101 protein-coding genes, 4 pseudogenes and 1 riboswitch are annotated in these 114,890 nt (G+C 36.8%); of the genes and pseudogenes, 57 read left to right on the top strand and 48 right to left on the bottom strand.

The features are described 5' to 3' along the window. Positions 1 to 32: 32 nt before the first annotated feature. Entirely contained in the window at positions 33 to 1,244 is a 1,212-nt protein-coding gene (locus tag AsFPU1_RS22140; RefSeq protein WP_124970148.1) for an RNA-guided endonuclease InsQ/TnpB family protein, read from the bottom strand. Between the two features lie 66 nt (positions 1,245 to 1,310). Between AsFPU1_RS22140 and tnpA the strand changes: the two are divergent. Next, positions 1,311 to 1,715 (top strand): annotated as a pseudogene (gene tnpA, locus AsFPU1_RS22135) (IS200/IS605 family transposase); the annotation flags it as partial. A 286-nt stretch (positions 1,716 to 2,001) separates the two neighbouring features. Here tnpA and AsFPU1_RS22840 read toward each other — a convergent pair. Then, a complete protein-coding gene (locus AsFPU1_RS22840) occupies positions 2,002 to 2,166 on the bottom strand; it encodes a hypothetical protein (RefSeq protein WP_172957584.1) in 165 nt (54 codons plus the stop codon). Positions 2,167 to 2,646: 480 nt separating this feature from the next. On the opposite strand from AsFPU1_RS22840, the gene AsFPU1_RS22130 reads away from it, so the two are divergent. From AsFPU1_RS22130 to AsFPU1_RS22105, 5 genes are all read left to right on the top strand, one after another. Continuing rightward, a complete protein-coding gene (locus AsFPU1_RS22130; protein WP_124978076.1) occupies positions 2,647 to 2,955 on the top strand; it encodes a DUF6825 family protein in 309 nt (102 codons plus the stop codon). 144 nt (positions 2,956 to 3,099) lie between these two features. Continuing rightward, on the top strand, positions 3,100 to 4,785 hold the full coding sequence (locus AsFPU1_RS22125; RefSeq protein ID WP_227873653.1) for an ABC1 kinase family protein: 1,686 nt from the start codon (positions 3,100 to 3,102) through the stop codon (positions 4,783 to 4,785). A gap of 42 nt (positions 4,786 to 4,827) precedes the next feature. Continuing rightward, a complete protein-coding gene (locus AsFPU1_RS22120) occupies positions 4,828 to 5,553 on the top strand; it encodes a Stp1/IreP family PP2C-type Ser/Thr phosphatase (protein WP_124978080.1) in 726 nt (241 codons plus the stop codon). Positions 5,554 to 5,935: 382 nt separating this feature from the next. Further along, entirely contained in the window at positions 5,936 to 6,628 is a 693-nt protein-coding gene (locus tag AsFPU1_RS22115; RefSeq protein WP_124978082.1) for an iron-containing redox enzyme family protein, read from the top strand. A 452-nt stretch (positions 6,629 to 7,080) separates the two neighbouring features. Next, complete coding sequence (locus AsFPU1_RS22105) at positions 7,081 to 7,836, top strand: SDR family NAD(P)-dependent oxidoreductase (protein ID WP_124978087.1); 756 nt, start codon at positions 7,081 to 7,083, stop codon at positions 7,834 to 7,836. Between the two features lie 363 nt (positions 7,837 to 8,199). On the opposite strand, the gene AsFPU1_RS22100 is transcribed toward AsFPU1_RS22105, so the two are convergent. The 4 genes from AsFPU1_RS22100 to AsFPU1_RS22085 all read right to left on the bottom strand — a co-directional run bounded on the left by AsFPU1_RS22100 (position 8,200) and on the right by AsFPU1_RS22085 (position 10,551). Beyond that, entirely contained in the window at positions 8,200 to 9,387 is a 1,188-nt protein-coding gene (locus AsFPU1_RS22100; protein WP_124978089.1) for an HhoA/HhoB/HtrA family serine endopeptidase, read from the bottom strand. An 81-nt stretch (positions 9,388 to 9,468) separates the two neighbouring features. Continuing rightward, the gene (locus tag AsFPU1_RS22095; RefSeq protein WP_124978091.1) at positions 9,469 to 9,798 is read right to left on the bottom strand and encodes an addiction module antidote protein; all 330 of its coding nucleotides are present in this window, start codon (positions 9,796 to 9,798) and stop codon (positions 9,469 to 9,471) included. After that, on the bottom strand, positions 9,791 to 10,129 hold the full coding sequence (locus AsFPU1_RS22090; protein ID WP_124978093.1) for a type II toxin-antitoxin system RelE/ParE family toxin: 339 nt from the start codon (positions 10,127 to 10,129) through the stop codon (positions 9,791 to 9,793). Before AsFPU1_RS22090 ends, AsFPU1_RS22095 begins: the two co-directional genes overlap by 8 nt. Positions 10,130 to 10,290: 161 nt before the next feature. Further along, positions 10,291 to 10,551 carry a type II toxin-antitoxin system Phd/YefM family antitoxin gene (locus tag AsFPU1_RS22085; protein WP_124978095.1) on the bottom strand — a complete coding sequence of 87 codons (261 nt, stop codon included), beginning with the start codon at positions 10,549 to 10,551 and terminating at the stop codon, positions 10,291 to 10,293. A 99-nt stretch (positions 10,552 to 10,650) separates the two neighbouring features. On the opposite strand from AsFPU1_RS22085, the gene menD reads away from it, so the two are divergent. Together menD and AsFPU1_RS22075 are read left to right on the top strand one after the other, a co-directional pair. Beyond that, positions 10,651 to 12,411, top strand: coding sequence for a 2-succinyl-5-enolpyruvyl-6-hydroxy-3-cyclohexene-1-carboxylic-acid synthase (gene menD / locus AsFPU1_RS22080; RefSeq protein WP_124978097.1), 1,761 nt, complete (start codon positions 10,651 to 10,653; stop codon positions 12,409 to 12,411). A 381-nt stretch (positions 12,412 to 12,792) separates the two neighbouring features. Beyond that, positions 12,793 to 13,395 (top strand): heme-binding protein, encoded by a 603-nt coding sequence (locus AsFPU1_RS22075; RefSeq protein WP_124978099.1) that lies wholly within the window; start codon positions 12,793 to 12,795, stop codon positions 13,393 to 13,395. 201 nt (positions 13,396 to 13,596) lie between these two features. Here AsFPU1_RS22075 and AsFPU1_RS22070 read toward each other — a convergent pair whose 3' ends face one another. The 4 genes from AsFPU1_RS22070 to AsFPU1_RS22055 form a co-directional block, all read right to left on the bottom strand. Beyond that, complete coding sequence (locus tag AsFPU1_RS22070; protein WP_124978102.1) at positions 13,597 to 14,358, bottom strand: SDR family NAD(P)-dependent oxidoreductase; 762 nt, start codon at positions 14,356 to 14,358, stop codon at positions 13,597 to 13,599. A 327-nt stretch (positions 14,359 to 14,685) separates the two neighbouring features. Next, positions 14,686 to 15,192: a tetratricopeptide repeat protein gene (locus AsFPU1_RS22065; protein ID WP_124978104.1), complete on the bottom strand. Its 507-nt coding sequence runs from the start codon at positions 15,190 to 15,192 to the stop codon at positions 14,686 to 14,688. An 88-nt stretch (positions 15,193 to 15,280) separates the two neighbouring features. Then, positions 15,281 to 15,889 (bottom strand): esterase/lipase family protein, encoded by a 609-nt coding sequence (locus AsFPU1_RS22060; protein ID WP_124978106.1) that lies wholly within the window; start codon positions 15,887 to 15,889, stop codon positions 15,281 to 15,283. 5 nt (positions 15,890 to 15,894) lie between these two features. Further along, positions 15,895 to 16,887 (bottom strand): 2-keto-4-pentenoate hydratase, encoded by a 993-nt coding sequence (locus AsFPU1_RS22055; protein WP_125061191.1) that lies wholly within the window; start codon positions 16,885 to 16,887, stop codon positions 15,895 to 15,897. 283 nt (positions 16,888 to 17,170) lie between these two features. Here AsFPU1_RS22055 and AsFPU1_RS22050 point away from each other — a divergent pair, with 283 nt between their 5' ends. Further along, positions 17,171 to 19,660 carry a phospholipid carrier-dependent glycosyltransferase gene (locus AsFPU1_RS22050; RefSeq protein WP_227873616.1) on the top strand — a complete coding sequence of 830 codons (2,490 nt, stop codon included), beginning with the start codon at positions 17,171 to 17,173 and terminating at the stop codon, positions 19,658 to 19,660. A 271-nt stretch (positions 19,661 to 19,931) separates the two neighbouring features. On the opposite strand, the gene lgt is transcribed toward AsFPU1_RS22050, so the two are convergent. After that, a complete protein-coding gene (gene lgt, locus AsFPU1_RS22045) occupies positions 19,932 to 20,786 on the bottom strand; it encodes a prolipoprotein diacylglyceryl transferase (protein WP_124976210.1) in 855 nt (284 codons plus the stop codon). A gap of 478 nt (positions 20,787 to 21,264) precedes the next feature. On the opposite strand from lgt, the gene AsFPU1_RS22040 reads away from it, so the two are divergent. The 4 genes from AsFPU1_RS22040 to AsFPU1_RS22025 all read left to right on the top strand — a co-directional run bounded on the left by AsFPU1_RS22040 (position 21,265) and on the right by AsFPU1_RS22025 (position 26,332). Further along, on the top strand, positions 21,265 to 22,995 hold the full coding sequence (locus AsFPU1_RS22040; RefSeq protein WP_124976212.1) for a diflavin flavoprotein: 1,731 nt from the start codon (positions 21,265 to 21,267) through the stop codon (positions 22,993 to 22,995). A gap of 69 nt (positions 22,996 to 23,064) precedes the next feature. Then, the gene (locus tag AsFPU1_RS22035) at positions 23,065 to 23,607 is read left to right on the top strand and encodes a phosphate-starvation-inducible PsiE family protein (RefSeq protein ID WP_124976214.1); all 543 of its coding nucleotides are present in this window, start codon (positions 23,065 to 23,067) and stop codon (positions 23,605 to 23,607) included. Between the two features lie 148 nt (positions 23,608 to 23,755). Further along, complete coding sequence (locus AsFPU1_RS22030; RefSeq protein ID WP_124976216.1) at positions 23,756 to 25,486, top strand: diflavin flavoprotein; 1,731 nt, start codon at positions 23,756 to 23,758, stop codon at positions 25,484 to 25,486. Positions 25,487 to 25,714: 228 nt separating this feature from the next. Further along, positions 25,715 to 26,332 carry a Uma2 family endonuclease gene (locus AsFPU1_RS22025; protein ID WP_124976218.1) on the top strand — a complete coding sequence of 206 codons (618 nt, stop codon included), beginning with the start codon at positions 25,715 to 25,717 and terminating at the stop codon, positions 26,330 to 26,332. Between the two features lie 380 nt (positions 26,333 to 26,712). On the opposite strand, the gene AsFPU1_RS22020 is transcribed toward AsFPU1_RS22025, so the two are convergent. Then, the gene (locus tag AsFPU1_RS22020; protein WP_124976220.1) at positions 26,713 to 27,357 is read right to left on the bottom strand and encodes a TetR/AcrR family transcriptional regulator; all 645 of its coding nucleotides are present in this window, start codon (positions 27,355 to 27,357) and stop codon (positions 26,713 to 26,715) included. Positions 27,358 to 27,530: 173 nt separating this feature from the next. Between AsFPU1_RS22020 and AsFPU1_RS22015 the strand changes: the two genes are divergently transcribed. After that, positions 27,531 to 28,004 carry a YbjN domain-containing protein gene (locus AsFPU1_RS22015; RefSeq protein ID WP_124976222.1) on the top strand — a complete coding sequence of 158 codons (474 nt, stop codon included), beginning with the start codon at positions 27,531 to 27,533 and terminating at the stop codon, positions 28,002 to 28,004. 236 nt (positions 28,005 to 28,240) lie between these two features. Here the strand turns inward: AsFPU1_RS22015 and AsFPU1_RS22010 are convergent, their stop codons facing one another. The 6 genes from AsFPU1_RS22010 to AsFPU1_RS21985 all read right to left on the bottom strand — a co-directional run bounded on the left by AsFPU1_RS22010 (position 28,241) and on the right by AsFPU1_RS21985 (position 34,598). Beyond that, a complete protein-coding gene (locus AsFPU1_RS22010) occupies positions 28,241 to 29,857 on the bottom strand; it encodes a CocE/NonD family hydrolase (protein WP_124976224.1) in 1,617 nt (538 codons plus the stop codon). Between the two features lie 35 nt (positions 29,858 to 29,892). Further along, positions 29,893 to 30,249 (bottom strand): hypothetical protein, encoded by a 357-nt coding sequence (locus tag AsFPU1_RS22005; RefSeq protein WP_124976226.1) that lies wholly within the window; start codon positions 30,247 to 30,249, stop codon positions 29,893 to 29,895. Between the two features lie 268 nt (positions 30,250 to 30,517). Next, on the bottom strand, positions 30,518 to 31,483 hold the full coding sequence (locus AsFPU1_RS22000) for a sirohydrochlorin chelatase (RefSeq protein ID WP_124976228.1): 966 nt from the start codon (positions 31,481 to 31,483) through the stop codon (positions 30,518 to 30,520). A 20-nt stretch (positions 31,484 to 31,503) separates the two neighbouring features. Further along, a riboswitch (cobalamin riboswitch) is annotated at positions 31,504 to 31,671 on the bottom strand. Between the two features lie 23 nt (positions 31,672 to 31,694). Continuing rightward, positions 31,695 to 32,033 (bottom strand): DUF4198 domain-containing protein, encoded by a 339-nt coding sequence (locus tag AsFPU1_RS21995; protein WP_227873572.1) that lies wholly within the window; start codon positions 32,031 to 32,033, stop codon positions 31,695 to 31,697. 119 nt (positions 32,034 to 32,152) lie between these two features. After that, the gene (locus AsFPU1_RS21990) at positions 32,153 to 33,334 is read right to left on the bottom strand and encodes an amino acid ABC transporter permease (protein ID WP_124976230.1); all 1,182 of its coding nucleotides are present in this window, start codon (positions 33,332 to 33,334) and stop codon (positions 32,153 to 32,155) included. A 250-nt stretch (positions 33,335 to 33,584) separates the two neighbouring features. Continuing rightward, complete coding sequence (locus AsFPU1_RS21985; protein ID WP_124976231.1) at positions 33,585 to 34,598, bottom strand: type I glyceraldehyde-3-phosphate dehydrogenase; 1,014 nt, start codon at positions 34,596 to 34,598, stop codon at positions 33,585 to 33,587. Between the two features lie 285 nt (positions 34,599 to 34,883). On the opposite strand from AsFPU1_RS21985, the gene murC reads away from it, so the two are divergent. The 4 genes from murC (at position 34,884) to AsFPU1_RS21965 (ending at position 38,147) form a co-directional block, all read left to right on the top strand. Continuing rightward, positions 34,884 to 36,293, top strand: coding sequence for a UDP-N-acetylmuramate--L-alanine ligase (gene murC / locus AsFPU1_RS21980; protein WP_124976232.1), 1,410 nt, complete (start codon positions 34,884 to 34,886; stop codon positions 36,291 to 36,293). A gap of 119 nt (positions 36,294 to 36,412) precedes the next feature. After that, positions 36,413 to 37,351 (top strand): UDP-N-acetylmuramate dehydrogenase, encoded by a 939-nt coding sequence (gene murB, locus AsFPU1_RS21975; protein ID WP_124976233.1) that lies wholly within the window; start codon positions 36,413 to 36,415, stop codon positions 37,349 to 37,351. A 95-nt stretch (positions 37,352 to 37,446) separates the two neighbouring features. Beyond that, positions 37,447 to 37,776 (top strand): YbaB/EbfC family nucleoid-associated protein, encoded by a 330-nt coding sequence (locus tag AsFPU1_RS21970; RefSeq protein WP_124976234.1) that lies wholly within the window; start codon positions 37,447 to 37,449, stop codon positions 37,774 to 37,776. A 179-nt stretch (positions 37,777 to 37,955) separates the two neighbouring features. Then, positions 37,956 to 38,147: a hypothetical protein gene (locus AsFPU1_RS21965; protein ID WP_124976235.1), complete on the top strand. Its 192-nt coding sequence runs from the start codon at positions 37,956 to 37,958 to the stop codon at positions 38,145 to 38,147. Positions 38,148 to 38,477: 330 nt separating this feature from the next. Here the strand turns inward: AsFPU1_RS21965 and AsFPU1_RS21960 are convergent, their stop codons facing one another. Together AsFPU1_RS21960 and AsFPU1_RS21955 are read right to left on the bottom strand one after the other, a co-directional pair. Beyond that, positions 38,478 to 39,572, bottom strand: a complete 1,095-nt coding sequence (locus tag AsFPU1_RS21960; protein WP_124976236.1) for a metallophosphoesterase family protein — start codon at positions 39,570 to 39,572, stop codon at positions 38,478 to 38,480. Positions 39,573 to 39,715: 143 nt separating this feature from the next. After that, the gene (locus tag AsFPU1_RS21955) at positions 39,716 to 40,432 is read right to left on the bottom strand and encodes a phytochelatin synthase family protein (RefSeq protein ID WP_172957539.1); all 717 of its coding nucleotides are present in this window, start codon (positions 40,430 to 40,432) and stop codon (positions 39,716 to 39,718) included. A 303-nt stretch (positions 40,433 to 40,735) separates the two neighbouring features. Between AsFPU1_RS21955 and AsFPU1_RS21950 the strand changes: the two genes are divergently transcribed. From AsFPU1_RS21950 to AsFPU1_RS21940, 3 genes are all read left to right on the top strand, one after another. Beyond that, positions 40,736 to 42,892: a polyribonucleotide nucleotidyltransferase gene (locus AsFPU1_RS21950; protein WP_124976238.1), complete on the top strand. Its 2,157-nt coding sequence runs from the start codon at positions 40,736 to 40,738 to the stop codon at positions 42,890 to 42,892. 304 nt (positions 42,893 to 43,196) lie between these two features. Further along, complete coding sequence (locus AsFPU1_RS21945; RefSeq protein ID WP_124976240.1) at positions 43,197 to 43,736, top strand: DUF2808 domain-containing protein; 540 nt, start codon at positions 43,197 to 43,199, stop codon at positions 43,734 to 43,736. Positions 43,737 to 43,870: 134 nt separating this feature from the next. Then, a complete protein-coding gene (locus AsFPU1_RS21940) occupies positions 43,871 to 44,704 on the top strand; it encodes an NAD-binding protein (protein ID WP_124976242.1) in 834 nt (277 codons plus the stop codon). A gap of 310 nt (positions 44,705 to 45,014) precedes the next feature. Here the strand turns inward: AsFPU1_RS21940 and nrdR are convergent, their stop codons facing one another. The 3 genes from nrdR to AsFPU1_RS21925 form a co-directional block, all read right to left on the bottom strand. Next, a complete protein-coding gene (gene nrdR / locus AsFPU1_RS21935; protein ID WP_124976244.1) occupies positions 45,015 to 45,539 on the bottom strand; it encodes a transcriptional regulator NrdR in 525 nt (174 codons plus the stop codon). 196 nt (positions 45,540 to 45,735) lie between these two features. Continuing rightward, positions 45,736 to 45,831 (bottom strand): photosystem II reaction center protein T, encoded by a 96-nt coding sequence (locus tag AsFPU1_RS21930; RefSeq protein WP_124976246.1) that lies wholly within the window; start codon positions 45,829 to 45,831, stop codon positions 45,736 to 45,738. A gap of 77 nt (positions 45,832 to 45,908) precedes the next feature. After that, positions 45,909 to 47,312, bottom strand: coding sequence for a hypothetical protein (locus tag AsFPU1_RS21925; protein WP_124976248.1), 1,404 nt, complete (start codon positions 47,310 to 47,312; stop codon positions 45,909 to 45,911). Between the two features lie 285 nt (positions 47,313 to 47,597). On the opposite strand from AsFPU1_RS21925, the gene argC reads away from it, so the two are divergent. Together argC and AsFPU1_RS21915 are read left to right on the top strand one after the other, a co-directional pair. Next, positions 47,598 to 48,656, top strand: coding sequence for an N-acetyl-gamma-glutamyl-phosphate reductase (gene argC / locus AsFPU1_RS21920; RefSeq protein WP_124976250.1), 1,059 nt, complete (start codon positions 47,598 to 47,600; stop codon positions 48,654 to 48,656). A 159-nt stretch (positions 48,657 to 48,815) separates the two neighbouring features. Then, positions 48,816 to 49,193: pseudogene (locus AsFPU1_RS21915) on the top strand (alpha-amylase family glycosyl hydrolase); the annotation flags it as partial. A 148-nt stretch (positions 49,194 to 49,341) separates the two neighbouring features. Here the strand turns inward: AsFPU1_RS21915 and AsFPU1_RS21910 are convergent. From AsFPU1_RS21910 to AsFPU1_RS21880, 7 genes are all read right to left on the bottom strand, one after another. Further along, positions 49,342 to 50,457, bottom strand: coding sequence for a sensor domain-containing diguanylate cyclase (locus AsFPU1_RS21910; protein WP_124976252.1), 1,116 nt, complete (start codon positions 50,455 to 50,457; stop codon positions 49,342 to 49,344). A gap of 388 nt (positions 50,458 to 50,845) precedes the next feature. Further along, positions 50,846 to 51,094 carry a hypothetical protein gene (locus AsFPU1_RS21905; RefSeq protein ID WP_124976254.1) on the bottom strand — a complete coding sequence of 83 codons (249 nt, stop codon included), beginning with the start codon at positions 51,092 to 51,094 and terminating at the stop codon, positions 50,846 to 50,848. 226 nt (positions 51,095 to 51,320) lie between these two features. Then, positions 51,321 to 52,565 carry an NAD(P)/FAD-dependent oxidoreductase gene (locus tag AsFPU1_RS21900; protein WP_124976256.1) on the bottom strand — a complete coding sequence of 415 codons (1,245 nt, stop codon included), beginning with the start codon at positions 52,563 to 52,565 and terminating at the stop codon, positions 51,321 to 51,323. After that, the gene (locus AsFPU1_RS21895; protein WP_124976258.1) at positions 52,565 to 54,022 is read right to left on the bottom strand and encodes an MBOAT family O-acyltransferase; all 1,458 of its coding nucleotides are present in this window, start codon (positions 54,020 to 54,022) and stop codon (positions 52,565 to 52,567) included. Before AsFPU1_RS21895 ends, AsFPU1_RS21900 begins: the two co-directional genes overlap by 1 nt. 112 nt (positions 54,023 to 54,134) lie before the next feature. Continuing rightward, entirely contained in the window at positions 54,135 to 54,476 is a 342-nt protein-coding gene (locus AsFPU1_RS21890; RefSeq protein ID WP_227873574.1) for an acyl carrier protein, read from the bottom strand. A 40-nt stretch (positions 54,477 to 54,516) separates the two neighbouring features. Next, positions 54,517 to 56,325 carry an acyl-CoA dehydrogenase family protein gene (locus tag AsFPU1_RS21885; protein WP_124976262.1) on the bottom strand — a complete coding sequence of 603 codons (1,809 nt, stop codon included), beginning with the start codon at positions 56,323 to 56,325 and terminating at the stop codon, positions 54,517 to 54,519. A gap of 287 nt (positions 56,326 to 56,612) precedes the next feature. Next, complete coding sequence (locus tag AsFPU1_RS21880; RefSeq protein ID WP_227873573.1) at positions 56,613 to 59,240, bottom strand: CHAT domain-containing protein; 2,628 nt, start codon at positions 59,238 to 59,240, stop codon at positions 56,613 to 56,615. Positions 59,241 to 59,810: 570 nt separating this feature from the next. Here AsFPU1_RS21880 and ilvN point away from each other — a divergent pair. Further along, the gene (gene ilvN, locus AsFPU1_RS21875; RefSeq protein WP_124976264.1) at positions 59,811 to 60,329 is read left to right on the top strand and encodes an acetolactate synthase small subunit; all 519 of its coding nucleotides are present in this window, start codon (positions 59,811 to 59,813) and stop codon (positions 60,327 to 60,329) included. 23 nt (positions 60,330 to 60,352) lie between these two features. Here ilvN and AsFPU1_RS21870 read toward each other — a convergent pair whose 3' ends face one another. From AsFPU1_RS21870 to AsFPU1_RS21860, 3 genes are all read right to left on the bottom strand, one after another. After that, entirely contained in the window at positions 60,353 to 60,568 is a 216-nt protein-coding gene (locus tag AsFPU1_RS21870; protein WP_124976266.1) for a hypothetical protein, read from the bottom strand. 140 nt (positions 60,569 to 60,708) lie between these two features. After that, positions 60,709 to 61,704 (bottom strand): L-lactate dehydrogenase, encoded by a 996-nt coding sequence (locus AsFPU1_RS21865; protein WP_125061190.1) that lies wholly within the window; start codon positions 61,702 to 61,704, stop codon positions 60,709 to 60,711. A gap of 438 nt (positions 61,705 to 62,142) precedes the next feature. Beyond that, positions 62,143 to 63,072, bottom strand: coding sequence for a class I SAM-dependent methyltransferase (locus AsFPU1_RS21860; protein WP_227873596.1), 930 nt, complete (start codon positions 63,070 to 63,072; stop codon positions 62,143 to 62,145). Between the two features lie 337 nt (positions 63,073 to 63,409). On the opposite strand from AsFPU1_RS21860, the gene AsFPU1_RS21855 reads away from it, so the two are divergent. The 12 genes from AsFPU1_RS21855 to AsFPU1_RS21805 all read left to right on the top strand — a co-directional run bounded on the left by AsFPU1_RS21855 (position 63,410) and on the right by AsFPU1_RS21805 (position 79,005). After that, positions 63,410 to 65,287 carry a DNA-directed RNA polymerase subunit gamma gene (locus AsFPU1_RS21855; protein ID WP_124976801.1) on the top strand — a complete coding sequence of 626 codons (1,878 nt, stop codon included), beginning with the start codon at positions 63,410 to 63,412 and terminating at the stop codon, positions 65,285 to 65,287. Between the two features lie 447 nt (positions 65,288 to 65,734). Beyond that, positions 65,735 to 68,389: a DNA mismatch repair protein MutS gene (mutS, locus tag AsFPU1_RS21850; RefSeq protein ID WP_124976803.1), complete on the top strand. Its 2,655-nt coding sequence runs from the start codon at positions 65,735 to 65,737 to the stop codon at positions 68,387 to 68,389. Between the two features lie 3 nt (positions 68,390 to 68,392). Then, positions 68,393 to 68,530, top strand: a complete 138-nt coding sequence (locus tag AsFPU1_RS23240) for a hypothetical protein (protein WP_172957555.1) — start codon at positions 68,393 to 68,395, stop codon at positions 68,528 to 68,530. A 347-nt stretch (positions 68,531 to 68,877) separates the two neighbouring features. Next, entirely contained in the window at positions 68,878 to 69,465 is a 588-nt protein-coding gene (locus tag AsFPU1_RS21845) for a helix-turn-helix transcriptional regulator (protein WP_227873597.1), read from the top strand. A gap of 133 nt (positions 69,466 to 69,598) precedes the next feature. Further along, positions 69,599 to 70,234: a type I-MYXAN CRISPR-associated protein Cas6/Cmx6 gene (cas6, locus tag AsFPU1_RS21840; protein WP_124976805.1), complete on the top strand. Its 636-nt coding sequence runs from the start codon at positions 69,599 to 69,601 to the stop codon at positions 70,232 to 70,234. Between the two features lie 69 nt (positions 70,235 to 70,303). Continuing rightward, complete coding sequence (locus tag AsFPU1_RS21835; RefSeq protein ID WP_124976807.1) at positions 70,304 to 70,492, top strand: hypothetical protein; 189 nt, start codon at positions 70,304 to 70,306, stop codon at positions 70,490 to 70,492. After that, the gene (cmx8, locus tag AsFPU1_RS21830; protein WP_124976809.1) at positions 70,489 to 72,174 is read left to right on the top strand and encodes a type I-MYXAN CRISPR-associated protein Cmx8; all 1,686 of its coding nucleotides are present in this window, start codon (positions 70,489 to 70,491) and stop codon (positions 72,172 to 72,174) included. The genes AsFPU1_RS21835 and cmx8 overlap by 4 nt, the downstream gene beginning before the upstream one ends. Positions 72,175 to 72,256: 82 nt before the next feature. Next, on the top strand, positions 72,257 to 73,210 hold the full coding sequence (locus AsFPU1_RS21825; RefSeq protein WP_124976811.1) for a type I-B CRISPR-associated protein Cas7/Cst2/DevR: 954 nt from the start codon (positions 72,257 to 72,259) through the stop codon (positions 73,208 to 73,210). Then, on the top strand, positions 73,194 to 73,883 hold the full coding sequence (gene cas5, locus AsFPU1_RS21820; RefSeq protein ID WP_124976813.1) for a CRISPR-associated protein Cas5: 690 nt from the start codon (positions 73,194 to 73,196) through the stop codon (positions 73,881 to 73,883). The genes AsFPU1_RS21825 and cas5 overlap by 17 nt, the downstream gene beginning before the upstream one ends. A gap of 601 nt (positions 73,884 to 74,484) precedes the next feature. Further along, a complete protein-coding gene (locus tag AsFPU1_RS21815) occupies positions 74,485 to 76,968 on the top strand; it encodes a pentapeptide repeat-containing protein (RefSeq protein ID WP_124976815.1) in 2,484 nt (827 codons plus the stop codon). A 61-nt stretch (positions 76,969 to 77,029) separates the two neighbouring features. Next, a complete protein-coding gene (locus AsFPU1_RS21810) occupies positions 77,030 to 78,448 on the top strand; it encodes a protein adenylyltransferase SelO (protein WP_124976817.1) in 1,419 nt (472 codons plus the stop codon). An 11-nt stretch (positions 78,449 to 78,459) separates the two neighbouring features. Then, complete coding sequence (locus tag AsFPU1_RS21805; protein WP_124976819.1) at positions 78,460 to 79,005, top strand: adenylate kinase family protein; 546 nt, start codon at positions 78,460 to 78,462, stop codon at positions 79,003 to 79,005. A gap of 28 nt (positions 79,006 to 79,033) precedes the next feature. Here AsFPU1_RS21805 and AsFPU1_RS21800 read toward each other — a convergent pair. Further along, a pseudogene (locus AsFPU1_RS21800) lies at positions 79,034 to 79,420 on the bottom strand (zinc ribbon domain-containing protein); the annotation flags it as partial. Positions 79,421 to 79,712: 292 nt separating this feature from the next. Here AsFPU1_RS21800 and AsFPU1_RS21795 point away from each other — a divergent pair. From AsFPU1_RS21795 to AsFPU1_RS21765, 7 genes are all read left to right on the top strand, one after another. Continuing rightward, a complete protein-coding gene (locus tag AsFPU1_RS21795; RefSeq protein ID WP_124976823.1) occupies positions 79,713 to 80,294 on the top strand; it encodes a L,D-transpeptidase in 582 nt (193 codons plus the stop codon). 85 nt (positions 80,295 to 80,379) lie between these two features. Beyond that, positions 80,380 to 81,069 (top strand): Mo-dependent nitrogenase C-terminal domain-containing protein, encoded by a 690-nt coding sequence (locus AsFPU1_RS21790; RefSeq protein WP_124976825.1) that lies wholly within the window; start codon positions 80,380 to 80,382, stop codon positions 81,067 to 81,069. A gap of 11 nt (positions 81,070 to 81,080) precedes the next feature. After that, entirely contained in the window at positions 81,081 to 82,085 is a 1,005-nt protein-coding gene (gene obgE, locus AsFPU1_RS21785; RefSeq protein WP_124976827.1) for a GTPase ObgE, read from the top strand. 51 nt (positions 82,086 to 82,136) lie between these two features. Next, a complete protein-coding gene (locus AsFPU1_RS21780) occupies positions 82,137 to 85,820 on the top strand; it encodes a HEAT repeat domain-containing protein (RefSeq protein WP_124976829.1) in 3,684 nt (1,227 codons plus the stop codon). Positions 85,821 to 86,130: 310 nt separating this feature from the next. Beyond that, positions 86,131 to 87,435, top strand: a complete 1,305-nt coding sequence (locus AsFPU1_RS21775; RefSeq protein WP_125061189.1) for a glycoside hydrolase family 15 protein — start codon at positions 86,131 to 86,133, stop codon at positions 87,433 to 87,435. Between the two features lie 267 nt (positions 87,436 to 87,702). After that, positions 87,703 to 88,008 carry a hypothetical protein gene (locus AsFPU1_RS21770; protein ID WP_124977278.1) on the top strand — a complete coding sequence of 102 codons (306 nt, stop codon included), beginning with the start codon at positions 87,703 to 87,705 and terminating at the stop codon, positions 88,006 to 88,008. Between the two features lie 5 nt (positions 88,009 to 88,013). Continuing rightward, the gene (locus AsFPU1_RS21765; RefSeq protein ID WP_124977276.1) at positions 88,014 to 88,355 is read left to right on the top strand and encodes a hypothetical protein; all 342 of its coding nucleotides are present in this window, start codon (positions 88,014 to 88,016) and stop codon (positions 88,353 to 88,355) included. A gap of 57 nt (positions 88,356 to 88,412) precedes the next feature. On the opposite strand, the gene map is transcribed toward AsFPU1_RS21765, so the two are convergent. From map to AsFPU1_RS21730, 7 genes are all read right to left on the bottom strand, one after another. Then, the gene (gene map, locus AsFPU1_RS21760; RefSeq protein WP_124977274.1) at positions 88,413 to 89,282 is read right to left on the bottom strand and encodes a type I methionyl aminopeptidase; all 870 of its coding nucleotides are present in this window, start codon (positions 89,280 to 89,282) and stop codon (positions 88,413 to 88,415) included. A 64-nt stretch (positions 89,283 to 89,346) separates the two neighbouring features. Further along, a complete protein-coding gene (locus tag AsFPU1_RS21755; RefSeq protein ID WP_124977272.1) occupies positions 89,347 to 89,880 on the bottom strand; it encodes a phycobiliprotein lyase in 534 nt (177 codons plus the stop codon). A gap of 87 nt (positions 89,881 to 89,967) precedes the next feature. Further along, entirely contained in the window at positions 89,968 to 90,639 is a 672-nt protein-coding gene (locus AsFPU1_RS21750; protein WP_124977270.1) for a HEAT repeat domain-containing protein, read from the bottom strand. Positions 90,640 to 90,847: 208 nt separating this feature from the next. Continuing rightward, on the bottom strand, positions 90,848 to 92,251 hold the full coding sequence (locus AsFPU1_RS21745) for a DNA methyltransferase (protein WP_174715392.1): 1,404 nt from the start codon (positions 92,249 to 92,251) through the stop codon (positions 90,848 to 90,850). Between the two features lie 128 nt (positions 92,252 to 92,379). Beyond that, complete coding sequence (locus AsFPU1_RS21740; protein WP_125061187.1) at positions 92,380 to 93,393, bottom strand: XcyI family restriction endonuclease; 1,014 nt, start codon at positions 93,391 to 93,393, stop codon at positions 92,380 to 92,382. Between the two features lie 81 nt (positions 93,394 to 93,474). Continuing rightward, a complete protein-coding gene (locus AsFPU1_RS21735) occupies positions 93,475 to 95,559 on the bottom strand; it encodes a M3 family metallopeptidase (protein ID WP_124977265.1) in 2,085 nt (694 codons plus the stop codon). Between the two features lie 213 nt (positions 95,560 to 95,772). After that, a complete protein-coding gene (locus AsFPU1_RS21730; RefSeq protein WP_124977263.1) occupies positions 95,773 to 96,963 on the bottom strand; it encodes a chromate transporter in 1,191 nt (396 codons plus the stop codon). Positions 96,964 to 97,072: 109 nt separating this feature from the next. On the opposite strand from AsFPU1_RS21730, the gene AsFPU1_RS21725 reads away from it, so the two are divergent. The 3 genes from AsFPU1_RS21725 to AsFPU1_RS21715 all read left to right on the top strand — a co-directional run bounded on the left by AsFPU1_RS21725 (position 97,073) and on the right by AsFPU1_RS21715 (position 101,189). Then, positions 97,073 to 98,245, top strand: a complete 1,173-nt coding sequence (locus AsFPU1_RS21725) for a M20 family metallopeptidase (protein ID WP_124977261.1) — start codon at positions 97,073 to 97,075, stop codon at positions 98,243 to 98,245. 108 nt (positions 98,246 to 98,353) lie between these two features. Next, positions 98,354 to 100,831, top strand: a complete 2,478-nt coding sequence (locus AsFPU1_RS21720; protein WP_125061186.1) for an endonuclease MutS2 — start codon at positions 98,354 to 98,356, stop codon at positions 100,829 to 100,831. An 88-nt stretch (positions 100,832 to 100,919) separates the two neighbouring features. Then, on the top strand, positions 100,920 to 101,189 hold the full coding sequence (locus AsFPU1_RS21715) for a hypothetical protein (RefSeq protein WP_124976146.1): 270 nt from the start codon (positions 100,920 to 100,922) through the stop codon (positions 101,187 to 101,189). Positions 101,190 to 101,208: 19 nt separating this feature from the next. Here the strand turns inward: AsFPU1_RS21715 and AsFPU1_RS22830 are convergent, their stop codons facing one another. Together AsFPU1_RS22830 and AsFPU1_RS22825 are read right to left on the bottom strand one after the other, a co-directional pair. After that, positions 101,209 to 101,358: a hypothetical protein gene (locus tag AsFPU1_RS22830; protein WP_172957536.1), complete on the bottom strand. Its 150-nt coding sequence runs from the start codon at positions 101,356 to 101,358 to the stop codon at positions 101,209 to 101,211. 35 nt (positions 101,359 to 101,393) lie between these two features. Further along, positions 101,394 to 101,555, bottom strand: coding sequence for a hypothetical protein (locus tag AsFPU1_RS22825; RefSeq protein ID WP_172957537.1), 162 nt, complete (start codon positions 101,553 to 101,555; stop codon positions 101,394 to 101,396). A 145-nt stretch (positions 101,556 to 101,700) separates the two neighbouring features. Here AsFPU1_RS22825 and AsFPU1_RS21710 point away from each other — a divergent pair, with 145 nt between their 5' ends. Next, positions 101,701 to 102,831, top strand: coding sequence for a CO2 hydration protein (locus tag AsFPU1_RS21710; RefSeq protein ID WP_124976148.1), 1,131 nt, complete (start codon positions 101,701 to 101,703; stop codon positions 102,829 to 102,831). A 115-nt stretch (positions 102,832 to 102,946) separates the two neighbouring features. Here AsFPU1_RS21710 and AsFPU1_RS21705 read toward each other — a convergent pair whose 3' ends face one another. After that, positions 102,947 to 103,504 (bottom strand): (2Fe-2S) ferredoxin domain-containing protein, encoded by a 558-nt coding sequence (locus tag AsFPU1_RS21705; RefSeq protein WP_124976150.1) that lies wholly within the window; start codon positions 103,502 to 103,504, stop codon positions 102,947 to 102,949. Positions 103,505 to 103,537: 33 nt separating this feature from the next. Further along, on the bottom strand, positions 103,538 to 103,789 hold the full coding sequence (locus AsFPU1_RS21700; RefSeq protein ID WP_124976152.1) for an Asr1405/Asl0597 family protein: 252 nt from the start codon (positions 103,787 to 103,789) through the stop codon (positions 103,538 to 103,540). A 328-nt stretch (positions 103,790 to 104,117) separates the two neighbouring features. Here AsFPU1_RS21700 and dpsA point away from each other — a divergent pair, with 328 nt between their 5' ends. The 4 genes from dpsA to AsFPU1_RS21680 all read left to right on the top strand — a co-directional run bounded on the left by dpsA (position 104,118) and on the right by AsFPU1_RS21680 (position 106,979). After that, a complete protein-coding gene (gene dpsA / locus AsFPU1_RS21695) occupies positions 104,118 to 104,669 on the top strand; it encodes a DNA starvation/stress protection protein DpsA (RefSeq protein ID WP_124976154.1) in 552 nt (183 codons plus the stop codon). Positions 104,670 to 104,754: 85 nt separating this feature from the next. Continuing rightward, on the top strand, positions 104,755 to 105,795 hold the full coding sequence (locus tag AsFPU1_RS21690; protein ID WP_124976156.1) for an N-acetyltransferase DgcN family protein: 1,041 nt from the start codon (positions 104,755 to 104,757) through the stop codon (positions 105,793 to 105,795). Between the two features lie 48 nt (positions 105,796 to 105,843). Further along, positions 105,844 to 106,545 carry a DUF433 domain-containing protein gene (locus tag AsFPU1_RS21685; RefSeq protein WP_124976158.1) on the top strand — a complete coding sequence of 234 codons (702 nt, stop codon included), beginning with the start codon at positions 105,844 to 105,846 and terminating at the stop codon, positions 106,543 to 106,545. Further along, positions 106,542 to 106,979, top strand: a complete 438-nt coding sequence (locus tag AsFPU1_RS21680; RefSeq protein WP_124976160.1) for a PIN-like domain-containing protein — start codon at positions 106,542 to 106,544, stop codon at positions 106,977 to 106,979. The genes AsFPU1_RS21685 and AsFPU1_RS21680 overlap by 4 nt, the downstream gene beginning before the upstream one ends. Positions 106,980 to 107,022: 43 nt before the next feature. Here the strand turns inward: AsFPU1_RS21680 and AsFPU1_RS21675 are convergent, their stop codons facing one another. Next, positions 107,023 to 107,772, bottom strand: a complete 750-nt coding sequence (locus tag AsFPU1_RS21675) for a chemotaxis protein CheW (protein WP_124976162.1) — start codon at positions 107,770 to 107,772, stop codon at positions 107,023 to 107,025. 113 nt (positions 107,773 to 107,885) lie between these two features. Then, positions 107,886 to 108,875, bottom strand: a complete 990-nt coding sequence (hpnA, locus tag AsFPU1_RS21670; protein WP_124976164.1) for a hopanoid-associated sugar epimerase — start codon at positions 108,873 to 108,875, stop codon at positions 107,886 to 107,888. A gap of 151 nt (positions 108,876 to 109,026) precedes the next feature. Between hpnA and AsFPU1_RS21665 the strand changes: the two genes are divergently transcribed. From AsFPU1_RS21665 to AsFPU1_RS21640, 6 genes and pseudogenes are all read left to right on the top strand, one after another. Next, entirely contained in the window at positions 109,027 to 109,443 is a 417-nt protein-coding gene (locus AsFPU1_RS21665) for a XisH family protein (protein WP_124976166.1), read from the top strand. After that, positions 109,431 to 109,766 (top strand): XisI protein, encoded by a 336-nt coding sequence (locus AsFPU1_RS21660; RefSeq protein WP_124976169.1) that lies wholly within the window; start codon positions 109,431 to 109,433, stop codon positions 109,764 to 109,766. Before AsFPU1_RS21665 ends, AsFPU1_RS21660 begins: the two co-directional genes overlap by 13 nt. 22 nt (positions 109,767 to 109,788) lie before the next feature. Further along, positions 109,789 to 109,968: pseudogene (locus AsFPU1_RS21655) on the top strand (S8 family serine peptidase); the annotation flags it as partial. A gap of 144 nt (positions 109,969 to 110,112) precedes the next feature. Continuing rightward, the gene (locus AsFPU1_RS21650; RefSeq protein WP_124976173.1) at positions 110,113 to 112,542 is read left to right on the top strand and encodes an NACHT domain-containing protein; all 2,430 of its coding nucleotides are present in this window, start codon (positions 110,113 to 110,115) and stop codon (positions 112,540 to 112,542) included. 268 nt (positions 112,543 to 112,810) lie between these two features. Beyond that, complete coding sequence (locus AsFPU1_RS21645) at positions 112,811 to 113,011, top strand: PIN domain-containing protein (RefSeq protein WP_227873570.1); 201 nt, start codon at positions 112,811 to 112,813, stop codon at positions 113,009 to 113,011. Further along, complete coding sequence (locus AsFPU1_RS21640) at positions 113,012 to 113,344, top strand: toxin-antitoxin system HicB family antitoxin (protein WP_124976176.1); 333 nt, start codon at positions 113,012 to 113,014, stop codon at positions 113,342 to 113,344. 39 nt (positions 113,345 to 113,383) lie between these two features. Here the strand turns inward: AsFPU1_RS21640 and AsFPU1_RS21635 are convergent, their stop codons facing one another. Then, complete coding sequence (locus tag AsFPU1_RS21635) at positions 113,384 to 114,853, bottom strand: DNA phosphorothioation system restriction enzyme (RefSeq protein WP_124976178.1); 1,470 nt, start codon at positions 114,851 to 114,853, stop codon at positions 113,384 to 113,386. Positions 114,854 to 114,890 lie beyond the last annotated feature (37 nt).

The following is a 114,890-nucleotide window of genomic DNA, read 5'->3' as shown; positions in this document are numbered from 1 at the left end:
GGGGATTCTTGCATCACAGACTCTTAGCTAGATCAAAGATTCGTTAATTGTTTGACCCCCGCCAGACCGTCTCCACAAGCATTTTCAGTAATCATTACGGACTGTCCGACCGCAATTTTTCCTCTGTATTTAATTACTTTTGCCGCCGCAGTATCACGATTTTCTTGATGTCCACAAAACTGACAATCATGCAAACGTTGATTTAACTTCTTTTTGCCCGTCATTTTATGGCATTTAGGGCATTCTTGAGAAGTTCCATTCTTGTTGACTTTTAGATAAAACTTATTTCTTTTCCAAGAGATATAAGGCAAAATTTCATTAATGAATTGTCCTATCCCTGATTCGAGAGAACGTTTACGAACAATTCCTCGACTCCAAGAATTAAAGTTAATATCTTCAACAAAAATATTGTCGGCTTTATCGCAAAGGTAATGAGCTAATTTAAACTGCCAATCACGACGAGTATTAGCTACAGATTCATATAAACGAGCTATTTTTCTTTGGAGTTTTAACCAGTTGTTAGAGCCTTTAATTTTATGTTTTAAGCGTCTTTGTAGCCATTTAAGCTTACGCATTGCCTTTAACAAAAATCGTGGGGCTTTGATTAATTCTCCTAAATTGGTAGCCATGAAACTTTCAATTCCCGCATCAATTCCTAAACTGGTTTTGCCAACTACTGGGTCTGGACATTCTTCGTATTGTTGAAAAGTAATCATCAAGTAATAACCACTAGCTTTCTTGACAATACGAGCTTGTTTTGCCTCAAAACCAGTAGGATATTCTCTTGATTGTCGAATGTTTACCCATCCAAGTTGAGGTAATTTAACTTTTCCATTAGCCAAACAATTTTTTAGCATGGCAGGAAAAACAAAACTACGCATTACCTTTTTAAATCTAGGAAACCCGTTTCCTTTTGCTTTCATGTCAGTAAAAGCTTTATCTAGTGTTTTAAGCGTTTGCTGTAACACTTGAGCATTAACAGACCTTAAACTTTCTAAGGATTGTTTGGCAATGGTTAAGGCTTTAGCTTGAACAAAATAATTCGGATAGGGAGTATCAACGCCGAATATGTACTCAGAAATAATTGAGCAAGCATTCACAGGTGATTTACGGCTTTTTAGCCAAGCTTTTCTTTCAGCTAAACCAAAATTGTAAACTCTACGACACACCACTAAGATATTTTCTATCTCTTGGGTTTGTTGACAAGTCAATTTTAATTTGAACTGGTAAGTTAGCGTAATCACAGATTGCTTCATTTTTTGGCGGTACGATTATCATTGTAGAGTTACCGCTTAAATATGTCAAGTGATTACAACAAAGGTTACAGGTCTGTATACAAACTTACCGTTCACATTGTATTTGTAACAAAATACCGTAAAAAGGCTATTTCGGCAGATATATTGAACCAATTAAAGACTATTTTTCAAGAAACACTTGATAAATGGGAATGTCAGTTGCTTGAGTTCAACGGAGAACCTGACCATGTTCATCTTTTGGTTAGCTACAAACCTGAAATATCTTTGTCTAAGTTGATTGCTAACTTAAAAACGGTTAGTAGTCGTCTTATTCGACGTGACTTTCCTTTTTTGTCTGGTAAATATTTTTACAACAAACCCTATTTTTGGACTGGGGCTTATTTTGTTTCTAGTTGTGGAGGCGTAACTGTTGAACAACTTAAAAATTATGTTGAAAATCAAAATTCCCCTAAGAAATAAGGACTCCCTACGGTCGATTTATTTCTTGGCAAAAATTCATCTCACCGTTAACCGCTTAGGCGGTCTAACCGGAGTCCTCTTTTTGCATTAAGATAGGATCGTGGCTAATTTTGAATCCCAGTAATCGCCTGGCTTCAGTTAAAAGGCAAATTGGTTTGATAGTAACATTGGCAAAGAATAATTAGTTGGGGCGGGTTTTTTACATAAATCAATGATTTTCATAAAAAAATAGATAAACCCGCCCTCCTATGTGTAATTAATTTTGTTTAAGCACTTATGCCTTTTTTTAGCCCCGATAGGTAAAGCGAACATAAGGAGACATACGCGAACGAGACTTTAGATTAAGTTTTGATTCGTTTTTGGGCTGACTTTTTTCTCCTACTTCATCAGAGGTAGATTCGGGGTTGGAGGGATAAGCTTGGTAGTCAAAACTTTGATAAGAAAATAACATGGTTTTAAAAGCTCCAAAATCTGTAAAATGTGTCGTTGGGTCGGAGAAAATAATAAGTCAGTAGGCAAAATTAATTGTGTATTTTTGATAAGTCGATCGTAAGAGTTTCACCCCTAAAGGGCTTACTTCCAACTTACCATTAATGTTGCTTATTTACTTAAACCTTTATCTTTTCGGTGAAGGCTCAAGCTCCTCTGAGAAGAAATAAGGAGAATTGAATCTAATGGACTTCCTGATTTGGGTATATTTCCCGTTTCAGTTTTTTACTTATGGGCGTATGTAGACGAAAACTTTATAAGAATTGTCTGTATTTATTGTTACAGTTGACGGGGATCAATGTCAATATCTTAGAAAAATATTTTTCAACGGATGATTTGTTCCTCAAGTGCTGGCTTATTAGGGGTCAAAGAAACTATTTAAGGCTTCAGAGTAATCCAGATTAAGATATAATTTGTTACAAAACCAATTAACAAAAATCTAATGAGTAATCCCGTTCTTCATGCCTTCTTTTTGGGTAGAGCTTTTGCCGAAGTCTTAAGCGAAAAAATCGAAGACACCCTAACTAACGCCCTGAGTGACTTAGGTAAATTTGATGCAGAGCAACGGGAACAACTGCGCCAGTTTATCGAAGAAGTACAGACCCGGGCCCAACGGGATGTGACGCAAGGAAATAGTGTCTCAACCCCAGGAGATGATGGGGCAGATTTACAAGAAACCATTGACGACTTACGAGCCGAAATTGCGCGATTAAAAGCAGAATTAAAGAATTATCGCCATCAACAAGTCTAATTACTTGATTACCTGTGTTAAATCCCTCTTTCTTCTGTTTAACAACCCCTGTCAGCAATACCCCCAAAAAACCGAGTGTCTGCCCTATCTTCCAACCCTAACTCTTCCCTGGCCAAAAGGACAACTAACCCAGTACCTAAAAGTATTAGACAATTAGAAACTGCTAAAAAGTACCGTTGGAATCAGGAAAATTATTCAATTACAGGCCGTCGTCTCGATATTTGGCGGTTTGTTCTATTATTACTTTCTCAATTTTGGCTCAATGGCAAAAAATGGAGCTATCGAGGAGGTTATACTGACCAAAAATTAGCTAATCGAAGGGTTAAACAAGCAGTTTGGATTAGAGAAAATTTACTAAATTTAGGGCCAACTTTCATTAAAGTAGGTCAACTTTTTTCTACGAGAGCAGATTTATTTCCCTCTGAATATGTAGACGAACTGTCTAAATTACAAGATGAAGTACCGGCCTTTACTTATGAGCAAGCCACTGCCATCATTGAAAAAGAATTCGGTAAACCCTTAGCCAAACTCTACCGAAGTTTTGATCCGGTTCCCATTGCGGCGGCAAGTTTAGGACAAGTTCACAAAGCTAAACTCCATACAGGGGAAGAAGTTGTGGTTAAGGTACAACGTCCGGGGTTAAAACAACTGTTTACCATCGATTTAGCCATTCTTAAGCGCATTGCCCAGTATTTTCAAAATCATCCTCGTTGGGGGAAAGGGAGAGACTGGAGTGGCATTTATGAAGAATGTTGTCGTATTCTTTGGTTAGAGACAGATTACCTCAACGAAGGACAAAATGCTGATACTTTTCGCCGCAATTTTCGCGGGGAAGACTGGGTAAGAGTACCGAGAGTTTATTGGCGATACACTTCTGCCCGTATCTTGACCTTAGAATACCTACCAGGCATTAAAATTAGTCATTATGAGGGATTAGAAGCGGCCGGTTTAGATCGCAAGCTTTTGGCGAAATTAGGGGCTAAAGCTTATTTATCTCAACTGCTCAATGACGGTTTTTTCCATGCTGATCCCCATCCAGGTAATCTGGCCGTGAGTACAGACGGGGCTTTAATCTTTTATGATTTTGGCATGATGGGCCGTATTGAAACCAATGTGCGCGAGAAGTTGATGGATACTCTATTTGGAGTTACTCAAAAAGATGCTGACCGTGTTGTCTCTTCTTTAATTGCATTGGGGGCCCTTGCACCTACGGATGATATGGGGCCAGTGCGTCGTTCTATTCAATTTATCCTCGATAATTTCATGGACAAACCTTTTGAGGAACAGTCTGTGACTCAAATTAGTGAGGATTTGTATGAAATTGCTTATGATCAGCCCTTTCGCTTCCCTGCTACCTTTACCTTTGTCATGCGGGCTTTTTCTACTTTAGAAGGAGTAGGAAAAGGATTAGATCCTGACTTTAACTTTATGGAAGTAGCACAACCGTTTGCCTTACAAATTGTGACTGATATGAATGGAACTAATGGCAATAGTATTCTCGATGAATTAGGTCGTCAGGCGGTTCAAGTCAGTAATACAGCTTTAGGACTACCTCGACGCATTGAGGATACCCTAGAAAAGTTAGAACGGGGAGATATTCGGGTTAGAGTTCGATCTACTGAATCTGAGCGTTTATTACGTCGTCTGAGTCTGATGCAAATGACAACTAACTATACCCTGGTGATCAGTGCGCTCGCTATTTGTGCTACCCTTTTATTGGTTAATGGTTATGTGAAAGTAGCTGTAGGGGTTATGATAGTAACATTAGCTCCGGCCTGGGCATTATTTCGTCTCCTCCGTCGTGTGGGACGTTTAGATAAAATGTTCTAAAATAAGAGTTATTGTTCCTTTTTGTACATTGTCACTAGCTAAATGATGAATCGTCGTTTCACGGGTCTGACTGATACTGGACTTGTGCGGTCAGTTAATCAAGATAACTTTTACACCGACCCAGAAGGGCGATTTTTCATTGTCGCTGATGGAATGGGTGGTCATGCAGGTGGAGAAGAAGCCAGCAAAATTGCCACTAAACGGATACAAGCTTATCTAGAAAAATATTGGGATTCTCAGAAGTCTTCTGACAGTCTCCTAGAAGCAGCATTATTAGAGGCTAATCAAGGAATTATCGAAGATCAAGAAAGTCACCCCGAACGGGCCGAAATGGGAACTACTGTAGTTGTGGTTATATTTCGGGAGAATCAACCTTGGCGGGCCCATGTAGGTGATTCTCGTCTCTATCGCTTACGAAATGACCAATTAGAGCAAGTAACAGAGGATCATACTTGGGTCGCACGGGCCCTGAAAAGGGGAGATATGACTCCAGAAGAGGCAAAAGTTAATCATTATCGCCACGTCCTGTTGCAGTGTTTAGGACGTAAGGAGATTAATACAGTCGAAATTTTTCCTCTAGAGGTTAATTCAGGGGATATGCTTCTGTTGTGTAGTGATGGCTTAACTGAAGAGGTTTCTGACGAACTGATTCAAGAACTATTTGAGTCGAAAAAATCCTGTGAAGAGATTGGTACACACCTAATAGAAGCCGCTAAAGAGGGGGGAGGTTCTGATAATATTACTGTGGTCATTGTCGCTCAAGATTAAACCCTGTAGACCTGAGTTCGATATAACTGAGATAGCCAAAATCTTTGTCCAGCTTGGCTTAAGAGGTTTCATTGTCGGGTTTTTTCTCCTGCTTCTAATCGAATATTCTCGATAAAGAGCCAATGAATACCGCGATCGCGGGCTTTTTATCATTAACTGAGACTAATTAGAAATAGTTGGCTTGAACTATCTTGCTTGTAAGTATTCCTGGATATAGGTTTCAGATATTTGCCTTATGTCAAACTCAGGTCATTAGCCAAAATAATAATGGAGCTTTCCGTAATATACAGTTTTGGAATTGAATGATATATAAGGTACGGGATAGGCCGCCAAGCATTTATCCCTTAGCTTGTTAAACTTACTTAATTCTACCAATACAATCATGGAATTATCAACTTTTTGGGTATATTTTGATGAAGCCAAGTTAACAGAAGAGATTCTGATTGATTCTCAGCTCTCTACAATTTCGACATGGAGTTTAGAAAAACTTAAACAGGTTTCTATCGATTATCGTCAGTTAGTCTTAAATCATTCTAATCACCTCGCTTTGTTGTGTTCAAGATTACCTGAAAGTCAGTTTAAGAGCTTGATTGCTGAAATTCTTAATGATGAACAAGGTAATGGTAAATATGAGTCATCGCACTTATATTTATGGGATAATTTCCTGAGATCTATAGGGGTTGATAATATTCCGAAAAACTCAATAAACTTTGATCCAATGATGAGTTTAATTAATCATAATTCGATTGATTTTGTTATCGGTCTTGAAGGGGTTGGTGTTGAGTGTATTTGTGCGGTTTATCTCGCTGTGTTTGAGAAATTTTTAAAGCAACATTCTTATGTTATTAAGAATGTCAATAATATTGACTGGGAGTTTTTTGATATTCATGTTAGGGGTGAAGATATTCATCACAAAGAAATGATTAGAAAAGCAGTTGGGGAACTAATAGTGGAAAATGAAATTAACTCTGATTTAGTTTTGATTGGCTACAACAAAGCTAAGGAAATTTGGAGGGAAACTTGGAATCAATGGGCTAATTTATCAGGTGAGAAAATTTTAGAAGCTATTGTATAAGCTGTTTTAGCCTCCTTTGATGAGCAATCATAAAATTATCAAGGAGGCTATAAGCTAAATTTTTAAAATATTCGCTTCTTCTTTTCAGTCTCGCTACTGCAATAATTTCTTCAAATCGAGAAACTATCCCTCTTCTGTCACTCTCCGAAAAGCCTGACAATTTATCAGTTCTGTAACTCTTACAGAGAAAGCGATCGCCAGCATTTTTGTGAATAGACATTGATGAGAATTACAAATTTGCCAAAATACCGTCACCAAACACTCCATTGCCCAATATACATTGTCTTGAGGGATTATTCATCATACGAAAAATCGGAGAGTGACAGAAAAGGGATAGTGCGGCCTGGCGGAAATAGTCCGTCAGATTTAAAAGAAGCCTTTTTGCTGATAAACTGAAACTTATTCAGCTGAGTTCGACGACTCATATTTATTCATTGGAGAAACCCGAAAAAATGAACACTCAAACCGCTATTATTACAGGTGGTGCCACTGGAATTGGTTTTGCTATTGCGGATGCCTTTCTTAACACAGACTTTAACGTTGTACTGATTGGTAGAACATCCTTAAAGTTAGAAAAGGCCGTTCAACAATTAAATCAACCTAAACGTATTCACTTTATCGTCAGTGACATTACCCAGCCTGAAGTGGCACCAGATCTGATTAATGAGACAGTAGCAAAATTTGGTCGCGTCGATGTTCTGGTTAATAACGCAGGCATTTTTTCCGTTAAACCTTTCACCGATTATAAAATAGATGAGTTAGATCAGTTTCTTGGATATGTAAGAGGGACTTTTGCCTTAACCCAGGAAACCGTTAAACAGATGAGACAGCAAAAAGAAGGGGGAGCTATTATTAATATTGGAACTATTCTGGCTATGAATGGCATTAAGGCATTTCCCTCCTCTGCACCAATTATGGCAAAGGCGGCGATTATGGCTATGTCCAAAAATCTATCTGTTGAGTTAGCCTCCGACAATATTCGTATTAATGTGGTTGCGCCTGGGGTTGTCCCCACATCTCTATACGGTGAACTCGATGAAAAAACGTTAAACTACCTCGAACAACAACAACCTCTAGGACGGTTTGGACTGCCTAAAGATATTGCGGATGCCGTGCTTTATCTGTCCCTTGCTAAATGGGTTACGGGAGTAATCTTGCCAGTCGACGGAGGAGTTGATGCGGGGGGCGATGGGACTAGTAGTCGTTGACAATAACCCAAAAATGCCCATTAAAAATTAGTATTTTAGTTATACTAAAAAAAATAACGAAACCGTTCTGTAGAGGTAGTTTCAGTGATTTTGAGACCACCTGTTACTGGGTACAATCTTCTCTGAGGCTTAACTGAAGCGTGTTTTGAGGCAGTCCGCTCCGCAGTGCCTTCGGCAGCGTACCTATGTTTTTATTATACAGCGATCGCTGGTTCTAATCAAGACCTTACATGGACACAGGTAAAATGCACTAATACCAAAAAACCTTGCTTTGCAAGGTTTTTTGGTATTTAAAGTATAAGCATACGGGTAAAGTAAAGAATGGTTGTTTTATACCCTGATTCAGTAACGCCCATTTGTTTTTTAGTTTGGACTTTCTAGTTGTGCTGTCGTAACTGTTAACTCTAAACTGCGATCGCCTCGATAAAGTTTTAGTTTGAGTTGACCGTTAATCCCCACATTTTCTACCATAGATTGCAAATCTGACCCATCTTTAACGGGTTTATTATTAACTGTTACAATCACATCTCCTCGACGAATTCCTGCTTTAGCGGCGGGGGTATTAGGCATTACTTGTACCACTAAAATTCCCTCAACTTCTGCGATCATCATGGGAGAATTAGGATTTTGATTATTTTCCTTAGCTACTTCAGGGGTTAAATTGACCATTTGTACCCCAATATAGGGATGGGCAACTTTTTGTCCACTGGCCAGGGTATTTTGCAAGGCTTTAGCCTTATTGATAGGAATAGCAAAACCAATCCCCATAGCATCGGCCCTAATAGCGGTATTAATGCCAATTACTTCCCCTTTGCTATTGAGTAGGGGCCCCCCTGAGTTACCGGGGTTAATAGCCGCATCGGTTTGAATAAAATCTAGCCTTTTATCGGGAATTCCTGCTTTAGCGGCTGATCTGCCAATAGTACTAATAATCCCTAGTGTCACAGTATTATCTAATCCTACCGGATTTCCCACCGCGATCGCCCAATCTCCTACTTGAAGTTGATCAGAATTGCCTAAAGGGGCAACGGGTAATTTAGCCCCTTGGGGGTTAATGGTAACTACTGCTAAATCCGTCACTTCATCGGTTCCTCGGACTTTTCCATTAAAGATACGTCCATCTTTGAGGGTAACGGTCACTTTATCGGCATTATCAACCACATGAGCATTGGTGAGGATAATTCCATTGCCATCTACAATAAAGCCTGATCCCTGTCCACTAATGCGCTGTTGTTGAGGTGCGCGAGAGTTAAACTGTTGACCAAAAAATTCTCGGAAAAAAGGATCATCTAATAAAGGGTCAACACGACGAGTGACAACGCTTTCGGTATCAATACGGACAACTGCGGGGCCAGTGCGACTGACGGCCGCGGCCACAAAGCTATCACTATTATTGGAAATAGGAACTTGAGCTATGGTTAAAGGAGGCTGATCTAACTTTAAAGAATCAGCTTGAGAGGATAAGACTTGAAAACCACCAAAACAGAGAATTATTCCTAGTAAAAGTGCTGTTAGGTGGCTTCTCCATTGGTTAAGCGTTTTTGGCTTCATGGTTGACTAAAACCTCAAAGGGGGTTTATTAACTTGTTGGTTGTTCTAGATAATTTATTGTTTATATGCTAACAGAAAGACTTATGTCCTCTTAGTTTTGACATCCATTGCCAAAGCTTGTGGAACAAGTTGATAGCCCATAGCGTGTAGAATCGTGCTTACATTCTCAAAGAGTGGGTTTCCCTGCTCTGACAAGGCTTTTTGTAGTCCTTTGCGGCTAATCTCTGCTGCTTCTGCTGTTGCTGTAATGCCTTTTACACGGCTAATCATACGCAATGCGGATAATAAAGCACCTGTATCATTATTTTTGGCATATTCCTCAAAAATAACCGTTAGAAAACTGTCAATTTCCTCTGGATGTTCGCGGTAGTATTCTTCTTCAACTTGGTCAAATGTTCTGTATTTACGCATTCTCTAGATGCTCCTGCCAATAAGCTTTTGCTGCTTCAATATCCTTGGTTTGACTGCTTTTGTCGCCACCACACAGCAAAAGCACAATGTTATTACCTTCTTCCCCAAAATAGACACGGTAGCCGGGACCAAAAAACATTCGCAATTCTAAAAGTCCTTCACCAATGGGTTCACAATCACCGTAATTCCCCTGCTCTAGCCGTCTTAACCGGATACTGATTCGTTTACGTCCCTGAACATCTCGTAAACTATTAAGCCAGTTGGTGAATGGCTCGTTTCCATCTGCATCTTGATAAACGATTAAAGTTTTGGGTTTTACAGGTTTATTCATACTTCTTAAAGTATATCATGTGTGTACCTCAGTGCGATAACTTAAAAATGTTACTGTTAAGTGAAAATTTATGATAATTTTTTTGAGTTTTTGTTTTAATTTAGGGGTAAGTTTAATGATATCTTTTTTAGCTTCTTTGGTAAAACGGACTTCATAAACCATCAATCAATATCTCCCAATACTTCCTCCAAGGAGTAGGTTTCATTATTGGTTATTTGTTCAAGGGATCTTTGTAAGCTTTCTCTTAATCCAGGGATTGAAAGTAATTCAATGGTTTCTTGTAAGCTTTCATAGTTTTTTTGTGAGATTAAAACAGCCGAACCATCAGTCATCTCTATTTCATAAATTTGGTTTTCTTGGGTTACTAATTTAACTAGGTTGATTAAATCTTCTTGAGCGTCCGTAATAGTTAGTTTTTCCATTTTTTTCAGTTTAGATCTCAAATGTAAATTCTATACATGATACATGAGAATATAGATAACTGTAGCAACCTTAATCCCTAACCTAATTATTCACTATCAATGATTCTTGATTTTCGTAACATTAATACTCTTTGGTCTTCTTTATTAGTAGAAACCTTATACCGTTTAGGACTGACAACGGCTATTATCTGTCCTGGTTCCCGTTCCGCACCCCTAGCAGTTGCTTTTGCTCAACATCCTAATATTGAAACTATTCCTATTTTAGATGAACGTTCGGCGGCTTTTTTTGCATTAGGAAGGGCAAAAAAAACTAAAATTCCTGTTGTTTTAGTATGTACTTCGGGAACAGCAGGAGCTAATTTTTACCCAGCAGTAATCGAAGCTCATGAAAGTCGAATTCCTTTGTTAATTCTAACAGCAGATCGTCCCCCAGAATTACGTCATTGTCATGCTGGACAAGCAATTGATCAAATTAAACTTTATGGTCATTATCCCAATTGGCAAGCAGAATTAGCCATTCCTTCCCAGGAAATTGGTATATTACGTTATCTACGACAAACCCTTGTTCAATCTTGGCGGCGATCGCTTTTTCCTACTCCTGGAGTTGTTCATCTTAATTGTCCTTTTCGAGAACCTTTAGCACCTATTTTTGACCCTAATATTACTTCTATATTTGCTGATTTTGATCTAGATAATTTTTTATCTCAAATTGATAATAATTATCTTAATTTTTCTGGTTCTTCTTCCTCAGTTTTGCCGTCTCAATGGCTATCAACTCGACGGGGTATTATTATTGCAGGAGTCGCTTATCCAGTTGATCCTAAAGGTTATTGTCAAGCGATCGCTAATTTGGCTCAATTACTTAATTTTCCTGTGTTAGCTGATGCTTTATCTCCTGTGAGAAATTTTTCATATTTGAATCCTTATTTAATTTGTACGTATGATTTAATATTACGTCATCCCCAATTAAATCAATCTTTAATTCCTGATGTGGTAATTCAAATAGGAGAATTTCCTACCAGTAAAGAATTAAGGGTTTGGTTAGAATCTCTTGAACCTGATCATTGGATTATTGATCCTACTCTTGATAATCTTGACCCCCTTCATAATAAAACTATTCATCTAACAACCTCAATAGACACTTTAACTTTACCTCCTATTACTCAAGACTTAGATCGATCTTTTTTGAAGACTTGGTTAGAATTTGAGAACAAAGTTAGACATAATCTTGAGCAAAAAATGTCAGCTATTGAATATTTATTAGAAGCAAAAATAGCTTGGTTATTACCTCAAATTTTACCTAAGAATAGTTTAATTTTTGTGTCTAATAGTATGCCAGTTAGAGATATGGATTTTTTCTGGATGCCTAATCATCTGCAAATTATTCCTTATTGTAATCGAGGTGCTAATGGTATTGATGGTACTTTATCAACAGCTTTAGGAATGGCTTATAAATCATCCCATAATGTTATGTTAACAGGTGATTTATCCCTACTTCATGATACTAATGGATTCTTAATCAATAAAAACTTTAAGGGACATTTAACTATTATTTTAATTAATAATAATGGGGGTGGTATCTTTGAAATATTACCTATATCTCAGTTTCGCTCTTCTTTTGAGGATTTTTTTGCCACTCCACAAAATATTGATTTTTCTCAACTTTGCCAGACCTATAACATTTCCCATCAATTGATTGATAATTGGTCACAATTCACAGAATTATTAAATCCTTTACCTTCTACGGGTATTCGGGTTTTAGAAGTGCAAACTAATCGCCAAAAAGATGCTCTTTGGTTGAAAGATAATTTAGTTGAATTTGCTAATTTTGCAGGACTTACGCAAAAACGGGTTTTTTAAATCATGGTTCTAATATACTGCTTTACTGACTTTGAAGCAGATCAATTTATGGGGTTGATTTTTTTTTGCTTACATTGTAAAATGTGAATATCATAATGGAAATATTACTGTTTGTTGATAAACGCAAAGATTCCCATTGTGAAGCCTATATAACTAAAAAATATACACTATATACGACGGCTTTGTCAACCCGCATTCTTTCGTTCACTATTGCTAAAAATTTTCAAGTATTTTTAAGTTTTTTGTATTCTATGATACATTTATCTGAAGCTTAATAAAAATTTACGGTAATTTTCATAACAAAAATAACACATTAAATATTCTGGTATAATTATGCTTAAGATATCAACTTTATAACGTCATTTTTGATTATTTTAGCTCATGAAACTTCACTATTTATTACTACCATTAGGAATTATAGCAATCGCTTGGTTCGCGATAGGAATTTATCAAGCCAATAGTGCGCCCCTTCCCGTAGGTTTTCCGGCCCCAACTGCCCCTGATAAAATAGAAGTAAAGGAATATCCTGCTTATCGTGCTGCGACTTATAGCTATTCTGGCAACTTATCTGATGCGGCTAATCAGGCTTTTTCACCCTTATATCAACATATTAGCTCGAATAACATTTCTATGACTGCTCCTGTAGAAACTCGTTATCCGGTTGGCACCATAGAAGGTAAGGAGAAAACTGGGGAAGCCACCGTTTCTTTTCTCTACCGTAACACGGATATTTACCCCAAGGAAATCGCCTCTAATATTACGATTGAAGATATTCCCCGTCAGACAGTGGTAAGCTTGGGACTGGTTGGCGGTTATTCCTATGAAACCTATGTAGAGGGTTTAGAAAAACTCAGAAACTGGCTATCAGAAAACCCATCTTATAAAATGGTCGGAAACCCTCGCCGTTTGTTCTATGATGGCCCGTATAAACCTGATATGGCAAAACGTAGCGAAATCCAAATTCCTATCAGTAAAAAAGATTAATATTTATTCTTTGAAGTTAACTTTTTGGTTCTACAGAACCTAGTAAAACTATTAGAAATTATAGGCTTAAACCCGCTCTGGGTTTAGCTATAAAGACAAAACCCGCCTACGCGGGTTTAATTGAGCCTCCCGAAGGGAGGCTTCGTTCATATAGTATCAGACATAAGGTCTGTGGTGTAGACATTGATTTAACTTTTTTTATTACCAAGGAAGACGACTACCATCCCAAGAAAAAAAAGAGCCACTATCTTCACCTGTTAAATTATCGATTACATTGAGAAGTTGGTTGACTGTTAGATCTACGGTAAATAATTTATCCTCTGGCACATTTTGTTGAAATGGTTTTGACAGATTTGTGTCAGTTGTGCCTGGATGCAAACTAACAACAATTGTCTGGGGACAAAGACGTTTATATTCAATCGAAACTGTTCTTATCAACATATTAAGAGCAGCTTTCGAGGCACGATAACCATACCATCCTCCCAGATTATTATCGCCAATACTTCCTAGTTTAGCACTTAAAAAAGCTAAAATACTCTTATTTGAATGGCGAAATAACGGTAACAAATGCTTGGCTAATAAGACAGACCCAATGCTGTTGATTTTAAAATAATATAGCAAATTTTCTGAAGAAATTTGTCTAAGGCTTTTTTCTGGTTGTAAGGAACCTTCATGGAGAATTCCCACACAGTTAATAACTAGATGAAGTTGAGATGTTTTCTGGTGAATATAACTTGAGAGATTAGAGATTTGTTCTTCATTAGTGATATCTAATTGCCGACAGTGAAGTTGTTGCGGATATTCCGTTTTCAGAGAAAATAACTCAGTGGCTAAATTTCTCTGACGGTACGTTGCATAAATATTTATGTTAGGTTTCTGTAGAAGGGCTTTAACAAATCCTAAACCAATTCCTCTGGATGAACCAATAATTAGGGCGTTAGTCGGGTTAATGGGGTTATTCATCTGAAAAACATTTCAAAAGGATAAATGCTCTTTTTCTGATTCCTGTTAATTTGAGAGAGGCATCTTTGAGACTAAGTTGTACTTTGAGATCTAGTTGTATTTTAAAACCTGCCACTATTTTTCAGAAATTAAGCTAAGACGCATTTAAACTGTATATGGGCAGATTAGGAAACAAACCGTCAAACTATCACTCCCCACCGAAGGTGCGCGTAGCGACCACTCCATCAGTCGAATAGGACTAATTTAGATGGGTGACAGCTTATTGTTTTTAATTTTTTGCTTCCCTTAGTTTAAATGATATCTCTTTTATTTACAAGTCTCTAATAATTAATTAAACCAGACTAGGCCACTTAATATTAATACAATCAACCCCAAAGCAAACCAAATAAAATAATTATCCCTAGTATCAATCTGACTTAAATCTTCCGTAGTTAAATAAGATTTTTCGGGAAGTTTAGCAGTAGGATTAGAGGTAATATATTTAGGTTTTGCGGCTTCTTTAGTATCAATAGTTGGAATTTTTGTCATCCATTCTTCAGGGCGTTTTAGTTGAGGTGCTTTAAGAATATAAAGAATGCGCTGACTTTGTTTACGAATATCAACATGAGGATGAACGGTTAAGTTTTGACACAAATTAATAGCATCTTCTAAACGTCCGACTGCTTGATAAGCTGTGACTAAAATCATTTGAACATCTCCCCCTAAACGAGAGTTGGGGTTAACTAATTGTGTTGCTTCTTCCAGGGATTGTACACTGAGACGATATTGTCCTTTTTCTAACAATTGCCTTCCGATGTCATATTTAAGTTTAAATTCTTTTGTTTGGGCATCCATTTTACTAATTTATTTTCTCCTATTAGCAATTATGTTTAACAATATATTATGCCATAAAGACGGATAAAAATCATGTCTCTTAAACAAATTATCGAGAGGAACAAATGGGTTCAGATAATGCTTGAGAAACAGCTTGTAAAATTCTGGGATGTCTGACCATTAGTTCATGATTTAACACAGGAAGTTTAATCTGTTTTCCTAGATTAAGTTTAGAACTATGAGCAGGGAGAATCATCAGATCATAAGGAGTCCAGATAATAGTAACATTAATTCCTCCTAAAGTATCTTGTATGTCATGATTTAACTGCTGTAAAAATTGACTATTGGGACGCATTTGTCTAATACCTGGACGAGATAAAGCATAGGCAGTCAAGGTTCCTTTATTGGGGGCAGAAATACTAATATAACGATGAACTTGTTTTACTCCTCCAAGACGTTGTAAATAATATCGGGTAATTAATCCTCCCATACTAAATCCAATTAAATCAAAAGGTTGTTTATTAGCAAAAGTATGAGTAATATAATTAGCCACTTGTTCAGCTAAATTTTCGAGATGACCATCTCCATCATTGGGTTTAAGATTAAAACAGTAAACCGACCAACCTAACTGAGTTAAATAGTTAGTCATTGTATTAAATTTAGCGGTAGTATTATAAATTCCGTGTACTAAAACAACAGGATTACGTTGACTTATCATGGTTATTAATTCTTAAAATTAACAGAGATTTCAATTTTCTTATCTGGGTTTAATCCTAAATACTGTCCATAGATTGTTGTTCCTGGTTTAATAGGAATTACAGGAGTAATACTGCCTAAAGATAATAAGTCTCCTTTTTTTAAAGATTTTCCTTGACTGTGTAATTTATCTTTGATCCAGAGAACAACTTTAAGAGGATCTCCAAGTAGATTTTTACTATGTCCTTGGGCTAATTCTTGTCCTGATTGATCGACAATAATAACTTGTATATTATTTAATTTATTTTGCCATTTTTCCGTTGATTGTAGAAGAATAGGTGTTCCGACGATTCCTAATCTTGCACCTACATTAACTGCCACTAACATTGCACCATTTAACTCTAAGTCTTTAGTATAAACTAAATCAGGTAATTCTAAGAAAGGGATAATAGCATCAAGATTTTTGAGAATTTCTTGAGGAGTTTTAGCTTGATTAATGCCTTCACTTTTAACCCTGACAATTAAATCTCCTTCTAATCTGGGTATGGCAGCAAAATTAGGAGGTAATGTTACACCTGATGGGAGAATCATCTGTTTAAGTATTCTTCCTAAAACTGGTTGAGATACTTTAAACTTTTCCTGGATTTTTTGATTGGTTAACCCCGCTTTATAACCGATAAGTTGACCTTGAGATGGGATTAATAATTTAACTAACTTTTTCTGTATGGTTTCAGCTTGCTTTAAACTTAAGTCATTGGGAAAAGTTAAAACTGGTTGTTTTTTAAGATAATGCTCAAATAGAGTTTGAGCTAAACTTTCTGTTTCAGGGTTAGTCAAAGTCGGCAATGAACTATCGCCATTAAAACTTAGTCCTTTATTTTTTAGACCTATTCGGTTATTATATTTATATCTTGTCAAAAAAAATGACTCAGTTTTCTTAACTTCTTTAGTCTGTTCTGGTGTAAAAATTGGGTTGAGTAATAGCAAAAAGAAAACAGATAAAAATTTTATTTTATTCATAATTCAGATAATTTTTTTTCATACATAGCAAAACCAGCAAAACCAAGGTTATTTAAGCAGGCTGAAGCCTGGAGCTATATTAACGAAGCCTGCCTACGCAGGCTCAAATATTAATAATAATTCGTCGGATATCCCGCGCAGGTGGGCTTTGTTCCTATAGCCTAACCCTAAAGGGTTAGGGCATTTAAAAGAATGAAATAGCTCAGGGAAAACACAGAACATAGAGACTATCCAAGATGATAAAATTATAGTCATAATTATAATCAATTGAATCATTAATCCAATGCCCATGAACAAAAAAAGTTTATCTTTAACCCCAAGTCGAGTATGGATAATTCTAGGACTAATTTGGTTAGCAAGTAATCTTTGTGATCGCATCTGGTTAATGTTAGATCATTCTATGCCTGCTTGGGATCAAAGCAATCATCTTAATAAATCTTTACAATATGTTTATGAGTTAGAGTCGCCCCAATTTTTAAACGGTGAATGGTGGCGTAATTTTTGGAAATTATCATCAAAATATCCTCCTTTAACTTATATTATTGCTGCTATTTTTCAGAAAATATTTGGGGTAGGTAACGATCAAGCATTACTAACAAATTTACTTTACAGTGCTATTTTAATTTTATCGGTTTATACCCTAGGAAAAATCCTTTTTAGTCCCCAAGTTGGGTTATGGGGAGCAACCTTATCAATTTTAATCCCTCGTCTCTATCAAACTCGTTTACAATTTGTTATTGATAATACTTTACTAACCTTAACTATTGCTTGTTTTTGTTGTTTAACCCTTTGGAAAATCCAGAAATATAAAGAAAAACAATGGTTATGGACAGTAATTTTTGGCTTAGTGTGGGGACTAGCATTACTGACTAAGCAAAGTGTAATGTTTTTCTTGTTAACTCCTTTATTATGGTTAGGATTAACCTATCTATGGCAAGGAAAATGGGAAAGAATTTTACAATTAATCACCAGTTTTATTGTTTCTAGTTTAATTTGGTTTCCTTGGTATAGAACTAATTGGATTTACTTATTTAGTACTGTACAAAATTCTAATGCTATTCCTGCTTCTTATGAAGGTGATCCACCTTTAAATACCTTAGCAGCTTGGACTTATTATTGGCAAGATTTACCTTTAGCAATGGGTTGGATATTATTAATTGTTCCTCTGGTTGGGTTACTATTACACTTATTACGAAGATTTCCAGGTATTAATGAGGATGTGGACAGTAAAAAAGCCATATCCGGGATTAAATGGTTAGGAGTTTATTTTCTTGGATCATACTTAATTTGTTCGGCTATCTTTAATAAAGATACTCGTTATATTATGTCTTATTTACCAATATTAGCTATATTTTTAGGCTATTGTTTAACCCTATGGAGAGGTAAATATAAACCTGTTAGATGGGTAACATTGGGAGTAGCAATCTGGGTCATGGTTACTAATTTATTTCCCATTTCTTTCAATGATAATTTAACCTTATCCTTAAGTCCTGGAGTATTATTTCGTCCCTATATGGGGCCAGAAATTCCTAATACAGAACTCATGGAAACTGTCAGAAAAACAACACCCTATCAACTGGCTAATTTAGGGGTTATAGCTAATACTGATTCAATTAATCATAATACGCTCAATTATTATGGTCAATTAGCTAATTTTCAGATTTATGGACGAGAATTAGGAAATAAAGCCGAAGATATTCAACAAGATCAACAATATTTTGACTGGTTTGTCACCAAAACTGGAGATAATGGCTTTGCTAGAGATACTCAATTAGCTTTAGCTAAAAAATTAGAAAATGATCCCAATTTTAAGGTTATAAAAGCTTGGGAATTACCTGATAAAAGTACATTAAAACTTTATCAACGTAAAACTCCATCAGTTCGGGTTGAATCTTTATCTAAACCTATAGATCAAATTAAATTAGATCAGGTTATTATTCCCCAGAAAGCCATCCCAGGTTTACCAGTTGCTGTAACTTATGAATGGTCAGGCAATTTATCAGAATTAAACTCAGGTATAGTCTTATTAGATTGGCAATTAATGGGGGACAAAACTAAAACCAATTTTTGGATACATGATCATGGGTTTGGACAAGGAATGTTATATCATAAGTCTGGTGATGATAAGGGGGTAAAACTTATTGAAACAATGAGTATGATACCCCCTAAAAATATGTTACCTGGTCAATACGAATTAAAGGCAACCTATCTAAATCGTCAAACTCAAAAAACCTATCCTATTAACATTCCTAAGATTACTCTAACTCTTGATCCTAATGCTTATCCTATTGTTGCACCTCCCCTAGATTTAAACAGTCAATTAAGAGGACTTTCCTTAAATTTAGGGCAAGGAATAGACGGGTTAGGCAAAATTTTTGATGAAATTGATCGGATAAATCAATATGATCCAATTCAAGACTATTTAAAACAAACACAAGAAGCATTAACTTATCGTTTAACTCACCAATCTACTCAATATCAATTAGACTGGACATATGGGGTGGTATTATCTTATATATTACAAGAGAATCCTCAAGGGGCGATCGCTGCTTTAAAAGAACTCATCAAACTTGATCCTAATAACCCTTATCATCACGGTTATCTAGGGTTTGTTTATCTTTATGATTGGCAACCAAAAGCCGCAGAAATTGCAATAAAATCAGCCTTAAAACTTAAATCAAATATTAAAGAATTCCAATATTTAGACGGAATTTCTGCTATAATGCAAGGTAATTTTATTAAAGGTTGGCGTGTCTTGTCCCCTTTACTTTAACTGACCAAATTAAATGATAATTAAAACTGAGCAAAAAAACATTAACTTATTTTATTCTAGGGAATGATATTCAAAATAAATTAAGTGGTCAGGGTCTAAATTATTGAGGTCTAAGATGTATATAAGGTAAATATTAAAAGACCCCTGAGTTACAGGGGCCTTTTTGTCAGCAAAATAAAGTAGTGTAGATGAATGTCTAACTTCTAAACTATGAAATAATCAATTTCTGAGGTAAGCTATTACACATTTAAATTGGTATAAGTCCTATTTCTTAAAATTCGTCTAAATCAACGGAAGATGATCGACTAATTACATCAGGTAAAGAATGCTTTAACCGATAGACCCAAATTAATCCCCAAACACCTAACCCCATCATAATTAAACTAATTACTTGTGCGATTCTTAACGGCCCTAACATTAAGCTATCAGTCCTTAATCCTTCTATCCAAAATCTGCCGAAACTATAAGCCACTAAATACACTAATGCTAAAGTTCCCACTTTGATTTTTTTAGCAGATCTTAATCCGGCAAAAAATAAAACTAACAGTAAGCCAAAAACTAAGAAATTCCAAATAGATTCATAAAGAAATGTCGGATGAAAATATTCATAGTTGAGATAGGTAACGGGACGATTACTAATGGGAATATACAGTTTCCATGGTAAATTAGTCGGTGAACCAAAGGCTTCAGAATTAAAAAAGTTTCCCCATCTGCCAATAGTTTGTCCTAAAGCTACTGAGGGAACTACTAAATCCGCTAATTGCCAAACAGAGGTTTTATGAATACGGGCAAAAATAATGGTCGCTAATGTTCCTCCCAGAATAGCCCCATGAATGGCAATTCCTCCTTTCCAAATCGCAATAATATCTCCGGGACGTTGGGCGTATTCTTGCCATTCAAAAATTACATAATAAAGTCTAGCGCAAGGAATAGCCGCAATGACTAACCAAATCACTAAATCCCCAATTAAATCAGGATTAACATGACGATATTTAGCCAACCATTGTGATAAAGTGACCCCAATTAAAACCGCCGAGGCAATTAAAAATCCATACCAACGGATGACAATTGGCCCAAGTTCAAATAAGATCGGGCTAGGAGATTGAAACTGAAAAGCTAATAACATAAGCGATTACTAATGAGTGATTAATTATTAACTGATAATTATTTATTGTCACGGGTTCTTTCTACTTTAACGGTTTTCTTCAAGTACAAGTTCCCTCACCTACCTATTGATTCTAGAGATAAGTAGGTAGACAAAATTAATTACATAAAATTTGTAGGGGCGGGTTTTTTACATAAATCCATGATTATTACCAAAAAACCAGATAAACCCGCCCCTACTACCTTTGTTACTTAAGCATTACGACTATATCAAAACCCGCGCCGGAGGCTGTGCAATTAATTTTGCGTAGGTACTTACTGCCGTCAAGTCAATTCATCAACTGACTCTAGAGGTAATGCTAATCATTAAACCTCAAACCTATAAATTATAATTATACTTCACTTCAGAAATTGGCATTTTACAAATACCTAAAATCAAGTCATGATAGGTGACATAGAGATTCATTCATAACCATTTAATTTACAGGAGGCAGCAGCATATGGTTGCACTCAATGTTCGTTCTCAGGATTTTAATGTATCCAGTCGTTTAACAATACAAAATAGAGAAATTGCCGAAAAAACGACAGTAATTCGTTCTTTAGACTGGGATAGAGATCGGTTTGATATTGAATTTGATTTAACAAATGGAACTACTTATAATTCTTTCTTAATTCAAGGAGAAAAAACGGCTTTAGTTGATACTTCTCATCAAAAATTTGAATCTTTGTATTTAGAAGCATTAACCAATTTAATTGATTTTTCTACCCTCGATTATCTGATTATTAGTCATACTGAACCAGATCACAGTGGGTTAGTCAAAAATGTGCTAAGTTTAGCCCCTCAAGTCACTATTGTTGGCTCAAAGGTTGCCATCCAATTTCTAGAAAATATGGTACATCAATCCTTTAATTCCTTAATTGTTAAAAGTGGTGAAACCTTAGATTTAGGCAATGGACATGAGTTAGAATTCGTGTCTGCCCCTAATTTGCATTGGCCAGATACCATTTTTACTTATGATAAAAAAACTCATATTCTTTACACTTGTGATGTGTTTGGAATGCACTACTGTGATGACTATCTTTATGACGAAGAACCGGATTTACTCACAGAAGATTTTCAGTATTATTATGATTGTTTAATGGGGCCAAATGCTCGTTCTGTATTAGCTGCCCTCAAACGCATTCAAAACTTAGATATCCAAACCGTTGCTACTGGTCATGGCCCCCTACTTCACCATCATATTCCTCAATGGCTCAATTCTTATCAACAATGGAGTCAGGAACAAGCCAAAACTGATAATCTAGTAGTAGTATTCTATAGTGAAGATTATGGCTATAGTGAGCAAATTGGGCGTGATATTGCCCAAGGACTCCTTAAAACAGGAGTAACGGTCGATTTAGTTAATCTTAGTGAGACTGATCCCCATGAAGCGCGAGAATTTGTCCATGAGGCTAAGGGTTTAGTCATCGGAATGCCTTCTCAACATAATGCTATCGCTCAAACTGCCCTGAGTACCATTTTAGCCGCAGTTCATGGCAAACAAGCCATCGGTTTATTTGAGTCTGGTGGGGGAGAAGATGAACCTATTTACCCCCTACGCAATAAATTTCAAGAAATTGGCTTAACTGAAGCTTTTTCCCCCATTTTAATCAAAAATGCGCCTACAGCCACCACCGAGAAGCTGGCAGAGGAAGCAGGAACCGATTTAGGACAGTGGTTAACCCGCGATCGCACTATTAAACAGATGAAATCCATTGATTCTAGTTTAGAAAAGGCTTTAGGGCGCATTAGTGGCGGTTTATATTTAATTACTGTCCAAAAAGGCGAAGTTTCGGGGGCTATGTTAGCTTCTTGGGTAACACAAGCGAGTTTAGAACCCTTGGGAGTGGCGATCGCGGTGGCTAAAGATCGGGCCATTGAATCTTTAATGCAGGTAGATAATACTTTTGTTCTAAATATCTTAGAAGAAGGGAATTATCAGGGGTTAATGAAACATTTTCTCAAAAGGTTTCCCCCTGGTGGCGATCGCTTTGCTGGCATTAAAACCCATCAATCTCGCAATGGTTCGCCTATTTTAGCCGATGCTTTAGCTTATTTGGAATGTACCGTCACCAGTCGCCTGGAAGCTAGTGATCACTGGATTATTTATAGCACAGTGCAAACAGGACGTTTATCTAAAGTAGAGGGAGTGACTGCTGTACATCATCGTAAGGTGGGAAATCATTACTAAGTAGTTAATAGTTAATAGTTAACTGTTAACAATGAACGGTCAAAAATCAACATTTATCACTGAATAAAAATGTATAAATCAATTGAGTCGTCACCTCCTGAAAAAAATGGCTTACTGAATGTTAACCCAGTGGTACAAGCATTGGAGTTAGTGCAAGATTTAATTGTGATTTCTTTGTGTATTGGGCTATTTGGCTTCATGGTATTGCAAATTCGGTTAATGTTCTTGTCTTTGCTGCCTCCAGTAGAATTTAATGTGGTCACAGCCGATATTTTATCCCTGTTAATTTGGGTTGAATTGTTCCGTTTGTTGATTATTTACCTACAAGAAAAGCGCATTTCTATCGGAGTTGCTGTTGAAGTAGCGATAGTTTCTGTATTACGAGAAATCATTGTTAGAGGCATTTTAGAAACTCAAGGTACACAAGTTTTAGCAGTTTGTGCATTTTTACTTTCTTTGGGTGTTTTAATGGTGATTCGTGTCTGGTTGCCTCCTACTTTTGAACACATTGATCCTGAAGAACAAGTATCTCAACGTCGCAAAAATAGCTTAAAACAAACCGTTGGTGAATCCAAAAATTCTTATGTCCATTCTTCCTCATTGATTGAATAAATTGCTTTAGGAATGTAAGTAGGTGGTCATTTCAGTTAACAGTTATCAGTTATCAGTTAACTGTTACTACCGCCATTCGTTTATTTATTACCACCTACTTAGAATAAATGATGATTGAGACTTCTATAAATTATTACAGGAAAAAATCATGTCTACACCCACTTTAAACCCCATAAATACTCGTCCCCGTGATGTTCAAATTGCTACTTTGGCAACCAATACGACCATATTTCGTTCTCGTACTTGGGATCGCCTAAAATTTGAAGTAGAATACGCTTTAGAAAAGGGAACAACAGCTAATTCTTACTTAATTAAAGCTGATAAAACTGCCTTAATTGATCCTCCAGGGGAGTCATTTACTAACATTTTTATCGAAGAATTACAACAACATCTGGATTTAAGTCAATTAGATTACTTGATTTTAGGCCATGTTAATCCTAACCGCATAGCCACCCTCAAGGTCATCTTAGAAAAATGTCCTCAAGTGACCCTAATTTGCTCTAAACCAGCCGCAAATGCTATAAAAGTCAGTTTTCCTCATTGGGAATCCCAAATCCGTGTAGTGCGTTCTGAGGATACCCTAGACTTAGGACAAGGGCATCAGTTACAGTTTCTTTTGGTTCCGACTCCTCGTTGGGCCGATGGACTCTTGACTTATGACCCTCAAGCCCGCATCCTCTATACTGATAAACTATTTGGGGTGCATCTGTGTCATGATAATGTGTTTGATGATGACTGGAAACAATTAGACAGCGATCGCCGCTACTATTTTGACTGTCTCCACGCTGCCCAAGCTAAACAAGTAGGGCTTATTTTAGACAAAATCGAAGCATTTTCCGCTAAATATTACGCCCCTGGTCATGGTTTCATCGTACGTTATAGTCTCAGTCGCTTTACCTATGATTATCGTCAATGGTGTCAACAACAAAAAAGCCAAACCCTCAAAGTTGCCCTGTTGTATGCGTCGGCTTATGGTAACACCGCCATTTTAGCTAATGCGATCGCCCAAGGATTGATTGATAATGGGGTTGGGGTGGACTTGCTAAACTGTGAAGTTGTTGAACCTGATGCGATCGCACGCACAGTAGAGGAGTGCGACGGGTTTATCATGGGATCACCTACTTTGGGAGGTCATGCACCTGTACAAATACAAACCGCCTTAGGAATAGTTTTAGCCAGCGCGTCTAAAACGAAGTTAGCGGGCGTATTTGGTTCCTATGGTTGGAGTGGTGAAGCTATTGACTTGATTTCAGGCAAATTACGGGATGCAAACTATCGTTTTGGCTTTAACCCCTTGCGTATCCGGTTTACTCCTGATGAAACTGCTTTACAAGAATGTCAACAAGCGGGGTCAGAATTCGCCCAAACTCTCAAGAAAAAGCAAAAACAACGTATTAACCGTCAAGGATTAACCGAGACTCACATTGACCGCACAGAACAAGCCGTAGGACGAGTTATCGGGTCTATTTGTATTCTGACTACTCATCAAAACGGAACCCATAACGGGTTTTTGACTTCTTGGGTATCTCAAGCTACATTTAATCCTCCTGGATTAATGATAGCAATTAGTCAAGAACAAGGCAATAATTCTGATTTAGAATTAGGGGAATCTTTTGTCTTAAATATCCTCAAAGAAGGAAGAAATATTAGACGACATTTTACTGATCCTACTGTGGAGAATCCTTTGAATCAGGTTAATACCAAAATGGCTGATAATGGCTGTTGTATTTTAACCGATGCTTTAGCTTATTTAGAATGTACAGTACAGCAAAGAATTGAAGCAGGAGATCATTGGTTAATTTATGGAATTGTTAATCAAGGAGATGTATTAGAAGCAGAAGGAGTAACAGCGATTCAACATCGAAAATCGGGCCGTTAATATTAATAAATATGCTAGGGGTCAATGTGGAACGCAGCATCTTGCGGCGTGTTTGACCCCTACAAAGTAACTGGACAAAAATAAACGTTACGGTGAAGTGAGCAGGGGAGCGCCGGAGCGCCGGAGCGCCGGAGAGGGGTTACAACCTAGTTACATTTCTTAACATAGTATTGTTTATTTATGTCCGACTACTAATTAATTTTTTTATCGTCAGCAAGTTTTAAAACAATGATCCAAACCTCACCAAAAGTTGTTACCTTCGAGGAATTTGTCGATTGGCTTCCTGAAAATTCTGGGGTTCGTTACGAACTACATAATGGAAATATTATTGAAATGGCACAACCAGTAGGAGAACACGAAGAAGTTAAAGGATTTTTGACAATTAAACTTAGTGTAATGATTGACAAATTAGACCTTCCTTATTTGATTCCCAACCAAACTATTATTAAACCTGATAGCCAAAATTCTGGTTATTTTCCAGATGTATTAGTGGTAAACCGCGCTAATCTAGTTAACGAAAAATTATGGAAAAAAAAATCCATCCTTAGTGATGGTTTATCCATCCCCTTGGTGATTGAAGTAGTCTCAACTAACTGGCGTGATGATTACCACTTAAAATTTGCTGCTTATGAGGAAATGGGGATTCTTGAATATTGGATTATAGATTATGCAGCTTTGGGTGGACGTAATTTTATTGGTAATCCCAAACAACCCACAATCTCTGTTTGCAACTTGGTTGATGGAGAATATCAGATCAGTAAGTTTCGAGATAAAGATCAGCTTATTTCTCAGATTTTTCCTGAATTAAATCTCACCCCAAATCAAATTTTTCAAGTTTTAATTTGATTCGGATATGTTATAAACCTGAGTTCGACATAAAGCGAACATCTGAAACTTATATCTAAGAATACTTATAAGCAGAATAGTCTAAATTTACTATTATCAATTAGTTTCAGTTAATGACAAAAAGCCCGCGATCGCGGGCTTTATTGATTCTTTATTGAGAATATTCTTAATAAGCAGCAGAAACAACCCGATAATGAAACCTCTTAAGCCAAGCTGGACAAAGGTTTTGGCTATTTCAGTTATATCGAACTCAGGTTACTTAGCATTACGCATTAAAGTTAGGACATTTGTTATCCGGCGAAACCTTGCCATGTAGGGGTCAACGGCCGTTGACCCCTACTTAAACTTTTCGGGTAATGCTATAGCTTTAATCTCTCCGATTATTTAGACTCACCAGACAAAACTCCATAGAGGAAAATATCCGCAATACCTTCGGCCATCTCTTGTAATGCTTGGGGAGACGCATGAGGATCAATAACTGTCTCAGAAGAAAATCCCGCGATCGCAAACATTCCTAAAAATACTTGAGCGACAATTTTCGGGTTCATGGGACGATAAATGCCTCTTTCCATGGCCGTTTCAAAAAAAGCCTCTGCTACATCCGTCATTTTAGCAATAACTTCTGATTGAATCCGTTCTTTTAAATCTAGATGAAATTGAGTCTCAATAAAACAAACCCGCAATAAATCGCTATTTTCTCGCATTCGCAGCATACGCCGCCGCATTACTTGCGCTATAGCCTTATAACTTCCCATTTCACTCAATTCTGTCAGTAAGTCCGTTAAAATGTCTACCCAACCTGTGGTTGCTACCTCAACCAAAATGGCTTTTTTATTGGGAAAATAGCAAAATAACGTACCTTCTGCTACTTTAGCCGCCGTTGCTAAATCCTTCGTAGTTGTGCCATCATAACCCTTAGCCGCAAACAGACGCAAAGCTGCTTGTAAAATGCGCGATCGCGTATCTTCCTCTGTGACTGAACAAGAAGAAGTTTCAGGGGAAAATCGCTCACGAAAACTTTGCATAATGTTTAATTAACGGCAAGTGCTAGAGTTATTTTCCCTTAACCTGAGACTAACTGACGACAAACTTAATAAAATTTTGTCCTATCAGATACCATTAAAACGGATAATAATAACAGAATAACCTCTAAGTCGTCATTAAATTACTCAGGATTAACTATAATTAACTAAAAACTATGACAAATTCAATCACTGAAATGGCAATAGAAACTCCTCTACCTGATGACTTTATCCAAACAAATAGCACCCATCAAGAGGTGATAGAAACCGTCATTGGTAGTTTACAACAAAATGACACTGCAATGGTTCAGCATGATGAACAAGGATATGTCTGGAAGTTTCATTATGGCAGTGTGGAAACCTTTGTTCAACTGACAGGAGAAACTGACGAAGATTTATTAACAGTTTGGGCCCCAGTATTACAATTACCTGCTAAAGATCAACTGGGGTTAATGCGAAAATTACTAGAAATGAACTGGGGAGAAACTTTTGAAACTTGTTTCGGTATTATGCAAGACAAAGTAGTAGTATTAACTCAACGAACGGTTGCTGATTTATCTCCTGGAGAAATTTCTCGCGCCATTACTTTAGTAGCGACGATTGCTGATGATAATGATGAAATTCTTAAAGAAACATTTGGAGGAACTTAAATTAGTCAAGAGTTATTTTAAGTTCTAATTTGTTGAGGGGCATAATAGATAATTATGCCCCTACTAATTAATAATTAATGACAGACCTTATGTCTGATCCTATAAAGACTAAGTCCGCCTGCGCGGACAGCCATTCTAGGTTGCGTAGGCAACCTTTGTTTGTATAGCTTAACTCTTAAGAATTAAGGTCTATCATTTGTAATAATTTAGCATAACTTGTCCGATAGAACCATAATTTATAGTATAATTTGAGAAGATTTATTACCGCCACAATTGACCGTTAATGTAATAATTGTAGCATCAATTAATCGCTCTTCATTAGGCAATTTTTCTGTTCCTGTATTGATAGGATAAGCCGGAAAAAAAGCACCACTTAAACTTAATCTTAAACAATTTCCTGCCTCAATTCTTATACAAGTTGCTTGCAAAGGAATTTTAATAGGAACTTCATCAGAGTCAACCCGAATATATCCTTGAGTAAAATTATAAACTCTCCCATCAGGATAAACTTGAGATAACACTGCACATAAGTCAAAACTTGGAGTATCAGCCGTACAATATAACTCAAGAAAAATTTCACCAATAATTGATAAATATTCCCTTAACGGTTCAGATGTATAAGTTAAAACATCGGAACGGCAATCAATATCAGAACGGTCAAATGATCCTGATGGTATACTAGCATGACCTCCTAAAGATGGAACAGGTCGCCAAGGGTCATGAACGATAATATCTCTACTTGATTCTATTGGGGGAGACTCTATTAATTGTCCGTCATCTTCTCTAATACTAGCCAATCCTTGGCTAAATAAATAATAAGAATTATGAAGATTATTAGGAAATGAATCAAAATATCTCCATTGATTAGTTCCCATTTCAAATAAGCTAACAGAAGGAGAATTTATCAAGGTAGTTTTTTTGTTTTTTAGAAAATAATCAAACCATTGAATTTGATATTTATCGACATAACTAATCGCTTCTTTGCTATAATTAATAGAGCCAACTTTTTGACTCCAAGGAAGATGACCCCAAGGGCCAATCATCAAATGTTGAGGAAATTGACTCCGACTTACCATTGCCTTATAAAGATTGAGTGTACCTCGTAAATAAGTATCAAACCATCCTCCAATATGTAACATGGGTAAATCGGTCATTTGCAGGAGATTTTTAGGAGATAAATTTCCCCAATAATCATCAGGATAGGGATGATTTAACCAATCATGATAAAAGGAATTTTGCGCTACTTCTCGTAAAAGATTTGGATTAGCAGGAATGGGATCATATAAAGGTAAATTACGAGAGGCCTGATATAATTTTTGAAAGGCGATAGTATCCCCCTGTAATCTAGCAGTTTCTGCCGCTAGTTGAATCGCCCATCCTAGATTTCCTTGTAAACAAAAAGCCCCATTTTCATAGGCCCAATCGCTGTATAAATCATAAGCGATCATAGCAGGACAAATTGTTTTTAAGGCTTTATGATTACCAGAAGCTGCATATAATTGGGTCATCCCTTGATAGGAAAAACCATACATTCCCACTTTTCCTGTACTTTTTGGAAGTTGAGAAACCCAATTAATAGTATCTAATCCATCTTCTATTTCATCGGTAAAAAGTTCAAATTCTCCTTCAGATGTTCCCCGTCCCCGTACATCTTGAATAACTACAATATACCCTTGGGAAGCATACCAAATAGGATGAGCATAAACTACTGTTGAAGCAATTTTTCTTCCGTAAGGTTGCCGCATCAACAAGACAGGAAAAGATTCAGAACTATCAGGACAATAAATATCCGCATCCAGGCGAATTCCGTCCCGTGTTACCATTGATAGGGTTTCTTGTTTAACGCTTAACATTCCTATTTAATTGTTAGTTTAATCTCTAGCTTAAACTAATTTTGATAAGCGATTTGTCCTCCTGCCCAAACTTCCATAGCAGTTCCTTCTCCTGGTGCGGGATATACTCGAATTTTGGCAAGATTTGCAAATTCTTTTAAGTATTTACCACAGGAGGGAAGATATTGTAAAACTTCCCAATTACTGCGAGAATCTGGACAAATAATTACTAAGGTTAAAGCGGTGTTACAAGTGGTTAGATACCATCCACATTGAGATAATACTCGTTGTGTGTGACTATCGCAGGTTTGGTAAAAATATTTACTGACGACTTCATCGAGTTTGCGTCGTAAAGGATAGTCAATGGGGACGGGAGGGGGTAAATCTTCGGGTGGGAGAAAAGAGGAGTTCATGGCCTGATTATTAAAAAAATATTACGCTGCTTTTATTATCTACCTTGAGTGGGGGTTTTCGTCAACACCAAATCGGGTTAATTAATAAAATATAATCTTTAATGAAAAATAACAGGCAAGATGGCAGTTTCACAAATTATTCAATACTCAATTATTTATCTATGAATTTAAAAATCAAGTTAGATCATAGATTGTAAGTTGGGTTTCGTTCCTCAACCCAACCTACAGAGGTAATTCATGAATTACCCCGACAAAAGTCTCCTTATCCTTAAGGAACTTGCCAAATTTTTCGATGATATTTGTCTACATTGGCATAGGGATCTTCCGGTTCATGAGAATGAGGGTGATCATGATGATGGTGATGATCATGAGAATGATTCTCAGAAGCTGATACGAGACGGAATTTACACATTTCACAATTCATCTGAGTTTGTCCCAGTTGACTTTCAATTTCCCGTTCTCGTACAATAGAAAACAGTTCAGAGGTAAAACCAATTTCAGGCAAATTAATCAATTCAATGTCTGGATACTGCCCTTGTTGTTGGGCTGAAATCTCAAAAATCTTCTTAACTAAGGCCCCCGTAAACAAGAAATGAGGCAACACAATAATGCGTTTTGGTTGATAAAGTCGGGCCCGTTCAAACCCTTCTTCTAAACGGGGATGAGTAATACCAATAAAACAGGTTTCTACTGTGCGATAATGACTTCCTTCCCACAACAAACGTGAAAATTTATAGACATCACTATTAGCATCGGGATCACTCGAACCTCTACCCACAATTAATAATACTGTATCTTCCGGTGGGATGGTTACTGTGTCTAGTTGTGCTAAACGCGATCGCCAAAGGTCTAATAGCAGAGGTGTATTGCCAAAATGTCGTCCATAATGGAACTTTAGTCCGGGATAATGTTGTTTAGCGTGATCTAAAGCATTGGTGACATCAAATTTCGTATGACGGGCCGCAAATAATAGTATGGGTAGGGCCGTCATTTCTGTAAAACCTGCAGCGACACATTCTTTAATCCCTTCTTGTATCAAAGGTTCTGTTAATTCTAAGAAGCAGGGAATAACCGGACGAGACGTATCTAAAGCTTGATAAGCTTCAACAAAATCGAGAAAAGCTTGTTTACCATCGAGATCCCTAGTTCCATGACCAATCATCAATAGAGGTCGTTTTAGGGGCAATGGGGGCAATATTTCCCCTGTTGGGGAAGCAAACGCTTGAGTGATCATCTATACCTCGCAGATGAGTGACAACAGTTAACAATAGGGTGGGCATCCTGACTCTTTCACTCAGTTATTAAAAGATTCATAACTGATCTTAAAATCACAGTTGCGGGACAGTATCGGACTTACACCGAGTTTTCCCCGTTACCTCTGATGGCTGTTCCCCATCAGAACCCTTGATTCTTTCCATTTTACTGATTATTGACGATAGCAATTGTTAAGCTTTCTTTTTCATTCGACGATTCAAAATTTGACTGATTCCTAAGGCCGTTGTTGCTGTTAATAATCCTAAAGATTGGGGTTCGAGAACTGATTGTGCGGTCAAGGTTGCTGCATAAGAAATCGGTGGATTGTTGGAGTTAGGATCAGTATAACTTGCTTCAATAACTTGCAATCCTGATGCACCAATGGGAATCAATGCTATTCCATTATTACTAACACTAATTGTTTGCCCTAAATATTCAACTAAGGGATTATTAATTAATGTCCCTTGGAACAATACTTGAATCGGTAAAATATCGCCTTCTTTTAAGCTAAAAGGATTTTGTAGTGCCATAATTTCTATATTTATTCCCACCTACTCAAAACCAAAATAATAAACTTAAACCCTTAAGGGTTAAGCTATAAACACAAAACCCGCCTACGCGGGTTTAAGAGTAAAGTAGAACCGTTATTTTATGTTTTTTCTAACTGACGACTTACCCAAGACATAGAATAACAAAATACCCAATAAATAATTGCTATGAATAAATAAACTTCGGCATAACGACCGATAAATTTAGGATTACCTAAAATCGATTGAGATATTCCTAATAAATCTACTAATCCCACAATAGCTAATAAGGAAGTATCTTTAAATAAACTAATAAAATGTCCCACAATGCTAGGAATAACTGCTTTTAATGCTTGGGGTAAAACGATAAAAGTCAAAACAAAAACACTATTTAAACCTAAAGCTTTAGCTGCTTCTATTTGTCCTTTAGGAACGGATTGTAACCCCCCGCGCACATTTTCTGCTAAGTAAGCTGCACTAAATAAAGTAACACCAGCCATCGCTCTTACAACCCTTTCTAGACGCACTCCTTCGGGTAAAATCAAAGGTAACATGACTTGAGCCATAAACAAAATACCAATTAAAGGTAAAGCGCGGATTAATTCAATATAAGCAATAGATAACCAACGAATTACGGGTAAAGAACTTTGTCTTCCTAATGCTAATAAAACCCCAAAAGGAAAGGATAAAACAATACTGACAACAGAGACTAAAAGCGTAAGCATTAAGCCGCTAAATTCATCTAATCTAACTGTTCGTAAAAATAATCCGCCTTCTAATAACCAGAGAATAATAAAAAAACTTGATAACCAAATTAATGATAACCAAGTGACTAGAGTGGGAATTTTTTCACCTAATTTTTGTGCAAAAAATGCTATAAAAACTAATAAAATTAGCATTCCTAGCAGTTTAAGAGTGGCCAGAATACCGACAGGAATAGCGACAAAAATAGACAAAGCTGCTAAAATTCCTAAAATGGTTAAATTAATAAGATTAAATAGAGGTTGACTACGAATTAATAGACCCCAAGATAAACCTCCTAAACCCATAATAATCGCCAAAGTTGTCCAAGTTCGCCATAATAATTCGACGGGATATTGACCAACAAAAAATAAGCGTAAATTTGCGCCAATGACTCCCCATTGAGCTAGAGTAAAGGCCCAAATCAAAAAAGTTGAACTTATCCAATATACAAATAACAGACTAATAACTGTTAAAAGACTGTTATACCAAGTGCTAAATAGATTTTTGTATATCCAACGTATAGGACTAATTTGAACAATAGGAGGTAGAGAAACAGACATTATGAATTATGAATTATGAATTATGAATTATCCATTATGAATTATGAATTATCCATTGTCCATTATGAATTATGAATTATCCATTATCCATTGTCCATTAGACATCTCCAGAAATTAACCTCAAACCCTTGTAGCATCGCAGTGAAATCTTTGTTTTTGGAGATGTCTATTGTTCATTGTTGAAAAAAACCCCCGATTTAAAGTACGGGGGATAAGTTTCAGGTATAGATAATTTACCGCACTAAGTCGATTATTTCCACTTTTGAGCAACAACTTCAGCTAAGTCAACAACCCGTTGAGAATAACCCCATTCGTTGTCATACCAAGCAATCACTTTAACCATATCCCCACCCATAACCAAGGTGAGACTAGCATCAATGATAGAAGAAGAATCAGTTCCGCGATAGTCAGAAGAAACTAAAGGTAAATCATTGTATTCAAGAATACCCTTCATTTTTCCTTCAGCCGCCTCTTTTAACACTTCATTGACTTGTTCAGCAATAGTGCTTTTTTCAACTTGCACTACTAAATCTACGACAGAAACATTAGGAGTAGGAACCCGCATAGCGATTCCATTTAATTTGCCTTTCATTTCAGGAATAACCAAAGCAACCGCTTTAGCAGCACCGGTAGAAGTAGGAACAATATTAACCGCCGCCGCCCGCGCCCGACGTAAATCTCTGTGACTAGCATCGAGAATACGTTGATCTCCAGTATAACTGTGAGTAGTGGTCATAGTACCTTTAATGATACCGAAGTTCTCATGCAGGACTTTAACCACAGGAGCTAAACAGTTGGTGGTACAACTAGCATTACTGATAATGTTGAATTTGTCGTGATCGTAGTCTTCGTGGTTAACACCAACAACGAAAGTACCTATATTAGCACCCTTACCAGGAGCGGTGATCAAGACTTTCTTGGCCCCAGCCAAGATATGTTTAGAAGCCCCTTCATCCGTAATAAAAACCCCAGTAGCTTCAATGATCAAATCAACGCCCCACTCCGCCCAAGGCAAGTTTAAGGGGTTACGATCAGAAACACACTTGATGGTTTTGCCATTAACAATCAGGGAATTTTCGTCTGCCTGGATGTCAGCATTTAATTTGCCGAGCATCGAATCATATTTCAACAGGTGGGCATTAGTTGCTGGATCAGAGGTATCATTAATCCCTACTAAATCCAACTGACTATTTTCCCGTCCTAACCAGCACCGTAAAAAATTACGTCCAATACGCCCAAACCCATTGATTGCTACTCTAATCACTGCTTCTTGCCCTCTGTGTCTTACTTAAATCAATTAAAACATTATTAATGACCCCAATCATACCCTAAAGACTGAAAATTATTAATACCCAAACCATAATTTTTTTTTGCCTATTTAAGCAAATGGGCCTATCTTAATGATTAACGGGTCAGTTTTTGATATCATAACCCGTAATCAATATCTGTTGAATAAGAAGCCCATTTTCGCTGTACGCTTGCGTCAGCGTCGGGACAGTTCACTAAAACGTTTTACTCTAAATAGTGTGGTGTGTGAGGAGATGCAACGGTGAAAACGGTAGATTTTAGCGGAAGACCTTTCCATTTCATTGGTATCGGCGGAATCGGAATGTCAGCCTTGGCCTATGTCCTAGCCAAGCGTCAGATTCGAGTCTCTGGTTCCGATTTACGGTCAAGTCATATTACAGAACGATTAGAAGCGGTGGGAACTCACATCTTTAGCCGCCAAGAACCAACTAATTTAGAATTTTTTCAGCCTCTTGATGGAATTTGTACTGATCCTTTACCTCAAGTTATTTGTTCAACGGCCATCGCTCAAAATAATTCAGAATATACGGCGGCCGTAGAAAAAGGCTGTCCGGTTTTTCACCGTTCTGATGTTTTGGCGGCTTTAATTAAAGATTATAAAAGTATTGGTGTAGCTGGTACTCATGGTAAAACCACCACCAGCAGTTTAATCGGTTATGTACTGTTGGTGGGGGGACTCGATCCTACTATCATTGTGGGAGGAGAAGTGACCGCCTGGGATGGAAACGCCCGTTTAGGTAATGGGGATTATTTGGTAGCTGAAGCAGATGAGTCCGATGGTTCGTTAACTAAACATTGGCCTAATATTGGAGTAGTGACTAATATTGAACTCGATCACCCTGATCACTATGAAAGTTTGGAAGATGTGGTGAAAATTTTTCAGGTGTTTGAGTCTCAATGTGACATTCTAGTGGGATGTCTAGATTGTGAACGGATCAGCACTCAATTAAATCCTACGATTACTTACAGTCTTGATCCTGCTAAACAAGCTGATTATACCGTTAAAAATATTACCTATGATGTCAATGGTACAACAGCCGATGTTTGGGAATGGGGCCAGTATTTAGGTCAAATGCACCTAACCATTCCTGGAGAACATAATGTTAGTAATGCCTTAGCTGCGATCGCGGTTGGACGTAAGCTAGGACTGGAGTTTGATGTCATTGCCCAAGGGTTAGAGTCATTTGAAGGAGCAAAACGACGCTTTGAGTTTCGGGGAGAATGTAACGGAATTACTTTTATTGATGATTATGCTCACCATCCCAGCGAAATCCAAGCCACTCTCTCAGCCGCTCGTTCAAAATTAGGCTCTGAGTCTTCCTCTCGTGTCGTAGCTATCTTCCAGCCTCATCGTTATACTCGCACTATGACCTTTTTAGAGGATTTTGCTACGTCCTTCAAAGCGGCCGATTTGGTCATCTTAACGGACATTTATAGTGCCGGAGAAGCTAATATTTCTCATCTCCAAGGTCAAGATGTGGCCGAAGCAGTTAAACAACATCACTCTCAAGTCATTTACGAACCCGATTTATCGAGTTTAACCCAATTATTGCCAGAAATTCTCCAATCAGGGGATTTAGTTCTGTTTCTGGGAGCGGGTAATCTCAATCAAATTATCCCCCAAGTAATAGCCAGTTACGATCCTTCTTAATGGCAATATTACGTTAAACCAAGGAAAATTTTCCGAGTTTTAAGCGAAAACTTGGGAAACAATTCTCTTGATTATCAGTCCTCCCTTTCAGTTGACCTCTCCTACTTGTCATTAAGCCCATGAGCCTAAGTTTATCCTGCCCCCCATTGTCTCCTATCCAACTGTGTGCCAGTGATTACCATATTTATCCTAATGTTTCTCTAGCCTCCCATACTTCCTATCGGGTGGGAGGAAAAGCCGAATGGTATGCGGCCCCCCGCACTTGGGAAGATTTACAAGCTACCTTCGACTGGTTTCAACAACAAGATTTACCTCTGATGCTCTTAGGGGCTGGTTCTAATCTACTGATTAGCGATCGCGGTATTGATGGATTGGTTTTGAGTACCCGCCATTTACGTCATCGGCAAGTGGATATGGACTCAGCACGCATTACAGTGGCGGCAGGGGAACCCATAGCAAAGGTAGCTTGGCAAGTAGCTAAACTGGGTTGGCGTGGCTTAGAATGGGCTGTAGGTATCCCTGGAACCGTTGGCGGTGCGGTGGTGATGAATGCCGGGGCTCACAATCAATCTGCGGCTGATTGTTTAGTCAGTGCGCTGGTTGTCTCTCCCAATGGAACCGTAGCAACTTTGACCCCAGAACAACTCAATTACAGTTATCGTACTTCTGCCTTACAAGGAGATCAACGTTTGGTGATTGAAGCAACGTTTCAACTGCAACCTGGGTTTACTAGGGAAGAAGTGATGGCTACCACCCAGAATAATTTACAACAGCGTAAAAGTTCTCAACCCTATGATAAGCCTAGTTGTGGCAGTGTTTTTCGTAATCCCACTCCCCATGCGGCCGGTTGGTTAATTGAAGAATTAGGACTTAAAGGTTATCGTCTTGGAGATGCGGAAGTGTCTCAACGTCATGCTAATTTTATTCTTAATTGTGGTCAGGCAACGGCTGAAGACATTTTTCGGCTAATTCATCATGTTCAGGAACAAGTAGAGTCCCGTTGGTCTGTTTTATTAGAGCCTGAAGTTAAAATTCTTGGGGAGTTTTCTGTTCTCTAAAATGGTAACAAAGGACAAAGAAAGATTAAGATTAACAAATGGAGTCTTCTTGTGAGACTCTGGTTAATTATCATTAAAAATACCATTAAAGACTTATGGCAGGATTTGGATTAGGAAAAATTAAAGAACTTCAAGAAGCTTTTCAAAAGGCGCAACAGGTTCAAGCTGGGGCGCAAAAACTTCAAGAAGAATTAGAACAAATGGAGATTGAGGGTAGTAGCGAGGATGGACTGGTCAAAGTGGTTATGAGTGGCAACCAAGAACCTCGTGGCGTTACTATTGCCCCAGAAGCTTTAGAAAAAGGTGCTGAGTCTTTGGCTAATTTGGTAACAGAAGCGATGAAAGCTGCTTATGTTGAGTCTACTGATACCATGCGCTCAAAAATGGAAGAACTCACCAGTGGTTTAAATCTTCCTGGGATGTAAGGGACTAAACTCTAAATCTATTGGTAGGGGTCAAGGTGGCACAAGCATCTTGCCTGTGTTTGACCCCTACACATTATGATTAAAATCACGATTTAAATAGGATTTCCATCACTGAAGAAGATGAACTAATAAAGCATATTAGATACATCCGATGCTAAATAACAATCTGATTGAAAATCATGTTAGAATTATTGACCCTAGCTTATCCAAATATTGATAATTTTCCCGAAGATAATTATAGTTATTATCTAACTCGTATGGTTTCACTTTGGGGGGATGATTTGCTTAACGAATGGATAGAATCTTTGCAAAATCAAGAGTCTGAATTTTTGCCTTTAAATAAATCTTCTGAAATGACCCTCGATAATTAAATTTTTAGCATAAATTTAAGATATAGCAGAAGGCAGTAGGCAACAGTCAAACCTTTGTCATCGTCCTTGTTTGAGCTTTTAAAAATGTCCTAATTGCCTGGGCTACTGATATAAAAAAAGAAAACATAACATAACATTTTCTTTAGAAATATCAACCAGCAGGTGAAGAAATCCTTCACCTAATTTCTTTGTAAGTAATACCAATTCCCTGAATTAAAAGTCACAATAGAAAAGTTCGTAGTGATGGCTTTAGCCATTATTATACAAAGCTTTCAAGCACTAACAGGAACCTAATTGATAATTCATAATTCATAATTCATAATTCATAATTTATAGCAAATCTCTACGCGAAACTTTACCAATGGATTTCGGTAAGGTTTTGATGTCTATAACTTTTAAAGTTTGCATATCATAAGTTGTGTAAATTGTCCCTCCAGAAGTTAAGACAATATCGACAACAGTTAAACTTTTTCGAGGGGGTAAATCACTATTTAAAAGTTTACGGGGCCCTCCTCCTAATGCACCAGTATGAAGTAATTCTAATTGACCTTTTTTCCCTGGATAATAAGCATGATGATGACCACTTATATATGTATGAACGTCATACTTTTCTAATAATTTTTGCAAGGTTTCTCCTTCATTCATAAAATTGCCGCCGTTATCCCTTCCTACTGCAACTGGATACAACGGAAGATGACCAATAGCTAGACGTAATTTAGCTTTTTGTGCCTCTTGACTGTTTAAATTTCGTTCAACCCAAGTTAATTGTTCAGGAGAAATAATATTAGTAGAACTATCCCACACTAAATAAAAAATATCCTGTTGTTTGAAGGTATAATAAAAGGGAAAATTGGCTTTATCAATAAAGTTTAATCCAGGATTATGAGTGGGTTCATTCCAATAAGCTGAGGCTAATTCTCTCTCTGACTCAAAGATAAATTTACCTTGATTAATTGCCCCTGACGCATCATGATTTCCCATGGTAAACCCAAAGGGAATTTTTGCTTGTCTTAACGGGGCCGTAATATGATTATCAAAGGCTGACCACATAGCTTGTATTTGTGTTTTAGTAAGAGATTTCTTTTGTCCAGCAATCATGTCTCCTCCACATAATACTAAGTCGGGTTTCCAGTCAGGAATTAAAGCGATCGCTTGATCAACTTCTGGTTCATAAGTGGTTGATCCATATTGACTATTAAGATCACTAATAACAACAATTCTAACATCTCCTTTTACGGGTGCAAATAAGCCATCAGGTGCAACGGCAACTGGTTGACTTATTAGAGGTTTTTCAGATGAAATAGGCTGAGATTTGGGAGGGCTAAAACTATTATTGCGACTGAAAACTTGATGGGTTAAGGTAGCCATTCCTGCCCCCATTAATCCTCCGGTAACAATTAAAAATTGACGACGATTATAACTCATATTTGTCTTAAAAAGTAAAGTTTAAATAAATTATGAATTATGAATTATGAATTATGAATTATGAATTATGAATTATGAATTATGAATTATGAATTATGAATTATGAATTATGAATTGTCCCATTATCAATTATCCATTGTCAATTATTCAACACTGACTAAGACAAATCCTCTGGTTTTACCAGAAGCAGAATCTTTAGTATTAATGGCTTGCCATAAGTCTTCAGCTTTTACCCATACAGGAGGATATTTGTAACGGGATACATCCAAAATAAGAAAGCGATCGCTTTGTTGATGATAAGCTGCAACTGGTGAAATATGTCCCCCTTTTTCTTGACCCATAGTAGAACGTAAATAGTTAACTAAAACAAAATTATTCGGTTGTTTTAAATTATCAATAAGACGCTGACGAAATTCTTTTAAAGTAACTTCACTGCCATAATTTATATCAACTTTTATTGGATAACTTGCTAATAATTGTCCTAATTGTTGTAATGTCATTCCCTGTTTTGATACGATGTCTTTCGTCATCACTTCTTGAGTTTTTGGGTTATCAAAAATATTGGTTTGAGTGAAACGTTTATATTTTCTCCATTCCGGTGCTTTTGGTGCAGGAATAGATAAAGCATTGAGTACCATTACCATGCTTGCTACTCCACAAAAAGCACCGTTTTCTTGGGTTTCAAACTGAATACTTAAGGGAATATAATCTTGACGTGCTGTACTTTCAATCAGAAAAGTTTCTCCTTCTGATGAATTAAAATTAATTAGGTTAGGAGTTAAGGGTAACGTTTGAGCAATTAATTCACTCGGAATAAAACATAGTCCGATCATTAAAATTCGTGAAATCAAGGGACTCATAATAATAACCACTATAAATTTCTATTTATTTTCATGATTATAACTCATGTGTTAACAGCCTTTCTACTATAGAGTTTTATAGAATAGCGATCGCATTCTTAAACCTGCATAAATTTTTGAAAAACCAGTATATATTTTTTAAAAAACCAGTATATATTTTTTAAAAACTTTGATATGCTTTGAAATATAACGTGAAAAACCAGCCCGTACGAGGTGTAGGGGAGAAAGCAGAACTAGATAGCCTAAAAAATGTTACGATTGCCACAGAAGAAGAAACGTGATAAAAAAAGGAACCAACGCTACATGCAAGAGTTTGACAAATCAATATCCTTTGACGGACGGGATATTGCACTAAAACTAGGACTGCTTGCCCCACAATCAGGGGGAGCAGTTTTAATCAGATCCGGAGATACGGCAGTTTTGGTGACAGCAACACGAGCAAAAGGGAGAGAGGGAATTGATTTTCTGCCCTTGACAGTTGATTATGAAGAGAGACTTTATGCGGCCGGGCGTATTCCAGGAGGATTTTTACGGCGTGAAGGTCGTCCTCCAGAAAAAGCTATTCTTATCAGTCGTTTAATTGATCGTCCCTTACGTCCCTTGTTTCCTCACTGGTTACGGGATGATATTCAAGTGATTGCGACTACTCTGTCGATGGATGAAGAAGTGCCTCCCGATGTTTTAGCGGTAACAGGGGCTTCTATTGCGGTCATTCAGGCGCAAATACCCTTTTTTGGCCCCATGGCTGCGGTAAGAGTGGGTTTAGTCGGAGATGATTTTATTATTAACCCCACCTACAAAGAAATCAACACCGGAGATTTAGACTTGGTGGTGGCTGGCACTCCTGACGGGGTGGTGATGATAGAAGCAGGTGCCAATCAACTCCCAGAACAAGATATCATTGAAGCGATTGACTTTGGTTATGAGGCGGTTCGGGACTTAATTAAAGCCCAGTCAGAGATCATGCAAGAGTTAGGCCTTGAATTAGCAACTGCCGAACCTCCAGCCGTCGATGAAGCTCTCGAAAGCTTCTTACGACAACAGTCTTCAGAATCCATTAAAAAAGTTCTGGTACAATACGATCTCGATAAAACGGGCCGAGATAAACTTCTAGATGAGATCAAAGAAACGACCATCACCAATGTGATCGCTGAACTTCCAGAGGAAGATCCAGTTAAAGTAGCGGCCAGCCAAAGTTCTAAAGTGGTCAGCAATCTTTACAAAGATTTAACCAAACAGTTAATGCGCTCTCAAATTGTTAATGAGGGAGTTCGTGTTGATGGACGAAAACTTGACGAAGTGCGCCCTATTTCCTGTCGAGTGGGTTTGTTACCCCCACGAGTTCATGGTAGCGCATTATTTAACAGGGGTCTAACTCAAGTGCTTTCCTTAGCAACTTTGGGAACTCCCGGAGATGCTCAAGACTTGGGGGATGATCTGCACCCTGAAGACGAAAAACGTTACCTCCATCACTACAATTTTCCGCCTTTTTCCGTGGGAGAAACTCGTCCCATGCGTTCTCCTGGACGGCGCGAAATTGGTCACGGGGCCTTAGCCGAACGGGCGATTTTACCGATTTTACCCCCTCAAAGTGAGTTTCCTTATGTGTTGCGGGTGGTATCAGAGGTATTGTCTTCTAATGGTTCAACTTCTATGGGGTCAGTTTGTGGCTCAACCTTAGCTTTAATGGATGCGGGAGTTCCCATTGTTAAGCCTGTTAGTGGGGCGGCTATGGGTTTGATTAAAGAAGGGGATGAAGTGCGTATCCTGACTGATATTCAAGGAATTGAAGACTTTTTAGGAGATATGGACTTCAAAGTCGCAGGAACCGATAGCGGTATCACGGCCCTACAAATGGATATGAAAATAACGGGTTTACCCATGGAAGTGGTTGCTCAAGCCATCCAGCAAGCATTACCGGCCCGTTTACATATTCTAGATAAAATGCTGGCGACTCTCCCTGAACCTCGTGTTCAATTATCTGCTTATGCTCCTCGTTTACTGACCATGAAGATCGATCCTGATATGATTGGATTAGTCATTGGGCCTGGTGGTAAGACCATTAAGGGTATTACAGAGCAAACCGGATCTAAGATTGATATTGGGGATGATGGTACGGTAACTATCGCCGCTATTGAAGCTGAAAAAGCGGAAAAAGCTAAACAAATTATCTACAATATGACCCGCAAACTCAATGAAGGAGAAGTATATATGGGCCGAGTGACCCGTATTATCCAAATTGGGGCTTTTGTGGAAGTTCTTCCCGGAAAAGAGGGAATGATCCATATTTCTCAATTAGCCGAGGGACGAGTCGGTAAGGTCGAAGATGAGGTGGCCGTAGGCGATGAAGTTATCGTCAAAGTGCGCGAAATTGACGCTAAAGGTCGTCTTAATTTAACTCGTTTAGGAATACATCCTGATGAGGCTGCCGCCGCCCGGAAAGCCGTAACTCCTGTTTAATTAGTCACTTCGTTTTTGGTTCATGGTTCATTATTTATTTAATGAACTTTGAACCGTTAATTTTATTAAAGCTTTTGGTTCTACCGGACAAGTTATGCTAAATCATCACAAATAAAAGACCTTAACTCGTTCATAGTTAAGCTATATAAACAAAGGTTGCCTACCCAACCTATAATGGATGTCCACGAAGGTGGACTTCGTTTTTATAGGATAAGGCTTTAGCCTTTTATTAATTGTTAGTTTAGCATAGTTTGTCCGGTAGAACCTATATTACCCTTATATTCATGTTCTGGCTCAATCTTTTATGAAAAAATTATTAGAAATTACCAGTATTTTGCTTATTTGTGCTAGTCCAATATTAGCTGTTGAGTTGGGTAATGGAATCACTATTTTTAATAAATCTCCACGCCTCATTGATATGGTGACTACATTAAGTAGTATTAGAGCCTGGGGGGCTAATTATTATGTTACCATTGAATTACCTAAGAATGTAGGAGAATCTCTGCAAAAATTGACCATTAAACAAAGTCAAGGAGCAGAAATTATTAGTTATGATTTAACAGAAACATTGGCCTTTGAAGGAACTCCCCTTAACCGAGGTAATTCTCTAACAGTTGCTAAAGCTAAACAAAATTTAGATACTAATGAGATTACCATTATTTTAGATCCTCCTGTGCCTCCAGGGAACACAATAACCGTAGGACTTAAACCTAAAATAAATCCTGAAATTGGAGGCGTTTATCTCTTCGGAATCACTGCTTATCCTACAGGAGAAAAACCTCAAGGATTATATCTTGGCCCAGGTAGATTAAGATTCTATCAACATAGCGATCGCTTTCCTTAAGCTAACTACTATTGACATGACAAAAAATAAATCATTAAAGTAGTGTAAATAGCTACAGATTATTATCACGATTATAGATAATAATGGATGATTAAAACTTAATTTGATTTAATTTTTTATCATCGTGCCATTTCATGAAACCTAGAATTATTGTCTGCGGTTTAGGCCGAACTGGCTATCAGATTTTTAGCTTATTGAGACGACAGGGTGCATCAGTTGTTGGAATCAGTGATCGCCCCATCTTAGGACAAGAAGAACCCCAAATTATTGTCGGTGAATTGCGATCGCCAGTAACTTTGGCAAAAGCTGGTATTCATCATGCACAGACCCTCGTATTAGCAAGTCATGACGATGCCGTGAATTTGGGGGTCTTAACCCAAGCAAGGTTACTTAATCCCCATATTCGCATTATTAATCGTTTATTTAACAATACTTTAGGGGAAAGACTCGATCAAACTTTACCAGATCACGTAAGTATGAGTGTTGCGGCCCTAGCGGCCCCGATTTTTTCTTTTGCAGCATTAGGCAATAAAGCGATCGCTCCGAATATTTCGGTTGTATTACGTTCTCATGAAGCTCAATTTGCTAGGTCAGTACAAGAGGTTTTTGACTTTGAAACTGTCTTATGTCCCGCAGAATTAGCTACTCCTTCCTTTGCTGCTGCCGCTCTTGGCGGTAGAATTTTAGGGAATGGCATCACTGATGATTTGTTATGGGTTGCTTTAGCTACTCTCATTACACCAAATCATCCTTTGTGTGGACAAAAATTACCACAAGCAGCAATGAATGGAAATTTTGTTCCTCTTTATTTAGAAAGACAACAACAGAATATTCATAGTTGGGATTTGTTAGAAATTGTTCTACAATCTGGGGATATTTTATATCTAACTATGCCCGCTAATGAATTAGAAAAGTTATGGCGAACCCCTTCAACAGACCTATTTCTTAATGAAACATCTATAATTTAATAAGTAAAGCTTATGATTCGTAGGGTGGGTTAGACGCGGCAACAATTTTGACCGGAAAACTAATAAGATTTAGGACGCGTCGTAACCCACCATCTTAAAGATTGGGTTCTACCGGACAAGTTATGCTAAATTATTACCAATAAGAGACTTTAACTCTCAAGAGTTAAGCTATACAAACAAAGGTTGCCTACGCAACCTACAAATAAGTCCGCGCTCGTCGGACTTCGTTTTTATAGGATAAGGCTGGCTCTCCCGACATCTTGGTATAAAATGTATAATCAGCTACAATACTTAAGATGGTGGGTATGGATTATTCGCTCCTAGACAAAGCAGGGGCCGAGTCAACCAAAGGCTCTGTCCAAGGTGAAGGAGTCGCTGCAAGTCTATCTTGTTGTAACTGGTTAAGGGTAGCCACAAAATCCTTAATCCCTTGAAATCTACCATAAACGGAAGCAAAGCGAATATAAGCCACTTCGTTTTCATCTCGTAAATATTCTAGTACCAACTCTCCTATCTCTTGACTGCTTACTTCTCTTTGGGGACGTTGTTGTAAATGGGCTTCAATATCATCGACAATAGTTTCGATACGTTGATGAGAAATACCTGTTTTTTCACAAGCTCTTACCATTCCTCGCAATAATTTAGAAGAGTCAAAAGATTCTTTTTTGCCATCGTGTTTGATAACGGTAATAGACACAAATTCAATACGTTCATAAGTCGTAAAGCGGTGTTTACAGTTCAAACATTCCCGACGACGACGAATACTTTGTCCCCCTTCTGAAGAACGGGATTCTAGAACACGACTATTGGTATAATGACAGTAGGGGCATTGCATAAGACTGTCCGTGGCAAGGAAAAATTAAGCGTGAGAAAGTCACAAACGGTTTTCAACACAAGCCTGAGATTCGGATCAAAAAAGAATATACTGAGCCGCCCTTAATCTTTATCTAGACAAAGCTAAATCAAGATTCGGTAAAATCGGCTCAGATAAAATTTTTAAGGGGGTTAACTTTAGTATGGATAACCTAAATTTACTTTTGGATGCGAGGAGGTTCCCGAAACGCGATCGCAAAAAACAATACGGCTATCATCATGGTCAATATAAGAATATAAGCAACGCTTTCCATCTTAATAATTTCCTAAAATTGCTTGCATACCTAGTCTATCAAAAAAAAGCCATAAATATCAGCTTATTTTTATTAGTTCACCGCTTAAGCAGATGGTTGATAAAGTAAGGAATGACAAACAGTTGATTCTGCACAATCTGCCCCATAGTAACGGGTGCTTCTGAGGGAATCATGGCTGATTCATATTGTAAGACCAACAGGGCGTTCCAGCCCATAAAAAACACGGTGGTGACTATTCCTACGATTTTCCAGGGATGGGAGGGGAAATAATCCCATAAAGCAGCTAATCCCCAAACAAAAATAAAGCTGCAATTAGCAAACATTCTGCCACCAAAACTTGATCCTTGCCACCAACACCACCAAGCAGCGACTAAGTATACTTGTAACGCAAAGGCAATAAAAAGAATCCAGACCAGGGTAGGAAACCGTTTTCTTACCAAAATTAAGCCAATAATAGCTAAAAATAATAAGGGATGCCAGGAAAATAGTCCATGAAAGCCTGAAAACAGGACATTTAAGATGGCGGGGTTGACCCAATGAAAACTTGCCTGATAGCCCTCGGCTGCCCCTTCCTGTAAATAAGGTATATTAAAAAAACTGCCAAATTGCCACTGATAAATCAGAAGTTGAGGAATTTGCATTAAACCTGTAACTAAGGCAATAATAACTAAGGGTAGACCATAGGCGAGCGCTATTTGATAGGGCTTTAAAGTAGATTTAGTATCGGAATGATCAGTTTTGCGCCAATCAGTGATTATAGTGGCTAGAATCATCAAAATGGGGACGCTCATAAATAAAACGTCTTGAGGTCTAACTAATGCGCCTAAGCCTAATAATAGTCCTAATAAAATTTGTTGACGGCGTTGTTTTATCCAAGGAGTAGCGATACAAATATAGAGAAATAGAGAAATCAGAAATTGAGAGACTCCATGAGACATGGATGATTCTATTGATAAATAAAAGGTGAGGGGAGAAGCAAACCAAACTCCAGCTACTCCTAAAACGGATGGGGTTTGACTAAAAAATAATCGGGCCCCTTTATAACAGATAATTAAGCCAGCGATTCCTAATCCAATACTACCAAGACAGTAAAATAATTCGTAAGGCCAAGATAGTCCATTAGGGACAACATTTAAGCCCAGGGTCTTTAACATTAAGGTGACTAGGTGTCCTAATGCAAAAAAGGGAGAGAGGACTAAGCCCATGCCCAAGGTATATTTACTATAGTCTGGAATGCCTTTATCTACCCGAACACCTCCACCAAAGTTAGAGGCAGAATGGGAGAGATATTCGTATTCGTTAGAAATTTTGAGATCTCCGTCAAAAATCAGAGAACGCAGGGGAGTATAGTAACCAATGCCATCCCCATAAACCCCAAAGCCTACTAAATAGAAGTTTAGTAGAAAAATGGCTAGAGTTACCGCGATCGCCACCCACAGAAGCGGTTTAACCCCGATTATCTTAATTGGTGATAATTTCATACTTTACATAAAAATCCTAATTCAGTTTGTTTTAATTTGTATAGAAAACCCTCGTTTTAACACTTCATTTTATCATTAAAAAATTAAAACCAAAGTCTGAGTTGATTACTCACAAAAGTTTAGGTTGAAGTTCTGTCAGCGAATAAGTCTAGTTGTTGTTCTTTAAAGTAAATCACCTTTTTTCATAATTCCTTTAGCAAAACTTCTGATTCATTACCAGCATTTAAGATTACAATTCGGCCATGAATTATATTGATCATTGAAGATTGTCAGGAAGTGATACTTATGGGTGAGTCAAAACGCATACCAGTTGGCATTATTGGGGCTTCAGGATACGGTGGGGTACAATTGGTAAAGTTGTTACTAGAACACCCTAACGTAGAAATTGTCTATCTAGGTGGCAAGGATAGTGCTGGAAAGCTCTACAGTGATATTTATCCCCACTTGGGCCACCGTGTTAATTTTACCATTGAACCTATTGATACAGACGTTATCGCTGCTCGTTGTCAGGCGGTCTTTTTGGGACTTCCTAATGGACTTGCTTGTGATTTAGCCCCCCCATTAATAGCTAAAGGGGTTAAAGTATTAGATCTATCGGCGGATTACCGTTTTAAAGATTTACAGACTTATACTCGTTGGTACAATAAAGACCGCACTGATGGGGAAACGGCGGTTAAAGCGGTTTATGGACTCCCTGAATTGTACCGTGAAGAAATTAAATCCGCTTCTTTAGTGGGGTGTCCAGGATGCTATCCTACCGCAAGTTTAATGGCCTTATCTCCTTTACTCAAACAAGGTTTAATTGTCCCAGAAACCGCTATTATTGACGCAAAATCAGGCGCATCAGGGGGCGGCCGTCAAGGTAAAATTAATTTATTATTATCAGAGGCTGATGGTTCTTTTGGGGCTTATGGAGTTGCTAAACATCGTCATACCCCAGAAATTGAACAAGTTTGCTCAGAATTAGCGGGTCATGAAGTTAGGGTGCAGTTTACGCCCCATTTAATCCCTATGGTACGAGGTATCCTGGCGACTGTCTATGCGACTTTAAGAGATCCAGGGTTAGTTAGGGACGATATTTTGACCATTTACAGCGCGTTTTATCGGTCGTCTCCTTTTGTTAAAATTCTCCCGAATGGCACTTATCCTCAAACAAAATGGGCTTGTGGGACGAATCTTTGTTACATTGGCATCGAAACCGATGATCGCACCGATCGCGTGATTGTCCTCTCTGCTATTGATAATCTCATTAAAGGTCAAGCTGGACAAGCAGTACAATGTTTAAATCTGATGATGGGATGGGAGGAAACTCTTGGTTTACCTCAATTATGTTTCTACCCGTAAGATTAATTGATAATTGATAATTACCTATCTCTAGAAATAAGGAGAATTGAAAGAAATGAACTTTTTTTCTTTTTCCTTGAAAGTAGAGGTTTTCAACAGAATTAATTATCAATTGGTAACTGATAACTGATAACTGATAACTGATAACTGATAACTGAAATGACCACTCCTGACTGGGTAAAAAATGCTATTTTTTATCAAATTTATCCTGATGCTTTTGCTAGAAGTGTCCCCCCTCAACAACAATGGTTACTCGATGTTCCCTTAGAAGACTGGAATAGTCCCCCGACTTTTCAAGGATATAAGGGGGGGAACCTCTGGGGAGTGATTGACAAATTAGATTATTTGCAAAATTTAGGGGTGACAGCCCTTTATTTTACCCCTATTTTTCGTTCAGCAAGTAATCATCGTTATCATACTCATGATTATTATCAAATTGAGCCTTTATTAGGGGGTAATGAAGCATTTGACAAGTTGTTAAAAGAAGCCCATCAACGAGGATTAAAAATTGTTTTAGATGGGGTGTTTAATCATGCTAAGTAGTCGGACATAAATAAATAATACTATGTTAAGAAATGTAACTAGGTTGTAACCCCTCTCCCTGCTCCGGCGCTCCGGCGCTCCCCTGCTCACTTCACCGTAACGTTTATTTTTGTCCAGTTACTTAGTCGGGGCTTTTTCTTCTTTAATGATATCGATGTTTGCCTTTTTTCTGTAGATACATTGCTTGATCCCCTTGAGTGAGCAAACTTTCTAAAGAATCTGATGATTCAGGGCTATACTTGACTTGTCCAACACTAAAAGAAAGTTGATAAGGTTGATTAGATTGTTGATTAAATTTAGCTAAATTATTAAGTAATCTTTGATAAACTGCTTGCTGATCAAAGATTACTTCTGCTGCGGTTAAAATAACGAATTCATCTCCTCCTAAACGAGCTATAATATCCACATCTCGGAAAGTTTGCTTAAAAAGATTAGCCGCATCTTTAATCATTTGATCGCCAATTTCATGCCCATAGGTATCATTAACCAGTTTTAAGCCATCGAGATCGATAAAAAATAAGGTACAGTAATAATGATGACGACGAGCAATATCTAATTCATGTTCTCCTAATAAATTAAACCCCCTTCTATTAGATAATTGAGTTAATTCATCAGTGAGAGAAAGTTGTCTAACTTCTTTTTCTGCTTGTTGTCGATAACTAATTTCTTCAACTAAATTTTGATTAGCTAATTCAAGTTCTGCTGTGCGCTCTTTTACCAGTTTTTCTAATTCAGAATATACCTGAATATTTTCCATTGCGATCGCGGTTGAATCTGCTAATGCTTGCAATAATTTAATTTCTTCTGGAGTCGATTCATGATATTGTGACCAATAAATACCGATCGCTCCAATCGGATCAAGACGACGAATAGGAGCGGTTAATAAACTTTTAACAAAAGTAGGTTTATAAGCTTCATAAGGAATACGACTATCTCCCAAAACATTAGGAATAATCGCAGGTTGACGATTATTCATAGTCCAACCCCCAATACAAATATCCAGAGGAAAACGCATTCCTTTCCACAAAGGAGCGATCGCATCTTCATCTGCGTAAAAACAATTGCTTCCATCCCGTAAAATAAAAGTAGCACCGTCCGATTGAGTCAGTTTACGGGCTGCGTGTTTAACAATATACATGACTGTCTCTAGATCACGAGCTAAAGAGAGTTTTTGGACAGTTAGGATTAAATGTTCTATGGGATGAGAAGGGTTATCAGAAACCTCATCAATGGGACAAGAAGGATGAAAACTGCTCATAGCTCACCGTTAAGGGAAATTTATTCTTATCATTATTTTTCTCTATTTTTAAATATTTATTAAGGGATTGTAATTAATCTTAGAATTTAATATTTTTAGAAATCTTTGTTAAGTTTTACTTACTAGATGACTGGATAAACCCGAACTCAGGTTAATAGAAGTGAGGGACTTTTGCTATCGTTTTGGGTATTGGGTTTCGTGCCTCAACCCAACCTATAATACGGCGTTGCTGAATCAGGGTATGAAACAACTATTCTTTGCGTTGATTCTTTGCGCAAGATAAGAATCATACCATCAATCAGCAACACCTAATTTTTCAAGGCGGCTGGATTCCCTAAACAAATAAACGCTGCCCAATATTGCGTTTTATTCGGTTTACTTAACATAATCACTCCGTCGGTTTTGTTAACTCAGATGGGGGGCGATCGCTATTCCAGGCCCACCAAGCTTGTTGGCATTCGCAGTGATAAAATTCTTGCCATTTACGACGATAATCTTCACATAAAACGGGGGCCCGTCGGTTAATCCAAACTCGTTGTGCTTTACTGGCGGCCTCATGACAACGAGGACAACAAAATTTTAATCCATGAATAGCATTTTGACTCCAATCAGGGGGAACGAGGCTAAAAGCATCCATTATGTTCATTTCCTCTTATGAGTTGATTTCTTATTTCAATAGCTTAAACCAGTTATCCGTAGGGGGTGACAAGTAGGCAAAAGTCAAGATTGGGGTTAGGGGTTGGGGATAAACAGAAAGTCCGCGCTCGTCGGACTTTGTTCGTATAGCCACAGACTTTAGTCTGTTGGCGTTTTGGACTAAGTTGACGCAAATGAAGGTCGTTCACCCCTACAACGGTTGATTATTAATAATTTTTAGCGGACTTTGCTAATAATAATCTAGTTAATCGCCACCGAAAAAAACGTCTTATTTTTAACAAGCTTTTTTGTAATAAATTCCTTAAAACTTGGAGTCGATGACGAGTAGTTGGCAAGCGAAAAATATAAGCAAGTCGTCTAATAATAGACCCTAAATATCCTTCAATATTCAGACAAAAACTAGAGACAATTGCTTCTCCTTTTCCTAATGTTAGCATATCCCCAAGATGTAAATAATAAAATGCTTTTAAAGGTTTATTTTTTATAAGGGCAATTAAATTTTTAGCCGCACAACTTGCCTGTTGATAAGCCACTTGTGCTGTAGCAGGAATTTGTTGTTTAGTCTGATGAATTTCTGCTAAATCACCTAAGGCAAATACCTCTGGATAATCCATTAGTTGTAATGTAGGAAGGGTTAACAGTTTTCCTTGGGCATTTTGTTGACAGTTTAACGCCTTAATCCATGATCTTGATTGGGTTCCCCCTACCCAGATAACTAAATCAATCGGTAAAGTTTCTTGTTCTTTTTGACGAATTAAAGTTATAGAATCTTCAGCAATTTTATTAACGTTGGTTTGTCGATATAATTGTATACGACGAGAATCTAAAGCTTTATAAGAAGCTGAACGTACCCCCTGAGAAAACCATTTTAAGATCTCATTTCCTCGTTCAATTAAAACAATTTCTCCTCGTTTTCCCAGACGATCAGCTAATTTACAAGATAGTTCAATTCCGTTCGGGCCGGCCCCAATGACGGCTAATCTTATTCGTTGACGTTCCGATGTTTCTAATAAATGTAATTGAGTTTGTAATCGTTCTACATCGGCTAATGTACGAAAAGTTAAAGCATTATTTTTTAACCCTGGAATATCCGCCCAACGGTTTTGAGTTCCTACCCCTAAAATTAAATAATCATAGCTTAATAATTGATCATCATCTAGTTTAACTTGACGAGTTTTAAGATCAATTCCTTCAACAGTATTTTGACATAATTTAATGGGGGTTCCTGCTAATAATTTTTGATAAGATGGGGCAATTTCCCACCGTTGTAATTCTCCCGTAATTAACTCATATAATAAGGGAGTAAATAAAAAAGAATCATTTCTTTCTACTAACGTAATTTGATATTGTCCTGATTTTATCTCAGAAAAACGAGTCAGAGATAAGGCTGTATAAAGTCCACCAAATCCCCCGCCTAAAACACATATATTAATTAAAGGTTTGTTATTCATTAGAATTCAAAATAAATAAACTCAGATGGAATATTTGCCGCTAGTAAAATTGTTAAAGCTAATAATACTGGAGACACCCAGCGAGACAATAATAATTCATATTCAAATTTACCTTGCCAAACAGCGATATGTTCCATTAATAAAATCAACGTAGACAGAACTAAAACCAGTCCTAATGCTGATACCTCATTGACAGTATAAGATGACCAAACTCCTTGAAAATTATCCCAAGAATAAGCCCCAGGAGTCACTAAAGTATGTAACTTAGTTAAGAGACGATGACTGTTAGTTTCCATGAAGAAAAGACAACCAAAAATGACAGAACCAAAGGTTAAACCCCAAGAAATAATCTGGGGACGAGGGACATAATTACCAATTAATCCATAAAAGGGCCGACCTAAATAACGTAATACTAATAATAATGCCCCATGATATGCTCCCCAAATAATAAAATTCCAGGCTGCACCGTGCCAAAATCCTGATAAAGTAAAGGTTAAAAATAGGTAAAAAGCAGCCCATTTTTTATTTGATCCCATTAAAGGTAAAAAAACGTAATCTCGAAACCAGGTACTAAGTGTAATATGCCAACGTCGCCAAAATTCATTAATACTTTGTGAAGTATAAGGGGCTAAAAAGTTAACTGTTATATTAACTCCTAAAAAATGCCCTAAACCTACAGCTACAAAGCTATAACCAGCAAAATCAAAATAGATTCTTAAGGTAAATAATAAGGCAAAAAACCAAACTGTCCAAGCATTATTACTAATAGTTAAGTCAATATATGGAGCAATATTATCAGCTAAGACAAATTTCATAAAAAATCCTAGAGATATCCACTTAAATGCTTGCTCAAAATTATCAATAGTAAATTTAAAACGAAAGGATTCTATTTGCGGAAATAAATCTTTACGACGTTCAATTGGCCCTGCTACAATTTGAGGGAAAAAAGATACAAAGTTCATGTAATCAAGAATTCCAATCGGTTTCTTTTTGCGATCAGCTAATGAGTCAACCACAAAACCGACCATTTGAAATGTATAAAATGACAGTCCAGGGGGAATTTGATTTCTAACAGGAATCGGAAAGGTTTGTTGCCAATTATCAGGAATATTTAAGAATATTCCTAAGAGATCTTCTACAAAGAAAGTCAGATATTTAAAATAAGCTAAAATACCAATATTAATAACAATAACAATAGTGGCAATTAATTTAGCTTTCCCTCCTTGAAGGCGTAACATCCACCACACCATCAAGTAGTTAAAAATAACTTCAAAAATAAAAATAACAAAACTAGAACGACTGGCATTAAGAAATAAAATAAGGGATAAGGCTAAAACCCCAATAGTATCAAAAATACCTCGCCATAAATTAAAAGATTTAGCAATGTAGCGCACCGTAAAATAGGGAACGCTAAATAAAATTAATACCCACCAAAACGAAAAATCAGAATAGTTCATTTCATAAATTTATCTTTTACTCGACTTACACAACGCCTCTAGATATTGGGTCTTTTGCTAGGATCAATTCATGAATTGACCCTACAAGTGATGCTGGTTCATGAGTCCAGTTTTATTTAAACCTTCCAAAAAGACCACCCCAACCTTTTTTATTTTCAGCCAAATTTTCCGAGGCTTTATTGTTAGGAACTACGGTGGTTAATTCTTCTGCTTTTAAGTTATCTAATGCCCCGGTAATATCAAAATTTTCGGCTAAATATTGAGATGCTTTAGCAATAGTTGGATAATCCCAAAATAAAGTATCAGGAAGTTTCATATCTAGCCAATCTTCTAAGTCTCCTACTAAGGTTACAGCATCAATGGAGTCGAGTCCATAACGAGTTAAAGGTTCACTAACTTTAATGGTGCTAGGATCATGAGATAATTGTTCAGCTAACTGCTTGATTAGCCACATTTGTAGGGCCTCTACCGGGTTAGTTACGGTTTGGGGTTCATTAAGCTTTAAGCTGGAGTCCTGAAGTTGCATAGGGTTTATCCTCTGGTGATTGTGATTGAGCAAGTTGAAAAGGAACTATTGAAAATAGTTTATCTTCTTTGTATAGTTTTAGCAGTTCTTGAGCAGTATTTTCGACGTAGATTTCACTGAGACAATAAGGAAGATGTCTTATTGTTCGTAATAGTCGATGTAAACTCAAAACTAACCATTCTCCCTTAGCAAAAAAGTCTCCTAAAATTGTGCGATTATAAAGCCACATATGTAAACAAGCGGCGGCCGCATGAAGATTACAATATTTTTTGGCAATTTCAAACAATTCAGGGGACTGATCATGACCATATTCAAATTTTGAATTAGCAATTAATTGATCATGATTATCTAATTCCTCTAAAACTAGATTACCCAATTGTAAGAGGTTTTCTAACACTTGTTCATCTAGATCAGATGTTTGTTTTAAATCTTCAAGTTGTTGTAAGGCAATTTCTAACCCTTGTAAGGGATCATCTATGCCTCGTCCAAATAATTCTAACTCAGTTGGTGTAAAGGTAGGCAGAGGTTTTTCTAATGAAAAAATCGTTTCTAGTCGTCCTTGAATTTCTGCCATTGTATTTGACTTTCTGCGACTACGATATTTTGTCAGTGGACGCAATTGTAATATCAGGGCGTGTAAATTTACAACCGTACTACCATCAAACATACTGATAATAGAATTATCTCGTAGTACCTTTTGAAAGATTCCCCAGTCGTGTTCTTCGCGCATATAAAAGCGAGAACCTAACACCACATAAACATTATTGATCATGGTTTCTAACTGAGTGGTGACAAAGTATTTCACCACAGAGGCCCAAACACTAAATTGTTCGGGAACTACATGAAATCCTCTAGCTGATCCAATGGTTTCACAATCACAGATTAACAAATCTAAAAAAGCATCTACCAATGTTTGACGAGGTTGGGGAAGATCAAATACTGTTTTCCCATAAACAATACGTTTTGAAGCAAAATTAAGAGTTGTTCTTAAGGCTGTATCTGCTGCCCCTAATGAGAAAGCAGCGCATAAAGTACGAGTAATTTGAAACCCTTTTAGGGCAATTTCTAAGCCATCTCCTTCATTTTTTAGGCGCATTGAATCAGGAACAAAACAATCTTTAAAGCCAATTCCACTCATATCGGAAGCCCGAATTCCATGAGTCAGAATTTTAGGTAAATTGTAATATTTTTCTGGATCTAATTCTCGCTTGTTCACCATAAATAAGGTTAAACATTTGGCCCCACCTTCGGGAGCAGTTTTAGCTAAAATATAGGAAATTCCCGATATTGTTGCTCGGTTAATTGGCCATTTTTCCCCATTGAGAATATAACCTCCTGATACTTTTTTCGCTGTTAGATCACCCCCAACTAGATCACTTCCATGTTCTCGTTCAGAATAACCTAAACACATTGTCCCCTGTTCATTTTTAATATAATTGGCTAATTTTTGCTTTTGTTCATCGCTTCCACTCATCCAAGTAATAAATGACCAAAAAAGAGTTGTAAAAGCAATACCAATAGTTTGATCTCGACGACTTAAAACTCGAACAAATGCGACAAATTCCTCAAAAGAGGTAAACTCCCCACCACACTCCGCCGGAACATAATAATGTTGCAGTTTCCAATTGTAAAGCCATTCGATCTGTGAGTGAGGAAATTCTTCCGTCTCATCGATGTCAACTACTTGTTTAAAAGACATTATGTTATTAGGATCTAAGGGATCTCCTAAGTCTTTTTCAAGTGTTTCTGCAACCGAGTATTGCTTGAGTTGGTGCATATACGGTTCTCTTAAAATTAAACTAAATCGCTTGTCTTCCACTTCTCACAAGAGTGAGTGATGTTGAAGGTTCGATCATTTACAAAAATTAGACTTCATTGTAGCTGTTTTGTGAAAATTAAGCAAGTCCAAAGAGGACGTAAACCGAATGGGTGACGTAATATACCACATTATATCAGTTTTATGTAATTAATTTTGCCTACCTACTTATCAAAACCCGCGCCGGAGACTGTGCAATTAATTTTGCGCGTGGTACTTAGCAGGTTGATAAGTCCTGGAAGGATTTTTTAAAGCCAATTTCCCACTAAAATATAAGGAGACCAATAAAAAGGATGACGATACCAACGGTTTTTTAATAATGCTAATTGTGCTTTTCTAAGAGCTTCTGCTTTTGAGACATTTTGAGTAGCTAATTGACGATAAAATTGATCCATTAAAGCAGCCGAAGCTTGATCATTAACCGACCAAAGTGTTGCAATTGTACTTCTCGCACCCGCACGAACAGAGAATCCTGCTAATCCTAATGCCGCTTGGCGATCGCCCGTAGCCGTTTCACAAGCACTTAATATTAACAACTCAATGGGTTTAGTTCCTTTGATATCATTTTTCTGAAGAAGTTCTTCTAATTCGAGAATATTAATCAAACTATTCCAAGTCAAAATAAAGGTATCTTTAAATTGGGAACTAAATTGACCATGAGTGGCAAAATGCACAATGGTAAAGGAATTATATTGCAAAGTTTGCTGTAAATCAGTTAAGGTAAATTGTTGATTAAGCAAAACGGTACTAGTTACTTGAGAGCGAACTGCATCTAATTCTTCATTGACAAATAATAAAGGGGTTAACCCTGGTTTTTCGGCAATTTCTGTTAATCCAGCAAATAGGGTATTTAAACCTTTTTTTTGTAACGCTTCAGGAGAAAGTAACGTCAGTCCAGGTGTTAAAGCTACTCGATATTTTTCTATTAAATATTGTTTACCATCATATAAAGTAGCCATGGGAATATTACGAAATACTCCATCAGGAACAAATACTAAGGTTTTAATCTCTGCGTTTTCTAATTGTTGAATAAAAGGCTTAATTAACCATTGATAAACTTGTTGTCCATAGTCATAAAATTCCCTTTGACTACGAATCACAATAGTATAACGTAATTGTTCGACAACTTTTTCTAATTCTTTTTTGTCTATAGAGGTAACATAAACCTGTAAAGGTTGATTAGGAATACTTAATAAAACTACTAAGCGATCGCTTAAAATAATGGGATATAAAATAGCGGCTGAAATATCAATTTTATCTACATCAACGGGTTGACTTTCAACACAAATAGAACGAAAGAAATTATTTAATTCAGCAATTTGTAAAGCTTCAATTTGTTGTCTAGCTTCGTTTAAATTATCTTCGGAGACTAATTCATTATTATTTTTTGGTAATAATAACCCCAATAACTCCCGATAAACAGGTTCAATTTTATCTTGAAATGATAACTGAAATTCTCGATTTGCCCCTAAATCAGCCGTGACACTTTTGAGGGTATTAACTGCTGCTAAATAGGCTTTTATTGCCTCCTCTTTGCGTCCAGAAGCCCCCCAAATTCTCCCTAGTTGCCATTGCCATAAATAGATCATTTCTGGTGCTTGTAATGCCTGAGATTGCATCAAAGCTTGTTCGGTTAATTGTTGAGCTTTTAGCCAAAGTTGAGATGAATTTAATGTTAATTTTTCCCTATCTTGGAATTGATAAGCTTGACGACAATTTTCACTAGAAATCGGCTTTTTTTGACATAGTTTAGCTAAAGCCAATGTTTCATATAGTTCCCCTAAATTTCCTAATGCGTAAGTTTCCCCCCGCGCATAACCAATCTTTTGAGCTTCTTGTCGAGCCTGAGTTATTTTATTTTCTATTAACTGCCAATATAGTTTAATTTGACTATAAACGTTTATATTTGCTTGTTCTATTAACCTTTGACCTAAATTAAGTTGAGCATCAATTTTTGTTTTATTAACAGGTAAAATTGCTATATTTTGCTCAATTGCTTCTATAATATCTGGTATACTCTGCCATTCTCCTTTTATCTCTAATAAATACAGTTGAGCGAGTTGGGATTTTAATTGAATCTCACCCCTAGAGGAAACGGCGATCGCCATTTGATAACTTTTTTGAGCTTCCTCAATTTCTCCCTGCATTTGTAACGTTTGCCCTAAATTAAGCCAAATAGAAGCCACTTTATCTTCTTGCGGTAACTTATCTAATAATTGCTCTAAAATCCACCTAGAAGTATCTACCCCATCCAGTTGACGCAACACAGAGGCTAAACTTAGCAAACCTTCCCGTTGTAAGGGAGACAAAGAATCAGTAAATAGAGGTTTAAGGGACTGAAGGTCTATATTTTGACAACTTAAGCTATTTTTTAGCAATAACTTGACCAGTTTCTCACAAGCGGGTCGATACAGTCCCAACCCTTGTAATGCCCTTGATTGATTGATTTGGGTGCGAAAAAGCCCTAATTCGTCTCCTACTTGTCTATAGGTAGCGGTTGCTTGTTCCCAAGTGGATAAAGCATCTAAAGTGTCTCCTTTAGCTAAAAATAAGGTTCCCTGAACGTTTAACGCTTCTGCTAAAATGGGTAAACGAGTCTGATTTGGGGTGGCTAGGGTTTGTTTTTGCAGTAGGTCTAAACTTTGAGTCATGGCAGTTTGTGCAAGTTCCCATGCACCCACTTGAGAATAAGCTAAGGCTAAATTACTCAAAATTCGCCCTTGATTGAGTTTATCGCCTTGTTTTTCGTAGTCCTGAGCTATTTTTTGCCATAGTTCAATAGCTTGTTTTAACTGTCCTTGACGATACCATTCTTTAGCTTGTTCTTCTGGTTGGGTCTGGATTTGAGGGATTTCAGAAGGAGGTACAGAAGCCATCACCCTAACCTCACTTAGTTTAGCTATGCCCAGACTAGCGGATAAACTGAGACAAATTAATAGAAAAAATGAGATAAAATGACGGAACATAAAACGATCGCAGTTTACTAATAAGTAGGTAAACAAAATTAATTATAAGTAGGTAGACAAAATTAATTACACAAAATTTGTAGGGGCGGATTTTTGTAGTAGGGGCGGGTTTTTTACCAAATCCATGATTCTCACAAAAAAGTTAAATAAACCCGCCCTGGGTTTTTACCAAATCCATGATTCTCACAAAAAAGTTAAATAAACCCGCCCTGGGTTTTTTACCAAATCCATGATTCTCACAAAAAAGTTAAATAAACCCGCCCTGGGTTTTTTACCAAATCCATGATTCTCACAAAAAAGTTAAATAAACCCGCCCCTACGAATTTTTGGTGGAAGTTTACCTTAAAATTTCCACCAAAATTAGAAAAAGGACTTAAGATATTTGTGATAGAATAAACAATGATTACACTAATCAAAGAACACCCTAAATATTGTAGTTGATTGGCTTAAATTGTTGAGGAAATTGGCGATTGAATTAGAATGAAACACACACTCTCTGTTTTAGTTGAAGATGAGGCCGGAGTCTTAACCCGCATTGCTGGTTTATTTGCCCGTCGTGGGTTCAATATTGAAAGTTTGGCGGTAGGGCCTGCTGAACAAGTGGGCATATCCCGGATTACAATGGTAGTGCCAGGGGATGAGAATAGTATTGAACAGTTGACCAAGCAACTCTATAAGCTGATCAATGTCCTCAAAGTTAATGATATCACTCAAATTCCTTGTGTGGAACGGGAATTAATGTTAGTTAAGGTCAATGCGATTGCTGCTAACCGGGCTGAAGTTATCGAATTAGCTCAGGTTTTCCGCGCTAGAATTGTGGATATTGCTGAAGAAAGTGTCACTATAGAAGTAGTGGGCGATCCTGGTAAATTAGTCGCTATTGTTCAGATGTTGAATAAGTTTGGTATTCGAGAAGTAGCGCGAACAGGTAAAATTGCCCTAACTCGTGAATCTGGGGTCAATACGGAATATCTGAAGTCTCTAGAAGCTAAGGTTTAATCAGTAGGTGGGCAATGCCCACCCTACAATTGTTCTTGATACAAAGAGATCAATAAATTGTTTAATTGTTCCTCTGAACAACAGTCTAATAAAGCCTTAAAAACATCGAATAATTTAGCCGCATTTTCTCCATGAAGCGCGCTTAAATCCCAAATATCTTGTACCCAGTCTTCGGGATCAGTTTCTTCAAAAATTAGCCGTTCTAACAGTTGTTTAACCTCAGTTCTAGAAAGAGACATAGACTTAAAAATTAACAATAATATTTTATTATGCCCTAAAGTGGTTCTCTTGTGATCTCTTCTTAAAAAATGTTTGTTTATGACAAGTCCCCCTTTTGAAGGGGGATTTAGGGAGATCATATTTTTTTAGCAAAAGTCTCTTAAAATTTAAGTTGATCACATACTTCTTTTAGAACTTTAGCAGAATTTAATAATTGTGCTTGTTCTTGTTCGTTCAAAGATAAATTAACCGTTTTAAGAATTCCTTTTTCATTAATAACTGTCGGTAAACTTAAACAAATATCCTCCACCCCATATAAACCATTAATTAAACTACTCACAGTTAAAATGCGTTCTTGAGAACGTAAAATAGCCTTCACAATATCGGTAACAGCTAACCCAATAGCATAGGAAGTATAACCCTTAAGTTTAATAATTTGATAAGCGGCATTTTTAACTTCTTCAAAAACTGAATTTAACTCATTTTGTTCAGAAATGGGTAAATCTTCCCACTCTCCAGGAATAAGTTTTGCTCCTCCAATATTAGCCAAACTCCAAACCGGAAATTCACTATCTCCATGTTCCCCTAAAATATAACCATGAACACTACGAGGATCAATATTAAATTTTTTGCCTAATAAAGAGCGAAATCTACCCGTATCTAATATCGTTCCTGAACCAATAACTCTCGCTTTAGGAAAACCTGTTAATTTTAGAGTAGCATAGGTCATAATATCGACAGGGTTACTAACAATTAATAAAATAGCATTAGGGCAATATTTCACAACATCAGCTAAAATACTTTTGAAGATATTAACATTACGACCGACTAATTCTAAACGACTTTCTCCTGGTTTTTGTGCTGCTCCTGCTGTAATAATAACCATATCAGCATCTTTACCCTCATTTTTCAGAGTTCCCCCTTTAAGGTCTGTTGGAGGTAAAAAAGACATTCCGTGAATCAAGTCTAAGACTTCTCCTTCTACCTTATCTTCGGCAATATCTTGTAAGATTAATTCGTCAAAACAATCTTGAATTAAAAGAGAATAAGCACAGGCCATTCCTACTTGTCCCACACCAATAATTACACCTTTACGGGGACGAAGAAGGCTAGGTTTTCCAGATTCAGAACTAGAGGTAAAAATGCGATCAAACATAATTTTTAGTTACCATTAAAAGTTATTAGTAATGGTTCTACCGAACCTAGTATCTAAAACTATTAGAAATTATGGGCTTAAACCTTGAAGGGTTAAGCTATAAAAACAAAACCCGTCTACGCGGGTTTAATTTAGCCGGACGAAGGGAGGCTTTGTTTCTATAGTATCAGACATAAGGTCTGTGGTGTAGACGTTGATTTAACATAACTTGTCCGGTAGAACCTTAATAATTATATTAACAGATTAGGGTTAAGGTTTTGTTAGGGTCGTATATGGATTTTGCTAAACGTTAGATATCTTCAAGTTTAAATCATACTTAAAGCTTCTTGCAGTAATAATAGTTCTTCCATTTTCTACCTAGAGTATTTTAATAATATATATTAAGTAATGAAAGTCAATAAACTATATTCATATTTTATTAACTTTAATTAATAAAAATTATTGAATTTTTCTTAACCAAATACTTCCTCCAGTATTTTTTTGACATAAAGGCATTTTTTCTTGAAAAAAATCAGCAAAAAATAACGTCAAAAAATTATTAAATAATTCTATTTTAAAGTTATTATTATATTGTAAAAATGCTCTGAGCATATAAACTTCATTCCAAGCTCTTTTTTCTTGTATTATCCATGATTTGGGATATTCAAAAGGATAAAAAATATCATGAATATGGATTAATACCCCAGATTTAAGTGAAGGAAGTATCTCAAAAAAGATATAATTAACATCACTATTTGTTTTGGCAACATGAGTAGAATCAATAAACAGGATATCATTATTTGATAATTGCTGAAAAAACTGTAAATCAATGTCTTGTAGTTTCTGTTTAATGAGAGTATAGTTATTGCCTTCTTCATCTCCTACCAGAGATAAAAGTCGCTCAGGATAAGGTTCAATGAAAGTACAAGAAACTTTTTTATCTAAAAATAATTCGTTGGTATCTAACATGACACAAGAGGAGAAACCTGAGCCAATTTCGATTATTTTTTGAGGCTGGGCATATCTCATCATACAATAAAGAAAAATACCATCAGAATAACTATAATAGTCGTTCTCAAAATAATATCTTAAACCTTCTGTTTTCTGCTGTTTAAAAGGTTGTTCATCATAATAAGCTTGAAAAATATTTAATAAATTTAATTGTTCTTGTTGCTGTAGATTGATACCAGGTATTTCTTGAGGAAAAATATCAAAAATTTTAGCCTCATTCAGTTTAATTTCTTCAAGAGAAGGAATAGGGGAATAAAAATGTCCAGGAGGCACAAATAAAGCCTTCATCAAAATATCTCTTTGATCAGCTTTAGCAAAAATATCCTTGAGATAAGGTAATTTTCTAAGAATTTTTTTAATAATTGGTTTAACCATCATAGCTTCTGAGAATTGTTAATAAATTTTTCTCGACTATACATCAAATTGGTACTATTTGTCAGATCAGGAGAAAGATCACTACTCAACGAGCCAAAACGAATAAAAAATTGTATAATAGTCAATTGACCTTATAATGATGACTTGCGAAAATTGATCCGTAGCTTGTGGGGACAGTCCCACCTTTAATCAAGAGATGCCCCAGAATATAAATGAGTTTACCACCAACCCCATCGATGATGCCAACCCCTAAAATCAGTAGGACTCTCACCTACTAACTCTAAGCATCTCACCCCTATTATTACTGACCAACAGCCTTTGAGGCACGAAAAAATAACCAATGAAAGGACCAACAGATCAACGGTTTGACTATGTAAAAATTGGCTTAGCTTCTCCCGAACGCATCCGTCAATGGGGAGAAAGAAGTCTACCCAACGGAGTTGTAGTCGGAGAAGTGACCAAACCCGAAACCATCAACTACCGAACCCTCAAACCCGAAATGGACGGGCTATTTTGTGAACGAATTTTTGGCCCCTCCAAAGACTGGGAATGTTGGTGCGGTAAGTACAAACGAGTACGTCACCGAGGGATCGTTTGCGAACGATGCGGAGTAGAAGTTACCGAGTCCCGTGTTCGTCGTCATCGCATGGGTTTCATCAAATTAGCGGCCCCCGTTACCCATGTTTGGTATCTCAAAGGCATTCCTAGCTATCTGAGTATCTTGTTAGATATGGCCCTACGGGATGTAGAACAGATAGTGTACTTTAACGCTTATGTGGTTCTCGACCCAGGAAATGCCAGTAATTTGAGTTATAAGCAACTCCTGACAGAAGATCAATGGATTGAAATTGAGGATCAAATATACGCCGAAGACTCGGAACTGTCGGGTATTGAGGTCGGTATTGGGGCCGAAGCTTTACAACGTCTTCTTGAAGAAATTAATTTAGAAGAAGTGGCCGAAAAACTGCGGGAAGAAATTCTTGAAAGTAAAGGACAGAAGCGGGCTAAGCTGATTAAACGCCTACGAGTGATTGATAATTTTGTAGCTACAGGTTCCCGACCAGATTGGATGGTATTAAACGTTATTCCGGTGATTCCCCCTGATTTACGCCCGATGGTGCAATTAGATGGGGGTCGGTTTGCCACTTCTGACCTTAATGATTTATATCGACGGGTGATCAACCGTAATAACCGTTTGTCTCGTCTTCAAGAAATTCTAGCCCCAGAAATTATCGTCCGTAATGAAAAACGGATGTTACAAGAAGCAGTGGATGCTTTAATTGATAATGGACGACGGGGCCGGACAGTGGTAGGGGCTAATAATCGTCCCCTCAAGTCACTTTCTGACATTATTGAAGGAAAACAAGGTCGTTTCCGTCAAAACCTCTTAGGTAAACGGGTAGACTATTCTGGACGTTCGGTTATTGTGGTGGGGCCAAAACTCAAGATTTATCAATGTGGTTTACCCCGTGAAATGGCTATTGAGTTGTTCCAACCCTTTGTTATTCACCGTTTAATTCGTTTGGGTTTGGTCAATAATATTAAAGCCGCCAAAAAATTGATTGTTCGCGGTGATCCCAGCGTTTGGGGTGTTCTTGATGAAGTGATTACGGGACATCCTGTATTACTCAACCGCGCCCCTACTTTACACCGTTTAGGGATTCAATCCTTTGAACCTATTTTAGTCGAAGGACGAGCCATTCAGTTACATCCTTTGGTCTGTCCGGCGTTTAATGCTGACTTTGACGGGGATCAAATGGCGGTTCACGTTCCCTTATCTTTAGAATCTCAATGTGAGGCCCGTTTATTAATGTTGGCCTGTCACAACATCTTATCTCCAGCGACGGGTAGACCCATTGTTGCGCCTTCTCAGGATATGGTATTAGGCTGTTATTATCTCACCGCAGAAAACCCGAAAGCACAAAAAGGCGGGGGTTCTTATTTTGGCAGTGTTAATGATGCTCTTTATGCTTATCAACAGGGTGCTGTTGATTTACACGCTTATATCTGGTTACGCTATCAAGGCGATGTGACAACGGATAAACCGGATAATGAGGTTCTCAAGACGGAAACTTTAGAGGACGGTAGTGTGATGAAATACTATCGTCAACGGAAACTTCGCGAAAAAGATGGGGAAGTAATCGTCCAATATATTAAAACAACTCTAGGGCGAATTATTTACAATAAGACCATTGAAGAAGCGTTAGCTTCTGTCTGACCATCCAGTGGCAAAAATTAGTAGCATTGGCCCGTAAAATGCTACTAATCAGACACCCAGTTCTTTCTTGACAGACATCTTTATTCGTAAGGCATTGTGACTAACACAATGTTTCTTGGCTTTTGGAAAGGGATCTAAGAGCAAAGGCCAAACAAAGGTTAAGAGTGAAACTTTAGACGAAAACTCATTGATAAAAACTTGAGTTTGCTTTCCTTTTTAGAGATCGCAGGCCGTCCCTAAAATATTACCAGAAATCTAAACAACCATTTAATAACGTACCTGAAAAAATCATAATATTTAATACTGTATCTATAATTTAGTCCGCGTTCGTCGGACTTTGTTTCTATAGGATAAGGCTTTAGCTTTTTATTCATTATTAATTTAGCATAGTAAGTCCAGTAGAATCATAATATACTTAATATATAGCGTTTTCAGATACGATGATCAATGACTAATTATTCAGAATCAAATCCCACCTCAAACATTGCCACCAGTAAATCTCCTCATACAGATTATCGTCACCTTGATTTTGATAAACTCACACCAATGAATCAACATTATGTGACGGTAAAAAAACAATATCCCAATGCTTTATTAATGTATCGGGTGGGAGATTTTTTTGAATGTTTTTTTCAGGATGCTGTCACCATTTCTCAGGAATTAGAAATAGCTTTAACCAGTAAAGAAGGAGGTAAAGAAATTGGACGAGTTGCTATGACAGGGGTTCCTCATCATGCCTTAGATCGTTACAGTCGTTTATTAGTAGAAAAAGGTTATGCCCTGGCTATTTGTGATCAAGTAGAAGATTCTGCTCAAGCTGCTGCTGAAGGGCGAATGGTAGAACGAAAAATCACTAAACTTTTAACTCCAGGAACCCTAACAGATGAGGGTATGTTAACAGCAAAACGTAATAACTTTTTAGCGGCAATTGTTATAGCTGGAGAACATTGGGGTTTAGCTTATGCTGACATTTCTACCGGAGAGTTTTTCACTACTCAATCTCAAGAATTATCGAATCTAAATTTAGAATTACTACGCTTACAACCTTCAGAAATTTTAATTCCTACTAATGCCCCTGATATTAATAGTTTACTCCGTCCTGGGGAAAAATCAGACTATTTGAACAATAACTTACCCGACTGTTTTTGTTATTCCTTGCGATCGCAAACTTCTTTTACTTTAAATGAAGCCAAACCGAGACTTTTAATTACCTTTGGAGTTCGTTCTTTAGAAGGGATGGGATGTGAACATTTACCCCTAGCTATACGTGCTGCTGGAGGATTATTAGAATACTTGGAAGATACCCAAAAAGCTCATCAAGTTCCCTTACAAGCTTTACGAACTTATAATCAAGTTGACTTCCTTATTTTAGACCATCAAACTAGACGTAATTTAGAAATTACTCAAACTATAAGAGATGGCAGTTTTCATGGTTCTTTATTATGGGCATTAGATAGAACTTGTACACCCATGGGAGGACGAGCATTACGTCGTTGGTTGTTAGAACCTTTGCTTAGTATTAAAGGAATTATTGCCCGACAAGATACCATTCAAGAGTTAAATGATAATCCTTCTTTACGACAAGATTTACGTCAACTACTCCGACATATTTATGACTTAGAAAGAATTACGGGGAGAGTAGGGGCAGGAACAGCTAATGCCAGGGATTTATTATCTTTAGCTGAGTCCTTAGTTAAGTTAACTGAATTATCACAATTAGCCAGATTAGGAACTTCTCCCTATTTAAAAGCATTACAAACTATTCCCCCTGAATTAGAACAGTTAGGTAAGCACGTTGTTAACCATTTAGTAGAAACTCCTCCCTTACATTTAAAAGATGGGGGAGTCATTCGAGATGGTATTAATTCCGACTTAGATATGATGCGTCATCGTCTCAAAGATGATCATCAATGGTTAGCTAATTTAGAAATAACAGAAAGACAGAGAACGGGAGTGTCTAATCTTAAAGTTGGCTATAATAAAACCTTTGGTTATTATATAAGTTTACCTCGCAGTAAAGCAGAACAAGCCCCTGATAATTACGTCCGTAAACAAACCTTAACTAACGAAGAACGTTACATTACATCTGAATTAAAAGAACGAGAAAATCGTATTTTAACTGCCGAAGATGACCTTAATAAATTAGAATACGAAATTTTTGTAGAATTACGTTTAGAAGTCGCTCAAAAAGGTCAACAAATTCGCCATATTGCCAAAGCAGTTGCTGCTATTGATGTCTTAGGAGGATTAGCAGAAGTAGCAGTTTTTCAAGGGTATTGTCGTCCTCAAATTATGGAAGGAAGACAAATCGAAATCATTGAAGGTAGACATCCTGTTGTCGAACAATCTTTAGCCGTCGGATTATTTGTTCCTAACTCAACTCGTCTCGGTAATTCTAAAACTGAAGATACACCGGATTTAATTATTTTAACAGGGCCAAATGCTAGTGGAAAAAGCTGTTATTTGAGACAAGTGGGACTAATCCAATTAATGGCACAAACAGGCAGTTTTATTCCGGCAACCTCCGCTAAATTAGGCATTAGCGATCGCATTTTTACTCGTGTAGGTGCAGTGGATGATTTAGCTACCGGACAATCAACTTTTATGGTAGAAATGAATGAGACAGCTAATATTCTCAATCATGGCACCAATAAATCATTAATCTTACTGGATGAAATTGGCAGAGGAACCGCCACATTTGACGGACTTTCTATTGCTTGGGCCGTGGCAGAATATTTAGCCACAGAAATCCAAGGAAGAACGATTTTTGCTACTCATTACCATGAATTAAATGAACTTGCGTCTATTCTTTCTAATGTGGCTAATTATCAAGTCACGGTACAAGAATTAGCTCATGAAATTATTTTCTTACATCAAGTTCGTCCCGGAGGTGCAGATAAATCTTATGGCATCGAAGCAGGAAGATTAGCAGGTTTACCACCCTCGGTAATTACTCGCGCTAAACAAGTGATGAATCAGATTGAAAAACATAGTAAAATTGCGTTAGGATTACGAAAAGGTATCAAAAAAGTTAATCCTGTCAAGGACACAAAAACAAAAGGAGAATTAATAGAACAGTTAGATATTTTTGGAGATAATTAAACTATGTTATGTTATCGCGAGGCGAAGCTGCAAGCGACAGCACCGCAGGCAACAAAGTGGAATCAAGTAATCCAAGGATTTAATAATGTTGCTGTTCCTTGGCGATTCTTTGGGCTGGCTATTTTTGCTGCTTGGGTCTAATGTCAAACCTTAACTCGTTCATAGTTAAGCTATACAAACAAAGGTTGCCTACGCAACCTAGAAGTTAGTCCGCGCAGGCGAATTTAGTCTTTATAGGATAAGACATAAGGTCTGTCATTAATTATTAATTTAGCATAGTAAGTCCGATAGAACCCAATTTAACTTATTTGATGATAACTTGTCTTCTTTGACTCCTGCCAAAAGATGGTCAGGCTGCACAAGAAAACTTTTTTGTCAAAGATGATAGAAAAATGTACCAAGTGGGAAGACTAAATTTAGAAGGCAGACGTTTTTTTGCCGGATTAGTTGCTTAAGATTGATTTAACAAGGGTTTTAGAGGGGTTCCAATGGGGCAAACTACTGCCTTATCGCCGCGTCGTCTTGAACGACTGCTACAAATGGATCGGTTACTTCGGAATCATGGGCGTATCTCACAACCGATGTTAGCCGAACAATTAGAAGTAACACAAAGAACGATTCGAGATGATTTACATTTTCTGCAAGATCGCTTGATGGCTCCTTTGGAATATAACAAGAAAGATGGATGGATTGATCTTCAACAGTTAGCGGATGAAAGGATTGTCTTTCGTTGGGGGGCTGAACTTAACCTTGACCCTGAAATATGGCAGAAGTTGTTAGAAACCTGTCGTACTTCTAAACGTATTTGGATTCATTATTATGCTGCAACTCGTAATCAATATTCTGAACGAGTTGTCGAACCTTATTTAGTCCATGTTTATCGTGCGACTAATCCTTATATCATTGGTTTTTGTCATAAAAGACAGTCCATACGTTGGTTTCGCATTGACCGTATTCAACAAATAAAAATCCTTAATAAAACTTTTAAACGTGACCCTAATTTTAAGGCAGATACCTACTTAGAAAAAATCTTTCAAGCAGAAGTTGAGAGATTGAGTCAACATTACAATTTATGAGGAATTTAGCAGAATGTTAAAGCACGCGTAGGTTTTACCTTCCTTGTCAGACAGTCTCCTCAATACCAATTACACAAACACCTCAACCTTTGATACCGTAAGGCGAAAAATATTTACTTCAATAGGAATTTTCATGAACAACATCATAAACCTTGTCTTTCCAGTCAAGGGAAACACACTTTATGCAGACCATAATCATCGATTGTTAGGAAGTCTCTCACAAAAAATTCCTCAAATACATCATCTTGAAGGATTAGCCATTAATACAATTTCTGGTATTCCTGATAAAGAAGGAAAAATATCTTTAACTCCCCGTTCACGGCTTTATTTAAGATTACCAGTAGAAGCGATTGCCTTAGTTTATCCACTAGCAGGACAAACTTTAAGCATTGGTGAATATCAAATAAAACTCGGTAATCCTGAATTACAAACCATAAAAGGAATTGAATCATTAAAAGCAAGGTTAGTTACAATTAAAGGCTATACCGAACCAGCTACTTTTTTAGAAGCTGCTTATCGACAATTACAAGCATTAGAAATTGAGGCTAATATTGGGATTCCAGCGAATGAAGAAGGAGAACCCAAGCGTTTAACTCTAAAAATTAATAAACCCAATCGAAGTTATACCATTATCGGGTTTAGTGTTGTGGTTTCTAATTTAAGTGAAGAGGATTCTATCAAGCTACAAATTAATGGTTTAGGGGGAAAACGTCGCCTTGGATGCGGCGTATTTTATCCCAATATTCCTGTTATTAAAAGTCATCAGTGAGGGAAGCAGAAAACCGAAAACGATATATAATAAATTCAGGCGATCAAGAAATAGCAACTGCTAAAGCAATTGAGGCTTTCCAATGATTACTCAGTTAATGCTGTTTTAGATACTGATATTAAAAAGTTTTTAGAGTTGAGAGAAGCTAAAAATCCTGATGCTGAAGGATATATTTTGCCTATTCCTAAAAACTTAGCTCAGTTGGAGGCGATCGCATCCAGTCAACTTTATTGTGAAAAACGAGGGTTTGGACAATGAAAAATCAAAAAATAATCGAACTATCTTATCAGTTAGCTGAACTACCTTCTTCTCAACATCGAGCCGGATTAGCAGGGTTAGTTTTAATGGTTCAAAACTTACCTAACCAACCTTGGTTTGAAGAAAGGGAAAATGCCATTATTAAGTTAAGTCATCTTGATGAGTATGAAGCCACGTTAAGGATGAATTTGGAAGGACTGAAAGCTTTATTAGATTTTACTTATGGAGCATTTAACGAGGAAAGATGGACAACGACAAAAGATAAAAAGAAAAAATACAGCGAAGATGAAATTCGAGAAGTAGAAAAAAAAGATAATAAGGGAAAAGTCAAACTTGTTAAAGAATATCGTTATACAGTTGTTGTTCCTCAAGGTGCATTTTTACCCGATTGGGATGAGTCAGATGAAGATATCAATAAACGGATATGGATCAAACTCTGGCGAGATATGCTCTGGAATATTGTACGAGGAGTTCCTGCTACTCGTAATCCTTTTAATAACAGATGTGATGGCCAAGTTTACACTCAAGATGCCGAAAAACTTTGGAAGGATTTGAGTCAACCAGATAAGGCAACAGGGCAATCAGGAAATTATTATTTAGGAGCAATGGCAACAACGGCAGAAAATATCCCCACTAAAGATATTATTCGTTATCAATTTCTCTTGCACTTTGCTCCTTTTATTTTCCAAATTTATCGACCTTCTAGTATTAACAAAGATGGTAATCGTGAATTTAATAGCTATGCTATTGTTATCCCTGATGTAGCTAACTTAAAAAGTTTTTGTTGTTCTTTTCCTAAAGTTTTAAAAGCGAGAGATCATACTAAAATAGGCTATCTTCCTCGTGAAGCACTGATTGATTTAGCTGAAGAAGGAGCTTTAGACTTCTTTATTTTGCAAGATAGAATTGCTCGCCGATTTGACGAGCAAAGCCTCAGAAAGTCTATTTTAGGTGCTGAAATTATTCATGCTGAAAAATCTGGTAATAGTATTAAGTTTCAATCGATTAACTATGTTGAACCTATTTCAACTATGACAGATCGCTATGCTCAAATTAAGGATAACTACTGGTGTCCTTGGTTTCGCAAACAACGATTACTCAATTTATTAAGTCTTCAAGCCTTACCTAATACTCCCGATGATGAATCAACAGAAGTTCCCCTTTGGACTGGCTTTGATGCCCTCTTAAGTCGTATTCCTCGCAAATGGCTAGAAGATCCCTATTTTAGTCATGATGCTCGTCAATTATTCAACATTGAAATCTTAAAAAATCAAGGAAAAAATCAAATGAACAACCAAAGCACTAAAATTCGTCAATATGCTGAGATTGTCTATCAGGTTTGCCAGAAGTATGTGTTAAGTAAACTAGATTCAAAATATGATCTAACTTGGGATAAATGTCAAGGGAATCCTCAAAAACAGAAAGAATATAATGAGAAAAAAACTAAAATAGCTAATGAAGCTTTTTTAGCTGTTCGTTCTCGGAGTGAATCTCAAGCTTTTATTGAATACTTTGTTAGTACCCTTTATCCTTTTGTAAAAAAAGATGAATTTTCTCAATTTGCTGAAGATTTATTTAATAAAACTGATGAAATTCGGGTCTTAACTTTATTAGCTCTTTCTAGTCAGTTCTCCTCTAGTAAGAAAGACGAGTCTAAAGATGCTAACAATCAAGCAGCTTAATTTTCCTTTCCCTTTGATGCCATTAGGCGTTGGCCACTTATTTGGCCTCATTATCTCTTACATTAACAGCAAATAATCAACCATGACTGAATCTAAAACTAATCTCAATCTTTTTGTATGCGTTCTTACTTATCCTGCGCCTACTGGAAATTATCGAGGTGAGTCTGAAGAAAACAGAACTATTTTACAAAAGATTATTAAACAAGGACAAAAATATGCCGTTATTAGTCCTGAATCTATGCGAAATGCACTGAGAGAAACTCTGATTTTACTTAATCAACCTAATAATCGTACTCGTATACATGACGAAGATCAATTAGCAGTAGAGTTCAAAGAATATCCTAATGCCCAAAAGTACGCTGATGACTTTTTATTTGGCTATATGGTTGCACAAACTAATGATGTCAAAAAAATGAGAGAACTCAACTTATCTCCTAAAAGAGATAGCATTTTTCGGTGTAATCTAGCTGTTGCTTTGAGTCCTTATAAGTATGATGCCATTTTTCATCAATCTCCTCTCAATGCCAAGACCAAAAATAACGAAAAAACTTATTGGAAAAATGCCTCAACCTCGGCTTTACTGCATCGAGAAGTAACCCATACTGCCTTTCAATATCCTTTTGCTTTATCACAACGAGATTGTTTAGAAAAACCCGAATGGATAAGAGCTTTATTACAAGCGATCGCACAATTAAATGGTGTAGCAGGAGGACACGCCAGAGCTTATTATGAATTTGCACCCCGTTCAGTTGTCGCACGTTTAACCCCTAAATTAGTCGCCGGATACAAAACCTATGGATTTGAAGAAGACGGCAGTTTTCCTGAATTAAATCGTTTAGGTAAACGAGATCTCGACGACTGTGATTTACCAGGGGATGAATTTTGGATTGGGGGTGAAATTGTGCGTCAAATGGATGAAAATGAATTGTTGAATTTAACTGAAGCCGGAGTTCACTTATTCAAAAATCCTGATCAATTATTTGATGCTATTGCCGATGAATTTTTAGGAGGTGTTAAGAATGTTTCTGCTGCTTAAAGCTCCTTTTGCCTCTTTTCGTCCTTTTCAGTCGGGTTCATACCGCTCAACTACACCTGTTCCTTCTCCTTCTGCAGTTTATGGGATATTGCTTAATTTAGCAGGAATTGAACAGAGAACAGCGACTGATCAACCTATTACGCTGATTCGGGATGATTTGCCTGAAATGGAGATCGCTATTGGTATTCCTAATGATTCCCATTCGGAAACCAGCATTTTATCCCAACAACTTCATAATTATCCCGTTGGTGCATCAGGGAAAGAACTAGCAAAAAAAACTTATGGCAATAAATACTGGATTGCACCAGTTCGTCGGGAAGTATTAGTTGAGTTTTCTCTTATTATAGGAGTAAAAGCTGGTCAAGAATTATGCGATCGCATAATAAAAGGACTTAATGGAGAACTCGATGAACCTCGCTATGGACTAGCATTTGCAGGAGATAATAACTTTTTGTTTGATGAAATTAAAGTCATCCCTGACAAAAATATTCCTTTTGCCAAATGGTATTGTCCTATAAAAGATAATACTCCTCCTAGTCGTGGAATTTGTCGTCTTACTACTTGGATTGATCGCGCAGACAACACTAATACAAAAATTCAAGTCTTTGCACCCCTTTTTTCTAATTCCCCTCCTGAGAACGCTTGGCTTAATTTACCTCCATCAAACGCCTAAAATTTAGTCAATGTCCCAATTTGGGGAGCGCACTAGCCATTTGACCAGAGGTGCTTGTAATATTGAATAGGGGCATCGATAAATTAAGATTTTCAGCCGTCGCTCTGTCTCAACTTTTGATGCCGTAAGGCGTTGATCACTCGATTACGATTGTTTATTCGCAGAAACTGAGGTCTGTCTCAACCTTTGATGCCGTAAGGCGTTGATCACATAATCATATTCACTTTGAGATTAAGTCTCCTTGTATCTGTCTCAACCTTTGATGCCCTAAGGCGTTGATCACTCTATTAAAGTCTTTAATTAGAATTATTGGATTAAACTGTCTCAACCTTTGATGCTGTAAGGCGTTGATCACTAGACCGCTTAAAAAGTATTACAGTATTAATATTAAATAATTATGATATTTTGTTATTTTAGCAACAAGCCCCAAAAAAAGTAACACACTATACAAAAATTACCCTAAATTATTGAGAATTTATAGCAATAATCAACGATGAAATGCGGGTTGACAAGATCGTGAAATTTGGTATAATTAAAATGTCTTTTTATAGAGTAAAGTGGATACGTACTGACTAAAAATCCACTCAACCCATTGCCAAATGTGAGTTCTAAAACTGTACCCTCAAACTTTATTACCACTCAACCCCTTCATCGTAGTGGAAAAGCAGCAGAGCAAATAGTATGGGAAGCTATACAAGGAGCATTTTACCACAGAAAGTGTCTCGGTTACTGGCGTTATCCGATTTTTTCTCTTAGGGGAAAGTCTCGTCAAGAACCGGATATCCTCATTGCGGATGCAGAGTTAGGGTTAATTATTATTGAAGTTAAAGCCATTACTGCCGATCAAATTATTAGTATTGAAGGACATCGGTGGAACTATCAAAACTTTTATGTAGTTTACGGAAATCCTTATCAACAAGCAGAAAACCAATTATTTAGCTTATTAGAATACATTCAACAAGAACCCATCCTGAACAATCAAGTAACCAGTAGAGTCTTAGTTGCTTTACCCCTAATAACTGAACAACAATGGGAAGAAAAAGGTTTTAAGAAACTGCCAAATAATCCCCCTATTCTCTTCAAAAACCATTTAGTCTCATCTGAATTTATTCAAAAAACTATTATGGATACTCCTTCAGTTGTTCCTGGAAAAGTTTTAAGTGATCAACAATGGAATTTATTACTGTCAATCTTATCAGGAACTGCGGTTTTTTCTTCATCTCATCATAAAGTTTTAAGCCATCCTGAAAGTAAAGGAAAAGTTTTAGAAAAAGTGCGACTGCATTTATCAAAATTTGATTTACAACAGGAAAAAATAGCTAAACAAATACCACCAGGATGTCAACGAATTAGAGGAATAGCCGGATCGGGAAAAACTGTCTTACTCTGTCAAAAAGCAGCAATAATGCACCTAAAATATCCTAATTGGAAGCTCGTATTTATCTTTTTTTCTCGTAGTCTTTATGACGAAATTATTCAACAAATTGACCAATGGATGAGATATTTTAGTCATGAACAGCAACATTATCAAAAAAATAATCCATATTTACAAGTCTTTCATGCTTGGGGTTCTCATCAACAAATGGGATTTTATCGTTATCTGTGTCAAGTCACAGGAGTTATGCCATTAAGTGTTAATGAAACTGGGATACAAAAACCCAATGAAGCATTAGCTGAAGTCTGTGTTGACTTATTACAAAAAACAGGGATACCCCAAATATTTGATGCCATTTTAATTGATGAAGGACAAGACTTAATAAGTGATACTTGGAGTTATCAAGGCAAACAACCTTTTTATTGGTTAGCTTATCAAGCATTGCGTCCAAGTGATCCTATGTCTCCTGAGCAAAAACGCTTAATTTGGGCTTATGATGAACTGCAAAGTTTAGACACAAATAAAATAGCAAACGCTACAGAATTATTAGGAGAAGAATTAGGAAATTTAGTCACCGGAAGCTATGGCAATGAAATTAACAAAACAGAGATCATGTCTACTTGTTATAGAACTCCCCATCCGATTATTATAGCGGCTCATGGGTTAGGAATGGGATGGTTAAGACCAGGAGGAATGTTAACCGGAATGACTCATAAAAAAGAATGGGAAACCTTGGGTTATCAAATAGAAGGAAATTTAGTATCAGGAGAAAAAATTACTATAAAAAGACATCATAATAATTCTGTTAATCCTTTACCATCAATGTGGAAAGATTCTCTACTTAAATTTAATATCTATTCATCGAGACATCAAGAAATTATAGCTTTATCTCAACAAATTAAACACAATTTACGCTATGATGGATTGAGACCAAGTAGAGAAATTTTAGTCATTATTTTAGGAAGTTCTTATGAAGCGAAGCAAAGACAAAAACAAATTGCTAATTTCTTAAATAGGCAAGGAATCGACATTTTTATTCCGGGAACAGAAAAGTGTAATCAATGGCCCGATGATAGTAATTCTAATCCTAATAAATTTTGGTGTGAAGGTGCTGTAACTATTTCTCAAATCTACAGGGCAAAAGGACATGAAGCAGATATGGTTTATATTGTGGGATTGGATGAATTAGGCAAAGCTGAAAATAATTTATCATTGCGCCATCAATTATTGATCGCCTTAACTCGTTCTAAAGGATGGGTTAATTTAAGTGGAATAGGTCATTATCCCTTTTATCAGGAAGTCAAAAAAGTAATAGAAAATAAAGAAAATTTCACCCTGACTTTTATGAAGCCAAAACAACGAGAACTAAGAGTTACGGATACAGGAGAATTATTATATCGTTATGGGTTAGGAGAAAGAAATTTTAAGCAAGCAAATTTACAAAATGCCACCCTACAAAAACTTAATTTAAGTGATATTAATCTTATTGGGGCTAATTTAGTACAAGCTAATCTGCAACAAACAGAACTTAATCGTGCTAAATTAGTAGGGGCAGATTTAAGTAGTGCAGATTTAACTCAAGCAAGTTTAATTAAAGCTAAATTAATAGGAGCTAATTTACAAGACGCTAACTTGACAGGGGCAAATTTAAACGGGGCAGATTTAAGGGATGCTAACTTAACAGGGGTAATATGGGAGGGAAAAAGTTAACTGATAACAACAATAATTAATTTTTCAGATACAATTTAAGCGAGTCAATCATTTAACTAATATGACAGAAAACCAAAATAATCCCTTTTTTACACTTAACTATGAACCGGCCTTAGAACATCTAGGGAATGATTACTATGACCAGGTTTTCGCTGCCGAATTTCCCCAACATATTCTGCGTTTTCGGAATAATAAACTATTACCTTTATTAGGGTTATCTCCTGCAACGGTAGAAGATTGTCATTTTATCGAAGCATTTGGTAAATTTAAAGGAATTCGTCCTTTTCTTGCCTTGCGTTATCATGGCTACCAATTTGGAGAGTATAACCCCTTTTTAGGAGACGGTAGAGGATTTCTCTATGGACAAGTACGAGGGATAGACAATCATTTATATGATTTTGGCACTAAAGGGTCAGGACAAACCCCTTATTCACGGGGAGGAGATGGGAGATTAACATTAAAAGGAGGTGTCAGGGAAGTATTAGCTGCTGAAGCATTACAAGGTTTAGGGGTGAAGACATCACGGTGTTTAAGTTTAGTTGAAACTGGAGAAGGATTATGGCGAGGAGATGAACCGTCACCGACTCGTTCTTCTGTTATGATTCGTATGAGTCATTCTCATATTCGGTTTGGAACTTTTGAAAGATTATACTATCTCAAACGTTCCGATTTAATTCAAAAATTATTAGATCATGTTATCCATATTTATTATCCAGAAATTGAAGACTCTCAGCAAAAATATCATCAATTTTATCAGCAATTAGTCAAAAGAGTTGCCCAATTAGTTGCTCAATGGATGGGGGCAGGATTTTGTCATGGAGTATTAAATACAGATAATATGTCTATTACGGGGGAAAGTTTTGATTATGGCCCCTATAGTTTTATTCCTACTTATGACCCTAAATTTACCGCCGCTTATTTTGATTATGGGGGACGTTATAGTTATGGAAATCAACCCTTTATTTGTCGGTTAAATTTGGAGATGCTACAATTACCTTTTATGACCCTTCTTTCTCCTTTTCAATTAGAAAGTTCTTTAGATAAATTTGAAGATTATTATCAAAGCTATTATTGTCGATTTATGCTTAAAAAATTGGGATTTGAGCAAATTTCCGGTTTTGATGCAGATGATTTATTAAAGAAAACTCTACAGGTTTTGCAAGAAAGTCAAATCGGTTATCACTACTTTTTTAGACAATTAGCTGAACAATTTAATGAGGGATGGTATCAAGATAGTTCTTTGATTTTGGAAAATAGTGAATTACCTCCCGCAGATTGGAAAACTTGGCGAGAAATTTATCATACAATTTTACAGAAACTTTCCCAAGAAGAAAGAGAAGAAGTGAAAACAACTCTCTATAACTATAATCCTAAAATCGCCTTACTTAGACCTTTAATTGAATCAATTTGGGAAGCAATAAGTGTAGAAAATAATTGGCAACCATTTAATAACTTAGTGCAACAATTACAGGAAAAATAGGGAGTAGATAAATGAGATTAGTACTTTTAGGTGGCCCCGGTTCAGGAAAAGGAACTCAAGCAAAACGTCTGAGTCAAACTCTTAATATTGCTATGGTTTCGACGGGAAATATTCTTAGAGAAGCTATTGACAAAAAAACAGAATTAGGCTTAAAAGCTCAAGCTTATGTCGAAAAAGGAGAATTATTACCCAATGAAATAATGATTCAATTTATGACTAATTTCTTGTTAGAGAATGAATCAAAAAACGGCTGGATTTTAGAAGGATATCCCCGCACATCCTTTCAAGCAGAGGAATTAGATTTTTTGTTAGAAAAGATCAATCAATCCCTTAATTATGCCATTTATTTAGAAGTTAATAATACAGTAATGAAACAAAGATCATTAACCCGATCTCTAATGGATGATCAACCGGAGATTATTGAACGTCGTATTGAATTATTTAAACAGCAAACGATTCCAATTTTAGAATATTATGAAGGAACTAAACGACTATTAACAATTTCTGGTGAACCATCCTCAGAAGTGGTCGAAAAAACGATTTTATCTGCTCTTTGACACTCCCGCCGTTAACCGCTTGGGCGGTCTAACGGGGGATTCTTAAGCTCACACTTAAGAGTTTCTGCTTCACAGACTCTTGGCTAGACATCGCTGCCCCCGCTAGACCGTCTCCACAGACATTTTCGGATACGCTAAGCCCTAGCGCATAATCTTCTACACCACGATTTCTGATAACTTGTGCTGCTGCTACATCTCTATGGGTACAATAACCACATTCAGGACAATTATGTTCTCTTTGGGATAACAGTTTTTTATCTGTATGAAACCCACAGTTGGGACAAATCTGAGATGTATGATTTTTATCAACTTTGGCGATAAAAACATCTCGTTTCCATGCTACCCATTTTAAGATGGTGACAAATTGTCCAAAAGCAGCATCTAAAGTATGCTTTCCCAACATTCCTTTTGCCCATTATCTTCACTGATAACAGTTAACTGATAACTGAGTTCTACCGAACATAGTATATAAAACTATTAGAAATTATGGGCTTAAACCCGCTCAGGGTTAAGCTATAAAAACAAAACCCGCCTACGCGGGTTTAATTTAGCCTCCCTTCAGGAGGCTTCGTTCCTATAGTATCAGACATAAGGTCTGTGGTCTAGACAGAGTGGGATCTGTAAATCTTTTTCTAGAATGTTATATTATTTGTGGTAAAAAGCAGCTAATTAACAATCTATGATCAATATAGAGGAATTTCAGACAAATGCCATTTAATCAAACATTAATCTCTTTGTCCTTAGTCTGTTGGACTGTTGCCCTACCTTTAGTCAGTTTACAAGGACAAGCGATCGCCTCTGATGTGACGGCGGAGTCTTCTGGAACCGTCCCAGAAAAAACCTCCCCCATTGTTCCGGGAACTCCCCCCCAAGTAACTCCCCCAACTCAAAATAAAGTAATAGCAACCCAATTAGTGCTAAAATTGAAAGAACGTCGGGTGTATGCTTACCAAAATGATCGAGTTCTTGCTAGTTTTCCGGTTGCCGTTGGGAAAAAAGGCTGGGAAACCCCTAAAGGTAATTTTAAAGTCATGCAAATGATAGAAAATCCCCAATGGCGCAACCCTTGGAATGGTAAAGTCAGTCCTCCAGGCCCCAAAAGTCCTCTAGGAGAAAGATGGATCGGTTTCTGGACTAATGGCAAAAATTACATCGGTTTTCATGGAACTCCAGGAGAAAACGTCATGGGACAAGCAGTATCTCACGGATGCGTCAGAATGCGCAACAAAGATGTCAAAGCCTTATATGAGTTCGTGCAAATTGGTATTCCTGTAGTTGTTCAACCCTAAATCTTGCCGTTAAACTCGAAATAGGAGGGAATCAATAACTGAATTTCCCTCTTAATCCCAATAAAGTTGATTTTAAGAGGCTGTTATGGCTGCTGTTGTCAAATCTCCCTATACAAAAAAACAAATTACAGCTTGGTTACGGGCATTATTAACTATTGCTTGGGCTGACGGAAACTACGATGCCCAAGAACAAAACTTAATTGCCCAACTTACTCAAGATTTAGCCCTAGGGGAACAAGATCGGGTTATATATCAATCTATCACTCCAGAAGAATTAGCTGAAGTGTTAGGGGAAGATAAAAATACAGGGGAAAACTTCTTAAGAACTGCAGTTTTAGTAGCGATCGCTGATGGCATTTACTCCGAACCTGAAGCCAAACTTCTACATCAGTTTAGTCAAGCCTTGGGACTGAAAATAGATGCCTTAGAAGTCCTGGAACATACCCTGTGTGAACCCATTAAACATTATGATGCCGAAGGGGCAACAAGTGGCTTAAGTAGTCCTCCTCATCCTCATCCTGATCTGTTACATCCCCTGAAAGACTGGCTTGATGGCATGGACATTCATGATCCACGTCTGGCAAGATTTATTTGTAAAATGATCCCCTCTCAATGTCCATTTGAACGAGATATTAAATTATTTGGTCATAAAATCGTTCATATTCCCCCCTTATGTAAACTAAATCCTTTATACGAACAATTGGTAGGGTTACGCTTTCGTTCCTTATGTTATCTATCGGATGATTGTAAAGAAGATATCTCTGAATACATTTAAACTTATATTCTATGCAATTTATTGATCACGCTGAAATCGAAGTCGAAGCAGGAAAAGGAGGGGATGGCATTGTTGCCTTCCGACGGGAAAAATATGTCCCGGCTGGAGGGCCGTCCGGAGGCAATGGGGGCCGAGGAGGTTCGGTAATTTTAGTAGCGGTGAATAACCTACAAACCTTACTAGACTTTCGTTATTCTCGTCGTTTTAAAGCCGATGATGGCAAACGAGGCGGCCCGAATAACCGTACTGGGGCCGGTGGTGATGACTGTATCGTAGAAGTGCCTTGTGGTACTATGATCTATGAAGCCGAAACAGAGGAAATTTTAGGGGATTTGGTGGAAAATGGGCAAATGTTATGTGTGGCCCAAGGAGGAAAAGGAGGTATAGGCAATAAATACTTTTTGAGTAACCAAAACCGCGCCCCTGACTATGCTTTACCAGGGTTAGAGGGAGAAATCCGACAATTGAGATTAGAACTCAAATTATTGGCAGAAGTGGGCATTATTGGCTTACCTAACGCCGGCAAATCGACCTTGATATCTGCCCTTTCCTCTGCCCGTCCCAAAATCGCTGATTATCCCTTTACGACTCTAATTCCCAATTTAGGAGTAGTGCGTAAACCCACAGGAGATGGGACAGTATTTGCGGACATTCCAGGACTAATTGAAGGGGCCCACGAAGGTGTAGGATTAGGTCATGAGTTTCTGCGTCATATTGAGCGCACCCGTTTACTGCTGCATTTAATCGATGGAACTGCAGATGATCCTATCCACGATTATAAGATTATTCAAGAAGAATTAACAGCCTATGGACGGGGATTAAGCGATCGCCAGCAAATTATTGCTATTAATAAGATTGATGCAGTAGAACCCGAAAACCTCAATTTAATCAGCCAACAATTAACCGAACTTACTTCACAAAACATTAAACAAATTTCGGCGGTGACTAGAAGCGGACTTGATGAACTGTTACAAATGGTTTGGCAAGCATTAGATCAGGCCAATGTTACAATATAATTTGATGGGGGTGGGTTCACGCGATATTAATTGTAGAAAAAGGCGGCGAGTATGTCCCAAAGACACTTATCCACGACAGAGGATACCTCTCCTCATGCTTCCGCAGCCCAAGCGATAGAATGGAGAGAAGTGGGTCGCCTGATGCTGAAGTATTCTTTACCCATTAACCCCATCAGTACCCAACCCGATGAAATGGGGGCTGATTTAGATCGGTTTAAAATATCTTTAGCATTGATTCAATTAAATCAAGGTAAAGTAACAACAGGAAGTTTGTTACCAGGGTTTTTTACTAATTCTACTTTCCAAATTCCTGTTAGTCAGATCTATCAAGAAGAAGAATTTTTTGAACAGGTATTACAATTAGGAAAAAATGGCACCCAAGGGCGTAAAATAGCCATTATTGGGGAATCAGGGTCTGGTAAAACCCTAATGCTACAAAAAATTGCTCATTGGGTTTTAGAACAAACAGATGATATACCGATTTGGGTTTCTCCTACTATATTAAAAACGAGTTCATTAAGAGAATATCTCTACGAAAAATGGCTATCTCAAGCTTCTAACTATTATAAGGGAGATACTGTTCCCATTATTAATTGGCAAGAATCTTTTGAAAACCTCTTAAATAGCGGTCATATTTGGTTTTTATTAGATGGGATGGACTATTTATTTGCAGAAGGTGAGAGTCAGTCTCCTTCATCTACCTTGGAATATTTACAACAACAACTCCAAGGATGGATAGATAATAGTCAAGTCATTGTTTCTTGTCAAACTCAAACTTGGCAAACTCAAACTCAAACATTATCCCATTATGAACTGTATAAAACAGAAGAATTGTCTTATCCTGTGGGAGTTCAGCAATTTATTGAGCAGTGTTTCCGTCCAAGTGTCAGTTTTTTGGAACAAGCAGCCGAAACTGAAGATTTAGTCCGTCAATTATATCGAACCCTTGATGAATTAGGCAACCTATGGATTGATGATCTCATTAAAAATCCCTTACGTTTAGCTTTATTGTGTCGTTTGTGGCAAAAATCACCGGGACATTTACCTCAAACAACTGCCCAACTTTATCAACAGTTAATCAAAGAATTTTATCAATGGCAAGCCGAAAATATCACCACTACTCCCCAACAACAACAACAGTTAAATAACGCTTTGACTACTTTAGCTCTATCTGCTCAATGTCAGGGGGAATGGTCTTCTATTATATCTCAAAAGATGATTGAGGATAGTTTAGGAGAAGAATCTGCTTGGGTTAAGTTAGCCGTTCAGTTAAAGTGGTTAGTCCCTAGAGGAGTTATTGGGGAAACCGGAGAAAATTATTATTATAGTTTCGGCGATCGCAGTTTTCAAGATTATTTTGCGTCTCTAGCAATTGATGATTGGAAGTTTTTTTTCGAGCAACCTCATAAGGCAATATCTGAACAAGAATTCCCAATTTTTGACCCTCAGTGGCAAGGAATTATGGGTTTTTGGTTAGGACGAGAAGATATCGATATTGAGCAAAAAGAAGCCTTTATTCAAGCTTTAATAACTTTCTGTGATGATTGTGGCCCAGTTAATTTTTATGGGTTACGGGCTTATTTTTTGGCTGTCTCCATTGTCAAAGAATTTTCGACTTGTTCTTATGGCCCTGAAATGAGTCAACAATTAATAAAATGGGGTTTCGAGACAGGGGGAAGTAACTCTGAAAATCTATTTTCTCAGAACCCCTTAGTTGATTATGCGCGAGAATCTATTAAACAATTTATTCCCTCTTTAGCTATTGAGTCTCTGTTTAATTTAATTGAATCTCCTCAAGATCACCTTTTACCATCAGAAGGGTTTCATTATTTAGCTATGATTGGTAAAGGAAACCCTCTGGCCATTCGTAAAACTGGTCAATATTTGAAAAAATTTCCTTCGGAATCTTTGGGTTGGTTAGCAGCAGAAACATTAGGTATTATTGATCCTGGTAATTCTCAAGCGATCGCTACTTTTATTAATCTTATAGAAACACAAAAAACTGAACAAGTCCGTCAGATTGGTTTTTCTGGGTTAGAAAAAATTGGTAAGAAAAATCTTGAGGCTATTAATGCTTTAGTATATTTGCTTCATGATCAACCTTCCCCCGCGTTAAGAAGACGAGTATTTCAGTGTCTAGAAGTGATTGGTCAAGGTAATGCTACTGCGATCGCGGTTTTAGTTCAATTAATTCGTACTATTAAAGATGGAGCAATTCGCCGACAAACGGCCGAAAGTCTGGAAAAAATTGACCCTGGTAATCCAACGGCGATCGCGGTTCTGATACAATTAACGAAACCAACCACTCCAGAGGTGATTCGCCGTGAAGCTGTCTATAGTCTCGGAGAAGTCTCTCGAGGCAATGCTCAAATCATTACGGCTTTGGTTAATCTTTTAGGGGATACTGAAGATATTTATACACGTTGGATAGCTGTTAGTAGTTTAGGAAAAATCGGGACAGGTAATCGAGAAGCTATCACAGCCTTAGAACAATTGTTAGTGTCTGGAGAGCAATTATTATTACGCAAAGAATCTTTAGATAGTTTAGGTAAAATCGCCCCGACAAATCCTAAAATTATTGCAACTTCTATTGAGTTAATGCAGGAAACGAATGATGAGGCTACTCATCGAGAAGTAGCAGAACATTTAGGCAAGTTTGATCCGGGGAATCCTGATGCGATAAGTGTTCTGCTCGAATTATTGCAAACTTCAACGAATGAATTTACCCGTCGTCAAGCGGCAGCCAGTTTAGGTAAAATTGATCCTAATAATTTAGAATCTTTACGGACTTTGATCCAGTTAATCGGGTCAACACAAGATAGAGATATTCGTAGTTTAGCTACTGAAAGTTTAGGGGAAATTGGACTTAATAATCCAGCCGCGATCGCTACTTTAATTCGTCTGCTTCAAAGGAGTACTAATTTAGAAACTCGTCGTTGTGCGGCTAAAAGTTTGGGTAAAATTGCTCCAGGTAATAAGGAAGCGATCGCGGTTTTAATTAAACAACTGCAAACAGTAAAAGATTTATCTGTGCGAATGGAAGTAGCTCATAGTTTAATGGCTTTAATATCAGTTTCCCAAATGTCTCAGATGGTGACAGAATTACGAGATTACTTGTTTAATGAATCAGAAAGTAAACAGCCTGATTTAGCTTGTTATCAAGTTCTTTGGCACTGTTCTCATCATTTATCCTATGCACAATTCTATCAAGCTTGGCATCAAAGTCCTCTATCTACTGACCTTATTAAAACTAAAAATAAAGAGGTTAAGGGGATTTCTTCGTCTGTTTCTTTCACAAAATTTAATTCGACTCTTTCTTTATTAGAACAATTACAACAAACTATTAAACAACGTCAGGAGTTTGAGAAAATTCATCTAATTTGGATTGATAGTAGTCGATTTATTGAGCCTGATAATCCTTTAATTGATATTTATGATCAAATGTTAGAACAAGGTTGTTCTACTTTTGAATATGGTCTTCCTGAAACAATGGCTAAATTACGACTTTATTGGAATATTTTACAACGTCATGCCCCTAATACTCAGTTTATTTGGTTGTTTTATGATCCTTTTAATACTTCAAATTTATCCCATAATTTGTTAGAAATGTTGAGGAAATTTCAAGGCGCGATCGCAATTATTTCTCAAGAATATATTGCTGAATTAACTAACTTTATTATCAAAGATAATTTAATTGAAGATATTATTAAATGGATTGAAGAACAAGTTACATAGATAAAATTTAAGGCTCTCCCGTACCTGTGATGATAACAAAATCTTATATATCGTAGGGTGGGTTAGGCGCGGGCTATAATTTGTGAATTCTAATCTAGTTTTCCTGTCCGCGCCGTAACCCACCTGTTGAAAACCTTAAAGGGTTAAGCTATAAAAACAAAACCCGCCTACGCGGGTTTAATTTTTGCATCCGAAGGGAGGTTTCGTTCCTATAGTATCAGACATAAGGTCTGTGATGTAGACGTTGATTTAACATAACTTGTTCGGTAGAATCACACTTTATAAGGCTAAAGTTGCGGAGAACCCAAAAATGTTAATTGTACAAAATGAAAAGATGCTTGACTTAATCAAGTATAATTATACAGTAGAAAAAATTCACAAAATTGTTGAGTTTCTAGACAAGAAAAATACACTTAATTTCTTTCCTCTTTCGACAGGATTGTTTTCTGCTGCTGTAACAACAGAAGAAACTGAATACACTGGTTATCAGCAAGTTTGGGTTAGAGATAATATCCATGTTGCACACGCTCATTATGTTTTTGGAGACTACAATACAACAATTAAAAATCTGAATTCTTTAATGGAATATTTTAAAAATTATAGACAAAAATTTGAGCGAATAATCTGCTTTCCAAGTCTAGCTAATAATGTTATGGAACGACCTCATGTAAGATTTGATGGGGAAAAATTACAAGAAATAAATGAGAAGTGGTCTCATGCTCAAAATGATGCTTTAGGTTATTTTTTGTGGCTCTACTGTAAATTATTAAATGAAGATTTGTTAATAATAGAAAAAGAAAATATTGACATTTTAGCTCTTTTCCCTCTATATTTTAACGCTATTTCTTATTGGAAAGATGAAGATAGCGGTCACTGGGAAGAAGAACGAAAAATAGAAGCCTCAAGTATTGGAGTAGTTATAGCAGGACTTAAAGCTATTAAAAACACATTTATTAAATACCATAATATATCACAACATCTTGTCTACAAAAATGAATTTGTTACTATTGATTTTCTGGATAAATTAATTCAAAAAGGCACAAACGCATTAAATGAAATATTGCCCTATGAATGTAAAGAAGCGGGGGAAAAAATGAGGAAATATGACTCAGCATTACTTTTCTTGGTATATCCTCTAGAAGTTGTTGAGGGTGAAATGGCTGATCAAATTGTTCAAAATGTAATTAATAATCTTCAAGGTGATTACGGAATTAGAAGATATCTGTTAGACTCATTTTGGGCTGCTGATTATAGAACAAGACTTTCTCCTGAGCAAAGAACGGCTGATATTAGTGATGATATGTCTTATCGTAATTCATTGATTCAAGAAGGACAAGAAGCTCAATGGTGCATTTTTGATCCCATTATTTCAGTCATTTTTGGACTTAAGTTTCAACAGACACAGCAAGAGAAATATTTAAAACAGCAAATATTTTATTTAAACCGTTCTTTGGGACAAATAACTGAAGAAAAATCCAGAACAGGTGAGTTTAAATGTCCAGAACTTTATTATCTAGAGGATGGTAAATATATGGCTAATGATGCAACTCCTCTCCTCTGGACACAAGCAAATTTGAGAATAGCTTTGAAGAAAATGGAAGAAAACCTACTTTAATTAGGGCTTATTAAACGATTTTTCTAGTGCGATTACTATTATTAAATTAAGAACTACTTTTTGACATACATTAGTGATCTGTTCTTAACTTTGTGTCTTAAAGTCCTAAACTTCGGTTGTGTTGATGTCAAAAACGATGTATCATAGCATCTGACAATTTAGAAGATGGGTTTATTGGTGTTGATTCTCACTGTCGGCAATTAGATGCTATAAGATAAGTTAAGCGTGTAACACACTATACCCATCAATCATACTAACAAAAAAGAGATGGAACTCAAACAACCTATTTATAGAGGAGGGAATCAATTTATTGCCAAACCAAACGAAGTAAAAACTGACCCAAAAACAGATTTTGTTAAACCGACTAATGGCATTTCTGTTCATCTAGATCCCAATAAAGTTCGGCGTTTTGGAGGAGCTTATAAAATTATTTACTTGCCTGATACTTTAAAAATTATCCAAAGAGGGCGAGATCTACAACATTATGAAATTGTTCCTCGTGCCGCCAATTTATTAACCTTTAGACAGTTTAACGAAGAACTTAGAAAAATTCAAGTAATTGAGGAGGAATAGCACCAATGAAAGATGATATAAAATTAACTTTTCAATATGGATGGGAAGAAAAAGACGACGAAGAAACGCCAATGAAAGGCTATAGAAGTGACGGGATAGTTAAGACTTCAGAGGGAGAATATTCGGTTTACTTTATAGATCCCATTCGCTTACAGCAAGACTTAGAAGCAGAAACAGAATTAGGAACTCCTTTTTTAGCTGAACCTGGCTTAATTATCCTCCCCGAAGTTACTCGTGAGGGCATGGAAAATGCGGTGAAAAAGTTGTGGGAGCAAGGTTACTTCAAATGCCTTAAATATTTAAACGCAGAACAAGAAACGATAGAAAAAACAACGGTGATCGCCTGATATTGTAAATTAGGTTTCATTGTATTTAAAACTCCTGCTCTGATTTTTAAAACTTAATTAAACTGAAATTTTACTGCGATCAGTTAAAATTTCATACCCTGTTGCTGTCACTAATACAGTATGCTCAAATTGAGCAGAAAGCGCATTATCAACCGTTACAACTGTCCAGCGATCGCGTAAAATACGAGTATATTTTGACCCTTGATTAACAATAGGTTCAATGGCCAATGTCATCCCTGCGCGTAATTTAACATTGGGTAATTCTCTAGTACGATAATTAAAAACACAAGGTTCTTCATGAAGATTACGACCTACTCCATGACCCGTATAATCTTCTACTACACTATAACCAGATTTTTTTATTTTATCTTCAATTGCTCCGGCAATATCTAATAAATAATTGCCCGCTTTAACCTCTTTAATTCCTGCATATAACGCTTCTTCTGCTACTTGAATTAAACGAGACGCTTTAGACGAAACTTTACCGACGGCAATGGTAATACAAGAATCACCATGATACCCTTGATAATAGGCTCCTGTATCCACTTTTAACACATCTCCGCTTCTAATTTTCTTTTTTGGGTTAGGAATACCATGAACCACTTCCTCATTGATAGAAGCGCAAATAGAGCCAGGAAAACCATGATATCCCTTAAAACTAGGAATTGCCCCCATTTCTCTAATTCTACGTTCCGCATAAACATCTAAATCCCCTGTTGTCATCCCTGGTTCTACCATCGCTTGAATTTCTTGGAGAATAGTCGCTACAATCTGAGCAGATTGACGCATAATGGCGATTTCTTGAGGAGACTTGGTTTCTATACCCCGACGACTTTTTTTAGGTCGTGGTAATCCAATTTGGGGCTGTTTTTGAGGTTTCTCCTGAGTTTTGCTGGAGGAGGAAAAAAGATTACTAAAAATGTTCATTCTGGAAGATTAGTATGTGATTTTGTGAGTAGTAATTAGCCAAAAATTTCAATTATGAGAACATCTAAGCCGCAGCTTGGGGTGGGAGTTTACGAATTTCTGAATAAAAGGCCGTTTGACTAAACCCATTACGTGCTTTTGTTAAACTGGTACGCAACCGTAAATTAGGACTAGCAAACGATAAACGTTCTTCTAAATAGTTGTTATTATCTTCTAAGGTTAAAGTTAAGGCTTCATCTTCTCCTAAACTGTAATTACCTAATTTAGCGGGTAAATTAGAATTACCTACTTTCCTTAAAATTCGCCCTATTTCTGGTTTATTAACGTCAGGAATAAAAATAATTATTGCTGAACCAATTTGTTTAGGTTTTCCCCAGTCAGTGGATGTATCCCAAGTAATTTTTTGAGCGCCAATAGTTGTTTTGGAATTGATCTGATACTGTTGACACAAGGAAAAGACTTCTGTATGATCTCTCTCTAACCATTCAACTATCAATTCTGATTTATGACTCTCAGCTTTTTCCTGTTGAAAATAATAGATACTACGCTGAGAAAACCATTGTCCGACACATAAATCTAAAAAAGCTTGAATGTCCATGAGTAAATCGCTTTTGTTTTCTTTATTAAACAATAAACGGCTGATTGATCACAATCAACCTTTCTCATTGTAAACCATCTGTGGAACTCAAATCTGTTGTCCTAGCTTTTCCAAAGAAAATATCGCCGCTTGACTGACTTGGAAATGAGCATCTTTAGCCAGAAATTTCAAGGCTGAGATACTTTTATCTGTTTCTAAGTTACCTAATGCTTCTGCTAACCGTTGTCGAATTAACCAGTCTTCTGAACTAGCAAAGTTTAAAATAGCCTCAACCGCATCAATGGCTTTGATCTCTCCTAAAGCGGCGATCGCGGCTTGTTGTACTACGGTTTCCTGACTCTCTAAGGCGTTTAATAAGACTTCTTTGGCGCGAATATCTTGTAAATTGCCCAAAGATACAGCAGCACTAAAACGTACTAACCATTGAGTGTCCTCATAAAAGGCTCTGACTAGTGGTTCAAAGGCCCTGCGATCTTTTAAATATCCTAACGCACCTGCCGCATCGGCGCGAATGCCATAGTCTTTATCGGTTTCTAAGAGTTTGACTAGGATGGGGAAGCATTCGTCAGTTTGTTTGACTCCCAAGGCAAAAACCGCCATTGAGCGCACTGGGAGCATTTCGTCGTTCAAAACCTTCTTAATTAAGGGTACAGCGTCTTCTGGGGACACTTCTCTTAAGGCAGCTAAGGCTAACAAGCGATCGCGGGAGTTTTCGCTGTCGAGTTGTTGGGAAATTTGTTCTAAACTGGTGTTACTCATATTTGTAATATTTTTTAATATTTTCCTTCATTGTAATGATTTTTCACAGGATAAGACAAGGTATTCACGAATACTTAAGTATTTTTTTTGACTATAATGTTAATTATTAGTTGACTTATTGACAAGACTATGCTTTTGAATACTTATTGTTTTACCCTGTTTAAAAAACTTAGTTACTCTAGCTTTTGGTTTTATTGTTGTAATTATATCATTCTTTTTGCCAAACGGTAATACTTTTTCGTAATGCAGTTCTTCCAAATTTACCCATTTGTTGACTACTGTTTCCTTTCCTTTGGGGCAAAATATATATAGTAATTGGAGAAAACCCAATCTTTTCTGCTATCTCTGTAAAAAATGTATCGATCGGAATAATTTCTCCACTATATTTAACTAAATCATTGACTAAAATAACATAGGTTCCTTTTTTACAAGTTCTATACATTTCCAGAATTACAAAAGTTAATTCAATTAAATAATCTTTAACCATTAAAACAATTCCTTTATTATTTACTTCTCCTCTTTCCCATCTTTTTTCTAAAGCATTATTAATTTCTTGAAATGCTTTACTTTCATTGAGAATTTTTTGACAATATAAAAATCTATGATGTTGTCCCAAAGAAGTATATAGCTTTTCTAAACTTTCTAGTTTTGAACGGTTTTCTACTGTACAAGATAATTGATTTTGACGAAGTTGACGGATTTCTTGTTCATTAATACCTAAGTAAGCTAATTCTAGCCCATAGGTTCTAGTATAATCATAACGATTACAGTAAGGAGGTGAACTAATTACACCAGAAAATTTTTCATCTTCAATGGTAGGAAGTAAATCTAAGACACTACCTTGAATAAAATCTTGCTTACTTTTATCATCCATTAAATTACTCATTTTGCTAAACTTAATATCATCAAAAACTATATTTAAAGATTTTACTAAAGATTCTTTTACTGAGGGTATATCTCCTTTATTAAATATTTTAATATTTTTTTTGTTTTGAATTAATCTTGTTTGATTTCTTTGTTGAATTTTTTCAGAACGATAATCCCACCTTAGATATTGTCCATCCTTTCTTGTATAGCTTACTTCTTCAAGAATACTCATTAATATCATCTTTAATAAAATTCTTGTTTCTTGGGAAATATCTAAGTTTTCAATCCACTGATAATAAAACATTAAATCATTTTCTATTTCTTGAGAAAAGGCAAATTGTGTTATTTTGAGATGGGGAAAAGTTAAATCAACTTGTTGAGGGATATTAATTTCAATGAGTTTGATTATTTTTTCTAATTCTTGTAAATTATATTGAGCAATCTTAGATTTAGCTTGCCAAATTAAATGACAAATAGGCAAAATTTCAAACCCAATGGCATTAATTCCTAAAGACTTAGCCACTAACAAAGTTGTTCCTGAACCGCAAAAAGGTTCTAATAATGTATCACCAGATTTAATCCCAAATTTTTTAATAAGATTTTTTACTAATTCTTCTGAAAAACCTTCTTTATATTTAAACCATCCATGAATATTTTTTCCTTTATTTCCTTGAAAACTCACTATTTTTCGATTATATTCATTGGTTTCTTCAAAAAGATGTGAATATTTATTTTCTAATAACAATCTTGCTTGATCAGAAGATACTTTATTCTCAGAAAAATTTGATATTATTGCTGATTTATTAGATTGTTTACTATCATTAAAAGGTAAACTAAGCTGTAAAGTTACTATAGTTTTAACTGAAGGTTCAACTACTTTTTTTTTACGTCTATTTCAATTAATTTTAGGATATCATCTGTAAACTTATATCTAAATTCATCTTCAGCAACAATTTTGGTTAAATCATAGATATGATTAATTAATTCATCATTTTCAAGTCTTTTCTTGACTTCATCTGTGATACAACTAGCTAAAAATATTGTAGTAACTTTTGTATTTAAACGTCTTGCTTCTTCAAAACTTTTTTTAGCAGCACCATATCTTTCTAATGCTCCAGCAGTATCTTTTCCCCCTTTAATTTCTATGACTGCTACTAATTGTCCATTCGCATTAAGAAAAGAAATATCTGGTTCACTAGAGAATAAAATACTGGTTTGATTAGTTAATCTAATCCCTGATATTAAATCAGTTTTATCAATTATATCATCTAAGTTATTACTTGAATTTCCTTCTTTATAAATAACAGAAATAATTAAATTTTCTTCTAATAAAGTACGAAGAATTAATTTTCGAGTTAAAATTTCTGCTTCTTCTCCAATTTTATTATTCCAAGAACCTTGAATTTGTGCGCCCGCAGAAGCATACATTAGGGCATAAATATCATCTTGTGTATATTCATTGGCACTTTCTATAATTAAGCTAGAATGGGAGTTATATAATTGACATAAAATAATGGATTTATCAGTTGATAATTTTTTGCCTTCTTCTATTGTTTTAATCGTAAAAGCTAATTTATTAACTGCTTTTTGAGGAAGCATCGCTACGCTACGATAATAAGCTGATAATTTAGGTTGTTCTTGAAGAACTCTCGGATGAGCAAAAACAGCGACTTGAGGAATTTTACTATTTTCTAAAATTATCCATGCTTTTTCAGAAACTCCCCAATTATTTTTTTGTTCCCAATTATAAGTTTCTGCAATTTCTATTAATTTTAAAATTTCATTATGAAAATATTTAAAACCCAAATCATATAACTTTCTATAAAAAAAAGTTGCTCTTAATCGATAATCTATTTGTAGAGATTCATGAAGAAAGTCTTGACTCATTTTCTGCACTTAATAAGGGCGATATTAGAACAACTGGGAATGATAAAAAGGTGAGAATTACTCACCCCATTTTAATCTATTTTAGACCATTTGTAATAAACCACTGTGTCTTAACAAAGGTTCGGTTTTCGGTTCCCTTCCTCGGAAAGCTTTAAACACTTCCATCGGGTGTAAACTTCCCCCTAATGCTAAGACAGTATCTCGGAAACGTTTACCTGTTTCTGACACTGCTTGTTCATCATTTAAACCCACTTCTTCAAACGCAGAAAAAGCATCAGCACTTAACACTTCGGCCCACTTATAACTATAATATCCTGCTGCATAACCTCCCGAAAAAATATGTCCAAAAGAACATAAAAATGCGTCCTCTGGTAACGGTTTCATTGCCGTTGTTTTTTGTGCTAAACGTTCCCGAACTTGAGAGGGTGTTTCTTTCCCATTCGGTTGATAACGATGATGTAATTCTAAGTCCAAAAGACTAAAATGTAATTGCCGTAACATAGTCGAACCACTCATATAATTACGAGCAGCAATTAATTTATCATAGTAATGTTCTGGTAACGTTTCTCCCGTTTCATAATGTTTAGCCATGTTAAACAAAGTTGTCCGGTCATAACACCAATTCTCCATAAATTGACTGGGTAATTCTACAGCATCCCACTCTACATTATTAATACCTGATGCACCCAGATAGTCAACTTTAGTTAACATATGTTGTAACCCGTGACCAAATTCATGAAAGAGAGTATTAACTTCATCAAAGGTCATTAAACTAGGTTTGCCATCAATAGGAGGAGTTTGATTACAAATTAAATATGCCACAGGTAAACGGGTGATAAATTGTTCTTCTAGACGAATTTTTGCCCGTCCAATACAATCATTCATCCAGGCCCCTCCTCGCTTTTCTGAAGGACGACTATAGGGGTCTAAATAAAAATGTGCGATCGCTTCTCCTGCTTCATTATTCACCTGAAAATATCGGACATCCTCTTGCCAAATTGGTGCTTTTCCATCAGCCGCAATAATTGTTACCCCAAAAATACGTTTAGCTAAAGTAAATAAACCGTCTAAAACTTGAGGTAAAGGGAAATACGGACGTAATTCTTCCGAACTAAAATTAAATAAAAATTCCCGTTGTTTTTCCGACCAATAACTAATATCCCAATGTTTTAAATCATCAGTCTTAGCAAAAGTTTTTATGCTTTCTAAGTCTTTTAAAGCCGCCTCATAACTAACCTGACGTAACTCCTCAAGTAAGCTTTCTACTGTTTCTACATTGGGGGCCATTTTGCGAGCTAAACTTACCTCAGCATAGGTATTATATCCCAGTAATTGAGCTTGTTCTTTTCGCAATTCTAAGATACGCTCAATCAAAGGATTATTATCTAATTCTCCAGTAGAAGCGCGAGAAATAAACGATTTATAAAGAGTCTCCCGTAAATCAGATTGGGTGCTATATTTCATAAAAGGAACATAACTAGGATAATCTAAAGTAATTACCCAAGGGCCACTTTCAGGAGTAGCGTTTTCTTCTCCTTCTGAACGGGCAGTTTGTGCCGCTAAACTGAGTAAACTGGGAGGTAAACCGTCTACTTGTTCCTCTTGAGTTAATTTGAGTTTAAATGCTTTAGTTGCATCTAAAACATGATTAGAAAATTTAGTTGAAAGTTCAGCTAATTCTAATTGAATTTGATTAAACTGTTCCCTTTTTTCTCCTGTTAAACCCACTCCAGATAATTCTGCTTCTCGGATAGTTGTTTCGACAATTCGTTTTTGAGCCGTTTCTAAACTATCCCAAACAAAACTATTTTTGAGAGTTTTAAAACCTTGATAAATGGGTTGACTTTGACTTAATTTGTTAATAAATTGAACAACATTAGGTTGGACAGTTTCGTAAGCTTGACGTAATTCTGGACTATTTTTAACTCCCATTAAATGACCAATAATTCCCCAAGTCCAGGTTAACCGTTCTTCTAATTTGTTTAAAGGGTCAACTAACCCCTCCCAAGCTGGAATAACCTTTGCTTCTAAATCAGTCAGTTGTGTGTTTAAATTTTGAAGTAATTCCGTCATAGCTGGAACCACTTGTTCAGGTTTAATTTGCTCAAAAGGTGGAATTCCTTCACCAATAAGTAAGGGATTGTGTGACATGATTAAGTTAGTCATAAGTTAATGTACTGTGTTAGTTTCATCTAATATTTTACACTTATTCATCAATGTAAACTGGTTTCAAATCCAGGTATAGCAGATATTTCGAGCTTTTTCTGCTTGTGGCGATCGCGGGATAACTTAGCGGCATTCACTTAAAAAGTTTTATCATGGGGTATCTGCTTACCCACTAACTGTTGTTAAGTAAAGAATTTCTGACTTCTGCTATATCTACGGATAAATGAGCGGATATACTACTAGACCAACAATTGCCGCGATCGCTACAATTAGGGGTTCGGGTATCTTTTTGCCAAACCGCCAAAGTACAGTCAAGGTAAGAAGTCCCATCAAAATTGTAGGGATGTCCCGCAGAGATTGTTGTCCCAAAACCACAACTGCTCCGGCGATCGCTCCGGTTGCTGCAACAGTTACCCCATTAACAAATGCGGAAATACTGGGGTTTTTGCCGTGTTTCTTGAAATAAGGTGCAGGGATAATCGTTAACAAGTAGCAGGGAATAAACATAGCGATCGCCGCTATACAAGCTCCTGGCAGTCCTGCTATCAGAAACCCAATAAATCCTGTGGTAATCACAACTGGCCCTGGTGTAATCATAGCAACAGCCACCGCATCCAGAAACTCTTGAGCATTGAGCCATTGAAAATCCTTGACCACCCCACCATACAAAAACGGAATGATAGCTAAACCACTTCCAAAGACAAAAGAACCCGCCGTTGCAAAGAAGATAAAAATCTGTCCGAGTAAACTGGGTGTTGCAGTGGGAACTGCGGCCAAAAAGGGGATGAGGGGAAAGCCGATCAAACTATTTAACTTGTTGCCTCTGAACCATTTTTTTGGTGGGGATTTGATCAACCAAACCAATACCCCCGCGCCTAAAATTAACTCTATTCTTTCCGACTGGGTAATAATCGTGGCTGCTGCATTCACCAAATAAATGCCCCATAATAGCCAGTCCGTCCCCACCGTTTTACGGGTTAGTTTATAAGCACTCATGGCAATAATCCCAATTACCGCCGCACCCACGCCATAAAATACGGCTTGCATCCAACTGAGACCACCGTAAAGAGTGTAAGCCCATCCTAGAGCGACTACCATCAAAAATGATGGCACAACAAAGGTAATACCGACTAACGCCGAGCCTAAAATGCCATAGTGAACATAACCTAAGTAAAATGACAATTGCGCGGCTAGGGGGCCAGGAGCAACTTGTGCGAGGGTTAATCCTTCCTGATATGCGGCCTCAGAAATCCACTGACGCTCTTCTACCAAATCCCGGTGCATATAGCCAATCAGAGCGATCGGCCCGCCGAAACCTAGGGTTCCGAGTTTGAGGAAATACTGAGTAAGCTGTTTCAGGGAATAGGTTGGCTGGTCAAGGTTTAAAGGGGTAGGATTGCTCATTGAAGTTTTTTTTAATAGGGGGATTTTTGGAGATGATTGAAATCGCCTTGAGCATACTCCAATTTCGCGGAATGTGGGTTAAATTAAAAGTGAATCTTAATTAATATCCATGCTCTCCCAAATTAAAGACTTAGCTGAATCTTTAGCTCCTAGACTAATTGAAATTCGTCGTCATTTTCATGCTCATCCTGAACTCAGTGGACAAGAATATCAAACCGCGGCCTATGTTTCGGGGGTTCTCTCCTCTTGTGGAATTCATGTTAGAGAAGCAGTAGGGAAAACTGGTGTATTGGGACAGTTAAAGGGAAGCGGAACCGATGAACGTATCCTCGCTATTCGTACGGATATGGATGCGTTACCCATTGAGGAACGAACAAACCTAGAATTTGCTTCCTGTAAACCAGGTGTTATGCACGCTTGCGGTCATGATGTTCATACCACCGTCGGACTCGGAACCGCGATGATTCTATCTCAGTTTACAGAATATTTGCCCGGAAATGTTCGGTTTTTGTTTCAACCGGCCGAAGAAATCGCTCAGGGTGCAAGCTGGATGGTGCAAGACGGTGCGATGCGGGATGTTAAGGCTATTTTTGGGGTTCATGTCTTCCCTTCCATTAAAGCGCGTTCTGTGGGCATTCGCTATGGGGCCTTAACTGCGGCCGCAGATGATATTGAAATTTTTATTCAAGGGGAGTCAGGTCATGGGGCCCGTCCTCATGAGGCTATTGATGCGATTTGGATCGCTTCTCAAGTTATTACTACTTTACAACAAGCTATTAGTCGCACGCAAAATCCCTTACGTCCCATCGTTTTAAGTATTGGTCAAATTAATGGGGGACGGGCCCCAAATGTAATTGCTGATCAAGTTAGAATGGCCGGAACTGTGCGATCGCTTCATCCTGAAACTCATGCTAATCTTCCTCAATGGATAGAGGGAATTATTTCTAATGTTTGTAATACTTATAATGCTAAATATGAAATGAATTATCGTCGGGGAGTTCCTTCGGTACAAAATGATATCGCTTTAACCCAAATTCTGGAGTCTGCTAGTCGAGAAGCTTGGGGAAATGAGTATGTTGAAATTCTGCCGGAACCTTCTCTGGGAGCAGAAGATTTTTCTCTCTATTTAGAACACGCTCCAGGTTCTATGTTTCGTTTAGGAGTAGGCTATGATAATAAACAAAATTATCCCCTTCATCATCCCCAATTTGAAATAGATGAATCTGCTATTATTACCGGAGTTGTTACTTTAGCTTATGCTGCTTGTAAATATTGGCAATAACATGATCTAAATAGTTTTCAAGTACTATTGTGATTCAAGTTGAAGCGGTTTCTTCTGCCTAAGATTATAATGAGTTAATAAAATCTTTATTTATCCAATGATCCTGCCTTGATTCAACAAGAAACCTTAGAACTGTTAGAATGGCCTAGATTATGTCAACATCTAGCCACGTTTGCTGCGACAAAACTAGGAACAGTAGCGGCGAGAAAATTGGTTATTCCTGGTAGTTTAGAGGAAAGTCAAGAACTATTAGCCCAAACCCAAGAAATTTATCGTCTAGAGCAAAGTTTAGAGTCAAGATGGTCATTTGAAGGGATCAATGATATTGGAGAATCTCTAGATAGGGCGAAAATAGGGGGGCTGATATTCGGACAAGATTTACTCAATATTGCGACTACTTTAGCAGGAGTCAGAAGACTAAGGCGTGTCATTGAAAATTACGAAGATTTGCCCATTTTAACCGAATTAGTCACTGATGTCAGGACTTATCCCGAATTAGAACAAGCCATTCATCATTGTATTGAGGAAGGAGGAACGGTTGCGGATCGGGCTAGTCCCAAATTAGGAGAAATTCGCCGCAATCTCAAGGAAATTCGGGAGAGAATCTACCAAAAACTACATAGTATCTTACAACGACAAGGAGGAGCAGTACAAGAGTCGGTAATAACTCAAAGAGGCGATCGCTTTGTCATTCCCGTTAAAGCCCCTCAAAAAGACCAAATTCCGGGCATTATTCACGATACATCCAGTACCGGAGCTACCCTTTATATTGAACCTCATTCTATTGTGGAATGGGGCAATAAACTACGACAATATCGCCGTCAAGAACAAGTCGAAGAAGAAGCGGTTTTGCGAAAGTTAACCGAACAAGTGGCCGAGGTACAAGAAGACTTAGATTATTTGTTGGCGATCGCTACTATATTAGATTTAGCTACGGCTAAAGCCCGTTATAGTTTGTGGTTAGAAGGAAACATCCCTAGATTTATTGACGTAGGGAAAGGAGAAACTATTACCCTGCGACAGTTACGTCATCCCTTGTTGGTGTGGCAACAAAACCATGAACAAGGAACCCCCATTGTACCTATTAATGTACTGATTAATCCTAAAATTCGGGTTGTGGCTATTACGGGGCCAAATACGGGGGGAAAAACCGTTACCCTGAAAACAATCGGTTTAGCCGCATTAATGGCGAAAGTGGGCTTATTTATTCCTGCCAGAGAACCCGTTGAATTGCCTTGGTTTGGGGATATTTTAGCAGATATTGGCGATGAACAATCAATTGAACAGAGTTTATCAACTTTTTCGGGACATATTCGCCGTATTGTTCGGATTATTGAAGCTTTAAGTCCTGATGGGTTTAATGATATTAAACCCCTACAGTCCCCTATCCTATCTCCCCACACTCCCCACACTCCCCACACTCCATTACCCCATCACCCCATTACCCCATCACTGGTACTATTAGATGAAGTAGGTGCAGGAACAGATCCGGCCGAAGGAAGTGCATTAGCGATCGCCTTGTTACATTATTTAGCGGATCATGCCTTATTAACTATTGCCACGACTCATTATGGAGAACTCAAAGCCTTAAAATATGAAGATGACCGCTTTGAGAACGCTTCCGTTGAATTTGATGATAGTACCCTATCGCCCACTTATCGGCTGTTGTGGGGCATTCCTGGACGGTCTAATGCTTTAACTATCGCTCAACGGTTAGGATTAGATCAAGAGATTATTGAGGAAGCCAGAAGCAAGATTGGGGGCTTTTCTGAGGAGATTAATCAAGTTATAGCAGGATTAGAAGAGCAACGACGAGAACAGGAACAAAAAGCTCAACAAGCTGGCAAATTACTGCAAAAAACTGAAAAATTTTATGAAGAAGTATCTCAAAAAGCTTCTTCCTTGCAAGAAAGAGAACAAGAATTAAAAAGGTATCAAGAACAAGAAGTGCAAAAAGCGATCGCGATCGCTAAAGAAGAAATAGCCCAGGTGATCCGTCAACTGCAACAAGGAAACCAAACTGGACAAAAAGCCCAACAAGCAAGTGAGGCATTACAAGACATTAAGCAACGTCAGTTACCCCAGGCTCAAAAACGTCAACCGAGTTATCAACCTCAAGTAGGGGAACGAGTAAGATTGTCTAATTTAGGTCAAACGGCGGAAGTTTTAACAGTAAATACAGAAGGGGCATTATTAACCGTTCGTTTTGGCCTGATGAAAATGACCATTCCTTTCACGGATATTGAGTCTTTAGACGGCAAAAAGGTAGAAATGGTAGTTAAGGCTAAAACACCAACTACACCCCCACCACAGCCCATTAAACCTCAAACTGTGCCTTTAATTCGTACCTCTCAAAATACCCTCGATATTCGGGGTAGTCGGGTTGCAGATGCTGAGTCAGACTTAGAAAAAGCGATCGCGATCGCCATTATGTCAGGGGTTTTATGGGTAATTCATGGCAAGGGAACAGGAAAATTACGTCAGGGGGTGCATGAATTTTTAAGTCGTCATCCTCAAGTAGATCGCTTTGAGTTAGCTCCGCAAAATGAAGGAGGATCAGGGGTAACGGTGGTATATTTAAAATAAGATGGTAAGATTTGATTATATAACGAGTAGTAAAGGCTGGTTTTTGACAGCTTTTAGGGAAAATAATTTATAGTTGGAGAATAACACGATGTCTACTGTTACAGAGAATGATTTAAAGGAACTAAGAGACTTGATTAATTCTCGATTTGACGCATTAGAAAAAGGACAAATTGAGATTAAGGGACAAATGGGGGTTATTGATGCCAGACTTAAAAATTTAGAAACCTCATCGCAAAAAATCCCTGATTTGGCCGAGAAAGTAGGAGAACTCAAAAATTGGAAACAGATAAGCTTAGCTTTATTTGGGGCTTTACTTGGGGGACTGATCACCTATTTGATTAGAAATCCTCGTTTATAATAAGACAAATTTTTTAACTTTATTTATAGCTTTCTTCTATTCCCCACCTGCAAGCTAAATCTTCTTCTCTTGAATCATCGTCAGGTATATACCCTAGTTCTGCTTTGATTTGTCTAGCACAATCTAGAATCTTAGTATTTTTTCCGTCGTATCCCATATTTGCAATCATAAAAATATCTTCACAATCAAATCCTTCAAATAAATTTAGCGCATAAGTGTCAAGAACTTCTTGTTGTCTTCTTGTAAGATTTTCATAACCTTTAGATATTGCTTGGCGATTCCTAACACTGTACCTTCAAGCCAATCATATTTAACAAGTAATTTTAACAACTGTTGAGTATCTACATTACTAGATTGTTCTTTCATGTGTATTATTGTTGTATATATTTGATACTCAACATTATAACTAATCATGATGTATTTTTGTTTTTACCAAAGAGAAGGAGTAGACGAAACAAGCCAATTAAAGGAATAATAGAAAGATTAGATAAAATGACTGATAACAGCAATTATGGTTAGTATTCAATTAGAACCCTCTCGTCATTCCTTAGCTGAGTATATCTACCGTCTAGAAAAAGGAGAAGCCCTCCTCAAAGACTCCCCGCAAAATGTGCTAGAAGTAGTGGGAATTCTCAAAAGTTATGGAGTAATTTTAGATGCCTATTCCCGTAACTTGATTTATATTTCTGAGAATCAATTTTTAGTATTATTTCCTTTTTTTAAATATTTTAATGGAGACATTTCTTTAAACAAATTATTGCATCATTGGTGGCATAATCGGATTAATTTTGAATATGCAGAATACTGTATGAAAGCCATGATGTGGCATGGAGGCGGTGGCTTAGATGCTTACTTAGATACTCCCGAATTTAAAACATCGGTTAAAAAGGTTATTCAAGCTAAATTTAAGAATAATATGTTTATGTTAGCTTTAGATAAAGCCTTTCCTGACTTTCTCCCTGAACACATGAGAATGATGGCTTATTACAGTGGTTTAGGACAGTTTTGGCGAGTCATGGCTGATATGTTTCTCTACCTTTCTGATCGCTATGATAATGGTGAAATTAAATCTATTTCTGATGTGGTTCAACATATTTTAGATGGGTTCGTTCAAGATGCGAGTAAACCCATTACTTATAACGTAAAAATTGCCGATAAAGTTTATGATATCCTGCCTAAATCTGTTGGATTAACCTTTCTAATGGATACCGCAGTTCCCTATGTAGAAGCAGTTTTCTTCCGAGGAACTCCCTTTCCTGGAACTGTTTCTTATAATGCTCAAGCTTATCAAATTCCTGAACAGCAACCTGTCTTTACTTATGGGGCATTATATGCAGATCCTTTACCCATTGGAGGTGCGGGAATTCCTCCTACTTTATTAATGCAAGATATGAGTCATTATTTGCCTGATTATCTTCATGAAGTTTATCGTCAAAGTTTCCGTCAAGAAGATGATTTATTGGTGCAAATTTGTGAAACTTTCCAAAAGTCAATGTTTTGTGTGACTACCGCAGCTATTAAAGGTTTAGCCCCTTATCCTTTAGATACAAAAGATTTACAACAACAAAAGGAAAATCGAGCTTATTTAGAAGGTTGGATGAACCGTTTTAAAACCTCTAGGTTGAAAATGGTTAATCGTTAAAATATGTAGGGGTCATTTCAGTTAACAGTTAACAGTTAACAGTTAACTGTTATCAGTTACTACCGGAAACAAGTCCCCCTTTGTGAAGGGGGATTTAGGGGGATCATATCTTTTGTTAAAAATGTTTATCTAATAACTCCTCAACTTGATAAGGTTTCACCTGACTATAACGGGTTTTATCAGGTAAAACTACCACATTGGGGCCTTTTTTACACTGTTTAAGACATCCGGTTAATTGAATTTCTACGAGATCACCTAAACCACGATCGCTTAATTTTTTTTCTAACTGCTGACAGACTCTTTTACCCCCTCGTTCCCAACAATCAGATTTTTGACAGACTAAAATTCGTCGGGCATTAGTAGATTTGTCAGTTTTTCCTGACAATACAGTGGCACAAGGAATATCAGGAGTAGAGAGGGTTTTGAGGGTAGTTGCCTCCAGTTTAAATAGACCTAATTTGCCGTCTGGTTCCCTGTTTCCGATGATTTCTAGCCAAGTTCCAGGAGACATGGACAGATCAACTTGTTGACGTAATTTTTTAGAGATTTTAATCCAGTATTCCCGGTCAATTACCTTTATTCGTACATATTTCACCTTGTCACCCTCTTTCATGACAAAGCTTTCTAATTGGCCCACTAGGCGAAATTGAGAAACTGCAGTTAGACTTGACATAATTTTTTATTTACTTATTTCCTAATTGACAATTTAAGTCGTTCTATCGTGCCAACAGTCATTAAGCCAGTCGATCAACTCTTCACGGGAGGCTGAATGTTGTTTGATCACACTCCAAACCTGAATTAAGGAAGTCGCACTATAAAGCTTGACTTGTAAGGGTTTATAGGCTGAGCAATGACAGAGAATCTCTAATTCCTGAAGGCGGTAATACACACTCCAGCGATCGCTCCAATCAACTTGCAGCACTTGAGTGAGTTCTAAGGGAAGATTAGGTGAGTTCATTGACCCTGACAGATAAATAAGATGTAACCGTTCACCCCCCCTCTTTCCTGAGATATTGGGCTTTCAGAGGATTTTTAAAGGAGGCTGTCAATAACTACAATGAGATTGTCATTGTTTCCGTATTTATCATACCAGACAAACGCTAATAATTCTCAATTATTTTTAAATACTGATCCGCTCCACATGAGGAAAAAACCCTGTTGAGACTTTTCCAAGGTGAATAAAACAAAAATAAATTTTTGTGGAGGATTTTAGTGAGTGGCGATAAACTGTTGCTAAAATACGGTATTTTGTTAATATGATGTGTAGTTAAGAAGGGAACACACAAATGGCAACCGCTCAAGGCTTACTCCGTACTTTTGGTGAAGTGGGAGAAAATCCCATCTTGCTAGACAAAAGTGTGACAGTCCCCGTTTGCGAAGGTTTAAATGTACTGATCGCAAGTTTTCAGGGATTGTTTTTGCAATACGAAAAACACCATTTTGTCGTAGAAGGTTCAGAATTCTATTCTTTACACGAATTCTTTAGCGAAAGCTATGGCGCAGTTCGTGGCCACGTTCATGACTTGGCAGAACGCTTAAATGGGTTAGGCGGTATTCCAGTTGCTAGTTTTGCTAAATTAGCTGAGTTATGCTGTTTTGAATCAGAACCCGACGGGATGTATGACTGTCGTAAAATGGTTGAGCATGACTTAGTAGCTGAACAAGCGATGATTCAAGTATTACGCCGTCAAGCAGCCCAAGCTGAAAGTTTAGGCGATAGAGCGACTCGTTATATGTATGAGCAAATTCTTCTCAAAACTGAAGAACGGGCTTATCATTTAGATCATTTCTTGACTCATGATAGCTTAACCGTTGCGTTTGTCGGTAACGGTCACTAATTTTTTTGAAATCTCGTTAAATTTAGCTAGTGAATTAAAATGTCACTGGCTCTTTTTTTTGGGCATAATATTAATTTTACACAATATGAACTATCTAACAGCAAATCATCGTGTAGCGATCTTACTTCATGAAGGAATAAAAGGAACTCATGGTAAAACAGGATTAGCTTATTTACGTTACGGACAAGCTTCTATTGTGGCGGTGATTGATGCTGAATGCGCTGGAGAGTCGTTAAAACAGCTAACAGGTATCCCTAAACATATTCCCATTGTATCGAGCGTTCAAGCTGCTTTAACTTGCGATCCTGATGTATTATTAATAGGTATTGCTCCTTCTGGGGGCATTTTACCCGATGCGTGGAAAGAAGAAATAAAACAGGGAATTATTGCTGGATTATCGGTTGTTAATGGCTTACATACCCCTTTAGCCCCTAATTTCCCCAATTTAAACCCCCAACAATGGATTTGGGATATTCGTCAAGAACCTTCAGGGTTAAGTATCGGCAAAGCTAAAGCGAGATCGCTCGTTTGTCAGCGTATTTTAACCGTAGGAACCGATATGTCTGTCGGTAAGATGTCTACTAGCTTAGAGTGTCATAATGCAGCCCAAAAACGAGGAATTAAGTCTAAATTCCTGGGAACTGGACAAGGGGGAATTATGATCTCTGGGGGAGGTATTGCTTTAGATGCGATACGGGTAGATTTTGCGGCCGGGGCCGTAGAAAAGATGGTGTTAGAGGCAGGAAATGACTATGATGTCTTATGGATAGAAGGACAGGGTTCTTTATGCCATCCAGGGTCAACTGCGACTTTACCCTTAATTCGAGGCAGTCAACCTACAGATTTAATTTTAGTTCATCGGGCCGGACAAACTCATATTAATCGTCTTCCTGATGTGGCTATTCCCCCCTTAAAACAAGTGATAGAATTGTATGAAAGTGTTGCTAGTGTAGCGGGGACGACTGATGAGATAAAAGTCAAAGCGATCGCCCTTAATACTTTTCATTTAGACGAATTAGATGCAAAAAAAGCGATAGAAACCGTCCAAGAAACGACCGGACTACCTTGTACTGATGTGGTTAGATTTGGGGCAGATAAGTTATTAGATTTTCTTTTGAATAATTAAGATAAAAATCCTCTTATAATTAAGATGTTAAGTAATAGTGAACAGACCATGAATAACCTGTACGGAGGAAAAGACCCTAGAGAGATTCCCAGTTATTCTATTAGGGATGCTGCCCGTTATCTGAGGATTTCGAGCAGTACGATTCGCTCATGGACAATTGGAAGAAAGTACCCAATAAGCAATGGTTTAAACTTCTTTCATCCCCTCATTGATATCCCTCAACAAAAACCATATCTTCTCTCTTTTATTAATCTGATTGAAGTTCATATTTTACGTGCAATTCGTAAAGATCATCAAATTCAACTCAACAAAGTCCGAGAAGCCCTAGATTATATTAATGAAGAGTTTAAAATTCCTTATCCTCTAGCACGGGAACAGTTTCGGACGGATGGGGTTGATCTGTTTATTGAAAAATATGGGGCTTTAATTAATGCTTCTCAAAAGGGACAACGAGAATTAAAAAATGCCTTTAATACTCATCTAGAACGGATTGAACCTGATGATAGTGGATTAGCCATCAAACTCTATCCTTTTACTCGCTCTCACGAAGAAAATAATCCCCGCATTGTTGTCATTGATCCTCGTATCGCTTTTGGTCGGTTAGTCATTGCTAATACTGGGGTGGCTACTAGTATCTTAAAAGAACGGTATTGGGCGGGAGATTCTATGGAAGAACTGGCTTATGATTATGATTGCGATCATAAAGATATTGAAGAAGCTATCCGTTGCGAATTAGGAAATGCTGCATGAGTCAGGGGCAATCTATAACTTTTTTTATTGATCGCTGTCTTGGCAAGAAATGCATTGTTGAAACTCTACGAAATGCCGGAATTACGGTTGCTATCCATGATGAACATTTTGCCCCAAATGCCCAAGATGTCGATTGGTTGCCAGAAGTAGGTCAAAGAGGATGGGTGCTATTAACAAAAGATGCCAATATTAGTAAAAATCAAGTAGAAAGAATAGCCGTTGCTCAAGCTAAGATTAAAATGTTTGTCTTAGCTTCTCAACAATTGTCAGGACAAGATATGGCAAATATTTTTCTTAAGGAAATTGTGAAAATGCAAGAATTTGTCCGTAAAAATAATGCTCCTTTCATTGCCAAAATATATAGAGATAAAGGAATCGAAATGTGGAAAAATGAGCAAGCACTTTTAGATGAATTAGAGAAATTTTTAAGATAATACATATCATAAAAATTTATGGCAATTATAATTTTTACATAAACTAAGCCCGATTTAAAGTATAAAACAATAATTCATAAAACACTAATTCATGATCTAAATAATTAATATATTTGCCTTGCCAAGCTATAATTTTTTTAGTGTAGGTATCAGGAGTTTTAGAAATCACCACAGGAGTATCTCTTAATTGATCAGGAGAAAAACGATACACTCCTAAGACTTCATCTACAGGAAAAACCCAACGATTAGCTTGAATTTCTAACACTATCATTCTTTTATAAGTAACAGGACTAATATTATTTTTATTTTTAATATTTAACTCATTTGATCGTTGATTATGACTATTAAAATCACCTAAAGGTAAGCCTAAAAGATCTCTTAAAGAGATACACATTAGAATTTCACCTCTAATATTAACAATTCCCAAAAAAACGTGATTACTGCGATGAGGTAAAGTATGAATAGGACAAGTATAAGTAATTTCTTTGATGACAGAAACAGGTAAGGCTACCCATTCTTGGGCAACTCGAAAAACACTCAAAGCCATTGATTCACTGGCTAAAGATACTCTTTTTTTTAGGGTAGAAGAAGTACCCTGTTGTTGCAATTCTTGAGTTAGTAATTCTGTCCATTCTTCTAAATAACCATCAGGGGCTTCTCGTTGTAATAAAGTTCGTCCGGCTGCCCCATAAACGGAACAATTACGACAGTGTATAACAGTTTTTAATTGGGGACAAGAACTATCCCCTCCAACCCCTATTTTATTCCAACAATGGTCAATTGAAACGTTCATATAATATAGTTAGGAATTAGTAGAAATGCTCAGAGGCTCAAATATTAATAATTCGTCGGATAGCCCGCGCAGGCGGGCTTTGTTCCTATAGCCCAACACTTTAGGGTTAGGGCTTATTTAATATACCCATAATCAATAAACCAATTAATAGCATCTTGTAAAGCTTTTTTAATGGGAGAAGGTGACAAACCTAATTCATTAATTGCTTTGGAAGCATCGTAATACATTGGTTGTTTAGACATTCGCACTCCATCAATAGGAATTAAGGGTTTTTTCCCTAAAGGGGCTAATAAATATTCTTCCATCCAAGCGATACTTAAAGGAAGCCATAAGGGGAGAGTTTGTTGGGGAGAGTTAAGCCCTGTTAAGTTAGATAATTCATCTAATAGGGCTTTAAATGTTAGGTTGTGATTACCTAAAATATAACGTTCTCCAGTCTTCCCTTTTTCTAATGCTAACAGATGACCCCGCGCTACGTCTCGTACATCAATTAAATTTAAACCAGTATTGACATAAGCGGGCATTTGACGACGTAAAAATCGTAAAATAATCTCTCCTGTAGGGGTTGGTTTAATATCCCAAGGGCCAACGGGAGTGCTAGGATTAACAATAACAATATCTTGACCTTTTTTAACAGCTTTGTAAGCTTCTTGTTCGGCCCAATATTTAGATTTTTTGTAATGTCCAACTAATTTTTCTACAGGACTTTGATGGGTTTCGTTAACAATTTCACCAGGGTTTCCGACCCCAATAGCAGCAACTGAACTGGTGTATACTATTCGTTCAATTCCTGCTTGTTTAGCTGCGGTTAAAATAGAACGAGTTCCTAAGACATTACTTTGATAAAGTTGGTCTTTATCTGATTGATATAGGGAATAATGAGCCGCTACATGAAATAATACTTGACAGCCTTTCATTTTGTTCGATAAATTGGGATCATTAAGATCACTTTTAACGATTTCCATATCCAGATTTTTTAGATTATCTAGACAACTTTGGGGACGAACTAAGGCACATACTTGATAGCCTTCTTCTAATAAAAATCTAACTAAGTTTGCGCCAATAAATCCGGTTCCTCCCGTCACAAATGCTTTGATGGTCATAAATTATTACACTTAATTAACTAGCTTGAGTATAAAATCTGTAGGTCGATGCACTCTCTACTTTTAATATATCTGATAATAAGCTATAATTAACCTAGGGATTGTCCTTTCCTCACTAGATTTAATAATTAATCCCTAATTATTTTTACTTATGCCCGCCAAAGATATTTATCATGATACAGTAAAAAATGCACTAATTAAGGATGGATGGACAATTACCAATGACCCATTAAGCCTTAAAATAGGAAACAAAGACATCTTTATTGACATAGCAGCCGAAAAACTATTAGTCGCTGACAAAAAAGGACAAAAAATTGCTGTAGAAGTTAAAAGTTTTATTGGTACATCAGAAGTAGAAGATCTAAAAAACGCATTAGGACAATATGTTCTTTATGAGAAAATTCTTCAACGTCAATTTTCAGAACGTATTCTTTATTTAGCAATTAGATCAATAATATTTAGCAGCTTATTTAGTCAAGAGATAGGACAAATATTATTAGAGGATAACACTCTAAAACTAATTATTTTTGAGCCTGAACAGGAGATAATTACCCAATGGATAAACTAGAAAAATATCGGAAAATTATTCGTCAAGTTCTAACCCCTTATCTTAATATTTATTACGCTAATGTTAAAGTTCGTAACCGGGCAGCTTTTGACCAAGAAACAGACCAATATTTAATTATTTCTGAAGGATGGAATAATCAAGAACATCTTCATAGTTGTTTAATTCATTTGGAAATTATTAACAATAAAATTTGGATTCAATGTGATAATACTGAAGATGGAATTGCTAATGAATTAGTAGCGGCAGGTATCCCTAAAAGTGATATTGTTTTAGCCTTTCATACTCCAGATATTCGCAAATTTACCGAGTTTGCTATTAGTTAATATTTAAGGAGGTTATGAAGCTTGGAATGGCACTTCTATGGCGACTCCAATCGTGTCTGGAGTGGCTGCTTTATTATTAGAGAGGTATCCTGATATTACTATAAGCGATCTTCGGGAGGAATTGTTCACTCGATGTCAAGATTTAGGTCAACCAAAAGAACGTCAAGGGTTAGGATTAATTCAAATAGGAAATTTGTCTTAAATTTGATCTTGTATGGTGGGTTAGATGGCAAAAAAATTAGGCATTTTACTACACTTTATTATCCGTCGTAACCCACAATTAATTAGTTTTATTATCTAATTTAAGGTGGGCAATGCCCACCCTACCATTTAGGATATTTATATTATGCACCTTACACCTGAACAAGAAGCAAAAATTGATCCTCTTTTACTAACAATATTACCTGATGCTGAAGGGGATGAAATATTACAAGTGGTGATGGTTTTAGGAGAAGATGAAGCAAATACATCAACTACTAAAACGTTACAACCGTCTCAGTTTTCGTCTCGGATAGAATACCGTCAGGCATTAATTGAACAACGAAAACAGCAACTAGAAACGGGAACAGTAGGTCAAACAGTTGAAGCATTAAACAATTTATCTTTAACCATTAATGGGGGAAAAACGAGTCGTTTTTTAGTGGTAGAAGGTACGGCAAAAGAAATTATCAAATCCTTGTCATTACCAGGAGTAAAATCAGCTACATTAGACCAAATTATTAGAATTGAACCCATACCTATTGATCCCCCAAAAGTTGAATATCTGACTAATTTAATTTTAGATATTTTTCCAATAAATAAAGATAAAGTTTCACAAGCTGCTAAACAATATATCAGTAACTACTATAAAAATTATGGTCGTCTTCAAGTTTTGGGAATGCGTAAACCCATAAAGTTAGAGGAAATTTATACAACTGTTAAAGTATTACCTAAAAAATTGATTCAGCAATTTACTGATTTAGAAGGAATACAAGAATCTTTTAGAACTAGACAACAGTATAATTTAGATGAGGCAGAAAATAATAAACAAAGCGGAATTATAATCGCTAATACTTATAAATATTTAACAGTTTTAGGCGCACCAGGATCAGGAAAATCAACTCTATTACGAAAAGTTGGACTAGAAGCAATTAAAGGTACATTAAGTTATAACTGTATTCCTGTTTTTATAGAACTTAAACAGTTTACTAATACTCAAGACATTGATTTACTTAAAATTATTAGTCAACCTTTCAAAGATTGTGATTTTCCTAATGTAGACAATTTTATTAAAATAGGTTTGCAAGCAGGAAAATTTATCATCTTATTGGACGGTTTAGATGAGGTTCCCAACAATACTGTCAAAAAAGTTGTAACCCAAGTTAGAGAGTTTATCAAGGATTATAAAAATAATCGTTTTATTATTTCTTGTCGTACTGCTGCTTATAACCAACAATTCAATAATTTTAATGATGTCATTATTGCTGATTTTGATGACACGCAAATTAAACAGTTTATTAATAATTGGTTTTGTTCTGATGTGGATAAAAGGGCAGAAACTGCTAAAAAATGTTTAGCAGCATTAGAAAAAAAATCAGGGGCCAAAGATTTAGCGAAAACTCCCTTATTATTAACGTTTATTTGTTTAGTTTATGATCAATCTCAAACTTTACCGAAAAACCGTAGTGAGTTATATAATGAAGCGTTAAAAATTCTCCTAGAAAAATGGGCAGCAGAAAAAAGATTAGAACGGGATGCTATTTATAAAGATTTCAATACTAAATTAGAAATAATGTTACTCTCAGAAATTGCTTATGAGGGTTTTATTGTTGATAAACTATTTTTTAAGACACAAGAATTAGTTGATCAAATCAAAACTTTTTTAGCTAGAAATTTGAACGCCCCCCAAGACTTAGATGGAGAAGCGGTATTAAATGCTATTGCTATTCAACAGGGAATTTTAGTGGAAAGATTAGATAATATTTATTCTTTTTCTCATTTAACTTTACAAGAATATTTAACTGCTAAATATATTGTCGATAATCACTTAATTGAACAAACGGTTAATAAATATGTCACAGAAACCAGATGGAAAGAAGTCTTTATTTTAATTGCCGGGTTAATGGAAGGAAGTACAGGGGCTGATCAATTACTTTTATATATGGAAAATAAAGCTTTATCTTATATTAAATCTCTCTCTGATAATCATCGTTTTATTAAGTTATTAGAATGGGCAGAAACTAAAACTAAAAATTCCCCTGCTGACTTAACTCCTGTGGCTAAACGAGTAGTTGCTAACGCCAACGCCAACACCTACGCTAACGCCAACGCCAACACCTACGCCAACACCAACGCTAACGCCTACGCCTACGCCTACGCCAACACCTACGTCTACACCTACGCCAATGCCAACGCTAACGCCTACGCCTACGCCTACGCCCTAAAAGTCTTTATCCAATTTATTGATAAAATAGAAGCGGCCCCCCCTCTTTTTTCTGGGGTAAATTTACAAAAATTGAGGGATCAATTACAACTATTAAATACATTAATACCAAACGAAAAAGAAGCAAGAGAGGTTCATAGAACATTTGCAAAGAAACTTCTAGAAACTTGGTTAAATGCTTTTGATCTCACTTTAGATATGATTAGTTTATCCTTGAAAGAAGTAAAAGAACTTGACCAACAATATTTTTATATTTATCACCTCATATTACAGTGTAAAGATGGGGCTATATTAGTAACAGATGAAACATGGAAAGCCATAGAAGAAAGAATGTATAGGGTTCCTTCTTCGTAGGGGCTTAATACTATTAAGCCCCGAAATTTTGGGTTATAGTTAGGGGTTTAGTGTCAATATTATTGATTCATTTTGTTTTACAGAACTTACTATGCTAAACTAATAATTAATAACAGATCTTATGTCTGATCCTATAAAACTAAGTCCGCCTTCGCAGACTAAATTCTAGGTTGCGTAGGCAACCTTTGTTTGTATAGCTTAACTCTGAGCGAGTTAAAGTTTATTATTTGTGATAATTTAGCAGAATAAGTCCGGTAGAAACATATTATTGATCTCAATATACTACACATGGCGACCTACTTCTCCCGACCCAGGAGATGATTTAGTTATTGACTGTGGAATGAATGGAAATGCCATTATCATTACTTCAAATATTCGTGATTTTAAAAGGGCAAAAAAAGCGTTAGGATTACAAGTGATGACACCCACAGAACTCGGTATTAAATTAGTCAATAATAAGGAGGAATAAATGAGTCGTTTAACTGTAAAATTACCGGAAACACTTCATCAACAATTAGTTAATTTAGCCCAAAAAGAAGGAATATCTTTAAATCAATATATTGTCTATGCTTTAACCCGTCAAGTCTCTATTGCTTATACTGTTACCAGTCTATCAGAAAACGACATTACACAACAAAAGCAATCATTTTTTCATCTAATTCAAGAATTAGGAGAAATAGACGATAAAAGTATTGATGTCATATTATCTCAACGAGAAAAAGTTACCTCAGATGACGAATTAAGTCAAGAAATTTTTGATCAATTAAGTCATAAAATTTCTCAAAAAAAATCAACGAAGTAGATGATCCTAAATAAGAGCAAATATACAACATTTATTTAATTATAATTTATATTGTTCTTGAATGTCCATTAATTTTTGACTTGCTTCTTCAGCATTATTAGCAATTTTAGCAAATTCCATAAACCGTTTTAATTCTTTTCTTAATAAGTTTCTTTCCACTTCCCAAGTTGCCCGATCTAAATCTGGAGGCATAACTATCATATCATAAATGGTAGCTTGTTTCTTATTAGGATAGGGACGTAAAACTCGTCCTCGTCTTTGAATAAATTGATGCGGGTTTCCTGTACTTGCTAAAATTACCGCTTGTTGAATTTCAGGTATGTCTACTCCTTCATCTAAACAACGAATTGATACTAACCCTTGTAAGTCTCCTCTCTCAAATTGTTGTCGGATTTTTTCTCGTTCTTCTAAAGGAGTTTCTGCTGTATAAGTATTAACTCTATATCCTAATTCTACTCCTAAAATACGGGTAACAGCTTCAATTTGTCGTTGATAATTATGGGTTCCATTGTCTATATAACCATCTCCACAATAAAAGAGTGTATGATGGGTATCTAAACGAGTTTTCATTAACTCTTGTAAGGCTATTAATTTATTTTCTGCTGTACCTATTAACCGCGATCGCTGCATTAATAAAGAGGTGAGATTTTCATTATTGATCAACCTTTCATTCTTAGCTAATGCCCAACCAATTCGCTGTGTTAATTTAGCATAAATAAAAGCTTCTGATTCTGTTAATTCAACAAAAATAGGATAGTATAAATAAGAGACTAATGCTTGTTTTTTGATGGCATCTTTTAAGGTGAATTCTGGTTGAATTATTTTTCCAAAATAACTCAATAATGACTCGGTTCCTTCTTCATCAAAATATCTTTCAGGAGTGGCAGATAAAGCTAATCTTAAACCAATATTTCGAGGTAAACTTTCTTCAAGACGAGGGGAACCTAAATGATGTGCTTCATCACCAATAATTAAACTTTTGTCAGGGAAAAATTTAACTTGAGATTGAAATCCTTCGCTAATTAAAGTAGAGTTTGTAGTAATAATAGTCAAAAAAGATTGATGACTTGAATGAATATTATATAATTGATTAGACAATTCATTTTGCCAGTGATGAACGCTATCAAATGCTAAAATAGGATTGAGGTTAAACTTTTGACATTCTCTGTCCCATTGGGTGACTAAATGACGATAAGGACAAACAACTAATAAAACTTTTAGTCCTATTTTTTGATATAATTCTATAGCAATGGCTAAAGCAGTAATAGTTTTACCGCTTCCAGTAGCCATTTTTAATGTTCCTCTACCCTTATTTTTAAACCAATTAATAACCGCTTGCTGTTGATAATCTCGTAATTGAATAGAAGGGGGTAAACTAGGATTTTTTTGAGAGGAAACCTGATAAATTCCTTTTTTTTCTGCTACTTGAGAACGACGCGATCGCTTTTCATATTCTTGTATTAATCTATCCCAATCAATGCTTAAATTAATAATGTTATCTTCATCCATCTTACTTAATTATATCATAATAACCGAATATTTAAGC

Source organism: Aphanothece sacrum FPU1 (genome assembly GCF_003864295.1).
Taxonomy (GTDB): Bacteria; Cyanobacteriota; Cyanobacteriia; order Cyanobacteriales; family Microcystaceae; genus Aphanothece_B; species Aphanothece_B sacrum.
This window is presented reverse-complemented; position numbering and strand designations above follow the sequence as displayed.

Coding starts and splice junctions, on each gene's coding strand:
- AsFPU1_RS22840 (WP_172957584.1), bottom strand. CDS start 2,166: ATGTTATTTTCTTATCAAAGTTTTGACTACCAAGCTTATCCCTCCAAC.
- AsFPU1_RS22130 (WP_124978076.1), top strand. CDS start 2,647: ATGAGTAATCCCGTTCTTCATGCCTTCTTTTTGGGTAGAGCTTTTGCC.
- AsFPU1_RS22120 (WP_124978080.1), top strand. CDS start 4,828: ATGATGAATCGTCGTTTCACGGGTCTGACTGATACTGGACTTGTGCGG.
- AsFPU1_RS22115 (WP_124978082.1), top strand. CDS start 5,936: ATGGAATTATCAACTTTTTGGGTATATTTTGATGAAGCCAAGTTAACA.
- AsFPU1_RS22105 (WP_124978087.1), top strand. CDS start 7,081: ATGAACACTCAAACCGCTATTATTACAGGTGGTGCCACTGGAATTGGT.
- AsFPU1_RS22100 (WP_124978089.1), bottom strand. CDS start 9,387: ATGAAGCCAAAAACGCTTAACCAATGGAGAAGCCACCTAACAGCACTT.
- AsFPU1_RS22095 (WP_124978091.1), bottom strand. CDS start 9,798: ATGCGTAAATACAGAACATTTGACCAAGTTGAAGAAGAATACTACCGC.
- AsFPU1_RS22090 (WP_124978093.1), bottom strand. CDS start 10,129: ATGAATAAACCTGTAAAACCCAAAACTTTAATCGTTTATCAAGATGCA.
- AsFPU1_RS22085 (WP_124978095.1), bottom strand. CDS start 10,551: ATGGAAAAACTAACTATTACGGACGCTCAAGAAGATTTAATCAACCTA.
- menD (WP_124978097.1), top strand. CDS start 10,651: ATGATTCTTGATTTTCGTAACATTAATACTCTTTGGTCTTCTTTATTA.
- AsFPU1_RS22075 (WP_124978099.1), top strand. CDS start 12,793: ATGAAACTTCACTATTTATTACTACCATTAGGAATTATAGCAATCGCT.
- AsFPU1_RS22070 (WP_124978102.1), bottom strand. CDS start 14,358: ATGAATAACCCCATTAACCCGACTAACGCCCTAATTATTGGTTCATCC.
- AsFPU1_RS22065 (WP_124978104.1), bottom strand. CDS start 15,192: ATGGATGCCCAAACAAAAGAATTTAAACTTAAATATGACATCGGAAGG.
- AsFPU1_RS22060 (WP_124978106.1), bottom strand. CDS start 15,889: ATGATAAGTCAACGTAATCCTGTTGTTTTAGTACACGGAATTTATAAT.
- AsFPU1_RS22055 (WP_125061191.1), bottom strand. CDS start 16,887: ATGAATAAAATAAAATTTTTATCTGTTTTCTTTTTGCTATTACTCAAC.
- AsFPU1_RS22050 (WP_227873616.1), top strand. CDS start 17,171: ATGCCCATGAACAAAAAAAGTTTATCTTTAACCCCAAGTCGAGTATGG.
- lgt (WP_124976210.1), bottom strand. CDS start 20,786: ATGTTATTAGCTTTTCAGTTTCAATCTCCTAGCCCGATCTTATTTGAA.
- AsFPU1_RS22040 (WP_124976212.1), top strand. CDS start 21,265: ATGGTTGCACTCAATGTTCGTTCTCAGGATTTTAATGTATCCAGTCGT.
- AsFPU1_RS22035 (WP_124976214.1), top strand. CDS start 23,065: ATGTATAAATCAATTGAGTCGTCACCTCCTGAAAAAAATGGCTTACTG.
- AsFPU1_RS22030 (WP_124976216.1), top strand. CDS start 23,756: ATGTCTACACCCACTTTAAACCCCATAAATACTCGTCCCCGTGATGTT.
- AsFPU1_RS22025 (WP_124976218.1), top strand. CDS start 25,715: ATGATCCAAACCTCACCAAAAGTTGTTACCTTCGAGGAATTTGTCGAT.
- AsFPU1_RS22020 (WP_124976220.1), bottom strand. CDS start 27,357: ATGCAAAGTTTTCGTGAGCGATTTTCCCCTGAAACTTCTTCTTGTTCA.
- AsFPU1_RS22015 (WP_124976222.1), top strand. CDS start 27,531: ATGACAAATTCAATCACTGAAATGGCAATAGAAACTCCTCTACCTGAT.
- AsFPU1_RS22010 (WP_124976224.1), bottom strand. CDS start 29,857: ATGTTAAGCGTTAAACAAGAAACCCTATCAATGGTAACACGGGACGGA.
- AsFPU1_RS22005 (WP_124976226.1), bottom strand. CDS start 30,249: ATGAACTCCTCTTTTCTCCCACCCGAAGATTTACCCCCTCCCGTCCCC.
- AsFPU1_RS22000 (WP_124976228.1), bottom strand. CDS start 31,483: ATGATCACTCAAGCGTTTGCTTCCCCAACAGGGGAAATATTGCCCCCA.
- AsFPU1_RS21995 (WP_227873572.1), bottom strand. CDS start 32,033: ATGGCACTACAAAATCCTTTTAGCTTAAAAGAAGGCGATATTTTACCG.
- AsFPU1_RS21990 (WP_124976230.1), bottom strand. CDS start 33,334: ATGTCTGTTTCTCTACCTCCTATTGTTCAAATTAGTCCTATACGTTGG.
- murB (WP_124976233.1), top strand. CDS start 36,413: ATGAGCCTAAGTTTATCCTGCCCCCCATTGTCTCCTATCCAACTGTGT.
- AsFPU1_RS21970 (WP_124976234.1), top strand. CDS start 37,447: ATGGCAGGATTTGGATTAGGAAAAATTAAAGAACTTCAAGAAGCTTTT.
- AsFPU1_RS21965 (WP_124976235.1), top strand. CDS start 37,956: ATGTTAGAATTATTGACCCTAGCTTATCCAAATATTGATAATTTTCCC.
- AsFPU1_RS21960 (WP_124976236.1), bottom strand. CDS start 39,572: ATGAGTTATAATCGTCGTCAATTTTTAATTGTTACCGGAGGATTAATG.
- AsFPU1_RS21955 (WP_172957539.1), bottom strand. CDS start 40,432: ATGAGTCCCTTGATTTCACGAATTTTAATGATCGGACTATGTTTTATT.
- AsFPU1_RS21950 (WP_124976238.1), top strand. CDS start 40,736: ATGCAAGAGTTTGACAAATCAATATCCTTTGACGGACGGGATATTGCA.
- AsFPU1_RS21945 (WP_124976240.1), top strand. CDS start 43,197: ATGAAAAAATTATTAGAAATTACCAGTATTTTGCTTATTTGTGCTAGT.
- AsFPU1_RS21940 (WP_124976242.1), top strand. CDS start 43,871: ATGAAACCTAGAATTATTGTCTGCGGTTTAGGCCGAACTGGCTATCAG.
- nrdR (WP_124976244.1), bottom strand. CDS start 45,539: ATGCAATGCCCCTACTGTCATTATACCAATAGTCGTGTTCTAGAATCC.
- AsFPU1_RS21930 (WP_124976246.1), bottom strand. CDS start 45,831: ATGGAAAGCGTTGCTTATATTCTTATATTGACCATGATGATAGCCGTA.
- AsFPU1_RS21925 (WP_124976248.1), bottom strand. CDS start 47,312: ATGAAATTATCACCAATTAAGATAATCGGGGTTAAACCGCTTCTGTGG.
- argC (WP_124976250.1), top strand. CDS start 47,598: ATGGGTGAGTCAAAACGCATACCAGTTGGCATTATTGGGGCTTCAGGA.
- AsFPU1_RS21910 (WP_124976252.1), bottom strand. CDS start 50,457: ATGAGCAGTTTTCATCCTTCTTGTCCCATTGATGAGGTTTCTGATAAC.
- AsFPU1_RS21905 (WP_124976254.1), bottom strand. CDS start 51,094: ATGGATGCTTTTAGCCTCGTTCCCCCTGATTGGAGTCAAAATGCTATT.
- AsFPU1_RS21900 (WP_124976256.1), bottom strand. CDS start 52,565: ATGAATAACAAACCTTTAATTAATATATGTGTTTTAGGCGGGGGATTT.
- AsFPU1_RS21895 (WP_124976258.1), bottom strand. CDS start 54,022: ATGAACTATTCTGATTTTTCGTTTTGGTGGGTATTAATTTTATTTAGC.
- AsFPU1_RS21890 (WP_227873574.1), bottom strand. CDS start 54,476: ATGTGGCTAATCAAGCAGTTAGCTGAACAATTATCTCATGATCCTAGC.
- AsFPU1_RS21885 (WP_124976262.1), bottom strand. CDS start 56,325: ATGCACCAACTCAAGCAATACTCGGTTGCAGAAACACTTGAAAAAGAC.
- AsFPU1_RS21880 (WP_227873573.1), bottom strand. CDS start 59,240: ATGGCTTCTGTACCTCCTTCTGAAATCCCTCAAATCCAGACCCAACCA.
- ilvN (WP_124976264.1), top strand. CDS start 59,811: ATGAAACACACACTCTCTGTTTTAGTTGAAGATGAGGCCGGAGTCTTA.
- AsFPU1_RS21870 (WP_124976266.1), bottom strand. CDS start 60,568: ATGTCTCTTTCTAGAACTGAGGTTAAACAACTGTTAGAACGGCTAATT.
- AsFPU1_RS21865 (WP_125061190.1), bottom strand. CDS start 61,704: ATGTTTGATCGCATTTTTACCTCTAGTTCTGAATCTGGAAAACCTAGC.
- AsFPU1_RS21860 (WP_227873596.1), bottom strand. CDS start 63,072: ATGATGGTTAAACCAATTATTAAAAAAATTCTTAGAAAATTACCTTAT.
- AsFPU1_RS21855 (WP_124976801.1), top strand. CDS start 63,410: ATGAAAGGACCAACAGATCAACGGTTTGACTATGTAAAAATTGGCTTA.
- mutS (WP_124976803.1), top strand. CDS start 65,735: ATGACTAATTATTCAGAATCAAATCCCACCTCAAACATTGCCACCAGT.
- AsFPU1_RS23240 (WP_172957555.1), top strand. CDS start 68,393: ATGTTATGTTATCGCGAGGCGAAGCTGCAAGCGACAGCACCGCAGGCA.
- AsFPU1_RS21845 (WP_227873597.1), top strand. CDS start 68,878: ATGGGGCAAACTACTGCCTTATCGCCGCGTCGTCTTGAACGACTGCTA.
- cas6 (WP_124976805.1), top strand. CDS start 69,599: ATGAACAACATCATAAACCTTGTCTTTCCAGTCAAGGGAAACACACTT.
- cmx8 (WP_124976809.1), top strand. CDS start 70,489: ATGAAAAATCAAAAAATAATCGAACTATCTTATCAGTTAGCTGAACTA.
- AsFPU1_RS21825 (WP_124976811.1), top strand. CDS start 72,257: ATGACTGAATCTAAAACTAATCTCAATCTTTTTGTATGCGTTCTTACT.
- cas5 (WP_124976813.1), top strand. CDS start 73,194: ATGTTTCTGCTGCTTAAAGCTCCTTTTGCCTCTTTTCGTCCTTTTCAG.
- AsFPU1_RS21810 (WP_124976817.1), top strand. CDS start 77,030: ATGACAGAAAACCAAAATAATCCCTTTTTTACACTTAACTATGAACCG.
- AsFPU1_RS21805 (WP_124976819.1), top strand. CDS start 78,460: ATGAGATTAGTACTTTTAGGTGGCCCCGGTTCAGGAAAAGGAACTCAA.
- AsFPU1_RS21795 (WP_124976823.1), top strand. CDS start 79,713: ATGCCATTTAATCAAACATTAATCTCTTTGTCCTTAGTCTGTTGGACT.
- AsFPU1_RS21790 (WP_124976825.1), top strand. CDS start 80,380: ATGGCTGCTGTTGTCAAATCTCCCTATACAAAAAAACAAATTACAGCT.
- obgE (WP_124976827.1), top strand. CDS start 81,081: ATGCAATTTATTGATCACGCTGAAATCGAAGTCGAAGCAGGAAAAGGA.
- AsFPU1_RS21780 (WP_124976829.1), top strand. CDS start 82,137: ATGTCCCAAAGACACTTATCCACGACAGAGGATACCTCTCCTCATGCT.
- AsFPU1_RS21775 (WP_125061189.1), top strand. CDS start 86,131: ATGTTAATTGTACAAAATGAAAAGATGCTTGACTTAATCAAGTATAAT.
- AsFPU1_RS21770 (WP_124977278.1), top strand. CDS start 87,703: ATGGAACTCAAACAACCTATTTATAGAGGAGGGAATCAATTTATTGCC.
- AsFPU1_RS21765 (WP_124977276.1), top strand. CDS start 88,014: ATGAAAGATGATATAAAATTAACTTTTCAATATGGATGGGAAGAAAAA.
- map (WP_124977274.1), bottom strand. CDS start 89,282: ATGAACATTTTTAGTAATCTTTTTTCCTCCTCCAGCAAAACTCAGGAG.
- AsFPU1_RS21755 (WP_124977272.1), bottom strand. CDS start 89,880: ATGGACATTCAAGCTTTTTTAGATTTATGTGTCGGACAATGGTTTTCT.
- AsFPU1_RS21750 (WP_124977270.1), bottom strand. CDS start 90,639: ATGAGTAACACCAGTTTAGAACAAATTTCCCAACAACTCGACAGCGAA.
- AsFPU1_RS21740 (WP_125061187.1), bottom strand. CDS start 93,393: ATGAGTCAAGACTTTCTTCATGAATCTCTACAAATAGATTATCGATTA.
- AsFPU1_RS21735 (WP_124977265.1), bottom strand. CDS start 95,559: ATGACTAACTTAATCATGTCACACAATCCCTTACTTATTGGTGAAGGA.
- AsFPU1_RS21730 (WP_124977263.1), bottom strand. CDS start 96,963: ATGAGCAATCCTACCCCTTTAAACCTTGACCAGCCAACCTATTCCCTG.
- AsFPU1_RS21725 (WP_124977261.1), top strand. CDS start 97,073: ATGCTCTCCCAAATTAAAGACTTAGCTGAATCTTTAGCTCCTAGACTA.
- AsFPU1_RS21715 (WP_124976146.1), top strand. CDS start 100,920: ATGTCTACTGTTACAGAGAATGATTTAAAGGAACTAAGAGACTTGATT.
- AsFPU1_RS22830 (WP_172957536.1), bottom strand. CDS start 101,358: ATGATTGCAAATATGGGATACGACGGAAAAAATACTAAGATTCTAGAT.
- AsFPU1_RS22825 (WP_172957537.1), bottom strand. CDS start 101,555: ATGAAAGAACAATCTAGTAATGTAGATACTCAACAGTTGTTAAAATTA.
- AsFPU1_RS21710 (WP_124976148.1), top strand. CDS start 101,701: ATGGTTAGTATTCAATTAGAACCCTCTCGTCATTCCTTAGCTGAGTAT.
- AsFPU1_RS21705 (WP_124976150.1), bottom strand. CDS start 103,504: ATGTCAAGTCTAACTGCAGTTTCTCAATTTCGCCTAGTGGGCCAATTA.
- AsFPU1_RS21700 (WP_124976152.1), bottom strand. CDS start 103,789: ATGAACTCACCTAATCTTCCCTTAGAACTCACTCAAGTGCTGCAAGTT.
- dpsA (WP_124976154.1), top strand. CDS start 104,118: ATGGCAACCGCTCAAGGCTTACTCCGTACTTTTGGTGAAGTGGGAGAA.
- AsFPU1_RS21690 (WP_124976156.1), top strand. CDS start 104,755: ATGAACTATCTAACAGCAAATCATCGTGTAGCGATCTTACTTCATGAA.
- AsFPU1_RS21685 (WP_124976158.1), top strand. CDS start 105,844: ATGAATAACCTGTACGGAGGAAAAGACCCTAGAGAGATTCCCAGTTAT.
- AsFPU1_RS21680 (WP_124976160.1), top strand. CDS start 106,542: ATGAGTCAGGGGCAATCTATAACTTTTTTTATTGATCGCTGTCTTGGC.
- AsFPU1_RS21675 (WP_124976162.1), bottom strand. CDS start 107,772: ATGAACGTTTCAATTGACCATTGTTGGAATAAAATAGGGGTTGGAGGG.
- hpnA (WP_124976164.1), bottom strand. CDS start 108,875: ATGACCATCAAAGCATTTGTGACGGGAGGAACCGGATTTATTGGCGCA.
- AsFPU1_RS21665 (WP_124976166.1), top strand. CDS start 109,027: ATGCCCGCCAAAGATATTTATCATGATACAGTAAAAAATGCACTAATT.
- AsFPU1_RS21660 (WP_124976169.1), top strand. CDS start 109,431: ATGGATAAACTAGAAAAATATCGGAAAATTATTCGTCAAGTTCTAACC.
- AsFPU1_RS21650 (WP_124976173.1), top strand. CDS start 110,113: ATGCACCTTACACCTGAACAAGAAGCAAAAATTGATCCTCTTTTACTA.
- AsFPU1_RS21640 (WP_124976176.1), top strand. CDS start 113,012: ATGAGTCGTTTAACTGTAAAATTACCGGAAACACTTCATCAACAATTA.
- AsFPU1_RS21635 (WP_124976178.1), bottom strand. CDS start 114,853: ATGGATGAAGATAACATTATTAATTTAAGCATTGATTGGGATAGATTA.